Here is a 115,343-nt window from a genome sequence, read left to right on the forward strand (position 1 = left end):
CGGGGGTAAATGTTCCTATCATCGGGGTGATCAATGCTGCAGTAAAGGGTACGTTAGCCCAGTTTGCCAAAGATGAGAATGGTACCATCGGAGTTTTTGCTACGGTCGGTACTATCGCTTCCGAAGGGTACGAGAAAACCATTTTATCAGCAGTGAAAGAACAAGGGTATACAGGCCGTCTCCAGATTGTTAACCAAGGTGGACACGGACTAGCCGAAGCGGTAGATGAAGAGGTGGACTATATCGATAGAACGGTAAATAAGCCTCGTGATGCTTACCGGGGGCCTTCGCTCAGTGATGACAAGCACCGGATAGATAAAAAATATTTAGAGGCTTATAATTTCAATTTTGAAGACAACCAGATGCTGTGTGATACTAAAAACACAGATGACTGTAATATCTTACAGATCAACTCGCCGGAAAACTATGTGCGGTATCATTTGGTGTCGATGCTCAACAACCTACAGAAACTGGACAATCCTCAACCTTTGAAAGCACTGATATTGGGATGCACACACTATCCATATATGATCCGGGAAATTCAAACAGTATTGGACGAACTGCGGAACTTCTATGATGAAGAAAGCAAGAGATATCCGTACAAGGCACTGATCAGCGATCAGATACATATCGTGGACCCGTCGGTCTATGTCGCGAAGGAGTTGTTCGATACGCTGAAGGAACGTCAATTGTTTAATGACCATGGCGATATGCTGGCAAACAGTGAGTTTTTTATTTCGGTCCCCAATACCTCAAATAAGAATATACAATTGGACAGCGCCGGCCGATTTACCTATGATTATAAATATGGACGAACGGCGGGAGAGATACAGGAGTATGTAAAAGCTGTGCCTTTTGCCAATCAGAATATTTCTAGGGAAACACTAGACCGGTTCCGGCAGGTCATACCGAAGACTTTTGAGTTGATACGTAACTTTAGCCAAAAGCATGACAACAGTATAAAATAATAGGAAGATGATACGGAAGGTAGATCGGTTAAGAAGAACGCTCGACTTGCTATGTGTATGCGTACTATACGGTATGCCAATAAATGCACATGCGAATATGGGCTAAGCTCGAATGGGATTTAGAAACTGTCATTGCTAGCTACGAGGCGGTAGACGTGAGAGGAGCGTAGTCTGGGAGGGATGTCAACTTGAAATCGTCATCCTTAAATAGTTGTTAGAACGGGTTGGTGATAAAGGCTGGATTTAACGTGGACTCTCTGGATAGAACTAAATTTGCATCTATCTACGTATGTAATAAAGAAATCTGATAACGGTTGAAATATGATAGATATGAATAGACTTAAAACTTACTTTACCTTAGCATTCTCCTTATTATTACTAGGGAGTACCCAGGTATTGGCTCAGTCCGGTGGAAAAGACCTGGAGAATGAACTGAAAATGATCATGGCAGAGAATAACGGTATAGGAATGGCCGTAGTCGTGATCAAGGATAATAAGGTGGTTTATAATAAATCGCTAGGTTATAGTGATTTAGAGACGAAGTCGGTATTGGAAGACGATCATATATTTCGTATAGCTTCTATTTCCAAATCTTTTACCACCTCATCTCTATTGAAATTAGTCGAAAAGGGACAGGTCAGCCTACAGGATAATGTTAGTGACCTGATTGGGTTTCCGGTAGTAAACCCTAATTTTCCGGAAAAGGTCATTACCTTGGAAATGTTGCTCTCACACACGTCAAGTATGAATGATTCACAAAAATACAGCAGCTTAGATATCATCAATCCCGATAAAAACCCAACTTACGCCAAGAGCTATAGCGACTATCCTCCAGGCGCTAAGCATGTCTATTGCAATATGGGGTATAACCTGGCAGGCGCTATTTTAGAAAAACTGCAGGGGAAAAGATTTGACATTGTGATCCGAGAGCAGATTTTGAACCCTTTGGGTATTAAAAACGCGGGTTTTAATATCGATTCGCTAGATCATTCGAAATTTGCTTCATTGTATGTATTTGACTCGAAAACGGGTGATTTTACTAAATCAGATGTGGCTTATCGTAGATTAGATACCAAAGATTATGTCATCGGTTATACCGGCGCACGTTTTTCGCCTACAGGAGGCATGAAAATATCAGCATTGGATCTCGCTAGGTATATGCAGATGCATATGAATTATGGTATTTATAATGGGCATAGAATTCTGTCGGAACCTTCCTCTGCTTTGATGCAAAAGCCTTTTGCTGAAGTTAGTGAGACACGTCAGTACGGGTTGGCAATACGTATAGCCAAGGATCTAATTGCAGGAGAAACCATGATTGGTCATACGGGGTCGGCATCGGGATTACGCAGTGCCATGTTTTTTGAGCCACATAAGAAGTTTGGGTTTGTCGTGATCATCAATGGGATGGATCATACCTTACAAACGGATGGCTATGTAGCTTTGCAAAAGGAGGTTGTTAATACGTTATATCGCTGCTTTATAGAGGAGTAAAGTTAAGAGAGGGGGGCTTAATGTCTATAGACCCCGTTGTAATCAGGTGTCGTTTAATAAATGATACCTGATTTTTTTGTGTTTTATTATTATCTTTATTTGGTTTCTTTGAAAGTAGATTTAATGATCAGATTTAAAAAAAGCACGAAATGAGCGATCGTAAAGAATTAGATGCTATCGTTGAAAAAAATAATGATAATATACGTAAACTCCATGAGATCGTTAAGCAGACTATGGAGGAGGAAGCACTTATTGTAGATCGTTTGGTTCATCCTCCCAAAGAGGTTTTGAGTAGAGGGCAGCGCATATCGGATAGAGTAGCCCAATTTGGGGGAAGTTGGCGTTTTATAATTATTTTTATTGTTATTCTGCTGGTGTGGATTGCTTTTAATACGCTTGCCCTGAAAAACGAACAATTTGACCCTTATCCTTTTATTCTGATGAATCTTGTGCTTTCCTGTGTAGCAGCATTGCAAGCACCAATTATTATGATGAGCCAGAATAGGCAAGAGGAAAAGGATCGAATGCGGGGTGAAAATGACTACTTGGTGAATCTAAAAGCTGAACTGGAAATACGTAGTCTTCATCAAAAGATGGATATTTTACTTGAAGAGCAAATTAAGGGCCTATACGATACGCAACAGCAACAGTATAAGCTAATCAAACAGTTGTATCATAAGGTTGAAAAATTAGAGCATAAATTGGGTGAAAGAGACGTGTAATGGGTTCGTATATCGCCAAAAAAAATTGACCACTGTATCAAACGTATTGATAAGTGGTCAAATATGAAGGATGAACGGAAATAGGCTTAACGTTCGATATCCTTTAAACTGTTCATTTTTTTATATTCTAAGAACCCTTTTATATCTTCAAAGTGTTCACGAACACGTTTATTTCCAAATTCAAATACTTTGGTTGCTAGTCCATCGAGGAAATCCCTATCGTGGGACACTAAAATAAGAGTACCATCAAAATCCTGAAGTGCGTCTTTGATAATGTCTTTGGTCTTCATATCCAAATGATTGGTAGGCTCATCGAGTATCAATACGTTGACGGGCTCCAAAAGGAGTTTAATCATCGCTAATCTGGTTTTTTCACCGCCTGATAAGACTTTTACTTTTTTAGTGGTGTCGTCGCCACTGAACATAAAGGCGCCCAACATATCTTTGATCTTGACACGTACATCACCTACAGCAATCTGATCAATAGTTTCAAATACGGTTAATTCCTCATCGAGTAGGGCTGCTTGGTTTTGTGCGAAATAACCTATTTTTGCGTTATGACCTACTTTTAGGCTTCCTTCGAAGTCTATTTCACCCATAATAGCTTTGATCATGGTTGATTTACCTTCACCATTCTTACCGACAAAGGCAACTTTCTCTCCACGTTCTATGACCATCGCTGCTTTTTCGAATACCACATGGTCACCGTACTTTTTGGTGAGCTCTTCTACCATTACAGGGTACTGGCCTGAACGGGGCGAAGGCGGAAATTTTAAACGTAGGGCTGACGTATCGACTTCGTCTATCTCTATTATTTCTAGTTTTTCCAACATTTTAACCCGGGACTGTACTTGTAAGGTTTTGGAATAAGTCCCTCTAAAGCGGTCGATAAATTCTTGGTTATCCGCTATGAACCTTTGCTGTTCTTCGTATGCTTTTAATTGATGCAAACGACGATCCTTACGGAGTTCTAGGTAATGACTGTATTTTGCTTTGTAATCGTAGATACGTCCCATTGTTACTTCGATGGTACGGTTGGTGATATTGTCTACGAATGCTCTATCGTGGGAGATTACAATGACGGCTTTGGCCGAATTGATTAAAAAATCCTCTAACCATTGAATACTCTCGATATCCATGTGGTTGGTCGGCTCATCGAGAAGGATTAAGTCTGGCTTTTTTAATAAAATTTTGGCCAGTTCGATGCGCATGCGCCATCCTCCAGAGAACTCTGAGGTCTGACGTGTAAAATCTGTACGCTCGAAGCCCAATCCTTTGAGTACTTTTTCAACTTCAGCATCGTAATTGGTCTCTTCAATAGAGTAGAACTTTTCACTGAGTTCGGACACACGTTCGATTAGCTTCATGTAGTCGTCCGTTTCATAATCGGTACGTACGTTTAGCTGTTCATTCAGTGCTTCTAATTCATCACGCATCTGATAGACTTCTTCAAAAGCTTTTGAGGTTTCTTCAAAGACAGTCATATTGTCCTGCGTTAACAAATGTTGTGGCAAGTAGGCGATGACAGCATCTTTCGGTCCTGATACGTTACCGCTTGTAGGTTTGCCGGCACCGGCAATGATTTTTAATAAAGTGGACTTGCCAGCACCATTCTTGCCCATAAGGGCTATTTTATCATTTTCATTGATAGAAAAAGATACATCGCTAAAAAGAGTTGTCCCTCCAAATGATACGGAGACATTATTTACGTTGATCACGATACGCCTATGTTAAAATAAGTTGCAAAGATAGTATTTAGAAGTTAGATGTCGGATATCAGATTTGAGATAGTCGCTAGCAAAAAAAAGTGTTAACTATCTTTTCATCTAGAGCGATTTTGTCTGATGTTCTGGACAGTCTATACGGAGATCTGTGCTGGCTAAAGTTTGATTTAGCAATCGGCAATAATGAAGTGTCCCATTATCTGAAGATTGATAATAGGAACAGTTGATACACATTCTCTGAACACTTATTATTCCGGATTGATTGAGATGGGTGATGATTTCTAGAAGACTGGATAATAGGATTTCTTTACTCGTATCGTTTAATTTATGGATAGGTGTTCTTATTTCTTCTGTAAATAGGGAGGTCTGTCGAGCAATTTTTCTTCCTTTATCTGTTAGCCGGATGGTGTAGCTTCTTGTATCCTGTTCCTCATATTCCTTGACAATAAGTACTTTTTGTTCCAATGTTTTGACGGTCTCGCTGATCGTCGCTTTGGTCATGTTGAATTCTTCAGCGAGGTAACTTACCTTCCGATTTTCGGCGTCGTGGTGAAGTAGAAAAATCAAGAGTTGTATTTGAGTAGGCGTCAGAGGAAATTCTTTGCTCTGACGCCATAGCAACACACGAAAAGATTGGGTTATTCTTTCCAATGAAGCTACAATTTTGCTTTCTATATTGCTGTTCTGTTGTTCCAGATCAAAATCGGATCTGTTCATGGTGTATCCTGCTTATTTACAGTTTTCCATTTCATAGATAAAAACTCCTTTTTCTTTTATTTCATTCTGCCACTCCACTCTGACCTGCTCTATATGACAGAATTGACACTCATGGGATGTCAATGGCTGCCCTTCTTGATTCTTACTTTTTAGATAGTCCCTTCCATAATCGTAAATTATAGTGGCATCTGTTATTTCTGCGGGGACAATAATGTCAAAGTGCATAATCGTACCATCTTTTTTTGTTACGTAGGTATCCCAAACAGCTACTTGCATTTTTATTGATTTTAATGATTGTATGATTCTATTTTAATACGAAAAAATGCCCCACAAAGATAGCTATCCTATCCAAGTGGGGCAAGCATTTAACCTTTTACATCTGCAATCGATGCACCAAAGTTGATGTGTAACACATTACCTTGTGGTGTTACTAAAGCGGGGACGGATTTTACGCCAGCCTTCTCTGCTTCTTCTATCCGTTCTCTGACTTCACCGATATGTACGACTTCTACATTGTCGGTTCCTACAAGGTTGACGATGTCGTGCTCTGCACTAATGCAGACGGGACATCCAGCATGGTAAAAAATTGATTTTGACATGTTCACTAAAATTTTAATCTGTTTCTGAAGCAATATTGCCTTATTCAAAACTAGTTAGGATTCCTAACTATATCAAGAGGCATTGCTCTATTCGTGACTGGTCTACCGTTATTTTTTAATTCTGTCCTATCTTGGTTGGCTTGGGTTTTAGAAGCCGTATTTTACTTTAAGTATATTTTTCTTTGTGTTTACTTTTAAAACTCTCATTCCCTGAAGCTCTGCCGTATCGGTAACATGAGTGCCTCCACATGCATAATTCAAGTAGTTGCCTATTTTTACAAGTCTAATGCTTGTATCGGCTTTTGGGGTGAAGTGAGAAGTTTTAAAGGAGTCTTTGTATTCAGAAGAACTTGTTGAAACTACCTTGGAATGAACTGGAATCTTTTGGAGAATCAGGGTATCTAAGATATTTTTGATGTCTTCTATAGCAATGTTTTGGATTGTTTGCCCTGTGTCAAACTCTATTGCGCTATTGCTGGGGTAATGTGAACCCTTGATTGGTGTAAGATTGAGTTTAAGCTCTTCATAGATTATCGAGGTGATAAGGTGTCCGGCGGTGTGTAGTCGGGAGTTTACCGCTCTCTTGGTGGGATCAATTCTTAGCGTGATAATTGCATTGTCTTCTATTTCCTGCTTATCGATGTAGATTTTTAGACTATTAGCATTAAAAGATCCTTTTATTATTGGACTGGTAGTATTGCCAATGGTTATTTCTGCAGTGTCGCTTTCTTGTCCCCCTCCACCTGGGAAATAGCAGGATTCCTGAGGTATCACAAAGAATCCATTTTCATCCGTGCCATAATCTAGGATCTGTGTTTGGTTTAGCGCAGTCTCGGGACTGTGGTAGTATATCAAGTGTGTTTCCATATTTGTTTTGGTATTTGACCGGTGTAAAACTGGGGTATTTAAAGGAAATAAAATAGGAGGTTCATAACATCTGGTAATTGGTTAACATTCGTTATCGGTTGTTAGTATATTTTACTTGTGAGTGGCGTTTAGCCAATTTTCGAAATTAGGGGTATTCTCCACATATTTCTGTTATTTATCTTTTCTATTATATCCAAGAATATCCAATACCTGATCTTCGTTTTGTTGCTCTGAAAAGACATCTACCTTGATTTCGCCTCGCTGATCGCGGTCAATCAGTATATGTTTTGGATGTGGGATAAGGCAATGGTGAATTCCACCGAAACCTCCTATGCTTTCCTGATAGGCACCGGTATTGAAGAAGCCAATGTAAAGAGGTTTGTCTTTATTGAATTTTGGAAGATATATGGCATTAAGGTGTTGTTCGGAGTTGTAGTAGTCTTCGCTGTCGCAGGTGACACCCCCTAAAAGTACGCGTTCGTAGTTCTCGTTCCAACGATTTAATGCGAGCAGGATAAAGCGGCTATTGATAGCCCATGAATCGGGAAGGGTGGTGATGAAAGACGAATCGATCATATTCCACCTTTCACGGTCATTCTGTTTTTTCTGGTAAGCGACTTTATAAATAGCACCAGCACTTTCTCCTACTGTAAATGATCCGAATTCCGTGAAAATCTTAGGTTCCGGGATATGAGCTTCGCTACATGCATTCTTGATCTGGCTGAGAATTTCCTCCACCATATATTCATAGTCATATTCGAATGCCAAGGAGTTTTTAATGGGGAAACCACCTCCTATATCCAAACTGTCAAGACTAGGACATTCTTTTTTCAGCTCTACGTATATTTTTATACATTTCAATAATTCATTCCAGTAGTAGGAGGTATCGCGAATGCCTGAGTTGATAAAAAAATGAAGCATTTTTAGCTCGACGCTATCATTGTTTTTTATCTCGTTGCGATAGTAGGTAAGAATGTTCTTGTAGCCTATGCCTAACCGTGAAGTGTAAAATTCAAACTTTGGACTTTCTTCGGAAGCAATCCTTATACCTACATTGATTTTTTTGTCACCTTTGGCCAATAGTAAGTTCAGCTCTTCATAATTATCCAGGATGACAATTACATTGTTTTCTCTAGCCTTGTTCAACCTTATTATATTATCTAGATATTGTGCGTTCTTAAAGCCATTACATAATATGGAGGTGCTGTTACTTATTTTATTTTCACTGATTAGTTTTTCTACTATGTTTATATCAAAAGCAGATGAGGTTTCAATATGAACATTATTCTTGAGTACTTCTTCTAATACAAAACTAAAATGCGAGCTTTTTGTACAGTAGCAATAGTGATATTCGCCCTGATAGCTGATTTTTTTCATTGCTTTTTGGAACCAAGACTTCGAACGTTGGATATTCTGTGATATGCGTGGTAGGTAGGTGAATTTAAGCGGGGTACCATGCGCTGCAACGAGTTGCATGAGGTCGACACCGTGAAAAAGTAGCTGATTACTTGAGTCGAGTGTAAATTCCGGCTGCGGGAATACAAATGTCTGGTCGATTAGATCAATATATTTTGTTTTCATTTTACGATTTAGGGTTGGGTAAAAAGACTCCGGGATCACCTGATATGAAGTTATCTGTTATTCTTGAGCGTAGTATTCAGGCGATCACCGAAGCCGGTACTCCAATTTAATAAGGTGGATATTTATCTTTAGGAAAGATTGACGATTTCTTTCTTTTTAATGCTGTTTTTTTTGTCTTTGTTGAACCACTTGAACTTACCATTGATCACCATATAAGCCAAGAGCCCAGCTACTAGCCCCCAAAAAGCTCCACCGATATCAAATAGACTAATATTTGCAGCAGAAACTAAAAATGTGATCAGCGCTACTTCTCTGGTCTTTACATCTGCCATGGCACTGGATATACTGCCTGCAATGGTACCTAATAATGCCAAGCCCGCCAACATCGCGATGAAGGAAGAGGGAAATGCCATGAACAGCGCAACAAAGGTCACCCCGAAAATGCCTACCAAGGAATACAGGATGCCACATGTTATGCCGGCAATATATCTTTTTTTGGGATTTTCGTGTGTATCCCTTCCTGTAGCTATTGCTGCTGTAATGGCTGCAATGTTAAATGGAGACGAACCAAAGACAGCAAATACCATAGACCCTAAGCCGGTAGCAGTCAGTATCGGATTGGCACTCATGTCCTTGTAACCATCATTTTGGAGGACAAGCATACCGGGCATGTATTGCCCTGTCAAAGTGATTATAAAGAGGGGTAAAGCAACACTCAATAGAGCATTGGCCGAGAATACAGGTGCAGTAAATACAGGTTTGGATAGACTCCATTCGAGTGTGCTAAAAGTGATACTATCAGTAATCAGGAGGTAGGAAAGTCCGATGACCAAAACCCCTAATATGGCATATCTTGATGTAAGGCGTTTTAGAAATAAAAATGCGACAAACAGAAGACAGACCAATACTGGGTCTATGGATATTTCTTTGAATGCATTGATCCCGAAAGGGAAGAGGATACCAGCCAATAATCCTGCAGCAATCCCTTGTGGGATTAATTTGATCACGCGGTCGAACATTCCGGAAAGCCCAAGTATAAGAAAAGCAGCACCTGATACGACATAGGCACCGATGGCTTCGGAATAAGGTACTGTAGCCAGTGCCGTGATGAGGAATGCCGCTCCTGGGGTTGACCATGCGGTAATGATGGGCGTTTTGTAGCGTATGCTCAACCAAAGCCCTGTCAATCCTGTTCCAAGTGAAACCGCCCATACCCATGACGAGGTCAATTCGGGACTTAATCCTGCTACTTTTGCTGCCTGAAAAATTAAAATAAAGGTACCTCCATAATTTACGATCACAGAAACGAAACCTGCGATGATGATACTTGGTAGATCACTGGCTTTTAGTTTGTCTTCTTCTTTAGTTTTCATTGATGACACTGGTTTAATGTTGTTAAAGAAATATTGAAAAAGGATCTAGGATATCAGATAAACTATTCTTTTTATATCTATAAACCCTCTTGAACTTTGCGACAAAAGTAAATCTAAATAGATATGCATGGATGGTACAGATTCTTTATTATTGAGGGACCAGATTAATTATTTGGTCAGTAGTCAAACCGTTTTGAAAATAAAGGAGTTGCGATACTGTGCAGTGTCTTATCGGCGATATTGAGATAGCTCAGTTACGTTGTTTTTAAATAACCTAGTGTCTTTATCGCCTGGTCTAGGTGAATAAAACAAACTGCACTACTTTACTCCTCCAATTTACTCCTAGCTTTATGCCCATGATTCAGTTGGTGCTGATGGTTTATAAATATTTATTATGGGTATGAAATATAATTTTGGAGCGGGTCCTGGTAAGTTGGCAAAGGAGGTTCTGGCAGAAGCAGCGGTAGCAGTTCGTGATTTCAATAATACTGGACTTTCTATCTTGGAGATATCGCATAGGAGTGAGCATTTTATAGAGGTGCTTAATGAAACAGAGCAGTTGGCACGTCAATTATTGGCTGTGCCTGATACACATGATATTATTTTTTTGCAAGGTGGAGCGAGTTCTCATTTTGCGATGGTGCCCATGAACCTGTTGCCCGATGATGGAACCGCTATCTATCTAGACACAGGGGTGTGGTCTAGTAAAGCAATCGCTGAAGCCAAAAAGTTTGGTAGAGTATCTGTTGTAGCTAGCTCTGTCAATGCGGATTATAGCTTTTATCCCAAGGAGTATACTGTTCCAAAAGATGCTGCATATTACCATTTTACTTCCAATAATACCATATATGGGACAGGGACCTTCGAGACTCCCCAAGTAGATATACCTTTAGTATGTGATATGTCTTCTGATATTTTTAGTCGGGATATTGATGTGTCTGCCTATAGTCTCATCTATGCTGGAGCGCAAAAGAATACAGGGCCAGCGGGTATGACGCTAGTCATTATAAAAAAAGGAATTCTGGGAAGAACAGGACGGGATATACCGACGATCTTCGACTATGGAGTGCATGTGGCTCACAGGTCACTATATAATACACCAGCGGTATACTCCATATATGTAACGATGCTTAATTTACGTTGGTTAGCCGCTAAGGGGGGAGTATCCGTTATCGAACAGGAAAATATACGTAAAGCGGCGCTTTTGTATCAGGAGATTGATGATAATCCTCTTTTTTCCGGAACAGCAAGGAAAGAAGACCGCTCGCGTATGAATGTCACTTTTGTCATGAACTCTAAAGATCTGGAATATGAATTTTCGACTTTCGCATCGCAGAGAGGTATCGTAGGAATAGCTGGACACCGGCATGTCGGTGGATTTAGAGCGTCACTGTATAATGCAGTGGATTTAAAAGCTGTCGAGTTTTTGGTAGAGACTATGCGTGAGTTTACACGGATAAAGCAATATTGATATATTAACCCAATTTAAGTTTGCCATGGAAAACAAGAAAATTGAAATGCCCCACCTGAACCAGTTATGTAGAGCGATATTTCAACAGAATAAGGAGAAAGGATTTTGGAATAGAGAGATCAATATAGGAGAATGCTTGATGTTAATTACAGGCGAGCTCGGAGAGGCTTTGGAGGCTGATCGAAAAGGTAGACGTGTTAGGTTTATTGATTTTGAGGAAACGGTCGAAAAAGCAGGGTACCAGTTGTACGAATTCGCAATGGATCGCCATTATAAAGTGTTATCTCAACTGTTTCTGGATATGGTAAAGGACACTTTAGAAGATGAGATTGCCGATGCTGTCATTCGGTTATTCGATCTCGCAGCAGCACTTGATATTGATCTGGAAAGTCATATCTGGGCAAAATTGATGTATAATAAGGGACGGGCTGAATTACATGGTAAATTGTATTAATCGGAAATAAAAAACACAAGTGATCAGTCAATCGACATACCTGCCAAAATCTCATGAGATAAATCATCAGTATAATATTTTAGGTGCAATTACCATCGCTCATTTTATAAATGATATGATGCAGGCCATTATTCCTGCAATATATCCCCAATTAGAAAGAACATATCATCTTTCGCTGAGCCAGATTGGTGTTATTACATTATGTGCACAGCTCTCAGCTTCGGTATTTCAACCCGTGGTAGGCTGGCTTACCGATAAATATCCACAACCGTTTTCGCAGTTGACAGCTATGGCTTTGAGCAGTTGCGGGATAATTGTACTTGCTTACGCAAATACTTATTTTCAGATCATTATAGCAGTAATGTGCATCGGGATTGGAGCTTCAATTTTCCATCCTGAATCTTCTAGAGTAGCAAATCTAGCTTCAGGAGGAAGATTAAATATGGCTCAGGCGATATTTCAATTGGGCGGATATGCTGGCCTGGCCTGTGCACCGTTATTGGTAGTTATGGTTATTCTCCCCAATGGACAGCAGTCTGTACTTTGGTTATTACTACTAACTTTTTTGGGGAAAATTCTGCTTTTGTATGTGGGACTGTGGAGAAGAAGAATTTTACAATCTGGTTTTCAGAAGGCAAATCGTCATATGGAAGATATCCGTCCATTAAATAGAAAACAAGTGAGAAGAAGTATCGTCGTTCTTTTGTTGTTAATATTCTCTAAATATTTTTACAGCGCAGGAATTAGTAATTATTTTCAGTTTTACGCGATAGGTAATTTTGGAGCCACGGAAGAACAAGCTCAAATGTACCTTTTTTATTTTCTTCTCTCAACTGCTATAGCTACGTTAATAGGTGCGTTGGTCGCGGATCGCTGGGGTAAAATATTTGTCATCCGTTTATCTGTATTGGGCAGTATTCCGTTCGCTGTTATGGTTCCTTATGGAGACATTACCACCGCTGTGGTGTTGATTACTGTAGTGGGATTTTTGATTTCTTTGTCATTTTCTCCAATATTGGTATACGCCCAACAACTGATGCCCAACAAAATTGGCATGGTATCCGGATTGTTTTATGGAGTAGCTATGGGAATGAGTGGGATAGGGACTGCAATTCTGGGAAGTTTGGCAGACGTGAAGGGTATAGATTATATACAGAATATAATTAGTCTATTGCCTCTTCTGGGGCTTGTAGTTTTTCTTTTTCCTCAACGAACTAAAGACGGTTTTTATATTGCTTAGCTGTTTGTTTTTTGTAGTCTCCTGGAGTCATTCCATAGTAATTTTTGAATGTTTTAATAAAGTGGCTTTCATCTGCAAACCCACATTGGTAAGCGATACCTGCGTTGGATAGGTCTCCACGATCGAGGAGTTCTCTGCTGAGCTCAATCTTTCGTCTGCGGATGAATCGACTAAGATCTTCGCCAAAATAACGTCGGAAAGTCCGTGAAAGATGGACCGCTGAGATTCCAATCTGCTCCGCCAATTGCTGTAAATCTAACTGGTTAACGTCGTAAGAATCAGCTATGATTTCCTGGAGTCTATTGACCCATTTGGGAGGATGTCCTAATGTAATTTTTTGTGTATCGCGTTGTAATAGTGCAAAAGCCTGTAGCAACATGCCTTCAATCGCTATGGGGGTGACGGCATCTTGTACGTTGAGCTCTTTGTATATATTTTGGAATAGAGATTTAATCTCGGGATGATGTATGTTTATGCTACCCTCTATGATATCGGGGTTTAATTCTTTTTGATAAAACCATTTCTTTTCAATCTCGATATGAAAATAATTGACACCTTCGGAGATACTTTCATTGTAATGGGGTTCTTGCCAATTGTGATAGAGTAATGTATTGCGCGAACATTGTATTTTCTCTTTTTTATTGACCTCCATAAAATTACCCTTGACGCTGTAAAGGAAGTAAGCATTCTCATGATAATGCCAAGGTACGTGGGAATTAGGAGCTATTACCGCTTCGCTTATAATGAGGTTGTTGAATCTAATCTTTCTTTTGCTCTCTCCGAAATGTTGGCCTAATGTTAATGATTTCATGTTTCTAGCTTTAGGTATTTTGCTTTTCTATATACTGTTGTAACATCTTACGTGTTCTGCGTTTGATGCGATCTACTAAGGTTTTGGGTGCTAATACTTTCACCGATTCTCCAAAACCTAATATTTCGCGTTCCAGTTCGAAATTCAATACCACATCGAGGCGAATTAATACGGTACCATCGGCTTCGGTCTTCAGGAGTTGTTGAGATGGGTGTATGGGTTTGGTTGTGACATAGGGCGCATTTTTGGAATCGACCTGTAATATGACACGATGCCCTCTGTCTTTTTCTGATTTTGTGACACCGATAGTGTCTGCATAATAGCGTTCGAAATCTATACCACTGTAGGGGACGTATCCCGATTTTTCCATTTCATTCAGATCTTCTATACGATCTAGCGCTAGTGTAATCAGTGTTTTTCCTTTTTTGGGTTGACAGATGACAAACCACCTGTTTCGGTATTCTTTGAGTAGATAGGGATAATATACGGTTTCTTGTTCGGTTTTTGACTTAAACGATTTATAACTTATGAGTAGTGGGATCTGCTCTCGTATCGCCTTATGTATGGGCGTAATCCAATTCAATCCTTTTAATAGATTGTTGCTCTCCAGTTGTATATGCGAAGCGGATTTGTCGGTCTGCTTGGACAGGCTGTTTTCTAAACGCACAATCATGTCACTCATTTCTTCAAAATAGGAGAAACCATTAAGGTGCTTTAGAATGTCAACAGCATCTTTCATCTTAGATATATCACGGTCAGAGAGAGGCGAATTGCTGATGGAATAGTGGGGGTCGTCGTAGGTGTAGAACTTACGGTTGAGAACGACAATGGGCGCATTATAGCCTAGTTTATTGCTTCGCATTAATTGTATGTCTCCCTGTACGGTTCTTTTGCTTACTCCACTATGGATACCTTCAAACTCATAAAGACCATCGGAAACCCGTTCTATTAAGTCTTCTAGTGTCCATTTGCGGTGGGTCTGCCGAAGACAGCTGTCAATGATTTTGTATCGGATGAGCGCGAGTTTATTCGTTGCCATGTGTGAGGTAAGAAAAATATGTACAGTGTAAATATAGGGTATTTATTTTACTACGCATTCTATTTGCGTAATATCATTTTTTTATTCTTTTGTTGTTTTTATTATAGATGATAAACAGGTTTTTATGCTTTTTTTGTATTCTTTTTTTTAATACGCATAACCGTTGCGTAGTGATGGCCGCACCTTTGTAATGTCGGTAACGACAATTGTTCTTTGATTAAAAATAGCGTCAAGCTTTAAGATAGGTGCATAATGCACAAAGAAGCCTTTAATATCGTGTAGGCTGCCCTGGTCTCCTGTTTCTGCATAGCAGGATAGTGTTGGTTCAATAGAATACAATATGCTGGCAAAGTATACGGTTTAGAGGAAATGAGTTGCGCGGTGCGCAACTACAGCGTTGTATGTCGCAGGTTCGAATCCTGCTTCCGACTCGTCGGGATAGTTCAGTCTGGTAGAACAACAACTCATCAAACGTGGGTTCGAATCCCACTTCTACGGGAGTAGAATAGCATAGTGGCCGAATGCACAGAATTTAGGGATTCTGCTTTGATTAAGTTTAGGCTTTCTTTCAAAAAGTCTCCATTAAAGCTTTTCGTCTTTTGTTCGGTCGTATTTATTTTTTAGAAAAGCTGAGTTCGTATCACTGATTCTTGCTGGAATAAAAGATGGATAGGACAATCGCAACCATACTCTGCAATTCAGAACAGGCATTTTTGCACCGTGGTCATAGGAATACTTTTATAACCTATGGGAATGGATATAAAATGCTCCTTTTGGATTCCGTTTGGGAGCGATGGACAGAACACGAAAAGCTTGTTAAGTAATTTAAAAACAGCATTAAAAAGAAATATCATGAAAAGAGTAACAGTAAATGTAAATCAGGTAGGTATAGTTGTTAAGCATAACTTGGCAGTGCGTGTGCTGACACAAGGAAAGTATTGGTTAGGTTTTGGCGAAAAATTGGAATGCTATGATCTGTCTAAGCCATTTCATACCGTTCATGACATCGATGTGTTGCTACAGATCGACGGTTTCGCGGCTGTGGTCGAAGTAGTCGATATCGCTGACGACGAATTGGCGCTGGTTTTTGTGAATAATAATTTTAATAAAGTACTTGCTGCGGGACGGCATGTGTTCTGGAAGGGATTGCAATCCTACCGTATACAGATTGAAAATATTTCAGATATTGCTATTTCCGATACGGTATCACGTCAACTTTTGGAAAAGCAAGCATTGGCTTACTATGTGCGTCAATATAAGGTCGAAGTGTGCGAAAAAGGTGTATTGTTTGTCGATGGAGTTTTTGTAAAGCTTCTGGAAGCCGGTACTTACTATTGGTGGAAGAATGCGACAAGTATTGCTGTGAGTAAGGTAGATGTACGTGTGACTACCCTAGAGATTACGGGACAAGAAATTCTGACGAAGGATAAAGCACAGCTAAGAATTAATTTCTCGGTACAATACCGGGTTAATTCGATCGAACGGGCTTTGGTAGAAAATAAGGATTTTGAAAAACAATTGTATTCGTCGATGCAGTTGGTATTACGTCGCTATATTGGACAGATGACGTTGGATGAATTAATGGAAAATAAAGTAGAAATTTCCAAATATGTGATTGAAGCTACAGCAGATGAAGCTGATGGTCTGGGGGTACGGTTATTGACGGGGGGGCTTAAGGATATTATCTTGCCAGGTGATGTGCGAGAGATCATGAACCAGGTATTGATTGCAGAGAAGCGGGCACAGGCTAATATTATTATGCGTCGAGAGGAAACAGCTTCTACAAGAAGCTTGTTGAATACAGCCAAGTTAATGGAGGAGAATACGATGTTGTTCAAGTTGAAGGAGATGGAGTATGTGGAGAAGATCGCGGAGAAGATCAACAGTATCTCGGTATCTGGAAATGGGCAGATCGTAGATCAATTAAAACAGTTGTTCGTTAAGTAGGGGCGCTGTAGGAAAAAATAGAAGTAAATTTTAAAGCAACACTTGTATAATTTTAACAGGAAATGGAAAATAAGAGAATCAATGGTAATGATTTACTAGCGATAGGTTATAAAGAGAATCATGCGATGGGGGTCGCACTGAAGATTAATAAGAAGCGATTAGGTTTTACGCGTGAACAGATGTTAGCCAATTTTAAAGAGGTATTAACGGATCCAAACGAATTTTTGACGGACGAAGTATTCAAGCCATTGGCTGAAGTGTTATTACTACAGGATAGCATCATGGACGAATGTATTCCCTTACGTGATGAATCCTTAGCCTATAGGGTGTTTGGAGAAGAACATATTGAGGCAGGAGCAAGAAAACAGATGGATATAGCCATGCGATTGCCTGTTACTGTTACGGGAGCGCTTATGCCGGATGCTCATCAGGGGTATGGCCTACCTATCGGAGGTGTGTTGGCTACTGATAATGCAGTGATACCATATGGAGTAGGGGTAGATATCGGTTGCCGTATGGCTTTATCTGTATTTGATATCCCGGCGACTTATATTGAGGAATATAAAGATAGATTGGAGGCATTGATTATGAAGCACACGCGTTTTGGAGCTGGTAACGGATATCTGAAGCACGAGCGTGTAGATCATAGTGTCTTAGATAGTTCTGTTTTTGAGTCCAATGCTTTTGTTCGGGCCTTGAAAGATAAGGCTTGGACGCAATTGGGGTCTTCGGGCGGGGGGAATCACTTCGTTGAATTTGGGGTAATGGAGTTTGCAGATTCAGATCCAGCTTTAGGGGTAGAAAAAGGGAAATATCTAGCGCTGTTGACACATTCTGGATCGCGTGGATTAGGTGCGACTATCGCAGGGCATTATACAAAGCTGGCAAAGCAATTGTGTAAGCTTCCCTATCAGGCAGAGAATCTGGCTTATCTTGATTTGAATTCGGCAGAGGGACAAGAATACTGGTTGGCGATGAACCTGGCAGGAGATTATGCTTCTGCCTGTCACGAGGTAATCCATGATAAGATTAGACTTGCATTGGGAGCTGCTCTCTTGACGAAGATTGAGAACCACCATAATTTTGCCTGGAAAGAACAGTATAATGGAACAGAGGTAATTGTGCACCGTAAAGGGGCAACACCAGCAGGTAAAGGGGTAATGGGAATTATTCCTGGTTCTATGGCTACTCCAGGTTTTTTAGTCCGCGGTAAGGGGGAGGTGGCCGCTGTCAACTCAGCATCGCATGGTGCCGGACGATTGATGAGTCGTACACAGGCTATTAAGACGTTGTCTGCAATGGAATTGAAGATGATGCTTGCTGATAATGGGGTGCGTTTGTTGGGAGCGGGAATGGATGAAGCACCAATGGCATACAAAGATATCCATACGGTAATGGCCGCTCAAACTGGATTGGTGGATGTGGTAGCTACTTTTTTACCTAAGATTGTTCGTATGGCAGACGATGGTTCTCGAGAAGATTAGGGTATTCTATTGGCTATATAAATTTTCTGGATAAGGGTTGCAACTCGTTGCAACCCTTATCCAGAAAATTTATATAGGTATAAACTTATTTTATTTAAGCTGTATTTTTACAAATCCCGTTAGTGTTCCACCTTCTTTTACTTCGAACGATTTCGTAGCGGTATTGGTAGCGTAGTTATACTCGTAGTACGCATTTGCTCCTGAAGAAACAGCACCTCTTAATAATACTTTATTATCAACCTCTACCACAGCTAGGGCCGCACCAGGATTGATTCCAGTAGGTATACCTTCAATCTCTTTAAAGGATTTTTTAGTGACATCTACGACGTGGAATTTCCAGATGTCTTTGCTGTTTATATTTCCAGTTGGCCCTCCAGTTAACGGATCTGTATTTAAGACGAGAATTAGCTGACCGTTTTTAGCATGCACCCCCACAAACTTGCCATCATCTGCTGCTCTGAAATCGGAGAAGCGCAGTGTCCAGTCCTTGTCAATATCGGTTTCGTTGGCTTTTATACGGACTATTTTGGATTTTCCTCCAAGTCCCTGTGCATGGGTTCCCTGCGTTACGATATAAAGGTCCCCATTGGTGTCAAAATCGTACATCGGATTATCGTTGATATAGGCAATACCTCCTGTATTTTCTATTTTTATGGTTTTTTCGTATTTGCCCGTAGCTATATCTATGACCGCTATGTAGACGTCAGGAAAATAGTCGTCAAAAAATCCAGCTTGAGTCGTATTCAGTTTGCCATAGGTGATGTTCGCAAATAACTTGCCTCCTTTTATGGCAAGAAACTTTTGGCCTATGGATTTAAATTTGATGCCATTGACATCACTTTCTTTGATGTTTGCATTCACCACTTGAGCAAGGTCTATGGAACCTGTATTTCTCATCCCAGCAGGGCTGAATTTTTGGATATTCAGAGGTTCTGCAGCATCCCAATAAAAACCGGATGTTTCATTTTGTATTACAAAATTTCCCGTTCCATTATATTTAGCGGCTTCGGTTTGGTTTTTGGAAGAAATGAATTTCCCTACAGTAACTTTTCCGTTAGGAGCAATTTCAATTTTTTCGATACCTTGAGCGGCATCACTGCTACGCACCATTTTAAAGATCCAGTTGCCATTGGGTCTCCAGCCTGCCATACCTTTGACGCCTTGTAGAGTCTTTTCTCCTGTAACATTGGAGATTGTACCGCTCGGGTATTGATCAAATGCCGATATGTAGCCGCCGCCATTGGGCTGGTTGCGATCGCTGACCGTCATTACGACGTATTTAGATTGCGATTGTTCTTCAGGGTCGGGATCAGAAGTTTTGTCGCTTTTACAGGCTCCAAAAAATAGAGTCGTTGACAATAGTCCTAATACAAAATTAAAACCGATCTTATTCATGATATTAACTTTTAAATGATTTTATGTAATAGTTTATTTTGACATGCACACTTCGTCCAGGTCGCTGTATTTTATAGTAATCGTATAATTTAGCATCCATTAGATTCTTGACTTCGGCACTCAGTGACCATTTTGATGAAGGGAAGACGTAATTGAAGCCGACATTCATTAAACTCTGATCAGGAACTAAGTCTTTTGTGTCGACTTTGGAGCTACCTGTGAGCCCCAAAAAACCATCCGCTTCCTTGTCTTTCGGAATATGGACTAGATAAAACTCACGGATGAAGTTATAATGGATATAAGGTTTGATTGCATCATTTTTTGTAAATACATTTTGGAAATTAGCCTTCAAGCCAATATTGCTAAAAAAATAAGGGGTATTGGTAAGACGAGTACCCTCGATCCATTTATACAATGGTACACCGATGTCAACCATACGGAGATCCTGCCAGGTTGCATTTCCCGTAATTTCAAAATGTTTAAACAATCTATAGGACAGGTCTATATCAAAACCATAGCCTTGTATGCTGTCTAGATTCTTGTACTGTGAGAATGGCGTCTGTATAGGTGTCAAGAGTATCATCCCTTTGGTGCGGCGGTAGAAGGTTCCTACTTCTGCCGCAAAGTTTTCTGTAGCGTAGCGATAACCTAAGTTGGCATTAAAACTCCGCTCTGGTTTGAGGTCAAAATTAGGAGCTCTGGTATCATTATCTCCAAACAATTCCTCTTGGAGGGGGAGGCGATTGGTAAGCTCGACGGAAGCTCTTAGGAAGCTCCTATTATTGATCTGATATTTGACTGCATTTCCAAATCCCCAACTCTGATCAGATACTGACTTATACTTATTTAAGTCAGTGTCGTTGCTTAGAAATGCATTGATTCCCTTTGATGTAAAAGAAAAATGTTTAATAAACAGTTGGTTTGTTAGTCTCTTGTCAAACCAATTAGATGCCCATGATAAACCTAGTATTGATTTTTGATAGGTCGCCTCTTTGCTCAATACATCTATATCAGTTCCCGTGAAGCGGAACCCTAGGGGATCACTTCCCTGACGTGTATTACGATTGAGTATAAAGTTGGTATGAATCTGATGTTGTGGGGCGATATGGAAAGATAGTGCCGTTCTGCTAATTATATTTTTGTAATCTATGCTCGCTAAAGAAGGGTTTGGACTTTCTCCAACGGAGGTTCCTGGCGTAAATTTTCCATACCAGTCAAAAGTGCCTTTTACGGTGTCGGTTCTGTGACGATTGGTGCTACTGTAGGAAACAAATTGGTCTAAGTCGATGCGGTCATCCCAAAAGGATTTTTTATAACGGATAGAAGGGACGATCCCTTTGTTGTTGAGTTTGATTGCGCCATAGGGATTCGTCATTAATGCGGGATGCTGGGATTGTCTGTCTATTTGGTAAAGAGCTATGGACAAGCGTAATTCATCAGCCCATTTTTTGTTTTTAATACCAGCATAAGCTTCTGTAAAATAGTGTTTGTAAGCATTATGGAAGAGTTTTACCCGCGCTGGTTTTAGATTTGCATTCTCGTCTACAGTCTCGATATCAACCTGGTAGTCGTTGTCAGAATAATTAACAAAAGCATCTATGCCAGCAAACCAATTGTTCTGAAACTGTTGCTGTCCTGACAGATTGATTAGGTGGGTGTTAAATGAGCCTACCTCATAAGAAGCCTGAAATGTTTTTTTATGATTTTGGTTGGTCACTAGATTGACAGCTCCACCCAGAGCATCGCCACCTAGATTTACGGGTACCACTCCTTTATAGATTTCAACATGTTCCAATTGATTGATCGGAACATTGTTGATGCCATAGCCACCACCGAGGTATTCTAATGGGATTCCATCACGGAAATATTGCACTGCATTTCCTTGGAAGCCGTTTATAGATACATCCACTTGATTGCCGACTCCGCCACTTTGTCTAATTCGTATGCCCGGTGCCCTGTTCATGATTTCTGCCAGTGAAGTCGGTTGTTCGGCAGCAGCTTTTGTGTCTATTACAATACTCCGTATAGGTTCTTCTCTAAGTTTTTGTATTTGTGTTTTTCCGCGAACCTCAACTTGATCTATTGTATTTTCCTTAGGGTAGAGTGTTATTTCTAGGAAGACTTTCTTAGCGTTATCCATATCTAGGGTATCCATATGAGGGACATATCCGATTGCAGATAATCGGATAATCTGTCTTCCTTTTATAGCTTTTGTGCTGTTGAAGGAACCATCCGAACGAGATAGGATAGTCTGATCAGCTATTTTTATAGTCGCCTCCGCAATAGGACGACCGTCCTGTTGTATAACACGACCTTGTATCCTGTCATTTGATTGGGCGAAGAGTAAATTTGTTAAGCAGTATGAAAACAGCAAAAAAGCAAAGCTATAACTATAGCGCATATCTTTTCTAGTAATAAATTGAAAACAGTGCAAATATAAATCTTTATTTAGATTAAATGTAAATAAAGGTGTTATTATTTAGAATGTTTCTACTCTAAGAGGGGGAGAGAAAATTTGTATGTCTTTGATGGTTTGGGTATTTTAGGAAATAATAGATGTGTAGAAAAGACATTTACGGATGATTGCCAAAAGAATACCTGCTGTATGTCCCGGGACTGGCATGATCTCCCTCCTTAAAATCAAAAGTTACGTAGTTTACTCCTGTTTGTTCCGTCAGGGTGAATGTAGCTAAGGCGATATAGGCCTGAGCTCCTGTGGATCCCATTTGCTGGGTCAGTACTTCGGGGTGTTCTATTTTTACTTTTATGGTATCAGCCCCTTGTCTTACAAGAGTTAAGGTGACTTTTCCTTGGTATGTTTTATTGATTATGTTTATAGCTTCTGTTGCGGTAAGGGTATTACTGCGATTGGAGTCAAGTCGAATTAAAGTATCAGCATTGTAATCATAGCTCCATATGGGGGAATCATCGACAGGGAGGCTGTCCGTATTTGAATAGGACTCAATTTTTTGTTCTGATTTGCGGTCTGAAGTGTTTTGATTAGGACCGTTACAAGCTAAAAATAACATACATGACAGTATAGAAGCTATTTTTGATAGAGCGGGATATTGCATGATTATTTTTTTTGATAGTTACTCGTCATTAATAACGAGGTAAGCATGCTTAAAGGTATATAAAAATATAATGAATTTGCTTTTTATAAGGTTTGCGAAAAAGTTGTTACTGCAAAAATAAAAAATTTCGTGTATATTGTTGTGCAGACATTGTGTCGCATAAGGATAGATGTGTGTATGCTTTTAAACCAATCTTTTTATGGGAATGATATTATCCGATGCCGTACTTCTTGATATTTTGAGCTATTCCTCCTCTGAAGCTGTCGCTGTCTACGACAATGATGATCTACGGGTTCGATTTGTTAATAAAAAGATGTTGTCTTATTGGGGTGTAGAGGATTCAGTTGTAGGAACAACGTTGGGAGGAGAAGAAATAAGTGTTGCCGTTAATTGGCTTGTTCAGAAAGCAAAAGAGGTCTGGAGAACGGGGTTGCCTTTTATTGGTATTATGCCCGTGGAGGTTTATCTAGATGAGAAAGTGGAAACCTGTTATTTTGATATAGAATTAAGGCCGTTCTTGGATACAGCGGGTAATACTTATGCATTGTTGCACTGTGGTACGATAAGCGCTTCGGTGAAAAGGGAAGGAAGGGGCAATGGTGAGATCGAGAAGCGGGTTTTAGAAGATCTTTTCGATACCACGACAGATGTAGCCCGACTGACTCAAGCTAATATTGAGACTATTAAGTCTTTGTTTGCTAATTATCAGGATGAAGTTCAACTGAAAGAAATGGCTAAATCCATTTTGTCGAGAATAATCGTGCGTGAAGAACAGCTGGATATGGCGTTAAAGGCGGCTAATTTTGGTACTTGGACTTTATATTTCGATAGCAATCGGCTGCATTGGGATGATATTACGCAATCGCTCCTTGGTTTTGAAGGTGTAGAGAGTTTGGATGTCTCTGTCGCTATGGAGGCTGTAGTCCCAGATGATCGAAAATCTATTGCCGATATTATTGAAAATGCAAAACGTCCGGGTAATGGAGGAGAATATGAGATTTTATTTCGTGTGAATAAGCTGAAGGCTAATCCTATGCGATGGATCAACAGTAAGGGAAAAGTATTCTTTGATCAGGATGGAATTCCTTTGTGGCTGACAGGTGTATCTCGGGATGTGACGGATAGTATGCTCCAGCAAGAGCAGATAGTATCTTATCATCATATAATCGCTCAGAAGGAAAAGGAGCTCCGTATGGTGATTGACACGGCAGCAATAGGTACATTCCGTATTTCTAAAAATATGGATGAGATTTGGTTGAATGAGCATGCCCAAAAACAATTTGGATTTGAATTGGGATCTTCTCTAGGTTTTAAACAATTTCTGTCCTGCTTTTCGGATAAATACCGTAAACCGTTGCACGAAGCATTTTTTCAACTGGTGTCTAATAATGTACCAGTGGATATGCTGTGTGAGATTGAAAATGTGGAAACTAAAGCTGGAATATGGGTACGACTTGTGGCTATACAGTATTTTGATGCAGAACAGACCTATATACAGGGGATTCTGATTGATTTGACACAAGCGAAAGAAGAGATGCAGCGTAAGCTGGACTTTATTAGTATCGCCAGTCATGAACTTAAAACTCCGTTGACAACTATTTTAACATTTTTGCAGCTCTTGTCGAAACGATACCATCAATTTGAGGAATCAAAGAAAATTGAGATGCTGAGCCAGGCGTTGGATCAAGGAGGGCGTATGAAAAATCTTATAGAGGGCTTTTTGAATGTCTCCAAACTTCAGAACGGGCAATTGGAATTGGATAAATCTGTATTTAATTTTTGTGATCTAATGGAAAAGATTAAGGCTATGTATGAGGTTATTCAACCTAATAATAAGCTTTATTTTAATACCTCCAGCTGTTTTCTGGTGAATGCCGATATGCACAAAGTGGAGGGAGTAATTCTTAATTTTATCAATAATGCGATCAAGTATACTCCCGTGGAGAGTTCGGTGTATGTGACCACATTTATTGAAGGAACACAGTGTGGTGTTACCGTAATGGATCAGGGGTTAGGTATACCTATCAAGGATCAGCCTTATATATTTGATAAGTTTTATCGAGTGAATCAAAAAGGAGGGGAACGGGTTCAGGGATTCGGTATAGGTTTATATATATCTGCAGAAATCGTGAAGCAACACGGTGGAAAAATCGGACTCAATAGTAATTATGGTGAAGGCGCTGAGTTTTGGTTTTCACTGCCTGTGCACGGCGTAATAGACAAAATATCGTATGATGTGGGAGATGTAAACTAAAATAGAAAAAAAGGGAGCTTCGGTGGTTTTGTGAAGCTCCCTTTTTTTTTATTCTAACCGTTTTAAACGATATAACAACTGTTGTATGGCTTCTTGAGCATCATCTATTATGGATTGGGAGAAGGTTTCTGGAAACAGAGATTCTCTCGTGCTCTCAATACGTGCATAATATTGCTCGATATGCTTAATATGATCTGTTGGACGCTTAGTTTCTGGTATGATTATATCCAGTGTTCCCTTTAGAGAAAATGTGGTTTCCACCAATCTATCTGTAATATCTATAAGAGAATCAATAGCTTGGTCTAAGGATAGATGTGTCTCATAGCTCCCTTTGCCGGTAATCGACCAATGGATTAATTTTAACGAATTGCGGAATGCAACTAGTTCTGCTAGAAAATTAGCTACTTCTTTGTTGTTTGATTTTGTACTTGCCATTTTTTACGTGTTTTATACTTAATTGAACTAAAAGATTGTGTACGAAGAACAGGCAAAACTATTTTTTGTTTTTTAAAGGAGAACTATCTTTCTGTTATGTCTGTTGTTTTGATAAAAAACGTGGTTATTTAGAATCATTTTAAATATATCTTGCATTTTATTTAGAACTTATCTAAATTAGCAGCGCTATGTCTAAGAAGATGCATAAAATATATGTTCATATAGTTAATAATTGCTCCAGCTTTATTGGCGAAGGGTTGTACTTGGCAGGAACTTTTAATAATTGGTCCCCTGATCATCTTTATGTCGGTGAGATACCTGAGAAGGGTAAATCTATAACTGTTGTACTCCCTGAAGTACAAGAAGGAGACTTGGAGTTGAAAATGAGTCGGGGCAGTTGGGAAAGTCTATCTACTTCTGAAGGTGGAAGATTAGAAGGAGCTCATATGACAACTGTTAGTGCTGATTCAGAGGTGTTTTTGACGATTGAAAGTTGGCGGGATCTCTTTCCAACGTCTACGGCGAGTAAACAGGTACATGTATTGGCTGAAGATTTTTACTTTCCGAAATTGAACGCTTATAAGAAAGTTTGGATATATCTTCCTCAAAACTATTTAAGGGATGATAGGCACTATCCAGTGATTTATATGCACGACGGACAGCATCTATTTGATGAGGCGACATCAACAGGAAGGGCTGGACCTATAGAGTGGATGGTAGACGAAACATTAGACGGCGCTATTACGCCTTCTATCGTTGTAGCAATAGCTCACGATGAAGATTATGAAGTGAGGAAGGAGGAGTATATGGTGCATGTGGGAGAGGAGCTATCGACTGCTAAGGGATGGTGGTATCTTGATGACCTCGTCCATCGCCTCAAGCCTTATGTGGATCGGCAGTATAGAACACTTATAGACCCTTTAAACACGGCTTTGGTAGGGAGTTCCTTGGGAGGGCTTGTTTCTATCTATGCTGGTCTTAAGTATCCGGAAGTCTTTGGCGTCATAGGTGCTTTTTCTCCATCTATATGGATGGATGAGGAGAATCTTTATGCTTATGCCAGTAAAGAGTTGTTTAATGCAGGCGATAAGCATAAGGATCAGGAGCTGTACTTCTACGTGGGTAGCAGGGAGATAAAACGACGCGTAGGAGCGACTGAGGTCAATATGAGCGAGGATCTAGCGCGTTATCACCTCTGGTTGGAACAACATTATAAGGGGAAATTAAGTCTGGCTATAAATTCTGAGGGAAAACATGGCGCAATATATTGGCAAAGTGCGTTTCGGAGATTCTATACCTATTGGGAAAATAAAATAAATTCTTTCAAGCATAAAAACATACAATATGAATGTAAGTAAATTAAAACAATTGAATGGCTATCCGTCGAAGACTTTGTTGTTGGTCTCTGGTTTATTGCTGGGTAGTATGACTTCTTCGGCTCAGGAGGTCGAGAAATCTTCGCGTGCCGGTACAGGTGTCTATGAAGCTGTAATCAGCAAAAAAGATGGACATATCTACGTTACAGGAGCTGGTTCTAGAACTGCACCAGGCGGAGCTATCTATAAAATAAATCCGAGCAGTCTTGCTATCGTAGATAGTATCAGTCTCAAAGATAATCCTCCATTTGGAATTGGCATTAATAATAAAACCCAGACAGCCTATACTACTAATACGCGAACAAATTCGGTCAGTGCAGTCGATTTGAAGACTGGGAAAGTATTGGCAACGATAGTCAATGGAGCGGATAAATCACATACCCGAGAGGTATTGGTAGATGAGGTTAATAACCTGATCTATGTGTCTGATGTGGGTGACCCAAGCAGTATATGGGTTATAGATGGTAAGACCAATAAATACCTTCACTCTATAGAGAATCTTGGAAAGACAGCTACTGGTATGAGTTTCTTAAATGGTACAGATAAAATTTTCTTAACTGTCATCGGAGAGAATGCTATTTATGTAGTGGATACAAAAAGTAAGCAAGTCGAAGCTAAGTTTGCTTCAGGCGGAGAAGGTCCAGTAAATATTACAACAGATGGGGAAAGGCTATTTGTTGCGAATCAGAAATCTGGTACTGTAACTGTTTTAGACGGACAGGGAACTCTACTACAGAGTGTTCCGACAGGAGCGGGTGCTATTGGTATCGCTTATGATGCGGTTAAACAACGTATCTATTCTGCAAACCGTCAAACGGGAACTACGACAGTCATTGATGCGAAAACATTAGCTGTACTAGGGGATTTTGAAACGGGTTCTCACCCTAATCATGTGAAAGTGGATCCTGTATCGGGAGCAGCTTTCGTGATCAATAAAGCCAAGGGTGGTAAGCCCGTAGAAGGTCAGCCTATAGTGGTTGATACCAAAGGAGATACTATTACGAGGTTAAATTAATAATAGGTCTGCTATAATGCCGCAGGGAGCTTTGATAGATGTCAAAGTTCCCTGCGGCTTGTCTGTTTTATGTAGTGTGAGCTGTAGAATATAATCTACTATAGACATATAATTGAAAGATTTGAGTTTTTTAAAGAATAGTTTTGCTGCCTGGGCCTGTGCGCTAATCATATTGCTTGTATTGATATGGTTTTCTCTTTTTACAGGCGTCAAGGATGTACGTTTTTTGGATTTGTTTGGAGACGGGGATAAATTGGTTTTTTTTGTGGTTAGCCGTATCCCACGGACTCTGGCGCTGATTCTTGTAGGCTCAGGAGTCAGTATTGCGGGATTTGTCCTACAGCAATTATCCCAGAATAGATTTGTTTCTCCCACGACTTCGGGAGCTTTGGAGGCTGCAAAGATGGGTATATTGACTGCTTTGATTTTTATACCTAACTCTTCGTTGTTTGTACGGATGTTATTTGCATTAGGATTCACCTTTTTGACCTCTTTTCTCTTTATATTTTTTGTACATAAAGTTAAATTGAGAAGTACTGTTTTTATTCCATTGATAGGGTTGATGTTTGGTAGTATTTTGAGCGCTGTATCAACCTTTTTTGCATACAAACACGGAATTGTCCAGAATACACAGGAATGGCTTTTAGGTGATTTTTCATCGGTTATGCAGGGGCAATATGAAGCTGTATTTTTAGTCTTACCGGCAGTAGCGATTATCTATTTGTATGCAGATAAGATAACTATTGCGGGGATGGGCGAGAGTTTTGCCAAGAGTCTAGGCCTATCGTATGAGGCGATCGTTTATCTGGGCTTATTTGTTGTATCCATGGTGGTTAGTTCGTCGGTCGTTACAGTTGGGGCAATTCCTTTTCTGGGGCTCATTGTTCCGAATGTGGTGAGTATGATTGTTGGGGATAATTTTAGGAGGACACTTCCTTTAATTGCGTATGTGGGTGCTGTTTTTTTATTGATTTGTGATTTAATGGGCAGGCTTATCGTTTATCCTTATGAGGTCCCCATAGGGATGATTGTTGGTGTTATCGGCAGTGTTGTGTTCTTGGTTTTGATTTTAAAGCGGAAATAGTGGGAGCAAAGTTTAAGTTTTTGATAATAGTGGCGTTGTTGCTCCTGGTCGGAGGATCTTTTATACTTTATGGTGTAGAGCTTACGAATAGTTATTCGATTGAAAAACGCTCTATTCGTTTGTTGAGCATGCTTGTGGTTGGCATTAGTGTGGCTTGTTCGTCGGTTATTTTTCAGACTATTACCGCAAATAGAATTTTAACCCCTTCAATTATGGGGTATGAGGCCGTTTTTATTCTTTTTCAGACATTGATCGTTTTTTTATACGGCGATAAGGCGTTCAAAGTAATCAGTCAGCAGGAGAACTTTTTTTATGCTATTCTTTTTATGTTAGGTTTTTCCCTGTTGCTGTATTTTCTGCTATTTGGTAAGAACCGGAGAAGCATGTATTATCTACTGCTTACGGGAATGGTTCTGGGAACGTTGTTTATGACCTTAAGCCAGTTTTTGCATGTGCTGGTCGACCCAAACGAATTTTCTATTGTACAGAACTTTATGTTTGTGTCATTTGCTAAGATGAATACCAAACTCTTAAGTGTAGCAGGGATAACGATGCTTGTAGCTTTGATCTATACCGGATGGAATGCAAGATACCTTGATGTAATGGCATTGGGACGGGATCAGGCAATAAGTTTGGGGGTAGACTACGATAAGATGGTTAGGCGTTTTCTATTTGTCATTTCTCTTTTGGTATCTGTTTCTACAGCTTTGGTCGGTCCGATTACGTTTTTAGGGATTTTGGTTACCAATTTGACTTATGAATTATTCAGGACACGTAAACATCGTTTCATGTTGGTGATATCCAGTTTGGTAGCTTGTCTTACACTGATTCTTGGTCAATTTTTAGTAGAGCATATTCTACAGTTTTCTACGACGGTCAGTATTATTATAAATTTTATGGGTGGGGTATATTTTATGTATTTATTATGGATAACACGGAAAAGAATAAGTTAGAGTTTGAAACAATAGCTAAATATTATGGCAAAAAAGAGGTGTTGAAAGATGTCTCGGGGAGTATTGCCAATAGGAAAATTACTTCGTTAATTGGACCCAACGGAGCGGGTAAAAGTACATTGTTGTCTATTATCAGTCGATTGATAAAGCAGGATGGTGGGACGGTTAGTTTTCTGGATAAGGAATTGTCCACTTATAAAGGAACAGACCTTGCGAAGAAACTTTCTATACTAAAGCAGTCCAATCACTTGGACTTGAGATTGACCGTGCGAGATCTAGTCTCTTTTGGTCGTTTTCCTTATAGTAAGGGGAAATTAGGTGCTTTTGATGAGCAAAAAATCGATGAAGCCATTGCGTTTTCTGATTTAATGAATTTGCAGGATACGTATATCGATGAATTGAGTGGAGGACAGCGACAACGTGCTTTTATCTCGATGATTATTGCTCAAGATACCGATTTTATATTGTTGGATGAGCCTCTTAATAATCTAGATATGAAACACGCAGTACATGTTATGAAGACATTGCGTCGTTTGGTGGATGAACTGGGGAAGACGGTGGTCATTGTGATTCATGAGATCAACTTTGCGGCTCAGTATTCGGATCGGATTGTAGCGCTGAAAGATGGGAATATCTGTTATGATGATGAAACGGCCAAAGTTATCGATCCAGTAGTCCTCAAAGATATATTTGATATAGAGTTTGATATTATCGAGAGAAATGATAAAAAGATTTGTAATTATTTTAATCTATGAAGATGAGTATACATATGATGTTAGGAAACCTAGGTAAGATAACAATGTGTGGTTTGTTGTTTTTAAGTACGATTGCCTGTCAATCCAATTCAAGCAACGAGAAGTCGGAGGGGGGGGCAGATAGCTTAATCACAGTACATCATAAATATGGCGATATCGCAGTAGCTGTGAAGCCAGAACGTGTCGTGGTATTGGATATCGGTGCATTGGAAACGATGAAGGAGTTGGGCTTGGTTCCAACAGGAGTCCCGAAGAAATTTTTGCCGGATTACCTTTCAGATTATCGTGATAATCCATCTATCACTGATGTGGGTTCCGTTATTGAACCGAATTTTGAGGCCATCTCCGCATTGAAACCAAATTTGATTTTTATATCGACAAGACAGGAACGTTTTTATGATGAACTGAGCGAAATAGCCCCGACGGTCTTTGTCGGAACAGATAATAAAAATTACCTATCCTCTTTTGAGGCGAATGTTCAGATGATTGCTTCTATTTTTTCGGAAGTGGCGTTAGCAACTATTAAGCTTGACTCCTTGAAACATAGGATCGAGACCGCTCAGGCAAAATTTAAAGATGATCCGAATAAAGCGTTGTTCTTGATTTATAACAACGGTAAATTCAGCGCATTCGGTAAAGGTTCTCGATTTGGTTTTATCCACGATGTATTGGGGATAAAGCCTGTCTTGGATCTAGAAGATGAATCGGTACATGGTCAGCGTGTTTCTAATGAGCTTATTGCTGAGGCTAATCCGGACTATCTATTTATTGTAGACCGAAATGCCGCTGTACTGGGGAAGACAGCTAGTCGGGAAGAGGTAGAAAACAAGCTGATTAAAATGACTAATGCCTATAAGAATAAGAAGATGTTCTATCTGGACCCTAATGTTTGGTTTATTTCAGGTGGAGGCTTAACCTCTATCAATTTGATGGTAGATGATATTGTTCAATTAATTCAATAATAGTATGGAAAAGACAGTTATCGCAAGACATATATTTAAGGTAACAGCTAAAGAGTACATTACGCCACATTATATCCGCGTGCGGTTAAAAGCGGATGAGGATACTGATTTTGGGAAATGTACCTTAGGAGCGAATAATAAGATTTTTATTCCACCAACTGGAACAAAGGAAGTTCAATTTCCTACATTCGATAATGAACGGGGAGAATGGGTAATGCCTGATGAAAATCTAACACCACTGGTACGTACATATACACATCGTGCATTTGATCCGGACACTAACGAGATGACCATTGATTTTGTCAATCATGGAGATAATGGGCCAGCTTCGGCTTGGGCGAGAAATGCCGTAAAATCTGATCAGTTGGGAATAGCAATGAAAGTGAGAGAAACCAAGCATTATACGGAAGCGGATTGGTACTTTCTAATTGGAGATGCAACGGCAATCCCCGTTATCTGTTGTATTTTGGAAAGCCTCCCTGCCGATGCTAAAGGGTATTGTATAGTGGAGGTTCCTAGTGAAGCAGATATTCACCCAGAAGTAAAACATAAAGGGTTTGAGGTAGAGTGGCTGATTAATGCTCATCCTGAGCAAGGTAGTGCAATTGCAGAACGGGCGAAAGCGGTAGTTTTGCCTACTGAAGGTTCTAGATTTGCTTATGTCGCTTGCGAATACAGCTCTGTACGTTCATTGCGTTCTTATTTTAAAGAAGACCTGGGATGGAGTAATCGCGATTATTACGCATTCTCCTATTGGAAAGCCGGTGTGGCAGAAGACAAGTCTGCCGCTGACCGACAGGAAGAAAAAACGAAGTAATGTTACATAGCCCTCTAACTTTTTAATAGAATGTAGAGAGCTATGTTAACTTATGTGTATTTAATGGGTTTTTTACACAGTTTTAACAAAAAAGCCTCCTCTTAACATGTACTTAATGTTAGGTTAAACTTCTCTTTATATTAAAGTGTCACTTTTGTGGTAATGAAGAGAATCAGACCTATTGGTTTAACCTATTTGGGACTCGTGGTACTGACTGTTGTTTACAGTTGTACGTCCAAAGATCATTCCATAAAGATGAAAGGCTCAGATACTGAGGTTAACCTAGCTGTTAATCTAGCCGAGAAATTCACCGCGATTGATCCTAGTTTTAGTATTGCCATATCAGGCGGTGGATCCGGTTTAGGAATTACATCGTTATTGAACGGGCAGGCTGATATTGCCAATTCCTCACGGCCTCTTTCTGAAGAGGAAATCGAACAGTTTAAAAAGAAGGAAATTGCACTGAAAACCGTCGTTTTCGCTGAAGATGCTACGGCCTTTATCGTCCACAAGGATTTACCTTTGGAAGAATTGGATCTAGAAACTCTTGCTAAAATTCTAGATGGTACCATTAAGAACTGGAATGAATTGACACCTGTGAATCTTCCTATTAATATCTATGGACGTCAAAGCAGTTCGGGGACTTATTCTTTTGTCAAGAAGAAACTGAAGATTGAGTTTTCAGCGGCTGCAAAGGAAATGACTGGTAATGCACAGATTATTGAAGGGGTAAAGGTAGATAAATCTGGTGTTGGTTACATTGGAGCAGGATATCTAGGGGATGAGCCAGAAACGAAGCAAGGTATTCGATTAATTAAGATAAAGGAAACTCCTACAGCTGTTGCTTATTCTCCCAACGATATCGAAGCAATCAATAACAGTCTGTACTTTTTTCAACGTCCGTTATACCAGTTTGTTGTCGCTAGCTCCTGGGAAAAGGTTCGGCCTTTTATCGAATTTGAGCAAAGTGATAAAGGTAAAGAGATCATAAAGGACCATGGTTATTATATTAAGGATTAGCAGAGATATCTCCATAAAGAAATAATTCAGACACAGATGAAGTTTAAAACGCGATTGTCTTTGGATGTAGCATTCAAATATATTTTTAAAATCACAGGACTCCTTGTGTTGGCGGCATTGGGAGGAATATTAGCCATGTTGGTGTACAATTCATTCTCTTTCTTTTTGGATGTGAAGCCACTGGATTTTATTACAGGGTTGGAATGGAACCCGACAGGAAAGACTCCAAAGTATGGTATGCTACCGCTTATTCTCAGTACTACATTGGTCACCTTTGGGGCGATGGTAATCGCTATACCATTGGGGATCGGTACTGCAGCATTTATAGCAGAATATGCTAGTCCTAAATTGAAGAATATCCTGAAACCAGTGATTGAAATGTTGGCTGCGGTTCCCTCTGTAGTAATTGGTTTCCTAGGAATTGTATTGGTAGGGCCTGGAATAGCTGACCTGGCAAGTTTACCAAATGGATTGAACGCGTTGAATGGTGCAATTCTTTTAGCTGTAATGGCTCTGCCTACTATTATAACTGTTGCAGAAGATGCTATTCATGCTGTTCCTAAAACGTATAAGGAAGCTAGTTATGGTGTCGGAGCTACTAAATGGCAGACCTTATGCCGAGTTGTTATTCCTGCGGCAGCACCGGGTATTATCGCGGCAGTAATGCTAGGAGTAGGGCGTGCTATAGGCGAGACAATGACGGTGTTGATGGCTACGGGAAATGCTTCGTTACTACCTGAGGGAATGTTTGATTCGGTAAAGACGATGACAGCTACGATCGCTATTGAGATGGGGGAAGTACCCTATCAGACCACCCATTATTTTGCACTTTACGCCATTGCTACCGTATTGTTCTTCATGACACTGATAGCGAATTTGGTGGGCGAATTTTTTATTAACCGTTTTAGAAAGTATCATGCAGCGTAAGAAGTTTAATTTTACATCAATCATCGAGTGGGGTACGCTGTTGCTCAGTACGGGATTAGTATGTTTCTTTTTGGTTATTATTCTTTGGGAGATTGTATCTAAAGGTGCGGGGTCCTTATCTTGGGAGTTTATAGCTGAGGTGCCGCGTGAAGGAATGACTAAAGGTGGTATCTTAACCCCTATTATTGGTACGGTATTGTTGACGCTGCTTACCGCTTTGTTTTCTATTCCTTTTGGTGTGTGCTGTGCTATTTACCTGAATGAATATGCTGAGGATAATTGGTTGACGCGTATTATACGTGCTGCCATACGTAATTTGTCGGGAGTTCCTTCTATTATATACGGTTTGTTTGGATTGGCTTTATTTGTACAGGCATTACAGTTTGGTACTTCTATGCTATCGGCAGGCTTGACCTTAGGGCTACTTTCTTTACCTTATATTATTACGACTACGGAGGAGGCTTTGATGCGTATTCCGGCTAGTACGCGCGAAGCAGCTCTTGCTGTAGGAGCTACTAAGTTTGAAACTATAAAAGATGTGGTATTGCCATCGGCTATGTCCGGTATTTTGACCGGTGTTGTTCTTACATTGTCTAGGGCGGCGGGAGAAACAGCACCTATTCTATTTACAGGAGCGGCGTTCTATATCAACGGAGTAGGAGGTGCTATTGATAATGAGTTCATGGCTTTGCCTTATCACCTTTATATGCTTTCTACGCAACATCAGTCTATTGAAGAGGTACGTCCTATCGCTTACGGTACGGCTCTAGTATTAATTATTGTTGTCTTCTTGCTGAATCTGACAGCTTTCTATATACGTTACAAATACAGGAAAAATGAAAACTAAATTATCTGCAGAAAATCTAGAGATAAGTTTCGGAACAAAAGAGGTGTTGAAAAAGATTAACGTTTCTTTTAACGAGCATGAAATCACAGCATTGATAGGTCCATCCGGCTGCGGTAAGAGTACTTTATTGCGTAGTTTTAACCGTATGCACGATCTTTCTCCTGATGCCAAAATTACTGGATTACTTAAATTGGAAAATTTAGACCTCTATGATCGCGCTATTCCTGTTACAGAGATAAGAAAACGGATAGGTATGGTCTTCCAGAAAGCAAACCCGTTTCCCAAGAGTATATATGAAAATATCGCTTATGGATTGAAGATTAATAACTTGCCTCATGGTAAGGAGGTGATTGAAAAAGCACTGAGGGAAGCCTTTTTATGGGATGAGGTGAAGAATGATCTGAAGATGCCTGCTACACGTCTTTCAGGAGGACAGCAACAACGCTTGTGTATTGCTAGGGCTGTAGCTTTGCGCCCGGAGGTTATCTTAATGGACGAACCCTGCTCTGCGCTGGATCCTGTGAGTACATTGAAGATTGAAGAACTGATTTCTCATCTGAAGGAAAAATATACTATCGTGATCGTAACACATAATATGCAACAGGCTCAACGGATTGCTGATAAGACCGTCTTTATGTATCTAGGGGAAGTGAAAGAAGAGGGGGAGACCAGTCAGATATTTAATGCCCCTAAGAACGAGATGACATTGAATTATATCAATGGTAACTTTGGTTAAATTGTTTGTTTTAATTCTGTTGCTTCCGTATGAAAGCAACAGAATTAAAGTATTATAGACTGATGCCTCTCTTCCAAGGTATAAAGTCATCCTGTTGTAGTTGTACGGCTTTGGGCACTATCTCTCCGCTAGCGGTCTTGATACATAGTTCAAGGATGTCTTCCCCCATTTCCTGTATTGATTTTTGACCTGAGATAACACCGCCTGTACTAAAGTCTATGATATCTTTCATACGGGTAGCCACTTGGTCATTGGTTGCAATTTTCAACGTCGGACATATAGGGTTTCCTGTAGGGGTTCCTAGTCCTGTGGTAAACAGTATTAATGTGGCTCCAGAGGCCGTTTTTCCTGTTGTCGCTTCGACATCATTACCAGGAGTACACACGAGGTTCAGTCCAGTATGAGTTATGGGTTCGGTGTAATCTAGCACATCTACAATCGGGGAGTTACCTCCTTTCTTTGCAGCCCCATTACTTTTCATCGCATCCGTAATCAAACCATCTTTTATATTTCCAGGGGAAGGATTCATATGGAATCCAGAACCAATTTTCTCTGCGGCCTGTCCATAGCTTTCCATAAGTTTGACAAACTTATCTGCATGTTCTGGATTACGCATTCTATCTAACAGCTGTTGTTCGACACCACAGAGTTCGGGAAATTCGGCCAGTAGGACGGAGCCTCCTAAGCCAACCAATAAATCAGAGGTGTATCCGATAGAAGGGTTTGCAGATATTCCACTAAAACCATCAGATCCGCCACACTTGACGCCTAAGACAAGTTTGCTGAGCGGTGCCTCCTGACGCTCTATTTTATTAGCCTCAATAAGCGCATTGAACGTACCAGTCATCGCTTTTTCTAAGAGCATCGTCTCTGTTCCTACTGCCTGTTGCTCAAAATGTAATATGGGTTTGTCTAGCGTAGGATTCCTTTGTTTTAGTTCGTCGAACAATAGCTGCAGCTGTAGGTTTTCGCAGCCTAACCCTAATATGGTAGCTCCTGCTACGTTTGGATGATCGATGTATGCTGCTAATAGCTTGCCGAGTACTTGGGCATCTTCGCGGGTTCCTCCACAGCCCCCTTCGTGTCTCAGAAATTTGATTCCATCGATGTTCTTAAAAAGCCGTCTCTCTGTAGGTTTACTAGGGTTATCTAGGGTAAATTCACTTAATGTCTGACCATTATTGTAGGCGTCTACGAGATGCGCTATGTAATCCTTATAAGGATTACTTATACTATAGCCTAGATTTTCGAGCATAGCTTCTTTGAGAATATCTAGGTTTCTGTTTTCACAGAATACTGTGGGAATAAACAACCAATAGTTTGCTGTTCCTACCCGGCCATCGGTGCGGTGATAACCTTTGAAAGTCCTGTTTTTGAAACGGGATAAATCAGGTGCTTCCCATTGATGGCGATATCCTTGATAGCTGTACGGACTACTGGCATGAACAGTATTAGATGTATTGATAAGTTGACCGCAATGCATGTTTTGGGAGAGCGATCCGACGACCTCTCCGTACATATATATAAGTCCCCCTGTTTGTAAGTCTTCTGCTAGGAATTTGTGTTTTGCTGGAATTTTTTCGGTTACGGTATATGTTTTGTCATTTATAGCGATAGATGCTCCTGCTTCTAATTCTTGTAATGCAATAATCACATTGTCTTTTGGATGTAGTTGTAGTGCTTTCATAAACGTTGCATGATTTGATGTATTGATACTGTTTCCAATTGTTGGAGATGCTGTTTTATCGCGGGAGCCCAAGACGGCCAAATCGTAAGGTCTGTCCCCCAGATGGTTTTATTGGATAAGAATTCTTCTGTTTTGTCAAAATTTAGATTTTTAAACTCATCCGCTAGACTTTTGTCTTCTAACAGATGTATGTGTGTTTTCATCAGAAAAAGGTAGGCCGCAAATCCGAAGCTTATATATTGAGGAGCTTGCTCTTGAAATGCGTACCAGTAGGATAATAGGGGCAGTACCCGGCTTTTTATTTTAGCATGGTAGTTTTGTGCAATACTGTTCCATTGATGTTCTATGAAGGGGTTTTTTAACCGATCGATAATACTTTCCGAAAAAAGCGTTATATCGTTATTTTGTATGCCTTTTGCTTCAAGGGAAGGGCTGATTTCTTGATGTATAAGTCGGCTAATGAATCGTTCGTAGTTTGAGTCCATAAGGCTGTCTTTCACAAAACGATGTTGTGCTAGGAGTGCTGCCGCTGCAGTCAAAGTATGTGCGCCATTAAGTATCCGTAGTTTGATCTCTCGCACTGATGCTATGGATGGTAAGATGAAGGTATGTGGGGAGAGACCTATAAAAGAAAGCTCTTGTTGTACATAATCATCTTTACTTTCGATCGCCCAAAGGAAATAAGGTTCTGCTGCGATGGCCAATTTATCGGTGTAGGAGGAATCTTGTAATGTAATTGCTCCAGGTACAATACGGTCAACTAGCGTATTGCAGAAATAAACATGGGTATCTAACCATTGGATAAATGCGCTTGGTAAGCTGTGACCTGTAGCTAGTTTTCTTACGATTTGTGCTAGTTTGACCGCATTGTCATCTATTAGCTCTGTGGGCAGTACGATAGCTTTTGATTCGTCTGTAGCGCCCAAGTGCTGAAAACGTGCATAGAGATAGCTTGTCAATTTGCCAGGAAAGCTTTTCGGTGGAAAAGCGAAGAGGTCATCTTCCACATCCACAATTCCTTTCTCGGTCGTGTTAGATATGATGATATTTATTTGTTTGTTTTGGGCATGCTCAAGAATAGTATTCCATGAAGAGTTGGCATCGAGTATGTCGTTTACGCAGGTAATTATTTGTTGCGTTGTTGTTTCTTTATTGTATTGGATGCCAGCAGTACGTAGAGTGTAGAGTCCATCTTGTTGTAAGAAAGGTTCTATACTTCCTGTTTGAGTCGATTTGATCATTACAATTCCTCCATTGAATGTGCCTGACCGATTGGCCTCTTCGATACAAAATGCAGGTAGGGCACGTAGCAGTACGCCTGTGCCAAATAGTAAGACACGAGTAGCTAGTTTAGGAGAGGGAAGGTACTCCTGATCTACTTGATTGCTGATTTTGGGAAGATTTTCTCTGTTTAACTGCATGGCTTAATGAAATTGATTACCGTTGGATATTAAAGTAATTGTTGCAATTCTATCCTTTTTTTGACAGTTAAAGAAGTAAATTAATCGGTAGCGTTATCGGAACTATATTTAGCCATTTGATTGCAAACATGAGGAGAATCTTATTTCTTTGAACCTATCGTCTGCATGAAGACGGTATTACTATAAACCCTATTTATTATGATGAGAAAAGAACTTTTAACGCGAGTCTTCTCACTTGGATTGCTCGCACTTCTTGGAATACTACAGATTAGTCTGGCAATTGCGCAGGACAATGTGTCCAGGAAATTTACCGTTATGGACAAGTCTAGTCAGACTAGTCTTGTCGGTGTATCATTAACTAACAAACGTACCAAACAATCTACAGCTACTAATGCTACTGGAGAGGCTAGTCTAGAAGCTGCTTCGGGAGATCAGATTCAGATCCAGATGGTCGGTTATAAGACGATGGTACATGTCGTTACAGCAGCTCAGCTTGTCCGTGTTGAACTGGAATCTCAGCAAGAGGCCATATCGGAGGTTGTGGTTACAGCTTTGGGTATAAAAAGGGAGACTCGGGGGCTCACTTATTCTACGCAACAATTGGCTAGCGATGCTGTAAACAACGTCCGGGATAACAGTGGTAATATTATGACCAACCTGACCGGTAAGGTGGCTGGTGCTACAGTAACTACAGCCTCTACAGGCCCGGGAGGTGCTGCACGGGTCGTGTTACGGGGTAATAAGTCTATCGCTGGAAATAATAATGCTTTGGTCGTGGTGGATGGTGTGCCTTATGATAATACGGCTGGCCCTCAGGCCACTGGAACAACACCTAATTATGGTACCAGTGACGGAGCTGCGAATATCAATCCCGACGATATTGAATCCATCAATATTCTAAAAGGTCCATCGGCGGCGGCCCTGTATGGGGTAAGAGGGGCCAATGGGGCAATTGTCATTACCACAAAGCAAGGGCAAGCCGGGCGTTATAGCATTGACTATAATGGTAGTGCATCACTGGATCAAGTCAATATGTTGGCTGATTTTCAAAATTCCTATGGACGTGGAAACGGTGGGAAGAAAGGCGTAAATATTGGCGAAAGTTGGGGCGAACAAGGTGCTACTTATAAAAATAATGTAAGGGATTTCTATAGAAATGCTGCTACGTTTAATAACAGCATCAGCACCTATGGAGGGACTGAAAAAGTGCAGGGCTATATGTCGTACAGCAATAATAAGATCGGTGGGATATTTCAAGGGAATGACTTGAAACGGAATAGTCTGAATCTGCGACTGAATACGGAGTTGATTCCAGGTCTTAAGACGGATGTAAAACTTAATTATGTCAATCAGCAGATTGCTAATCGACCTCGATTGGGCGATACAGGAATGCCGATAGAGGCTTATATCATGCCTAGGGATATGGATGACGTAGAATTGAACGATTATGAGACAATTGATCCATCTGATGGTAAACCACTACGCAAGTATTGGTCGGGTTCTTCTATCTATGATAATCCTTATTGGAGTATAAACCGCACATCCGTCAATGAAGCTCGGGATCGGATTACAGCATTGGGTTCGGTTTCGTATCAATTGACCGATTGGTTGAATATTTTGGGGCGTTATTCTTTTGATAAGTACAGAGATGTCATCGATGGTTCATTTTTTCACAGTACGGTTTCCTTAGGTGATGTACGTGATGGTGGGAAATATTATCAAACGCATACACAATATTCGGAACAGAATTTTGATTTTCTGTTGAATGGGAAACATGAACTTCACGAAGATATTCAGTTGAATTATACGGTAGGGACTAGTTTTTTGAAACGGAACTATAATAGTTTCCAAAATATGGCGAATGGGCTGAGTATCCCAAACCATTTTTCCTTTTTAGTGGCTACAACTCCGGAGTTTAAGGATGTCAAGAATTATGAACGTAGATTAAATTCGATTTATGCGAGTACACAGTTGAGTTTTTATAATAATATTTTCTTAGACCTTACTGCTCGTAATGATTGGTCTTCTACATTGTCAGCACCGTACAGTTTCTTCTATCCGTCTGCAGGCCTTTCCGTTGTTTTTCACGAATGGTTGGATCTCCCAGATTGGGTTACCTTTGGAAAAGCTAGAAGCTCCTATACAAAAGTTGGAAATGATCCTGACCCCTTACAGTTACAGCAGTTATACCAATTTGACTGGGGTGCTGAAAAGGGATTTGTCTTCAGAAGTGCAACCAAATCTATTCCCGACTTAAAACCTGAGGAAACTACGTCCTTTGAGGTCGGGGTAGATATGAAATTTTTTAACGATAGGTTGGGATTTGATGCTACGTATTATAAGAGCAATACGGTCAATCAGCTGATGTTTATCCCTATGCCAATGGCTAGTGGGTTTAGTAGAGAGTATATCAATGCCGGTGATATCCAAAATAGTGGGTTTGAGATACAATTGACTGCTGTGCCTGTGCAAAAGGAGAATTTTAAATGGAATACGGGAATCAACTTTGCTGCCAATGCAGGTAAAGTCCTGAAACTACACTCGAAGACGAAGCGCGTTGACGTCACTGCGAGTACAAAATATGCTACAGTGGTTGTCAATGAGGGTGGAAAATACGGTGACTTGTATGGACATAAGTGGAAACAGGATCCTGGTACTGGAAAATATGTTGTCGATGCTACGGGCTTGCCAGTTGTAGAAAGTAATCAAAAATTGGGAAACTTCAATCCTGATGCGTTGATTGGTTGGACGAATAGCTTCAATTACAAGCGATTTACGTTGAATACCCTTATCGATGCACGCATAGGAGGAGAGATCGTATCGGGTACTGCTGCTTATTTAGCTTCTTATGGTGTAGCAGAATTTACAGAGAAGTATAGAGAAGGTGGTTTGGTTCTGGATGCAGTACAGGCAGACGGTAGCGCTAATACAGTGGCTATTACCGCCCAGCAATTATGGCAGAAAGTGGGGCAGAATGGTCGTGATGCTTGGGGTGATTTTTTTGTGTATGACATGACTAATGTCCGTATGCGTGAATTGGCATTGGCTTACAAATTTGATGTAAGCAAGATTAAAGGATTGCAGGCTGCCCAAGTGTCTCTAACAGCAAGAAATCTATTTTTCTTCTATCGTGGTAAGTCTAAATTGGATATCCCGGGAATCGGTAAGATCAAAAATCCTATCGACCCTGAAGGTGCACTGGGATCTGGTAATTACCAAGGCGTGGAAGTTGGTCTTGCGCCAGGGGTGCGTACCTACGGTCTAAATCTTAAACTGACATTTTAACTAAAGAAACCATGAAAAGATCAATAATATATAGTATGGTAATCAGTATGGGATTGTTATCCTGTACCAAAGACTTCGAAAAAATAAATACAGACCCCGATAAATTAACAGAAGTGGGGTCACGGGAACGGCCATTTATGTTTGCTAAAGCCCAATCATCGGCAGCGATGAATCGCTCATTCTATCAGACGGTACAGAATTTAGGTCCAGATTTGTATGCGCAGTACTTTGCACTGACTACTACCTCATTCCGGACAGACCGTTATGCATTGACACCCGATTGGCAACGTCGGTTCTGGACAGTGGTATATGTAGATACTGCACCACAACTGAAATCTATTTTAGATAATGTGGAACCTAATTCGGGCGAAGCTGCATTGGCTAATATTCAATGGGTATACGCATTTCATAGATTGACGGACCAGTTTGGGCCTATACCTTATTTTGATGCGGCGGAATCTAAGGATGTGATTTCTTATGATCCTATGGATAAAATCTACGATGATTTTTTCAAAAGGTTAACAACTGCGGTAGACAATTTGAAGGCGCTTCCTACTGGCACGAAAGTTTATCAAGGGTATGAGTTGATGTATAGTGGTGATATCAATAATTGGATCGCATTTGCAAATTCGTTACGTCTTCGTCTAGCCTTACGTATTTCGAAAGTGGATGCTAGTCGAGCAAAATCCGAGGCTGAGGCCGCTGTAGCCTCTGGCGTGATGTTGAATAACGGTCAGAATGCTTCACTTTCCAAATCATTGAAAGGGAATGATACGAATGGCTTGTCTCAAGTGGCTGCCTGGAATGAGTTTGCGATGAGTTCTACTATTGCATCTTACTTGAAGGGGTATGTAGATCCGCGTATAGAGAAGTATTTTCAACCAAGTGTAATTGGAGGTACGTTTAATAGCTTGCGTAATGGGATGCCTGCAGCCGATTTGGGTATAGTACGGAATCAAGCTGGTTCTAATTCTAATGTGGGTAAATATTGGGTTGAATATGTAGGAGAAAAAGCTTTGCTTACACCAAATTTGATTGCACGTTTTCATATCATGTCTGCTGCGGAGTCTTATTTTCTACGTGCAGAGGGGGCGTTGAACGGCTGGAATATGAATGGTACAGCTCAAGCCATGTATGAAGAAGGGGTCAAGTTGAGTATGCAGCAATGGGGGATAAACGATGCAGGTCAAATACAGGGGTACTTGAGTTCTTCTGTACAGCCAGCTGCGCCTGGTGATTATCACAATTCTCCTGCGGTAGCTACTACTCCGGTGAAATGGGATGCTGATCCGGCGGTGCAACGTGAACAGATCGGGACGCAAAAGTGGCTCGCTATTTATCCTGATGGCATGGAAGCTTGGGCGGAGTTTCGGAGATCGGGATTTCCAAAGATGTATAATCTCTTGAATTCGGAGAACGCAGATCTTCCTGTAGGCACATTTATCAAAAGAATGCCGTATCCTCTGACGGAGGAAACGAATAATTTGGAAGAACTCACTAAAGGAAGGGCTTTGTTGGGAGGAAAGGACAATGCAGCGACACGTGTATGGTGGGATGTTGATTAATAATGTATGCGATTCCATATCTATTTTCTTTTTATGATGATGATGGCTTCTAATGCTATAGTGATTGGACAGGATACGGTACCCGAGGTATTGGGAATACCCAAGCATTTGGATCGGACGGCTAACTATGTCCAACATAGATTGAAAGAGGTATGTATGCAACATAATGGTTCTAAAGAATCGATCTACGGATATGTGACTTCTCATCTCGGCTTAGATAAGGCGGAGATGGGAAGCTTTGATATACAGGTGGTAAAGGAGCGGGATCTAGGAGATTTTGTACTTCGGTATATTGTATTCCAAACGATGGAAGGGGTCTATGTTCCTGCTCATTTGTATGTGCCAAAAGGAAAAGGTCCTTTTCCTGCGATATTAAATAGTCATGGTCATTGGCCTAATGGTAAGTCAGGGGAGATTGTACAGCGGACGGCGCAGTTATTGGCCCGGAATGGTTATGTCTGTTTGACGATGGACGCCTGGGGCTCAGGAGAAAGGGGAGCGAATCATGTCCATGAGTATCACGGTGCGAGTTTAGGTTCGTCCTTACTTGATTTGGGTGTTCCCTTGATGGGGATGCAGGTTCTAGAAAATAAAAGGGCAATCGATCTGTTACAATCATTAGAATATGTGGCTAGTGAGCGCATTGCTGCCACTGGGGCTAGTGGAGGTGGTAATCAGACGTTTTGGATTTCTACTTTGGATGAACGGATAAAAGCGGCAGTGCCTGTGGTGAGCGTTGGTACATTTGAATCCTATATCCTGAACAGCAACTGTGTTTGTGAGCTTTTACCACATGGATTGATGCATTTGGAAACAAGTGATATGCTTACAGCAGTGGCGCCCAAACCTATTAAGATATTATCCGCATTACGTGATGGCAATGCTGCGTTCAATGTTGGTGAAATGTTGCGCACATTTAATAAAGCCCAACCTTTTTATAGTGATATGCACGCCGCGGAGAATCTCGCTTATGAATTGTTTGATGAGAAGCATGATTATACACTAGCTATGCGGTTGAGTATGTTAGACTGGTTTGATTCCTGTTTTGAAGTGAAGAGAAATAAGGTGGATACAATGTTTTATCAGATAAGGGATGCGGAGTTGCGTGTTTTAGATGATAATACACTGAAAAACAAGGTGCCTACAACCTCATCTTATGTGAGAAAACGTGCAGAACACCTGTCCAAAGAGTTGCTGTCGAGCAGTCATTTAGATGCAACGGATAAAGTAAGGGAGTTGGCTAAAATGATTCAGGTTGAGCGCGATAGTGTTCAGCTTGCAGAATCTATACCTGATCAGGGAAAGTATCATCGCTTGGTTATTAGTACGGCGCAGGGCAAGTTAATACCTCTTGTGATAGAAAGTCCGGCAGAGGTGTCAAATAAGTTGAAAATAGTATTTGGTTCGAAAGGGAATAGGGAGGTCGTACCGGAAAAGATTTCAGGTTGGGTAAAAGCTGGTGAAACGGTGGTATTGGTTGATCTTTTTGGCTTGGGCGAACGTAGCTCGATGAGTGCCGATCAGATCGATGGGCAGCTGCCGCGTTTTCATACATTGTCGCGATCGTTGTTATGGTTGGGAGAGTCCATGATGTCTATCTGGCTATCCGAGATGGATGTGGTTATCGGATACATTAAAAAGGAGTTTCCGAATGCCGAAATCGAAGTAGTGTGCGACCGGGAGACTGCAGTCTGTGCCTTGATGTATGGAGCGATGTATCCTTCAGCTATGCAATATCTCCTTTATGATCTGCCCTACAGTTATGTGCCTGATTATGTTGCCGCAGCGGATCGAACAAAAGAGGGAACTAATATGGCGATCCATTTACCAGGTATTATCTCTTGGGGGGATGTGCAGTTGTTGTTGGCTCTGGGAAAAGGAGCGTTCTATATTGATGGATTGATCGGTACTTCTGGCCGAAAAGTCTTGACAGGTGAACAGCTTGATTTTGAATATAAGGTAAAGCGTCTAAAGGAATTGTTAAATAACGAAAGTGTAATTCACTTTAATTAATAAACTATGGGAACAAATAGAAGATCATTTTTAAAACTCTCTGGATTAGCAGGATTGGGATTGATGGCTCCTGTATTGGAGTCAAGTGCTGCGGTGCAAGATAAGGGCAAGCTCAAGAATATTGTAAAAGAGGCAGAGAAGAAATATAAGCCAATTTTCAATATGTCTGGCTATGCTGCGCCTGCCTTGGATACGGTTAGATTGGCCTTTATAGGTGTTGGAAACAGAGGGTCTGCTGCGGTCGAGCGAATGAGTCGGATAGATGGGGTACGTATACAGGGCATATGTGATGTACGGGCCGAAAAAGCGAATGCAGCTAAAAGACGTATTCAGTCGGGGGGACACGAAGCACAGTTGTATACTGCTGGTGATACAGCATGGAAAGATATGTGTTCAAGGGAAGATATCGATCTAGTCTATATTGCTACACATTGGCACACACATGCAGAGATGGCTATTTATGCCATGGAGCATGGAAAACATGTGGCTTTGGAAATACCCGCTGCAACAACAGTAGAGGATTGCTGGCGATTGGTGATGACTTCTGAGCGTACCAAGAAGCATTGTGTTATTTTGGAAAACTGTTGCTATGATTTCTTTGAATTATTAACATTGAACTTAGCAAGACAGGGATTCTTCGGTGATATTGTACATTGTGAAGGGGCCTATATACATGACATCTTGAATAGCTTTTTTGATGAAGAGAAGCGTTATGATTTTTGGCGATTGAAGGAGAATGCGCACCGCAATGGTAATCTCTATCCGACTCATGGGATAGGGCCCGTATGTCAAGTGCTTAATATCAATAGAGGTAATCGGTTGGAGTATCTATCATCGATGTCCTCTGCTGATTTTAGTTTGCGAAATAAGGCGAAGGAAATGGCTGCAAAAGATAAGCGATTTGAAAGTTATCTGGATAAGCCATTCCGGGGCAACATGAACCTGTCAAATATTATGACGCATAGCGGTGCTACGATCGCACTGCAACATGATGTGAGCACTCCTCGTCCTTACTCTAGGATCCATATGGTGAGTGGTACGAAAGCATTTGCACAAAAGTATCCACTTCCTGGAAAAATAGCTATAGGGCATGATGACTTTCTAACAGAGGATAAACTAAACGAACTCCGAATGGATAGTGAGCCTCAGATTATAAAACATATTGGCGAGCTCGCTAAGGACATCGGTGGACATGGTGGTATGGACTTTATGATGGACTGGAGGCTGATCGATTGCTTAAGAAACGGATTGCCTGTGGATATGGATGTGTATGATGCAGCGTCCTGGAGTGTTATCGGTCCATTGAGTGAATGGTCGGTGGCAAATGGCTCCAAGCCTATAGCAATTCCCGACTTTACCATGGGAAGATGGAAAGAAAACATCGTTCATGATATCAACCTAAAAACCGGAGGCAATACCAAGGTAATTACCCTATAGTATTGTGTTCATATATCGAATGGATTAAAAATAGGCATGATGCCCAATAAGGCTGTGCCTACTATATTGTATACTCATAAATAATTTTATTGCTAATGAAGATTGAAAGATTTGAAACACGTCAGGATTTAGGAAAACATGCGGGTAAATTGGGCGCAGAATGGATTAAACAAGCTATTGCGGAAAGAGGGGAGGCAAATATAATCTTGGCTACCGGGCAGAGTCAGTTTGAAACAATCGAAACACTGATTGCAACTGCGGGAATTGATTGGTCTAAGGTCCGTATGTTCCATTTGGACGAATATATTGGGATGCCTATTACACATAAAGCAAGTTTTCGTAAATATCTTACTGAGCGCTTTGTAGCAAAAGTAGATCCTCTATTGGAGGTAATCCTTATCAATGGCGAAAATAATCCAGAGGAAGAGTGTGAGCGATTGGAGAAGAAAATAAGTGCCCATCCGATCGATGTTGCTTTCGTTGGAATCGGAGAAAATGGGCACTTGGCATTTAATGATCCACCTGCAGACTTTGATGTCGAAGATGCTTATCTTATTGTGAATCTGGATCAGCAATGTAGACAACAACAAATGGGTGAGGGGTGGTTTGGAAGTCTTGAAGAGGTGCCTTTACAGGCTATATCGATGTCTATCAAACAGATAATGAAGTCAAAAAAGATTGTATGTGCTGTGCCTGATGAACGAAAGGCGGAAGCAGTTAAAAACTGCCTGACATTACCAATCTCTAACTTGAATCCATCCAGTATACTACAACAACATGAAGATTGTGTGGTGTTTTTAGATCAGGGTTCATCTTCTAAATTATAAGATCCGTATTTATGACCACACAGACATTAGATAAGAAGAGTACCTATATTTCGATTGGAATTATCGGAATGATGTTTTTTATTTTCGGCTTTGTTTCTTGGGTGAATGCCATCCTAATTCCTTACTTTAAGATAGCCTGTGAATTGACCAATTTTCAGTCTTACTTGGTAGCGTTTGCATTTTACATTTCTTACTTGGTGATGTCTATGCCTTCTTCTTATCTATTGAAACGTGTCGGATATAAAAAGGGAATCGTTGTCGGCTTTTGGATTATGGCTTTAGGGGCATTGCTTTTTGTTCCTGCCGCATTTGGACGTACATATGTTATTTTCCTGTTAGGATTATTTACGCTAGGCGCTGGTTTGGCTGTTTTACAAACTGTTGCTAATCTGTATATCACGTTGATAGGAGATAAAGAACGTGCCGCTCAGCGTATCAGTATTATGGGGATATGTAATAAAGGAGCCGGTATATTGGCTCCTTTAGTATTCTCCTGGGCTATTTTAAGACCGAGTGATAATGAGCTTTTTAAGGCTATTCCATTAATGGACGATGTCTTAAGAGCAGCAGTACTTGATGATTTGATCATGCGCGTGGTGGTGCCCTATTCCGTTATGGCAGCTGTTTTATTTTTAATTGGCTTGTTCGTTCGATTCTCTCCGCTTCCTGAGATCGAAAATCCTGAAGGCGCAGAGGTGTCAGCAGGTCGGGATAGTTTGTTCCAATTTCCGCATCTTGTACTGGGCGCTATTGCTATTTTTCTACATGTGGGGACACAGGTAATCGCGATCGATACCATTATTAGCTATGCAGACTCTATGGGGGTGACTTTGTTGGAAGCAAAGTCCTTTCCTTCTTACACGCTTTCTGCTACCATTGTGGGTTACTTTCTTGGGATTCTTTTGATACCTAAGGTTCTGAGTCAAAAGCGTATGTTGCAGATTTGTAGTTTGCTTGGGCTGTTTTTCGCGGTGATGGTCTGCGTGATGAATCAAAACGTAGGCTGGATGGGGTATGATGTCAATGTTTCCATTTGGTTTTTGGTATTTATAGGTCTTCCTAATGCACTTATTTGGGCAGGTATATGGCCTTTGGCACTCGATGGTTTGGGGAAATATGCTAAACAGGGATCGGCATTATTGATCATGGGGCTGTGTGGCAACGCCATCCTTCCGATGATCTATGGAGCTGTAGCGGATAAGGTGAATGAACAGCTGGCTTATTGGGTATTAATACCTTGTTTTTTGTATATTACATTCTATGCCTTTTATGGACATAAAGTCACTTCATGGAAAAAGATATAAGATATTTGGATTATGCTAACGATTGTTAATGCGCAGGTAATCCGCTCGAATGAGATTATCGATAGAGGCTGGGTCTCTATAAAAGACGGCCGTATTGTAGCTATTGGCGATTATAAAACACTGCCTAAAGAGGGACTGCAAGGTGAAATTATAGATGCGCAAGGCTTGTATCTATCCCCAGGTTTTGTTGACATACATGTACACGGGGGAGGTGGTGCTGATTTTATGGATAATGAGTTGGAGGCTTATCTTACCATTGCTGAAACGCATGCCAAGTTTGGGACAACAGCTATGTTTCCTACTACGTTGACGAGTGAGCCCGAATTATTATGGGAGACTTTTAGCGTGTACGAACAGTCTCTCTCTGTGAATCAGTCCGGAGCTAAGTTTTATGGTTTACATCTAGAGGGACCTTATTTTTCCATGAATCAACGGGGAGCACAAGATCCCCGTTTTATTCGGAATCCAGATGCTTCGGAGTATAGGTCTATTATACAAAAATATAGCCGTTTAATCGCACGATGGAGCGCGGCACCTGAATTACCTGGTGCTTTGGAATTTGGTGATTATGTAAGTGAAGCTGGAATCGTATTGGCATTAGGGCATACCGATGCAGTTTATGAAGATATTGTGCGTGGAATTGAACATGGTTATCGTCTCGCTACACACTTGTATTCGGGGATGTCGGGGATGACCCGTAAAAATGCATTTCGATATGCAGGGGCGATCGAGTCCTGTTTATTATTAGAAGATATTGACGTAGAGATTATTGCCGACGGTGTCCATTTACCAGAACCTTTCCTAAAGCTGATCTGTAAGAATAAGAGGAAAGATCAGATTGTCCTTATTACGGATGCGATGCGAGGTGCAGGTACGTCGGATAGAGAGAGCATACTAGGGAGTAAACAGAACGGAACGCCTGTGATAATAGAAGATGGTGTTGCAAAACTTCCAGATTTGACTTCATTTGCAGGGAGTGTCGCTACTGCGGATCGTTTGATTCGGACGATGATCAATGTTGCTGAAATCCCATTGATAGATGCGGTGCAAATGCTTAGTCTCAATCCGGCTCGAATTATGAGAATAGATGATCAGACAGGAAGCATTGAGAAAGGCAAATTAGCCGACCTGATATTGTTTAACGAGCGTATAGAGGTTAAGACAACGATAGTGAATGGAAATATAGTCTACGAAGCTTAATCTGATCGTACGGATTGTCTCTCGATCAGTCTTCCTGGAATCAGTATTTCTCGAGGTTCAAAATCTTTGTTTTTAATATGTCGGATCAATAATTGACAGCTCTGTCGTCCGATCTCGAATGCAGGTTCCTCGATGGTGGTGAGATTGGGCTCAATAACGGTAGAAATAGGATCATTGGTAAAGCCAATAACGCCAAAGTCCTGTCCGACACGAATGCAGGCTTGGTTGAGGGCTTGTATAGCGCCTACTGCTTTACGGTCATTGACGGCAAAGATTGCGTTTGGTGGTTGAGGGAGGCTTAGAAGAGCGTTTGTATCATCAAAGCCATGGGACTGTCCAAAACCTGAAAAGATAACATACTCTTTATGATGAGGAACCTTGCAGTCAGTATGGGCCTGTAGATATCCGCGGAGCCGCTCTTGAGTGAATGACAGTTCTGAGGGGCCTGCAATGTGGGCTATTCTATCATAGCCTTTTTCGATCAAATAAGTCGTCGCTTGATATGCGCCGTCAAAGTCACTTTGTACTACTTTGGAAGCCTGTATCTGTTGGGGAACCCGATCAAAAAACACAATAGGCAAGCCTGAACGCATCATCGTCTCAAAGTGCTCAACGATATGTGAATTAGAAGATATGGAGATCAATAATCCATCTAAGCTACTCGTAGCTATATTTTCAATGAGTTTTTTTTCTCGTTCTATATCGTCGTTGGTGACGTATAGGATGATGTTGTATCCCTGATTATAGGCTTCTTCCTGTATACCGGATATGACAGTCGAAAAATAATAGTTTGTAATGAATGGGATGACGACTCCTATGTTTTTTGTATTACCTGAGGCTAGAGCCGAAGCATTTTTATTGAGTTTGAAGTTCAGTTTTTCGGTAAGTTCTATGACACGTTTTTTTGTTTCAGGATTGACATCATAGGCATCTCGGAGTGCGCGGGATACCGTTGAAACAGAGATGCCCAACATTTTTGCAATATCTTTTATACCAAAACTCTTTTTCATCACCATGAAAGGACTAACTTATAACCCCTAAAAATACACAGAATGTACAGTAAAGTTAACTATGTATTGAAATTTTTGTGTAAAATCTACGGTATCGTCTATTCAATAATGGTGTTGGGAGATTTAAGCAAGCCAACTATGTGATAAACGATAGATTCTAGAAAAAAAGTAAAAAAATCTAAACGTTTATTCGGTGTAGCTGTTCTATTATCAAACAACATATTAAAAATCATAATAATAGAAAGGAGAAAAACTATGAGCAAATTGACTTGGAAAGGCCGTTGGAATGAATTGAAAGGAAAAGTAAAGCAACAATATGCAGATCTGACAGATGATGATTTGTTGTATGCGGAAGGTAAAGAAGAGGAGCTGTTGGGTAAATTGCAGCAAAAAACTGGAAAAACCAAAGATGAGGTTGAAAACTGGTTGAACGGCTTGTAGTCTTTAAGCTTTTATAGAGACTTCAAAAGAGTTCTGTCTTAGGATAGAGCTCTTTTGTTTTTTGAATGCAGCCTGTTGTGGTGGTGATCTTTTAGTAAATGGCTGGTGCAAGGTCTAGTACTAGTTGCGGAGGGAAAAGTAGAAAAATACTTTCAAGGAGGAGAATGTTAAAATAAAAATAAATATGTTTCGCCCTTAAGAATAAAGTCGCTACTTTGGTAGGGATCTAAAATGAAATAAACATGAAAGGGTGGTTATATAGTTTCCTGTTAGGGTTTTTATTGAGTGGTTCGTGTGTCTGGGCTCAGACGGATAAAGAAGAAAGTGGTAAGGCTACTGATTCTATTCAGAAGGAAATCATCTCGCAAGGTGAAAATACCCTTCAGGAGATGCGTAAACAACAGATTGAAGATTCAGTACGTAGAAGTTATCTGGAAAGTCAGTTGTTATCTTCTAGACGAACAGATGTTTATGAACAGCGGAAATTAGTAGAAGAACTTACTTTTCTTAAAAGCAGAGATTCTTTGCTGATGGCAAAGCGACGGCTGAAGGTTGATTCGTTACGAGCGGTTAATAAGGGGGCTCCTGTAGTACCTTTCAACGATACACTTTTTACAGTATTTAATGCTATTGGGAGTTACTCTGCTAAAGAGCGTGCTAAAGGTACATCAGAAAGAATTCAACAGTTAGAGAGCAATTATGAGTTCAAGACAGACTCATTAATTGTTCAGCAAACTGAAGATAACTGGATTTTGTTATGGAGGGATCAGATTATACTGAGTGTAAATGAACATGATGCATTGTGGGCTAATAAAAGTGCCGGAGCGCTAACGGAATCTTATCGTCAGATTATTGCACAGGCTATTGATCAATACCGGGAAGAACATAGTTTGACCAGATTATTGACCTCTACAGGCATTGCTATTGTGGTTGTGCTTAGTGTAGGATTGATCATTTTTGGTTTGAGTAAATCTGTCAATTTGTTGAATTCCAGATTGCTAAAATCTAAGCGGAAGCGCTTCAAAGGCATAAGTTTTAAAGGCTACCAGTTGATATCCCCTGCGCAAGAACTCAAATATATTTGGTTTGTTACCGGCCTATTGCGTTGGCTGTTAATCCTAACAGTCATTTATCTCGCACTGCCAATTTTGTTTAACTTGTTCCCTTCAACTAAAGGTTATGCTCCGATTCTCATTGGCTATTTTATGTCGCCACTTAAGAAAGTGGGATTAGCAGTAATTGACTATTTTCCCGATCTGGTTACGGTAATTGTTGTTTATTTTATATTTCACTATGCATTAAGAGTGCTTAAATATTTTGCCGAAGAGCTTGCTAAAGGTTCATTGGTGATTAACGGTTTTTATTCGGATTGGGCTCTACCTACCTATCATATTTTACGTGTGCTTCTTATGGCCTTTTTTCTGGTTGTTATTTTTCCATATTTACCTGGGGCACAGTCTGATATTTTTAAGGGCGTCTCCGTATTTATAGGGGTATTGTTTACCTTTAGTTCGGCTGGAGCCTTAGGTAATATTGTAGCGGGATTGATGTTGACCTATATGCGATCGTTTGTTGTTGGGGACCGTGTTAAATTTGGAGACGTAACGGGGGATATCGTAGAAAAATCACTTTTAGTGACCCGTATCCGTACGCCAAATAATGAAGTGGTATCGATTCCTAATTCGCAGATAATGGGTAACCATACGATAAACTACAGTGCTGAAGCCGACCAACAGGGGTTGATTATCAATACAAAGGTGGCGATGGCCTATGAAGTGCCTTGGCAGACGTTTCATGAGCTTGCTAAAGCGGCCGTAGCACGTACCGAACTTTTGGAGACAACACCAGAACCGTTTATATTTCAGAGTAGCCTAGACGATTACTATGTCACTTATCAAATCAATGCTTATACCCGTCATCCCCATCGACAGGCTTTTATTTATTCAGAGTTACATAAGCACGTGATGGATGTTTTTCATGAGGCGGGTATAGAAATGGTATCTCCTAAATATCATGCCGTACGGGATGGAGCTGTAAAGGATATGCCTGAAAAGTATCGAGGAGTACCCTTAAGATCATTCCATGTAGACATTAAGGCAACACAGGAAGGAGAGTAGTCCAATAGGGAAATATTGGGATGTACAGAGAGGGATTTTTGAGGATTTTTTCGTATATTTATAGGTATGTAATTCATATGTTTACAACGCTATAAGAGTGGCGAGATTGTCTTTAAAAGCCCTTATATTTCATGCATTTTAAACTCTTCTATCAATTTACAAAGATTGGTCTATTCACTATTGGAGGTGGCTATGCAGTTATCCCATTAATAGAAAAAGAAATCGTTAGTCAGGGATGGCTTGATCGAACAGAATTTTACGAATTACTCGCTATCACAGAATCTCTTCCCGGTGTTTTTGCAACCAATATTGCTGCTTTGGTCGGTTATAAAATTTGTGGTGTACGGGGTGGCCTTTTAGCCGCATTAGGAACCATATTAGCACCATTTTTTATTATTATTCTGCTAGCTGTGTTTTTTGGTAAAATACAGGATAACCCCTATGTTGTCAAAATTTTTAAGGCTCTACGGCCGGTGGTTGTCGGACTTATTGCAGCTCCCTGTTATACAGCTTTTAAAGCTAGTAAGATGACTTTTAAAACTTTGCTAATTCCAATAATAGCTTTGGTACTTATGTTTTTCTTTCACCTTTCGCCTATTTGGATTATAGTTCTGGGATGCTTCGGTGGAATTGGCTATCACAAGTTTAAAACCGCTCGGAAAAACTTGTCAAAGGATTAGTTAAATGATATTTTATAAGCTCTTTTGGGTATTTACAAAGATAGGCTTTTTTGGATTCGGTGGAGGTTATGCCATGCTATCCCTGATTCAGGAAGAAGTTGTCGATCGAAATAGTTGGATGACTAAGCAGGAATTTACCGACCTCGTCGCGGTTTCGCAGCTTACTCCAGGACCTATTGGTATTAATACAGCAACCTATGCTGGGTACAGTGCTTTGATACATGCGGGATATACCCATCCGATAGCTATGTTGGGAGCTGCGATGACGACCATTGCTTTATGTTTACCTTCTTTTGCCATGATATCAGTGATATCTTATTTCTTCTTGAAATTTAGATCTAATAGGTATTTTTCGTCAGCGATGGATGGTGTCCGACCTATCAGTATTGCTTTAATTGCTTTAGCCGCTCTCTCGCTCACCAATAGAGATAATTTTATTGATTATATGAGTCCTATTCTATTTATTACAGCTATAGTGTGTTCGGTCAGGTTTAAAGTTCATCCCATTCTTATACTGTTAGGGGCAGCACTTGTTGGACTTGTTATATATTGATTGGAGTATATTTGTGTTATTTTGGATTATAAATGGCGCGATTTATGTTTTGACTTTCTATATTTAGCTAATTTAGTTTACTCAAAGAAATAGATATATGAGATTTGATACCCAACCTACTCTTGAGAACGATCAAGTCATTCTATTACCGCTACAGGAAGGAGATTTTGAAGATTTGTATAACGTAGCCTCTGATCCAGAAATATGGAGTCAGCATCCTAGCAAAGATCGTTGGAAAAGAGATGTCTTTCAAGTTTTTTTCGAAGGAGCAATGCAGAGTAAAGGAGCTTTTAAGATTATTGATAAAAAAACGGGCGAGGTGGTAGGAAGTACAAGGGTATATGACTTTGACGAATCTAATAATAGTATCTTTGTTGGTTATACCTTTTACGGGGTGTCCTATTGGGGTACAGGTATTAATAAAGGCGTAAAAAAGCTGATGTTGGATTACTTTTTTCAATTTGTTTCTAAAGTTATTCTGCACGTCGGTTCGGGAAACCTAAGGTCACAAATTGCTGTGGTACGTCTTGGTGCGGAAAAAGTTGATGAAGTAGAAGTCGGATATTATGGTGATGTTCCGAAGATTAACTACGTTTATGAAATCACTAAAAGTAGCTGGAGTAAAAATACGATATAATAGAGCCAATGGAAAAAAAAGAACTTTATTCTTTTCTTAAAGAAATACAGACTAAAGTAGCTCAGAATGATAATCAACTGGATTTAGTAATGGTTTATGATAAGGTTGATGAGGTGATTAAGAACCATGATTTTTATCACCAGACGCCTTACTTTTTATCAGAATGGCTCATTCTAAAAGAGCAGATTTTAAGATCTGACTCCGAGTCCTTGGGATATTTCGAGCGATTTTTAGAGAATATAATGTATGAAAGTGCTACAGGGGTATATGCAGCATACTTGGATAATAATCTCTAGAGAAGCTGTTCCAGATAGCGGATTGGATGATGATGCTAATTTCTTTGGCTATTCGTTTGTAATAAACCTTCGAAAGGAGAATACTCCTGTAAGGCAGGTCGCTAATAGCGCATGTATTACAAACTCAACCTTTCCTACAGGAAGGATATAGCTGGATATGAAAAGCATAACAAGGAAATAAATTGCGAAATAGGTAAATAGCAGTATTACAAAAGGCTTGATTTGTTGCATAATTTTAAATATTAGCTGTGCATTGAAAATTAATTTCGGGTATCTGAACTATTATTGACTTCTTAACGCGATGCACTAAAACACGTTGTTAAGGAGTCCTTTACTTATAAGAACGCTTTTTTCTTAGAATTGTTTATTTTATGAGCCATATGCTTGTTTTTTAGGATGTCAACTTTGTATTCCCAAACAACTCTTGGATGAAGTTAGGGAATAGAAAACCAATTTTGAAGGGCTTTACAAAAGCATAATAATTTGGTAATCCGTATGATGTTTTCGGCTATAGTTATTTTTAAACGGTAAAAACGGTTTTGTGATTGTCTCCTAATTTTTTACTTTTGCCTCATCGATCATTAAAGTTGAAAAGATTAAAAATAAAAGTCATGTAATACTTTGTCAATATTCAGAAAGAGAGTTAGTTGTTTGGAAGAGATTTCGACAGCTGCTATTCTTATGGTTTGATAGATGTATGTTATACTTTGAATTTTATAAAATGGAATCAACAAAATATGGTCGTACCTACCATTTCCCTTTTTCACCGGGGACAAGCAGTGACGATCGTTTTAATCATAATTATTGGGAAGATATACAGTGCTTTTCGGAGTTATTGTATACTGAAAAACTGGATGGAGAAAATAATTGTCTCTCCAAACGAGGAGTGTTTGCAAGATCCCATGCGGCTCCAACAATTTCACCTTGGACAGCACAACTACGCGAGCACTGGGCTAGTCTTAAAAACGACTTAGGGGATTTGGAGTTTTTTGGTGAGAATCTATATGCTGTACACTCGATTGAATATACTAAGCTAGAGCATTATTATTATGTGTTTGCCGCACGTATTAAAGATATGTGGCTCTCCTGGGAGGAGGTATGCTTCTATGCCGCGTTGTTCGACTTGCCTATGGTCCCTGTATTGAAAAAGACGAGCGTAAAGGAGTTAAGTACGTATCAGCTTTGGTCAGATGTGGAGAAATTGGCCGCTCAGGTTTCGACGTTTGGGTCTATCGACCCAAAGACAGGAGAAGTATGTACTTCTGAGGGGTTGGTATGTAGAAATGTGAATGCTTATTCTGTGGCTGAGTTTCCGCATCATGTTTTTAAATATGTGAGAAAGGGGCACGTGCAGACGGATGAACATTGGACGAGATCATGGAGAAGAACGCCGCTGATTTGGGAAAGGGGGGATCTGTAATGACTTGGAAATTGACAGAAAGTAAGGAGTGGGAGATTTTAGAAAAGAAATTCTCTTGGGTTGATGATATGCAGTATGTACCTCAGGATCCTTTGCATCATGCTGAAGGAAATGTGGCTGTGCATACGCAGATGGTCATAGATAGTCTGTTGAAAAACGCTGATTTTCAGTGTTTAAATGAGCAACAAAAAGAAGTGCTTTGGACATCAGCGTTAATGCATGATATTGAGAAGCGGTCTACGACATTAATTGATGCGGCGGGGCGGGTGAGTTCGCCTAGTCATGCGCGCAAAGGCGCTCAGACTACACGTAAAATTTTGTTTAGAGATATTGATACGCCATTTAATATCCGGGAGAAAATTGTGTCACTAGTACGTTATCACGGACTTCCTTTATGGTTGATGGATAAACCAGACCCTATGAAAAGTGCTTTGGAAGCCTCTCTGCAATTGGATTTGAGCCACTTGAAAATCTTAGCCAAAGCTGATGCTAAAGGCCGAACCTGTCAGGATATGGATGCATTAATGTATGCGTTGGAGATGTTTGAACTGTATACTAAAGAAATCGGTTGTTGGCAATCTGCACCTAGTTTTGAGACTCCTAATGCGCGTTTTACCTACTTTAATGCCTTAGATAGTTATGTGGATTATGTCCCCTTTGATCGTTTTAAATCGGAGGTCATCGTATTGTCAGGGCTACCTGGAATGGGGAAGGATTATTACATTTCGAAGTTGGATAAGGATCTGCCTGTTATCAGTCTGGATGATATACGTAGACAATATCGCATTGACCCAACGGATAAGAAACGGAACGGTTGGGTAGTACAGGAAGCAAAGGAAATGGCAAAAAAATATCTTCGAGCAGGTCAGGGATTTGTATGGAATGCAACCAATATCACCGCATTGATGAGAAAGCAACTTATTGATTTGTTTGTCGATTATCAGGCTTATGTGAAGTTGGTTTATATTGAGAAGCCTTATCACATTTGGAGGATGCAGAATAAGAATCGAGCCTATCCTTTGCCCGATATGGTATTGGATAAGATGTTACATAATCTGGATGTACCCCAACTGACGGAAGCCCATGAGGTTCATTATGAAGTCTATTAAATGGTATAGAATTATTTTAATAAGAGATTACTCATCCATATATTTTTCACCAAGATTGAATGGGAATTTGCGATAGGAACCAAAGATAGATCTGGTTCCTATCGTATAATAAGAAGTACTTTTGGATTACATGGATACTTTTGTTGCCGAAGACTCGGAGGGTCGAATGTTAGAGACTTATATTATCAAATCTAACCAAATTGATCTAGGCAATCACATCGCCAATTGCAGCTATATGGTAAATCCGAAATATCATGGATAAGGATTTGACTATGTAATACACCATAAGGTAGGTTCACTGTTGTTAGTAGTAGTAGGGGGGCTACCTCAGTCGTAAATGCTGCTGTTACTTTACCTTTGGCTGCTATTAAGAACTCCATAGCATTGGGGTTCTATGAGCATGACGAAGGAGACCTAGGACGACGAGGTGCTTGGTGTAGTGCCTGTGAGGACCGTTGGCAGACAGCTGAAAGTGAAGAGGAGCAAGAGCAGTGGTTTGTCGACTGTGATTTTAAAATTGTTTGTGCTAATTGTTGGGATAACTCTAAAAAACAAAACATAGGTTAAGTATCCCGTCGAGGTAATGGCAATACTGATCGAAATCCTGATTTTTTTGTTGGAATAGGAACGATTAAGAGGTTATTGACCGTATGTTGTTTTAGTATATAGTTTTTTGAACGCATTGTAAACCGCTTGATGGATTACAGTCGCGTGTGTCTCTTCAGGCATATAATCAAATACGATATTCGTGTCCTTGTTGTTTCTAAGTATGTTATATAAGCTTTCGGCTTCCAAATACATTTTGGTGTCTTCTTCTCTGTTTGGAACGCCTAAATAAATGTTAACTTTCTTTTTTAAGTTCTGTTTTAAAAGCTGTTCTGCATTTTTTAACAGTATCCGCTCTCCCCACCAAAGACTAGGACTAATAATAATATAATCGTCAAATAAGTCTGACCGGTTCAAAAGGATTTCAGTAGTCAGAAGTCCAGCCAAAGATTCTCCAATAATAGTGTTTCGGGATCCAGTCTTATAGGATCGGTTTATATAGGGTTGTAACTCTTCTTGGATAAAGTCTATAAATTTGCCAGAACCACCATAGTGGGGGAAACTTGATTTTTGAAATCCCTCTTTCTCTATAAAGTCGGTGTTCTCCACAGCAAAAGTAAAATCTCTACGCCTTGTATTACCTTCTATGCCAATTACTATTGAACGCGGAAAACGGGCGATCCAAGGTTGGGTGTTGAAATGTACGGTCCCAGCTACATGCAGCCAATCTTCCTCTTTTCCCCCATCCAATACATAAATGACCGGATATTTTACAGTGTTCTGGGCGTTATATTCTTCAGGAAGGTATATGTTCAGCGTCCTTTTTTCATTTAGTATTTTTGAGTGTATGTAGTCCGATTTTCCTATCGTTAGTGGGGTACTCTTGAATTGGGCAAAAGTTAGGCCAATAAAGAAAATGTTTATTAGAAAGGATAGTGTCTTTTTGCTTGTCATGATTTCGGCAGGAATTACCAATTAGCCTTGGACTTAACCGATCAAATATAGCATAAAAAACAGTAGAGTATGTAGAGTTTTTATATTATGTTTTCCATTATGGTTTCCCGTATTGTTAAGAGCTTGGATTCCATTAAATTTGATTTCAAAAGCTTTATATGCGGATCACAGCCCAACAACATCTGATCGAAGATATACTTGATGCTATAGCAACAAGTAGCTATGGGATCGGAATTGCAATGAAATGCAATGTCAGCTCCAAGCTGGATGGCGATAATTCATACGTCGAATTTATTCCTAAGGATGGTTGCACTATAGAAATAAAGGACTGGTTTTGGTTCGGCTATCATATACGATAATCTACAGAGTAATTATTTCCCATTTTCTATGAGATCTTTTATCGTTATCGTCTGCTGTATATTTGCACCTTTTTCATCTTTCAAAGAATACCGCTTCTGCTTTAGAATGTAGTTTAAAAGAGCGTTTGTATTAGGTCAGGACTAATGTTAAGGAGAGTCTCCGCCAGTTCCGCTAGGTTATCTTTCGTCATGTTTCGCAAAAAGAAGAAATAAGTGAGCTCATTGACTAGTCCTGTACCCAGGACAGCAAGAAAGAGGTTTAGATAGTAATTCATTTGTTTTTTTCAATTGACGTTTCTAATAATCTCTCCCCCCATGTATTCAGTTTCCAAAGTACTTTAACCAATTCTTCGCCGAGGGCTGTGAGCGAATATTCCACACGTGGTGGGAGTTCGTTAAAGCTTTTTTTACGGAGAATGCCATCTTTCTCCAATTCCTTTAGTTGTTGGTTCAGCACCCTTCTGTCTACTTTTGCAATCCCCCTCAACATCTCGCTGGGGCGTTTTTCTCCCGCATTGATACGCCAGACAATGGGAACTTTCCATTTACCGCTGATGGCATTGACGGCAGATTCTAACGGGCATATTTTTTCTTCTATTGCTCTTTCCTTTGTTTTCATCAGTTGTGTTATTTTTTTATTGGATGTTGAGAACTCCCCCCGATGTTATCGTGGTCGTTTCCATAAAATTGACTTTTTTATCCCATAGTGGCAATAATGTGCGGTATTGTGGATTCCAATTTACTTTTAAAACTTTGTAAAAATAATAAAGAAAAAATGAAAAAATTAGCCGAACAGATTAATACACTGAACGAAAGTTTAGCAGAGCAACGTCCTGTTGAGATTTCGGAGGCGCTTGATAGATCTATTGCCGATTTGCGGGCTCAAAAATATAAAGCGAATTACATACAAAGGGTTGATATATATAGTTTTATTGAGAAGTTATGAGAGAAAGCAAACGAAAGGGAGCAAGAAGTACCAAAGATATTCCGGTGGAAATACAGAAACAGCTTGATCGTGGTGAGATTGAAACGGCCAACCTGGTGGAATGGTTGGCCGTAGATCAAAGGCTCTTATTAGAGAATTTGTTAATTGAGAATAATCGCACTGCATATCTAGCGTCTATTTTATCGAAAATCAATGATTTAGAGAAGAAGACGGTCAATACAATTAATGAAGTAATAGGAATAACGATTTTCAAACAAGTCGTAGCTCATAATGATTATGAGTTTCTTAAGGTATTAACCAACCATAAGGCCGATTTGATACGTTGTTGGGCAACTTATACGATCGGTCAGGATGAAAGACTTTCTATAGCGGAGTCGTTGAGTAGAATACAACCTTTTGCGGCAGATCTTCATTTTGGCGTACGAGAGATTTGTTGGATGGCATTAAGAAATAAAATAACTCAAAATCTGGCTGAAAGTATTGATATACTTTCAGAATGGGCTACGAGTGATGATAATAATATAAGGCGGTTTGCTACAGAGTCTATTAGACCTCGAGGAGTATGGTGTAGGCATATTAACGAGCTGAAAGAAAAACCGCAGTTGGCACTGCCGATATTAGAACGATTGAAATCCGATAGCGCAAGGTATGTACAAGATAGTGTTGGAAATTGGTTGAACGATGCCAGTAAAAGTCAACCGCTGTTCGTTGAGGAATTATGCAAACGTTGGGCGAACGAAAGTACGACTAAGGAGACAGCATATATAATCAAGAAAGCACTAAGAACGATTAATAAATAATCTAGCCCCCTATATGTATTCTAGCTCACCCGGAGACGATCCAGAATTTTATTTAGAAGCTTTTTTAATCAGTTTGAAAGCCCAGTCATAATGGCTTGACGTAGCCGAAATAAGATAAGAACCCAAAGACGTACTACCCGTCCATTTGTATTTTTTCTTTTCAAAAAGTTCGGAGTTTGTATGGTTGTCAATCAGTTCTTGAATCTTTCCGTAAGAGGTCATTAGGTTTTGTCTTACTTCTTGGAGATTCAAGGACTGACAATCCTCCCAGATCTTTTTGTTGAGTGCAGGTGTATCTTTCCAAGAATAACCAATAGCTGGCATTACAGGTTTTTCTCCTTTGCTGCCAGTTTTGTACCATTCGAGCATCAATAGGTGCCAATGATGTAGGTGCCCCAATACATCGCGTACATTCCTATTCATCGTTCCCAGAGGAAATTCAGCTTTAGGGTCGGGAAGATTATCAATCAGGGACAATAGTTTGTTAAAACTACTTTGACTCAGCGTGATCAGAGATTCTTTATTTGTGGGTCTTGCCATGGTGTAACTTGTATTTTTTCAAATGCCTGAGAAAAATCCTGAATGAGATCATGTAAATGTTCTATTCCAACGGAAACACGTAATAGCCCTCTATTTATACCTGCATCTTTTTTCTGCTGTAAAGAATGGTGTCCTCCCCACATACTGGCCGGATGAACAATTAAAGATTCTACGCCTCCTAAGCTGGCAGCATTGGTAAATATTTTTAGATTTTTTAGTGTTATCTGTGCATTTTCATATTGCTGATCTTCTGTTGCCCCCGCTACTTCTACACATAACATACCGGTAAATCCCTTCATTTGTTTTTTTGCTAACTCATGTTGCGGATGGGTAGATAGTCCCACATAAGAGACAGATTTAATATGTTTACTCTTCTGTAACCAATCAGCCAGTCGTTGGGCATTACTGTTGATCTGTCTTACGCGCATGGATAGGGTCTTCAGGCCGCGAAGCAATAACCATGAATCAAAAGGACTTAGTGTTGCACCCAGTACCAAAGACCTTTTCCAGACTTTTTGAATAAAATCTTTTGATCCACATACAGCACCCGCAGTTAGATCAGAGTGACCGCCTAGGTATTTTGTCGCGCTATGTACAATTACATCTATTCCAAATTCCGCTGGAGTTTGATTTATAGGAGAAGCAAAGGTATTATCGACCATAGTTACTATGTCGTTTTGTTTTCCTACTTCCCCAATAAAAGCTAAATCTGTGATATCTAGGTTGGGGTTGGAGGGAGTTTCTATATAGATAAGCTTCGTATTTGGTCTTAGTGCCTGTAGAAAAGCATCATTATTAGTTTGATCCACATAACTGACCTGTATATTAAAGTCTGTCAAAAACTCTTTAAAAAAAAGGGCTGTTCCGGAATAATGAGACCGTTGAGCGATTATATGGTCGCCTGCCTTAACCAATGCTAGCACAGCTGTACTTATGGCTGCCATGCCCGTAGCTAGTACTAATGCATCCTCCGTTTGTTCTAAAGAAGCTAAGATGGAAGCAACCTGACTACTCGTAGGGTTGCCATGCCGGTGGTAAAACTCAGGATGCTTAGTTTCGCTTGCAGCAATAACGTATTTATCGAGATTGTCGCTAGCTAAGTAGGTCGAACTTTGGAATATAGGAGCTACCACGGCATTTGTCCTATTATATTCCTTTCCAATATGTATACTGTTTGTTTCTAGTTCTGGCATGTCTTTAATTACTTATCTTTATTGACCAGTTGCTGGGGATAAATCCTTTACTTTTTTTGGATATAGTTTTGTGACAATGTATACCGTCAATACAGCTAATGGAAAGGAAATCAAAGCAGGATTTTCCAATTGATGCATCGCATTTCCTGCTCCTAATCCATATTTATCCCACATTGTTGGTGATGTCAATATAATTGCCAATGAAGATATAATCCCTGTCACTATTGATGCCGCTATTCCTGTAGAAGACGTCTTTTTCCAGAATAACAGGAAAAGGATTGCGGGCAGATTGGCAGAAGCAGCGATAGCAAAAGCCCATCCGACTAGGAAAGATACGTTTATTCCTTGGAAAGCCATTCCTAATAATATTGCGAAAACACCGACTACTACTGCTGCAATTTTACCCACCTTAACTTTTTTATCGTCGTCTAGATCTTTCTTGAGGTATACGTCAATAAAATCATGGGCTATTGCTCCTGAAGACGCAACTATAAGTCCTGCTACGGTACCTAAAACGGTGGCAAATGCGACTGCAGATATGATAGAGAATAGCGCTGCGCCAAATGCTCTTGCCAGTAGGGGAGCCGCCATATTGCTGGATTCGACATCCATAACACCGTTTACACCAGCGCCTAGGCCGATAAATAGTGTTAGAATATAGAAACCGCCGATAGCCGCTATAGCCAATATTGTCGACTTTCTAGCGTCACGTGGTGTTTTAACAGTGTAATACCGGATAAGGATGTGCGGTAATGCCGCAGTTCCTAAAAATAATGCAAGCATCAGTGATACAAAATCCATTTTACTCCACAGATTTGCATCGCTTCCTATTTTATATTTTAACCCGGGTAACATAAATTTGGAGCCAGAAGTCACCTCTGGATAGTAAACAGATACCTGGTCATTACCATCAGTAAGTTTTACCTGCAAAAACCGTACTACTTCACTATCCTTTATCGTAGAAAGAAATTCGAAAGGACCCAACGGTCCCGTTTGGGATAATTCCTGTCCATTGACAATAATTTTACTTAAATGTCCCACTTGATAAAACTTTCTGTTTTCTTTCACCTCACCATTATATAGTGAAGTTCCATCATTTTTTAGAGTGATGGTCAGCGTCTCTTTTAATAAGCTTTTGCCATCCTGTTTTTGCCAATCAAACCATCTTTCAATTCCATTTTGTTCCAGTTTAACAAACGTTTTATCCCCGCTCCGCTGTTGGGTAATGACGTTCCATCCTTGTACAGAAACAAGCTTGTCATCTTTGGTTTCAGGAGTTAGTTCTATAAACGTATGGTAATTGTTTTCCTTAAAATCAGGGGGAGTAGATAAGCCATTACGTAGAATATATACGGTCAGCGCCAATGATAGTACAATCAGTAATCCTCCTTTTAGAAATTGTACATAAGTCGTTGAAGCCATTCCTGCACTAGCTACAATTGCTATTACAATGGCACCGACCAGAATCACACCTGCCCAATGTGGAAGTCCTAATAACGGCATTACTAGGTCTCCTGCACCTACCATTTGTGGTATTAGGTAGAAGATTGAAATAATCAGGGTGCTTATTGAGGCAGTCAGTGTGATTGCCCTAGAATTGAATTTAGCATTTAAAGCATCAGTAAAAGTATACTTACCTAAGCGTTTGAAAGGCTCAGCTATAAGGAACAGGGCGACGATCCATCCTGCCAAAAAACCGATAGCATATAAAAAACCATCAAAACCAGCAATTGCAATCATTCCACAAATACCGAGAAACGAAGCCGCGGACAGGTAATCACCAGCGAATGCAATACCATTTACGGCCCAGTGAATCTGACCACCTGCGGCATAATAAGATGATGATGAACTTTTTTTTCTTCCGAAGTAAAAGGAAAGTCCTAACACTAAGCCTACGAAAATGAAAAAGAAAGCTAAAGCAGTGAAAGAAATATCGTATATCATTTGCTGCCTCCTTCCATTTGATTGTCTGCTTCCTCCGCCTGGTCTTCATATCGTGTGCAGTAATAGTTGTAGATTACACCTAAGATGACAGCAAAAATAATCAGTCCGATACCATATGTTAAAGCTAAATTGAGTCCGAAAAATACAGTTGTAGCTAGTAATTCGTATTTAAATACACCTAAGATTACAAAACCTGCATAACAGACTAAGTAAATAAAAAATAGGCTCACACCTAGTTTTGATTTTTGTTGAGTTAAGGCTTCTTTTTCCTCGGCAGTGTTATTGACATGCATAAGTTGAAGGGTTATTAAATTTATACTTGGTTTAAGTTTTCATAAAGTCGAAACCGACTTCTTACAATTTTACAAAAAAAACCTGATAACCAAGGTATACAAAACCATTTTCAAATAATTCTTTTTTAAACATGTTCGTGGTAACGTAAACCCCTTGCTATGGATCTAACTATAGTATGCTACTGTTCTTTAGAGATAATAGGATTATACCCTTTTCTTTCCATGTGGAACGACAGACTATAAAAAAACAAGTAGAAAAGAAATTGCTTTTGTTTTGGCATAGTGCTGATTATTTCTATTTTTGAAAAATCTTTTGAATAACTTAATGAAGAGAACCGTTCTGCTGTTTATCACATTATTTAATGTCGAGTTCCTTATGGCTCAGGCCTTGGTCCCGTCAGACAGCCTTCCAGAAAGCCATCCGATGGTGGAGATTGATAGCATTAAGCCCGTTGGTCAGTCTTTTATGCAAAAAGAGTTGGCAAAACGATCCGTAGCGCCGATCTTGTTATTTTCAGCTGCCGCAACCACATGGGGGACTCGAGAGCATATCCGGGATATCCGTAACCGTTATCTTCCTACTTTCAAAGCTAGATATGATGATTATCTCCAGTACGGTCCTGCAGCGGCAGTATATGCTTTAAAATTCGCTGGAATAAAAGGAAGAAATAATACAGGTAGAGCCACGCTTTCATACGCCACTAGTTTGGTCATCATGGGGGTGTTGGTCAACTCTATTAAGTATACAACTAGAGTGCAAAGACCGGAAGGCACGAAGAAGAACTCTTTTCCCTCCGGACACACTGCTATGGCATTTACCAATGCGGGTTTTCTTGATAAAGAGTACGGTCTGGTAAATCCGGCATATCGTATAGCGGGGTATGGTTCGGCTGCGCTTACAGGCCTTGGTAGAAATCTGAATAATCGACATTGGTTGCCCGATGTACTAGCAGGTGCTGGTGTAGGGATTCTTTCGAATGAATTGGGCTACTTTTTTATTGATAAATTTTACAAAAATAAAGGCGATAATCTAGGGCTCTTGTCAAGGGTCGAAGGGAATGATAACCCGTCTTTTCTTTCGCTTAAAGTAGGGACAGCTTTAGCAACTACCAATTTTTTCGAGCGTTCGGGGCTAGATGACCGTAAGCAAAAAGGATTTGAAGCAGGTTTTGAGGGTGCCTATTTCTTTTCAAAAAAATGGGGAATTGGTGGAGATATCGGTTTTGCGAGTTTTCCTGTCACACCGCTTAGAGATGACTGGTTAAATTTTGATGAGGAGCCCCACGAATATAGTATTGAGACCCAGTCTATGGGATTTCTTTCCATTGGTTTAGGTCCGTATTACTCCTATGAATTGTCTGATAGATTTTTGATTACCTTAAAAGCTACTGGTGGCTATACAGCGACATCGAGTGGTAAGGTTTTTATAAAATATAAAGACGATGGTGATAATGGGCAAATGATAGATGTCCAGGAAGAAGTAGCGCGTTATAAGCCTAAGCCGGCTTTTCGTTGGAATACTGGAGCTGCTTTTACCTACAAACTGAATAGGGAACTTGGGATTACAGCTTACTCCAATTACAATCAGATTAAATCAAAGATTCGCTATAATTTTGCTGATGGTGTCGAAGTTGACGAACATTTTAATGATGGGCTTAATAGCTTTACTGTCCAAGAAAAAATAAATTATTTTACGCTTGGTCTGCGGTTAACAGCATTTTTCTAAGAAAGGCAAAAAAATAGAGACTTTAGCCATGTTCCTATTTGGGAAATCGCATGGTCCAAAGAGCGTGTATGATAATCGTAGGCAGCTCGAGCAGAGGGCATAAGGGCTATAATTTTTGGATGCTCCCGATAGGGGTACATTCAAGCCTAGAATTTCTCCTGTCGATTTTTGTGATAGGCCCCCATGCAAAGTCAAACTTGCGAAGTGCAAATTTCATTACAATGGTAGAGGGATAATTAAAGGAAAGAAAATCTTTTTTTGATATTGTAAATATTTGCAATATTTTAGCGCAAAATTACATCATATAAACAAATAACAATTATGAAAAAAGTTTTACTTTCTTTGGGTGCCGCATTTCTGTTGGCATCAGGCGTACAGGCACAAATAAGTTACGGTGTGAAAGCCGGAGTTAATTTGCCCAAACAAGTTGTTAAAATCACAGGCGAAGGCGCAGATGTATCTTCATCATCTAAAGCTTCAACAAGTTTTTATGTTTCCGGCTATGCAAATATCTTTGCAGCGGAGAATTTCGCAATTCAACCAGGACTTTCTTTCCAGGGTAAAGGTGGGAAAATGGAGTTTGAGGGCGAGAAGGCAACATCTAATGTCCTGTCTTTGGATATTCCTGTTAATGCAGTATATTACATTCCTACCGGTAATACGGGTTCTGTTTTTTTAGGTGCAGGTCCTTATCTTGGTTTCCATTTGACTGGTAAAGAAAAGATGGGAGGCGAATCCAATGATATTTCAATAGGTTCAGGCAAAGACGATGATCTGAAATTATTGGATTACGGTTTGAATTTTCAGTTAGGTTATAAATTGGCTAATGGTTTTTTAATTAATGGAGGTTATGGTTTAGGCTTAGCCAACTTGATCAATGATGTTGATGTACCTAGTTTCAGCGTCAAAGGACACAATAGAATTCTTTCCTTTGGTGTAGGATTCGAGTTTTAGGACGGATTACAGGAATAGAAGCCCGAATCCGGAAAGGTAAGCCCTATTTACTGCGGAGCTATAAGCCTTCCTGGCAACCTGAAAAAATTAAGATAGCCATCCAGAACGACTGGGTGGCTATTACTTTTTATGATATTTCATTATTGAGGTGGGAATACGTCTTGTAAAATAATCGATTTAGATTATTGACGAAAGAAGAGGTAGAGGTGATGCGGATCAAAGAATCGGGCAGCGTATCTTTACACTCACCCAAGCGTATTAGCAGCTTTGTTTGTGTCGCGCTTGCTTGCATTGGAGAAGGTATTCCGTGGTATAGCATTTGGGGACGAGATGGTAGCACTAATTAATCACTGTATTTTTGTTTTGCGCTCCCAAGCCCCTTCTATAGACACACCTTTGCATGCCTTTTTGCCTTTCAAACACATCTATTACAGATCGAAAACAACCGTTAACTCTATGGGCATGATCGGCCCAATTCATATCGGAGGTTGGAAGTAGACTCCAAATCAAATGAGAAGTTAATCGGTTTCAACAAGACTATAAGATGCGGGGAGCTCGACGAAAGTCGGGCTTTTTGCATGTACAATTAGTATTTCCGAATATTGATAACTCCATTTTCATAGGTAAAATGTAGTTTTAGATATTTGTTGAATTGATTACGAATCTATTAATGTGAATGATTCAAAAATGCAGAGTTTTTTTTAACCTGTCAAAATTCAATCTTTTCTTGCAACTCCATATTTAACTTATTAGTTTTAGGGCGGGTATAACCAAGTTAACAATTTATCCGGTAGACCAGAGATCATGAAGACACCCCCTGATATAGACGACAAGGAACTGCTTTCACGAATGTGTGCGGGCGATCATCTCGCTTTTCAGGAGATCTATCAACGTTATCACGAACTCCTCTATATCTTCGCATATCGCAAGCTCAAGGATGAAGTAGAAGCCCGGGATGTAGTCCATGATGTGTTTGCCTGGCTGCTGGAAAAGGGTGCTTCGCTTTCGATAAATAGCACATTGTCCAGTTACCTCTACAAGTCTGTGCTGAACAAGATTTTCGATATCTTTCGTAAAAAAGATACCTTCCAGCGTTATGTCGATCGCGGCGAATATTATATTGATGTGGACAGTAAAGAGACGGATTACTTGATCCGTGAGAAAGACGTCAGGGCGCTTATCGATAACGAGATTGCTGCTATGCCTCCACGTATGCGTGAAGTTTACGAGCTGAAATACAGACAACATCTCACCCACGAAGAGATTGCCCAACAGTTGGGGATATCGCCCGAGACCGTAAAAACACATATCAAGCATGCTACCAAACACCTCAAAGATAAGCTGGGACTCGTGGTTTTTATAGTATATCTTCTCAATTGATGAAAAAATAATATATTGTTAGTCAATTGTTTGTGTTGTTTTGTTGTTTTTTTATAGTAATATTTACCCCAAAAGCTATGTTCTTACGCCTTAGTTATTGTAACCTGTGTGTACAAGAGCATCATGGAAAAAGAGAATATCAAAGATATCCTGCAGAAAGCCGGTAAAAAAGACATAACTCCCCAAGAGGAAGATAAAGTCCGTCTTTGGCTATTACAGCTGCACCAACAAGAGCCCTCGACATTGTCCGAGGAGCAGATAAAGGAGGCAGGTAGGCATATCTGGACGCGTCTGCAGCAGCCTCAACCGACTATCGATCCTGTTGTCCGACGTCTTTGGTCGAGATGGGTAGCAGCCGTAGCGATGGTCTGCTGCATAGCAGCCGGAGCACTCTATTACTTCAATATGTCCGATAACACGCCGCTTGAATCTGTTTACGGCGGAGATGTCACCCCCGGTAAAACGGGAGCCACCCTAACACTTGCAGATGGTACGCAGATCCACATCGATGATGCTCAAAGCGGTGACCTGGCCGAACAGTTCGGTGTAAAGATCAGTAAGGACGCAGACGGGCAAATTATATATGAGATCAACGATAAGGAAGCTCATGCTATTGGATACAATACACTTACCACGACGCGTGGAGAGCAGACCAAGGTGCGCTTACCCGATGGCACACTAGTATTTCTCAATGCATTGTCTTCGCTACGATACCCCACTTCTTTTGCAGATAATACAGAGCGGACTGTATCGCTAAGTGGGGAAGGGTATTTTCAGGTGACCAAGGCTTATCAGGATATAGCCGGAAAAAAGCAGGTACAGACTTTTGTGGTAGAGACCAACCAGCAGAAAGTACGCGTGCTCGGAACAAGATTTAATATCAATGCGTTTAATCCCGACTTGATCGTAACTACGCTCGAGGAAGGCGCAGTACTCGTTTCATCGACTGAAGCCACGCAGCGCTTACGCCCAGGCGAACAGGTGCATAATAACGGGCAGCAGATGATACTTGGACAAGCCAATATGGATGAAGTGCTCGGGTGGAAGGACGGCAATTTTATTTTTATGGGAGTCGGTATCCATACCGTGATGGAGCAGGTATCGCGGTGGTATGACGTAGACGTTGTGTACAATAGTCAGCAGATCGGAGGGCTCTTCTATGTCAATATATCACGCGATAAAAACCTTAGCGAAATATTGAGCGTATTGGAAAAAACAAGTGGTATTCGGTTCAAAATAGAAGGAAGGAGGGTAATCGTGGGCACGTAAACAATAAATCACATTAATACCATTACATAGGAAGGGTAACCTAATAAGCTGTCCCGGCGGTAACCGGAACAGCACAGTACGTTGCCTGACCAAAAACTAATGTTTTTTTATTAACCGCAGTATGCCTCAGACACAAGCAATGGCACGGCATACTGCATCAAGCAAGCTATGAACAAATGTACGGATTTTTACAAACAAATGCGCTGAAAGCGCTAATCCCAATCGGTATACGGTTGTTGCGGGTTCGGGTAACAGACGCCCGGTACCGTAGGGATTATAAGAAATGGATGATGAGAGCCAAATTGACCATACTTATCCTGACACTTTCTATGGTGCATCTGATGGCGTCCTCGTTGGCCCAACAGGTAACGCTATCGTTCAAAGGTGCAGCGCTCACGAGCGTTCTTTCGGAGATCAAAGCACAGTCGGGTTATGATTTTGTCATTTATACCGGGACGAAAATGCAGTCTGTCAAACCGGTATCTATACAGGTAGAGAAGATGGAGCTGACTAAAGTGCTGCATGAGATTTTTGACGGGCAACCATTGACCTACGAACTGGACAATAAAATCATTGTCATCCGGGAAAGGGCTAAAACCACCATGGCATCCTCCATCGCTAATCAAGAAAACATACTACAGCAGCCTATTCGTGGCCGCGTCACCAATGAAAAAGGAGAACCATTGATTGGTGCTTCCATTTATGTCCTCGATGCGCAGGGGAAGCGCACTACGGTACAGACCAAAACGGATGCGGAGGGAAACTTTGAAATAGTTCAATTAGGGGCTAGAGCCGGGCTTGAAGTTACATATTTAGGATATTCAACGCAAAGGATTTTTGGACGATCTGATATGGTAGAAATAAAGCTAAAGCCTTTTTCTGCTGAGGTGGATGAGGTAGAAGTCGTATCTACTGGATACCAAAAAATGCCCAAGGAAAGAGCTACGGGGAGCTTCGTGCAAATCGATAGTACGATATTGGCTTTACGGGTGACACCCAATATCTTATCAAGGTTGGATGGGGCTGCAGCAGGGCTTCAGTTCGATAATAGAACAGGTCGCTCTAAAATAAATGTTCGTGGTATCAATTCTTTAAACGAACTGAGCCAAAATCCATTGATCGTATTGGATAACTTTCCCTATGAGGGACGTATCGAAGATATTGATCCTGAAACGGTGGAATCCGTTACCATATTAAAAGATGCTGCCGCCACATCTATATGGGGAGTCAAGGCAGGCAACGGTGTTATTGTGATCAATAGGAAAAAGATTGGAAGTGATGAATCTGCTAAAATTTCGCTCAGTAGCAGGACAATTTTACAAGATCAAAGTGACTTGTTGGCCATTCCCGATATGTCTTCCGCTGATTTTATAGAGATGGAACGCATGCTGTATGACAAAGGCTTTTATAATAGTAAGCTCAATGCCGCAGATCAGAGGAGTTTGGTCTTGTCACCGGTTGTCCGCTTATTGGACGCTAATAAAAAAGGGAAGATGGATCTGGAAAGTATGGAATCTGCTTTCAGCGATTTTGCGCGGCAGGATTATAGAGAAGATCTGATGAAATACTTCTACAGAAACCCGCTCAATAATCAGTTTAATGTAAATATAGCTAAAGGTGGTAATAAATACGGTTTTGGGCTAACGGCGATGCTACAGCAGGACAGGGGAGAAAATAAATATGCTGCGCAACGTAAACTAAACGTAGGTATACAGAATACATTCATGCCCGTCAGGGGGTTGCAATTACGTTCACATGCAACTGTAGTTTACGCTAAAGTAACAGATAGGCCGCACGGGATGGGATACGGATATTCACCAGGAGGCGGTCTCTCCGGCATATATCCTTACCTGTCTCTTGTTGGAGCCGGTGGGACAGCTACCGAGGTGCCTAATGGATATAACCTCGATTATGTACGTACCGCAGGGAGCGGTTTGCTGATGGACTGGATTTATAGACCATATGAAGAGCATTTGTACAACAAGACCAGCACACTTAATTTTTACTTGAACAGTAATTTGGATCTACGTTACGAAATTGATAAGGGGATAGCATGGACTGTTATGCATGCGTTGGAGATGACGGATAGCAAAGGGCAGGTGCTAAATATGCAGGATTCCTACACTACGCGCGACCTCGTAAACCGGTATACCCAGATCGTCGGAGGCACGCCAAAATATATGTTGCCTAAAGGAGATATATTGACCAATAGCTTTTCGTCTGCATTTGCAAACAGATTTCGTACACAGATAGATATTAACAGAAAATTGTCCAAAATTGACCATCTGTCTGCAATCGTTGGTTTCGAAATCAGTGATCAGCCCATCTCGACACAGACTTATAGATCTTACGGATACAATAGCGAGATCCTGACCTCCGCAAAAGTAGATTATCTGACAAGTTATCCCATATTTGAAGGATTGTCATTCAATACGCCTATACCATTTGTGGATGCCTACAAGAGGAAGAATAGCAGAGTTATGTCGCTGTATGCGAATGCTGGTTATACCGTCTTGGATAAATACCAGCTATTCGGTTCAGTGCGTCGAGATGGTTCGAATAATTTTGGAAAGGAATCCAATGAAAAGTGGAATCCACTGTGGTCTTTTGGTTTTGCTTGGAATTTGAAGAAAGAAAGGTTCTTAGCCTATATTACTTGGCTGGATCAAGCTAAAATTAGAGGCACAATAGGGCACAGTGGCAATATTGGAGCTGGAGCACTCTCTAGACCGATATTGATTTATAGCGCTGCTCATCCTTATACCAATCTTCCGTATGCGACGATAAGTCTTCCGCCCAATCCAAAACTTAAATGGGAGGATGTCAAGATGTATAATTTAGGTCTGGATATGGGATTTTTAGGGCAGAGTCTGTCAGGATCAATCGATTTATTCTGGAAGCACTCCACAGATCTGATCAGTAATGATCCGATAGATCCTACAACAGGTCTAGCTACGGCCCAGCGTAATGTAGGCGAATTAAAAGGTAGGGGTATAGATGTCGCTTTGAGATATAAAACGAATATATCGCAGATACAGGTGTCTAGTATTTTTAATATGAGCTATGTCAAGGATAGGGTGGAGACCTATAATGGGACCTTGATGAGTGCGATGAGTTATATGGGAAGTAAAGGAGAGAGTATCCGCCCCATTACAGGACAGCGACTGTACCCGCTTTATAGCTTTCGATCTGCTGGTCTTGATCCTGATAATGGAGATCCACGCGGATATTACAAAGGTGAGATTTCAAAAGACTACGCCAAGATCACGACCGATTCGCTACAGTACCACACCTTTCATGGTACTTCGTTGCCTCCATACTATGGTAATTTTAATCTTAATATCAGTTATCGTGGCTTTACAGTTTCTTCCAATGTACAGTTTAAGTTTGGTCATTACTTCCGTAAAAATAGTATCAACTATGGATCAGCATATCGATATCAAGATATACATGAAGACTTTCAGTACCGATGGCAGAAGTCTGGAGATGAACAGTATACCAATGTGCCATCTATGCCTTATCCTGCTGTAACGGCTAGAGATAATTTTTATAATTATTCGGATGTACTGGTGCATAAAGGTGATTTGATTAGGCTCAATGATATAGGTGCATCCTATCGATTCAAGGGGAGGATAGGACAGCGGAGTATACATACTGCCATCAGTCTGAACTGCTCTAATGTTGGTCTTTTATGGCGCAGGAATAGTGTGGGGGTAGATCCTGATTATAACAATCTGCCTGCCCCGCGGTCCTATGGATTTAATGTGACATTTAACTATTGATTGCAATGAAAAATATACTTAAAACAATAATAGCTATTGGATTACTTTCTTCCTGTAGTGGCTTTCTTGATGAAAAACCGGATAGTTCGATAACCCATCCGAATACGTATGCGGATCTACAGGCCTTGCTCGATGCACTTAATTCTATAAATACATCCCGTTTTCCATCTCTTCTTGAGATTGGAACAGACAATTATTTTGTGCCGGACGACGCGTTGAATAGTGTGACAGATTTTGAGCGAGATAATTACATATGGCAAAAAGAGCCACTTTATCAAAACATAAATAGAAATGTAGAATGGTTGGGACCCAGTGTTCCTGTGATGTATGCGAATATCGTACTGGATGAAATCGAAAACATAGCTCCTAGAGGCAAGCCAGATGACAAAAGGGTCAAAAGCGAGCTCATCGCATCTGCAAGGTTTATACGAGCATTTAGTTTTTTTAATTTTGCTCAGGTTTATGCGCCTGCGTATGGTTTGGATCTTGATAATCCCGATTTAGGGATTGTTATGCGACTTACTGCTGATTTTAACGTGCCAAGTAAAAGATCTTCCGTCCGTGCTACCTATGATCAGATACACAGTGATCTTGTTCTTGCTGTTCCAGATTTACCGAGCAAGCCGCTAGTGACCACTAGGCCAGGCAAAGCCGCTGGTTTTGCGCTTCTAGCACGGACGGCTTTGGTCATGCAAGATCTAGAATCTGCTTTGCGATATGCTGATACGGCCTTGTTTTATCAATCGGAGCTTATCGATTATAACCATGTATCAACAACGGCAACAGCTCCATTTCCTCAGTTTAATGCCGAGACGGTATACTTTGCATCAAGTTCGGGAGCAGCTATTCTACATCCGCAGACAGCACGTATCGACTCCAATTTATACAATAGCTATGCCGATAATGATCTAAGAAAAAACGTCTTTTTTAAACGCAATAATGATGGTTATTATTCTTTCAAAGGAAGTTATTTAGGAGAGGTCAGTGGTTCTTTTTTTTCAGGTATTTCTACGGCAGAGATATATCTGATTAAAGCCGAATGTGAAGTCCGGCTACAACAAATGGATGAGGCAAACCATACCATCAATCAGTTTCTCAAAAATCGTGTCAACAAAGATAGTTTTCAGCCCTACGACCTGCGAGAGATGACGGATCCTATTGGTTTTGTACTGAAAGAACGTAGAAAGGAGCTGATTATGAGAGGACTTAGGTGGAGTGATCTAAAAAGACTGAACGTGAGCGAAACACATGCTATTAGCTTGATTCGCTCCTTCAACCAACATGTATACACTTTGGCACCCAATGACCTCCGCTATAATTTTCTGATTCCACAACCTATTATAGAGTTTACAGGTATACCTCAAAATAGAAGATAATATGAAGCAAATAATAATATTGATTTTGATGATCGCTTTTCTTCCATCATATGCACAATATGGCAATGAAGGAGATCGATTTTCTGTAACTCAAATACAGAATGTATTACATGTTGAAAATGAGACTATTTACCTAGAGAGGCTTTCTGGCAAAGGTATTCTTTTAGACTTTGGTGGTTTAAGATGTCCCCCCTGTATTGCATCTGTCAAAAAATTAGATAAGCTACTACAGCAGTATCATAATAGGTTAGAGGTGTTTTTTGTTACAAAAACAAAAAAACAGGACTTGACAGATTTTTTTGAAAGCAAAATGCAAGTCGATTATGTAAGGCTTGTGTATGAAGATTCTGTTTTAAACAATCTTTTTCCTCATCGGGGTGAGCCCCACTTGGTGTGGATAGATTCTGAAAGACGAATACGTTATATTACGGAAGGTGACCTGGTGTCAGAGGAGTTTATCGACGATTTTCTGGCAGATAAGATTGATTATAAAATCCCAAGAAAACTAGATATGGTATACGACCCTAGTGAAAGCGCGCTTTTGACTCGGAGTAATTGTGGGTTTGATGTTGACGAATTGGCGATGATGAACTATACGTTAATCGGGAAATATAAAGAAGGGTACCGATGGAAGCAATATCGCCTTGTGGATTCAGTAGCAGGCTCGGTCAGGGTAGGCGGTGTCAATGTACCTATATTGAAGATATACCGTACTATTTTAGGATTGCCCAATTTGAGTAGATCGCGGGTCATCTGTCAGGGATTTCCTTATGATAGATTGGAGCATGTTGATAATGAATCTCCGTTATCACTCTGGGATATGGACAATACATACTTCTATGAAGTGAAAGGGAAGCTTTCAATGGGAGAGAAGGAATTCCAAAAATATGTTATGAATAATCTTGATGGGTTTATGGGGTGGTCCTCGAATTTCAGTAAGATCAACAGAAAGAGTTATATCATAAAGAGGATGCCGTCTCGCAGAGGGAATACAACTTCTAATGTATCGATCTCAGGTGATAGAACGCTTTTGGACTGGATGAACGAGACCGATGATATTTATGCCGGTACTCCGGTTGTATTAGAGCAAGGTCTGGAAAGAAGGGAGCTTTATAGAATAAAAATAGGTAATGATTTTGATCCCCAAAACAGAGATGATTTAAGCCAACTTGAAGCTCATGGTATAACCATAGAGCTTCAAGTCATTCCTGTGGAAACATTAATAATCAGAAAAGAAATTTTTTAATTTTTCATCGTTACTGTTTCGTTCGGACCATTTAATTGTGCATGTTCAATGCGGTCTTGTATACTTTGACCAGGGACAGTTGAAGGCGCACTTAAATCAGGTTGGGCAGGTGACGAACCCGCTAAAACCAGTGCTTTGATCTGACATAAACCTGTGTTTCTCTGGCAGAACATGATTGGTACTATATTAAAGGTCTACCACCATCTTGTGATATATTAGAGTTACTGAGTAGTCTTCTAGAGTCGAACTACCGCCTTCTATTTCCTAATTGTCTTTTATTAACTATCACCATTGTTTTTAAAAAGCTGGTATTCTGAAGAAATTAACAATGGCACCGTTTATATTACGGTGCCATTGCATAATTACGTCATGATCGAATCTCTCTTCGCATGAAAAGAGCATAAGATGTTGCAAATAAGAGCAGTGTGAATGCGATTAGCCCGCTTAGTTGAGGCCATATTAGCATTAAACTATTTCTTAGCGATATACTACTCGGTATAGCTCCGGCCATTTGTTCCATAGATACGGGACCCAAACTTCTGACCATCGGCATTAGAAGCGTCGTAGAAGCATCAACATAGAGTTGACTTGGAGATAGGCGAAGAATATTTAGGATTACCTCATTATAATAAGCTATTTTATCTGCAGAAAGATAATTTGGATCAGGGATAAAAGCTTTTATCGCAATATTGACAACCACTTGAAAAAATACCGTGAAGAACAACCATATACCTATTGCGGTCAATGCCGAGGTGGCAGGTTGCCTGAAGCGAATGGATAACAGAACTGCAACACTAAGCCAAAAACCTACGTATAGCACAGTCATACCGTTAAAAGCTAGTATACGGGTGATTTCCTGCCATTCGATAGGAATACCACTGATCCACATAGCATAACCCACAATTAGAAAAGTCAGAGAGAAGAATAGTATAGCTACAATCAATAAGGGCGCTAGAAATTTGGCCAAGATAAGATTGTCTCTATACAACGGCTGGGCCATTAGACGTATTAATGATCCGTTGTTGTTTTCCGAGTTGATTGCATCAAATCCAAGGCTAATGCCTAAGATAGGAGCAAGGAAGCTGAGGAATATATGAAACGCGGGAATGGACTCATCTGTCAATGTCAATAGCTTGAGGTAGAAAAATGAGGTACTGCTATTATCTGTGGCTACAAATACAGATTTAATATTACTTAATGACGAATACATCGATGCTATAAATGTCAATACGATCAATGTTAACAATATGATGAATCTCCAGCTTCTGATATGCTCGGCTACTTCTTTGCGCAGCAAGACACGCAGGGGAGACCTGACTTCGTTATCCCCGTTGTTTTCTGAAAAACGTCTTTTTAAGGACTCTTTTAGATTTTTCATTACTAACATTTAGATTTTTTTCGTTTTTGAAATATTCGAGGTAGATTTCATCCAATCCATAGGTTTTCTGTTGGACACCTACTAGACCATATCCTTTTTGAACCACATAGCTTACAATTTCAGCAGTTTGGTCATAGGCGGATATCACTTCAAGTTCGCAGTCATTTATAATTATCTCCTGCACGCCAGGCAATGATTCCATATCATTCTTTAATTGAATGGTACCCTGAGCATTTTTTTGAAGCCGCAGCACGGTGACATAGCCGTTTTTATTAAATAATTGTTTTGATAAACTAGGTATATCGCCATTTGCCAACAACTTACCATCAACAAATATGCCTACGCGATCGCAGATCTGCTGTACATGATGGAGGTGGTGTGAGGATAGGAGCACGGTCAACTGTTGTTCTTCGTTCAGTTTTTTGATGATCGCCAAAAAGTCCTTCACACCGCTGGGGTCAATACCGAGCGTAGGTTCGTCTAGGATAATCACTTCAGGCTTTTTTATCAACACATCAGCGAGTCCTAAGCGTTGCTTCATGCCTCTGGAAAAAGTCGCGGTTTTTTGGTGCATACTGTATTTCAGGCCTACGATATCCAGCAATTCGATAGCCTTTGTTTCGGCATCATTTTCAGAAAAGCCATTTAGTCTACCGATAAAAGAAAGATTCTCGAGCGCTGTCATATGGCCATAAAAACCTAAGTTATCAGGTAAGTATCCGACTTTCTGCTTTACGGCAATAGGATTGCGTGTGGCATCATGCCCACATACATGCGCTTGTCCCGATGTAGGTTCGCTAAGCCCCAACAGCATAAGGATTGTTGTCGTCTTCCCAGCTCCGTTTGGACCCAAAAGGCCGTATATTTCGCCCTTACTTATATCGAGGGAAAGGTTGTCTACAGCAATTTTATTTTTATAATGCTTGGATAACCCTCTTAGCTTTATAATAGGATTATTCATATGTATATAATTTGTCTTTCAGTTGTCATATGGAATATCCAAACTATATTCATTCGTGTTTGTGCAGTTGCTACTACATGGATATTTCATATGTGTAAATTATTTCATGATCCGCCAACTGGCGGATCGGTTTGTTCTTTATCTGTCATCCGCCAGCTGGCGGACTATGGGAGTTTGTGTTTGGACGAACATGAGTATTTCATATCTGTTCGATTTTCAATTGTTTTTAACAGGCTTAACGCCTACCGTATTTTCGAATCAATATATAAATAAAACCAATGGCAAGAATGATCAATAACATTCCTAGCCAACCGGTCAGGAGCGAAGTTTTGACCTCCATCCGGTATGCCAAGGAAGATTCGAGGTGACTGTTTTTGGCCGATACATTGACCATATAATCACCGGCTATAGTTTTGTCTGGAACTTTAATATTGACTTTGACATCCTTCGTCTTACCAGGATCCAGTTTATCTATTTTATCTGCTTCAAAGCTCGATTCCCATTTCGAGGGCAATTGTGTAGCCAGTTCAATATTCTCCAAAGGCATGGACCCCGTGTTTTTTACCGTAAGGAATAACTCTTTCTTACTTCCAGTGGTCGTATGACCACTTAGTACCTGATTTTGAGTAGAGATTTCCATTTTATAGGTGCCTTTTATAACAGATTCTAACTTGACTACCGCAGTATCTCCTTGAGTTATAGCTTTGACTGGGATGATATGTTTTTTAATATCCGCAGTATACGATGGTGTTATTTCTATACTAACCTCTTTACTGGTGTGTGGCTCTAGATTGATCGACGTTACCTGCATACCCTCGGTTTTATAGGCAACTGACCATCCTGGGGGCAAGCTAGCTTGTAACTCATATATTCTTTCCTGTCCACTTGGGTTAGTGATAGAACCATTATACCGGAATACCTCTGTGGAAGGGGCCTCCAGATTGATCAATCTCACTTTAAAATTTGGACTTAAAGCATTGTTGGCTTCCTGAGCCGTTACATTTTGGACTGCGTATGATGCAGATATACATGCGAGAATTAAAGCTTTTGATACGATTCTCGACTTCAGATGTTCGGTAAAAATGAATCCTTTAAACATGATGTAATAACTAACAATTATATATTAATAGCTTTTAGAAAATGTCTTGAATAAAATTGTACCTTTTTAGGTCTAGAATCCAAAATTAGCTTTTGTAGATATTTGCGTCAAGTATAATTTTAAAAAAAATTGCTCCTCTTGCTTTTTTTGATAAATTCTCTAGATTATTTATTCTGTTATCTAAGAATATAAACATCAAAAAAAGGTCTAAGAGCGGTACTGTCCCTTTTTTAGTTCAAACCAATCTGTTATATCACCATCATAGTCAAATGTTTCCGTAAGTTCAAAACCTAGTTTTGTCAAAACGTTTTTTGATTTTGTATTATCAGGGTCAGTTATCGCAAAAACGATGTCAATCTTTAACTGTTGAAAAGCATAATCTAAAATTGCTCTTGAAGACTCGCTTGCATATCCTTTACCCCAATGCTTTGTTTTAAATCGGTATCCCAACTCATAAAAATTAATACGATTATTCAATGGTTCCCTATAATATTTCAATCCAGCCCAGCCTATGCATTCGTTCGTCTCTTTATTAATCACAGCCCAGCGCGCTACTCCATTTTCTTTGTATTGCTGTTTTAGCATTTTGATTACCGCCGTAACTTCAGCAATTGATTCTACGGGTTTGTTTTCAATGTATAAATGTACTGCAGGATCAGAATCCATTTCAAAGAGATCTTTTTCATCACTAAAATCTAGTTCTCTTAATATAAGTCGAGGTGTTTCTGCTATCAGCTTCATGATTTTGCTTTCTTAAATATATCAAATAAAGTACAGACTATAAAAATCACCTCGGTTTATCAAGCTATTTGATTTTCTGAGCGTAAATTTTTCAATAATCGAGGAATACTTGCAAAGCATGGGTCTTAATGATCGACAAGTAAAAGCAGCTTTGTATGTGAAGGAAGCTGAAAAGATAACTAATAGGGATGTTAGCGCCTTTTGACAAAAGCTTGAACAATCATTTTTACCAATAAGTACGCACCATAACCTAAGGCTATCAACAAGGCTAGTCCATAAAGTGTAGATAATATTTCAAAACTCGTCAATGCCATCAAACCAATAGAAAATCCTGCTACACCTACAATGTATAAACTATTTTTCCATCCAAACCAGTAGGTTAAATAAAAGTATGCACCCACTGTTCCAATTATTGGCATTATGTACCGTGCCGAAGAGTTCCTTAGCTCTTCGGGATAATTGGGGCTATATAATAATTTATACAATATGATTATGACAGCAATGTTAAAAGCTATTTTAAATAATAACCCATAAAATTTTACGGATGATCTGTGATCTTCCTCTTCTTGGTAGTAGCTCATCTTAATTTGTTGAAATATAAACCCCACAAAAGCTTACGCACGCTATAATGCCACGATATCAGTTTCCATATCAGATGGGGCAAATTTAAGTTCGTAGCTCTCGATTATTTTCTCATGAATTAGAGCTAAAAGTTTGTTTTTCTCTTGGCTCATTTTTTAAAGATACATAAATATTAAAAATGACAATATTATAAAGATTAAAATATAAAAAGTCTCCCGATTGGCAAAGGGTACAGGTTTAGTATCGTCATGTCGAGCGTGTCTAGACATCTACAGAGTACACGTTCGTTTTTCCGTTTTCTATATCCTGTTTTATTTCTTCCCTTAGTGTTATACCCATCTTATTTATAATTATCTTTGTTGTAATCATGCTTAACTACAAAATCCTTTAACCTCAAAACACTACCCACTATGCGCTGTACTGTAGTCTTTTTGTTTCTATTAATTAGTTTGCAATCACTCGTTGCGCAGGAGTTCGCATACGAAACCATACGTGATGTTGTTTATACCGCGAACCAAGACCCTTACAGTAAGGAACGCTGTAAGCTTGATTTCCATTTTCCGAAGGACAGGAAATCCTTTACTACACTAGTATGGTTTCATGGAGGCGGGTTGACTGGAGGAGAAAAGAAGATCCCCGCGTATCTGATGGATAAGGGGATAGCTATTATAGCGGTGAACTATAGGCTTTCGCCACATGTAAAAGTAGATGCTATAATCGAAGATGCTGCCGACGCGGTAAAGTGGGCATATGAACATATCGGCGACAAAGGCGGTGCAACCGATAAAATCGTGGTGGGAGGATACTCAGCGGGTGCTTACTTGTCTTTGATGCTGGGGCTAAACAAGAGTTATTTACAAAATAGAGGGATAGACACCGGAAGCCTGTTGGGTATTGTCTCTATTAGTGGTCAGGCTATTACACATTTTACAGCCCGGAAAGAAAGCGGGATTGACGGGTTACAACCTACAGTAGACAGCTTGGCTCCATTGTTTTGGGTCCGTAAAGAAGCACCAAAACTGTTGTTGATAACAGGCGATAGGGAGTTGGAGATGATGGGCAGGTATGAGGAAAATGCCTATCTATATAGAATGCTAAAACTAACTGGTAATACAGATGTGGAGCTGTTAGAATTACAGGGATATGGTCATAACACCGAGTATCCATCATTTCCATTATTATTGAAGACCGTTGATAAATGGGCTAAGTAGATTTGGAGGATATCGGTTATGTCTCTCGCCGAGGTATTCGACAGATATAACAGATATTATTACAATTAAAGTGTAGCTGACACCTGCATAGTTTTTAAGATATTTAATTTAATAGGTTGTATTATAGATGTATAAGTGTTATCTTTAAATATTAGTAAGATAAGATCCGCGCCAGCGGAGTTAAAATTTTTTTTTAGTATAGCCCTTGCATCCGCGAGGGCTATTTATATATCGCATCCATACACGACTCCCTGCTCGCGAAGTACGTTCTTCTCCCGTTCGATTTCGGCAATGAGCTCTTCTTCCGATGGCAGTTGAAATTCTTCCAGAAAGCCTATTTTATGCTTGAAACATTTAAAGGAAACTTTGTCGGTCAGCCGCATTGACAATATATGTTTTTCCAAACTTTTTATCTTCGATAGCAGCGCTTATCAGAATTCATCCTATCAGTAATCTGGAGCTATTTTGGTTGTTGTAGAACAGCTGCAGAACATATACCAAAAACAGAAAGAAGAAAAAGCCTCCAGCTATACAACCCCAATTATTTTAAAATAAAGGGAGGTAGATATTAGGAATGTCAGAAATATCTATAAAACAACATTGATATACAGTTAGTTATAGGGTCGTCTTGTACGGTTTAGATTTTAACCGTTTGATAGTGATAAACAATCTCTTAACTTTGGGGTAACTAATTGATTTTATGATACCGATTGCCCCAGTTGATGAAAAGGATTTGTTGCTTCGTTTACGAGGCGGGGATCATAGGGCTTTTGAAATCCTTTATCACCAGCACAGTAGGTTACTTTTGGCCAAACTCGACCGAAAATTTGTCTATACTGAAGATGCAGATGATCTACTTCAAGAGCTATTTGTAAAAATCTGGGAGCGCCGCCAGCAGATAGATCCTGACCAACCTTTTGCGGGGTATTTGTACCGCATAGCGCAACGCATGGTCACCGATCACTATCGAAAAGTGGCATTGACCAATATCGTTTGGTCTGAAGTAAAACGTGGTGCTTCCGAGTTTGTGGAGTTTACAGATCAGCAGGTGGAGGGACGAGAAACCCAAAAGCTAATTGAACAAGCTATTAATATTTTACCCCCCCAGCAACAAAAAGCTTTCAACCTATGCAAAATCGAAGGAAGATCCTATAAAGAAGCTGCAGAGATTATGTCCATTAGTCCGGAAACGGTACATGCACATTTAGTAAAAGCAAATCAATCCGTCAAAGCCTACTTCCAAAATGCGCAACAGCATATTCCTGGTACCTTAGCTGTCGCATTACTTTTTCTTAACTGTGGCTAGTCGCTTTTTTTTTTCGTTTCTGACTAACCACTTTTCTCTTCCCAGCCGTAGTGTATTAAAAAGGGAAAGTTTTGGAACACCTCGAACATATCAAATCACTCTATAGCCAATATCTGGCTAAGACTATTTCTGAAGACGACCAGAAGGAACTTATTGCGTTTTTCAAAACAGGTTCTGATGCAGAGCTGGATCATGTCATTGGTGAGCTTGATCAGCATGAACAGATATCAGCTAGCACACTCCGTCCTTATGACCAGCGAGCAGGTCACATTCTTTCGCATATTCGTCAGCGTACCGTTCCAGTCGGTAGCCGAACCCGCTCCATTCGCGTGTATATTACTGTCGCAGCGGTAATTCTTGCTTTTGCATTTATAGGTTATTATTTCTATAAGATCTACAATTCCGTCACAGATCAGGAGCCGCATATGAGCAGTATTTACGGCGACGATGTGGCACCCGGTAGTAATATAGCCACTATTACTTTGTCTGACGGAAGTGTCATTGATTTATCCGAAGATCAAGAGGGCATCATTGCGAGTGGATCAGCCTTGCGCTATGCCGATGGCGAGAAACTATTCGATGCAGGCAAAGATATTTCATATGCCACCTTAAAGACACCCCGAGGGGGGCAATATCGCTTGACACTGCCCGATGGTAGTAAAGTTATACTAAATGCCGCTTCCTCCATTACCTATCCGACTGCATTTACGGACATACAGCGTAAAGTCGAGCTCCAAGGAGAAGCCTTCTTCGATGTCGCCGAAAACAAGAGGCAACCATTTATCGTTGCAACCGACCAGCAGCAGGTTATCGTGACCGGTACAACATTTAATGTCAATGCGTACAGCGACAATAATAGAACCGTTACAACATTAGTCACAGGATCCGTTCTTGTCCAGAGCAACAGTACTTCAGCTACAGCTACCTTGAGGCCAGGACAAGAAGCCGTATGGAGCAATGGAAAACTCGAGACTGAGGAAGTGAATACTAGCATTGCCACAGGATGGACCGAAGGTGTCTTTGCATTCCAGTATACATCATTGGCAGAAATATTACCGCAGTTGGAGCGCTGGTACGATATTCAGATCGATATCCACCCTATTCCAAACGAAGAGTTTTATGCAGAGATCGATCGTAATAAGCCATTGTCTACAGTACTGAAAGCCATTGAAAAAACCAGTACCGTACGATTTGAGATCAAAGAAAGGAGGCTCACCCTAAAGAAGAAATAAGGAACAGTTAAAAAAAACCGGAAGTGCTAGCAACGCTCCCGGTTTATAGTCAGGCTCAGATGTCTGCCTACAACGACGTAACACATTCATTTTCTAACCTAACAACACAAATTTATGAATTATCTCATAGATTACAAGGATGCGTATGCACGATGCATGTACATCCCTTATAATCGCCGCTTCAAAATCATATTGCGCATGAAGTTTACTTTAATCGCATTGCTGCTTTTTCTACTGCAGGCTACGGCTTCGGTCAGATCGCAGACCTTGACCCTACATTTTACCGATGCACCTTTAGAAAAGGTGCTTGCCGAAGTCAAAAGGCAAACCGGTTACAGCTATATTGCCAATGCTAAATTGCTCAAAGAAGCAAAGACTGTAACCGTCAGTTTACGTAATACCCATTTAAATGAGGTACTGAAAGTCATATTCAAGGATCAGTCCCTATCTGTCGAGATCAGTGACGGTGTAATCCATATTGAACCGAAAATGATAAAACCCGAGGAGAATAATCTCATTCAAAATCAGGATCTGATTAGGGGCCGCGTCACCAATGAAAAAGGAGAACCCTTAGCCGGAGCGTCTATCTACCTATTGGATGTCGAGGGGAGACGTACAGCAGTACAGACCAAGACGGATGAGCAGGGGTACTTTGAATTGAAGCAGTTTTTGGCTGGAACGAACCTCGAGGTGGTTTATCTGAGTTATACTACCCAGAAGCTTATTGCAAAGGCTGATATGGGGAATATTTCCCTTAAACCCTTTTTTAGTGATGTCGAAGAGGTCGCAGTGGTATCTACGGGATACCAGAAGATACCTAAAGAAAGAGCTACAGGGAGCTTTGTGCAGATTGACAATGAAGAGCTGAATCGAAGGGTGTCTACGAGTGTTATTCAGCGCTTAGATGGCATGGCGCCAGGCATTTTGACGAATTTGAAACAGAAACAACGTGGTCAGGGGGATATCGAAATCCGTGGACGGTCTACGCTTTACTCCAATAGTGAGCCATTGATCGTCTTAGATAATTTTCCATTTGAGGGTAAACTAGAATCATTAAATCCAAATGATATTGAGAATATTACGATATTGAAAGACGCGGCGGCGGCCTCTATTTGGGGCGTACGTGCTAGTAATGGGGTGATCGTTATTACAACCAAATTTGCTAAGCAGGGACAGCGTCCGACAATTGAATTTAACACTAATTTATCATTTGCTGGAAAGCGCAATGTATTTGATCAGCCGCTACTCAGCTCGGCACAGTTTGTAGAAGTAGAACAATTCCTTTTTGAACGCGGACGTTACAATGCAACGCTGAATACAGGCTGGCAACCCGTGTCGCCCGTTGTAGAAATATTATCTCGTGTCAAATCAAAGGAATTGACGGAGGGTGAAGGAGCAATTTTAATTTCTGACATTACGAAGCAAGATGCAAGGAAGCAGTATAATATGTATTTTAACCAACCGCTTTTTAACCAGCAATACAATGCTTCTGCTAGAGGAGCAACAGCAAATCACGATTACTTCATCTCCATAGGTCTTGATAAAAATCGCCCCCAAATAGTGGGCAATAGCTTTGAACGTTGGACAATGCAAGCTGCAAATACATTCAAATTTTTGGGCGATCGCATTACACTCGCTCATCGTATACTCTATAGCAACAAAAATGACCGGCAGGAAGCATACGCTATACCCACTGCTCCAAGATATCCTTACAGCCAATATGTTAGTGAATCAGGAGAACATTTACCGGAAGTTTCTACATTAAGACTGTCCTATATTGATAATGTAGCTGAAAATCGATTACTGGATTGGCATATGCGACCGATGGATGATTTGAACAACAGTGATTTCTATAACAGTCACCGTGTCACACACATTCGGAATAGCTTACAGCTGGATGCCAAGTTAACGGATGCGCTTAAGGCTTCGGTATCTTATCTTTATGAAGAGCTGTACAGTGATTCACCTACTTATTATGGACTACAATCGTATTATACCCGTAACCAAATCAATAGCTTTTCTTATTTGAACGCTGCAGGAGAGATGCAATATGGTGTTCCATTGGGAGCAATTAAACAGGTAAGTAGGGGAAAAGAAAGAAATCAGATAGGACGTTTTCAAATAGAATACGACAGTCGATTTGGAGAAGAACATCAGTTTAATGCTTTGGTAGGTACGGAGATAAGGGAGAATACAGGATGGAATGCTTCTTATGGGCTGTATGGTTATAATGAGGAAAACCAGACAAACCAAAACCACATGGTTAATTATGTAGAACCTTTCAAGATGTGGCATAGTGGCCAAAGTTCGAAAATCTCAACTTTGACGGATCAATCGTCCAGTACGGATCGTTTCGTATCCTACTATTCTAACATTATGTATGCCTATAAAGGTCGCTACCGATTGAGTGGAAGCCTCAGACGTGATGGATCGAATTTGTTTGGTGTACAAACGAACCAAAAATTTGTGCCATTATGGTCAGTAGGTGCTCTTTGGGATCTTCATAAAGAGATTTTCTTTCCTGAAGATTTATTGTCCAAGTTACAACTTCGTGCTTCCTATGGATATAACGGTAATTTAAACCGAAGCGTATCAGGTTATTTGACTGCACGACAGGGAACATTGATTTCTATGTATGGTCAGCCATATTATGAAATAGTGAATCCTCCTAACCCAGCACTTCGATGGGAAAGAGTTCGAAATATCAACATCGGCCTGGATGCAACATCTCGTTCTGGACGTATCTCTGCTACGGTGGAATATTGGCAAAAACGAGGACTGGATCTAATTGCAAAAAGACCTACACCTACACAGACTGGTATTACTGGCTTTACGGGCAATACGGCATCCCTGCTTTCAAAGGGGGTAGATATAGCCTTGACAACCCAGAACCTAATTGGTCCTTTTAACTGGTCGAGCCAATTATTTTTGAGTAAAGTGACAAACAGAGTGTTGGAGTACCATGTGGTTCCTGCAACAAACTTCGTAATTATGTCGAATATTAATGATTATCCACAGATTGGCTACCCGCAGTTTTCGTTGTATGCTTTTCCGATGAAGGGGCTTGATGACACGGGCAGTCCGATAGGTTATCTTGGCGGACAGGAAAATAACGACTACCGTGCAATAAAGAATAGTCAAGATCTTTCGGAAATGTCTTATATGGGATCATCTACCCCCACATTGCATGGCACACTGTGGAACCGATTTGGTTATGCTGGCTTTGAGCTTTCGTTTTCAATTAGATGGTATGCAGGTCATTATTTTAGGCGAAACTCACTCGATAATGCAGCTGTGTACAATGGAAGTTATTCCATATGGGATTACGAAAAACGATGGCAATCTCCCGGTGACGAGCAGTTGACTAATGTGCCGTCGCTGGTATATCCAAATAATTTAAACAGATCAGACTTCTACAAATATGCTGATCTATTGATTGAGCCAGCTGCACATGTTCGCCTGCAGGATCTGCATTTATCCTACAATGCGTCATCGCTAATAAAAGGAAAATCACTTAACAGAGCACGACTTATTTTCAGTGCGAGTGACGTAGGCATACTTTGGGCTAAAAATAATAAATCAATTGATCCGCAATTCATCAATGGTAACCCCATCAGGACTACATATTCGCTAGGTATTCAATTAACACTTTAAAACATGAAAAGAATCTTTATAATCTTAATTTTAGGAATGATGGTTACATCATGCGAACAAGAGTTTTTATCGGTAAAGCCTAGTTCCAATATTATCCGACCTCAAACCCTAGAGGATTTAGAGCAGATACTTGACAATAACCTTGTAATAAATGTTTCAGGAGTGCTTCAGCGCATAGCATCTGACGAGTATTATATTGCCAGCCCAGAAATATGGCAAGGGTTATTTAGTTCGACGCAACGTAATGCTTATTTATGGAAAGCCGACCCTTATGAAGGCGAAACCAATATTAAGGATTGGGATAATCTTTATACAGTTATCTTTTATGCAAATAGTGTTTTGGACGAGCTTAGTAGAATTGACGGCCAGCAACAGAAAAAAAGTGATATCAGAGGGAGAGCTTTGTTCATTCGAGCATATGCACTTTTTGATTTGGTCAATACTTTTGCTCCATTTTACGATACCAAATCTGCTACTATAGATTCTGGTGTACCTATACGGCTTTCTGCAGATATTAACCAAACTGAAAAAAGAGCAACCGTAAAAACGTGTTATGAAAGGATAATTACCGATTTGGACGAGGCCGCTAAGTTAATATCGGCAAAAACGCCACCAGTTTTACGGACAAGGCCGAGCAAAGCAGCAGTTTATGCTTTGCTCTCTAAGGTGTATTTTTTTATGCAAGATTTTGAAAAAGCACAAACTTACGCAAGTACATGCCTCAGCTTGTATTCTACTATTACAGATTTTAATCAGCTACAGACTAATACTGATCAGCCTTTTCAGGGAAACAATGATGATGTAATTTATTATACAACACAGGTAATGGATTATACAACGACATCAGGCGTAGGGTCACTTACTGGAAATTATATCGGGATAGATACTGAACTTATAAAGCTTTACGAGCCAGCCGATATACGACCTCAGGTCTTTTTTAATAAAAACAGTCAAGGAAGAAATTATAGAAAGATGATGTATGGCAGTGTCTCCAATAATCTTTACCCGTTTACAGGTCTCGCAACAGATGAAATCTATTTAATTAAAGCAGAATGTCTTGCACGTATCGGAGAATTGGCAGAATCGAAAAACACATTATTACAATTATTGCAAAAGAGATTCCCTAAGGGACATAATTTCGGAATTGATAAATTGGATCAGCACGATTTGATAGAAAGAGTCCTTTTAGAGCGTCGTAAAGAGCTTGTGTGGAGATCAACTCGATGGACAGAATTGAAGCGAATAAATGCCTTGGGGCATAAAAGAGTGTTAAAGCGCGAGTTCAAGGGCGAAGTATATGAACTTTCGTTAGACAATGCTAATGCTACATTCCCTATCCCAGAAAATGAATTGATACATCTATTTTAATTTTTAAAAAAATGAGATATATTATCCTTATTTCTCTGTTACTAGCCGTAGCAGTGAATAGTTTATATGCAAAAACAAAGTTAGATCCTACAGCCAAAGTGATTGTTTCCTTTGATGATGCACTGCTAAAAAATAAAAACATAACTGCAGAAATTTCTGTCTTTTCCTATTACCATGTCACGGCCAGTGATCTCTATGATGAAAAATACAAGTGGAATGGCGAAACAAAAGAAATTGAGGTAGTTTTTCCTTTGCTGCAAGACATATCGCTTGTGAAGATAGAGGTTTTTAATGATGGTGAACTTTTGCTGTCTTTATTTCCACACAGATTGTTCTTAATAGAACCGGATGATAGTTTATCATTCTATGTAAGTGATAAGGTGCAAGCAAATGGTGTCGATAATGAAAAGAATAGGTTAAGGGAGCGAATCTCAAATTTGGATCGGAGCGGAGGCGATAGTTGGCTGGGCCATTATATACAAATTGGAGATATAGACAAATACTATGCTGTAACAAATGATTTTTTTGATGCTTTAATAGAGAGAAAGTTAGACGTGTTAGAAAAGAATCGGGATAAAATAAGTAATTCCTCGTATTTCTATATCAAAGAAGAATGTGTTTTTAGTACGGAAAGCATACGTATAAAGAGACTTCAGGGAGCTGTCGAAACTGGTGCTCCCTATCAAGATGTATTAAAGAAACATGTTCTGCAACAGTATTATTCTGCTATAAGTAAAACAAAATACCACATGGGCAAAAGCCCATCGTATACAGATTATGTTATCGACGTTTTAACGGCAGGGTTCTTAATACCAGAATATGTTGAGCATCCGAAGTCTGCGCCAATTATCGATTTGAACCTAATACTTAATCGATTCCAGAAAATGAATTTAGATCAGGAAAATCGAGATAATATTACTGCATTCTTATTTAGTCGTTACGGCACAGCAGCAATAGGTGGTGAGCAAGCGATTAACAAGGCATTAAAATATGTGAGTGACGATCGCATAAAATCATATTTAAAGAAGATCAAAGAAAGTCGTTATGTGAAAAATGATGTTTATCCATTTCGTTTAGAAGATATAGATGGAAACATCTACACACCTGAATCCTTCAAAGATAAAATTGTTGTGTTAGACTTCTGGTTCAACGGTTGTACAGGTTGCGCAATACTACACCAAGAATTAGTAAAAATCGAAAGTAGTTTAAATGATGAATCAGTACTTTTTATCAGTGTAAATGTTGATGTAAAGAGGGATAAGTGGCTTCGGGGTTTAGAAAGTGGTAAGTATACTTCGAAAGAAGGTATAAATTTGAGAGTCATAGATCCGAAGCCTAATATAGCTTCATTCTATGGTTTCTTTTCTTTCCCACAGCTCCTGATTGTAGACCGAAAAGGAAGGCTAGTTTCTTATAACCCGCCCCGTCCAATCAATGTAACCGGTAGAAAAGGTTTTACAGAAATGCTACTCGGTTTAAAAAGCAAATAAAAGGAGGGGAATTTTCCCCCATCCTTTTATTTTGATATACACCATTAGAACTAGATGGCGATATCCATCCATTAGCTTCAAAAGTCGCTAATTCACTCTCAGTATAGCTATCCTGAGTTGGGATGTTTTCAGAAGACAAGATTTGGTACGTACAAGCCGTCGGCTCTGTTGGAGTACAGTCCATAGGATTGACGTTACTGCGTAATTCAAATATTCCACTTCCTTTATTTACCAAGTGTCCACTAGCTTCTTTTTCACCAAACGATTGTATTAAAGAAAATATTCATAGAAGGACCCTGGCTATAAGAAGGCGGGTGTTATCGTACAGAATTTTACACTGGCCGATATTGAACAGACTACACTCTTTGGCCAGCGGGACAAGCGTCATGATGCCTTAATGATGGCCTTTGACAACATCAACAAGCTGTATGGGCTATTTATATATCGCATCCATACAGGACTCCCTGCTCGCGAAGTACGTTCTTCTCCCGTTCGATTTCGGCAATGAGTTCTTCTTCGGATGGCAGTTGAAGTAAATATTTACTGACGAACAATTGTTGATCGCTATCCGCGATAGCGTACTCGACCAAAGCTTTGTTCTGGTTTGTTACGAGCAGTAGTCCGACAGAAGGGTTGTCGTCCTTTTGCATCATCTCCTTTTTGTAATAATTTACGTAGGTCTTTAACTGTCCGATATGCTCATGTTTTGCTTCATCTACTTTGAGCTCCACGAGGATGTGACATTTTAATATGCGATGGTAGAATACCAGATCGATAAAGAAGTATTCACCGCCGATCAGGATGCGTTTTTGTTTGGCTTCGAAACAAAAGCCGTGGCCCATTTCGAGAAGAAAGCTCTCTAAATGTTCAAGTAGCGATCTTTCTAGGTCACTTTCATAAACCACATCTTTGGCTTTTAATCCCAGAAATTCAAAGGTAAAAGGAGACTTGATGATGTCTTTCGCTTCAATGGTTTCGGCCGTTTGTTCGACCACTTTTGACAACATGTCTGGCTTTTTACTGATATCGCTTCTTTCATAATAAAATGTGTTGATCTGCCTTTTTAACTCCCCGACACTCCATGCTTGTTTTATACATTCAAGCTCGTAAAATGTACGTTTTTCTAAATTTTGAATCGGTAACAGTTGTACGAGGTGACTGAACGATAATTTTGAAAGGATGTCGGTGGGTAATATCAAATGTTGATTCTCTTGATCAACTTGGGTTTTCTGTACCAGATTGAATTCGTCAGTCATTGACTGACGAATTTCAAGAACGTTTATATGACTAATTTTGATTACAGATTTTATACCCGAATCCAAGTGAGGATAGCTGTGTAAAATAGTCTACAAAGTTTCAGGCTAGTCTCCGAAAGTCCTTTTATTTTAATAGATTTTGCCAGTTCAGGCATCAATCGGTCACCATACCTCGCCCGGTCTTCACTATTCTGCTCGAATTCAACAATGTATAGGCCGATCAGCCAGTTACGCAGAGTAAGCGATTGGTTTACTGCCTTAACAGCGGAAAGCTGTAACTCTTAGTGTGTGCTTTGTATACTACTTACTAGTTTGTCAAATTCCATAAGATTAGATTTAGGTTACCCTTTTTATTCCTGGTCGTCCCTGAAGCAATTCAAGCTAACGGGTTTTGTTTTTTACAGACCAAGCCTTCAATCTCTATTTTCTTACTACTGATTTCTCCCAAGTTATAATTGGTCTCGTTTTTATTTCTTTTTCGAAGAAGTCTTCTTGGTTACAGGAGATTTCTCAATTTCAAACGAGATATATCCACGTAACACCATATCAACATAGTTTTCCGCATCTTTTAGCTCATTGAATGCAGCGATAGCTGTGCACCTGCCTCTGTCAATGTTGACTACCTGATGACTCACTGCAGCATCATTTGGTCCGTTACATATAAATATCTTTACTCCCTCTATTTCCTTATCCTCAATGTCCGCTAATTTTTTTTCAATAATTACCGGACTAGGGAGTAAGTTGTTACTATGTTTCTTTTTGTGTTGGGTGACGAATATTTGGAGTGCTTGAACGAATACTGGATTGTTCACCATTATTGGATTACCTTTGGAATTCTTCGATAGCACTTTTTTTTCAATTCCTTGTTTAAGTAACTCTTTATATTTATTCTGTAAAGCATCAGCAAGTCCAGTTTGTGTCCTTTCATTATAAATTAGAAGTTTTCCATTATTAACTTCTAATACTTCACCTACATCATCTACAGTTTTTATTGCAGGTTCTTCTGTGTGGGATTTCCACTTGCTGATAGTACTTTCATTTATATCTAAATATAATGCTAAAGCAGCAGCAGTGAGTTTCGTTTTGCCTAGCTCTTCTTCTATATTATTTATTCGTCTTCCCATTTTTAATTTAAAAAACTTGCTTATAACTGAACGTTTTATTATATTTGTCTTGTAGATAGAATATTAGCGACATACGCACTATAGAGTAATTACTCTTAGAATGTTGTCTCTTACGCTCGAAAACCGTCAATTTTTGCTACGTAAGGGAGACCGTGAGTTCGCTTTCCATTGAATTTTGTATATTCGTGTACAATTCAGTGGAGCGGACTTCATGTCAGTCTTCGTAGCGGTTGGCTTCGGCCAACAGGTCCTGACGGTACCACGAGCGAAGCGTTGAGGTTCGCTCCGTTGAAAAATAGAGTAGCCTCAATTGCTGGTAGAGTACATCGTTCACATAAACTTTAAAAATTATGAGAATGAAATTCAGTACCAACAAAAGCCACCAGCCACCGATATCCCATCGGTCGTCATGGTATTCCCAATCTTTACATATAAAGAACGTACCGGCCTCGCCGGAGTAATGTAAAACAGCAGCTAACAGAAAAGGGGGCGACACGTAGTATTTTCCACTGTTTGTAGAACATCTTCCCGATACTCGGGACGCGGCGCAATGACGTTAAGAAAATACGTCAAAGCCCTTTTCTGTAATCCGACCTCATATACGAAAACAGTTAGTTCATATAGGTCAAGAGAATCAGTTTATCTTATTGTTTTGCACCTTAAAGATAGCACAGATTTTATTGCCTGACAACTAAAATGATTAATACAGATATCGTATATCAATATCTTGAGAGGTCGGTACTTTTAATTATTTCTAGAATGGATAGTATAAAAACCGATTATAAGCCAATACTAACCGTAAGATCCATTCAGAAATCGCACTAGACTTTTGAATCTGCAATAGCTATGTCTATTGCATAATATAACCGAAAAATGAAGATTTTTTTAAGGGGTGGGAGAGGTATGGCCATTGGCCAGAGCTGCGTCCGACCACTGGCGGATGAAAAAAGCCTTTCAAGTCGCCCAAAAAAAGAAAAAATAAAATATCCATTGTCAAATTGTAGACCTTTCGATAAATCGGAACAGGTACTCCACTACGGTCCCCGAAAGATCGGGACACAGCGAGGTAACGGTAATATGATAAGATTAATGGCGTTTATCCTACCTATGATAATATTCTGTGTGTTGTTTAGTAATGCTTTTGCGCAGTCCGCTGGGGAGCGGGCTGCCGTAAAGGCGCAGCATATTATTAAGCCCTTACAGGTAGGAGATACTATTCCTGAAGATCTTTGGAATTTGCCTTTGCAGGTAGTCAACCATCGAGACGGTAAAGAGACAATTACACTTAGTGATTATCGATATAAAAAATTAATCATACTGGACTTTTGGGCTACCTGGTGTAGTAGTTGTATTCAAAAATTCTCCAAATTGTATTCTCTACAGCAAGAAAGAGACAGATTGCAGGTGTTATTAGTGAATACTAAATCGACAAGAGACAGTCCGAAAAAGGTATACGATTTTCTGACTAAAAGAAAGGAAGCTTATCAACTTACTTCTATTGTGAATGATACGGTATTGTCGAGTTTTTTTCCTCAATATTCACTCCCTCATTATGTGTTTTTAAATGAAGGAAAGATCGTTGCTGTAATAAATGCAAACCAGGTCAGTTCTTTAAATTGGGACAAAGTCGCGGATGGGGATTATAGTGTCGAAACTAAAATATACAAAGAATATGATGTTAATAAACCGCTATTTAAAGATGGTAATGGAGGTAATTGTCCTGATTATATTTTTAGTTCGTTTTTGAGCGGTTATGTGGATGGAATTCCTAGTCAAATCTATAGAGGGGGCGAACTAACCGACCGCGTATCTTTTATCAACCTTCCATTAATAACGATTTTAAAATACGCTTATCCATCTCTTCGAAATTTTTCTAGCACGAGAATGCGGTACAACGTAGCCGATCCTTTTCTTTATTCAGAAAGGGTTATAGGTGAGACACGTAATCTTTTTACTTATGAAATCAAAATGCCACTAACTTCATTGGAAAAGGTTGATGAATATATACGGCAGGATATTAAACGTTATTTTCTATTGAATTTTAGTATAAAAAAGGAAAGCCAAGATTGCTGGGTATTGAGTTCTAGGGATTCTAAGAAGGTACTTGATTTCCCAGAAACGTTGACTAGGGCTACTAATTTGTATGAAGAAACTGGTGCTTCTATATTCTATGATAACTACCCCCTACAGAATTTGATAAAATACCTGGAGGAAAAATACAAAATTCCTTTTATAGATGAAACGGGCATTTTAGCGAATGTACGATTGGAACTGCCTGGAGATATTGGAAATATAAATGAACTGCAAGAAAGTTTGAAGCGATTTGGCTTGCTGCTAAAAAAGGAACGGCGAGATATTGATGTAATGGTGATATCCAATGACCTAATAACTAATTAATTATATGAAAAAGCTATTAACTATTTTAAGTATCCTAATTAGTTGTGCAGTGAATGCTCAGATTATAACGGGGGGCGTAATAGATGTTGAAAAACAACCAATTCCTGCAGTTACAGTCAGTATAAAGGGTAAGAAAACACAGGCTTCAACAGATCAAGATGGGAAGTTTTCAATTAACTCAGAAGGACAGAATACTGTGTTAGTATTTAGTGGTATAAATATACAGACTAAATCTGTTGAAGTTGGGGATAAGCGAGAGATTACTGTTGTCCTGGTAAAAAGAGAAACTATCCTTGATGAAGTTCAGATAGTTGGATATGGTACAAGTACACAAAGGTTAAATATAGGCTCAGTGACTAAAATTAAAGCTGAGGATATCGAGCGGCAGTTGGTTTCTAATCCATTGGCGGCACTTCAGGGGCGTGTTCCTGGATTAGATATATCGGCTACAAGTGGGGTGCCAGGTTCATCTTTTAAAGTACAACTTAGAGGTCAAAATACCATAAATACATCGCGAGGTTCTGTCCCCCCAATGGATAACCCTTTGTACATTATAGATGGTGTTCCTTTTGCAGCTCAAAATAATAACGTAAATCAATTTGCATCATTAGCTTCTCCTGGTGTAGGTGATACTTTTAATAATGCCTATGGTGGTTTAAGCCCTTTTAATAGTATCAATCCTGCTGATATCGAGAGTATAGAAATATTACGAGACGCGGATGCGACTGCTATTTATGGTTCACGAGGTGGGAATGGTGTTATATTGATTACAACAAAGAAAGGTAAGCAAGGAAAGACAGAGCTGGCCGTAAATGGAAATGTAGGGGTTAGTGTCATTGGTCATACTTTGCCGATGATGAATACAAAGCAATTTCTAGAGATGAGGAATGAGGCTTATGTAAATGATGGTCTTGTTCCTTCAGAAATTGCATCATCTAGCAGTTATGCACCTGATCTGCTAATTTTTGATTCTAATAGGGATGTAAATTGGACTGATGAATTTTTCGGGTCAGCATCTTACAATTCAACTTTCAATATTGGGCTTAAGGGGGGGGCACAATATACCCAATTTAGATTTGGAGGAAATTATAATAAGTCGTCGTTCAGCCTTCCTGGAGGATTCTATGATCAAAAAACGGGCTTGTCACTTGGGATTCATCATGATACGAATAATAAAAAAATATCTTTTGACTTTTCAGGGACTTATAATAATGGGAAGAATAACTCTTCATCTGGAACAAACTTACTGTTAACTTCAAATCTACAACCCAATTACCCTGTTCCTTTTGATGACGATGGAAATCTCGTGTGGTACTACAAAGGAGTATCTCTAAATGGAGGTACGGTACCTAGTAATCCATATGCTTACTTAATGCAAAAATATGAGATGAATTCTGATGCTCTTAATGCGAATTTACTCATTTCATACAGACCGTTAAAGGGCTTAAGTGTAAAAACAAGTTTAGGAATTAGTAGCTTCCTGACAGATGAATACAAGGGCGTGCCAAAAAAATCTCTTACACCACAATACAATTATTCAGCCAATGCAAATTTTGGAAATAGTTCAGCTACTTCATGGATTATAGAACCTCAAGCTACCTACAATAGAGAATTTCAAAAGCTGGAGATTGAAAGCTTAATAGGTGGTACATTACAAGCGAGTAATAATAGTAGTCAGAGTGTGTATGCATCAGGGTATATCAGTGACGAGCTAATCAGATCGATATCCGGAGCGCCAAATAAAAACGCTAGTGATAACTTTAATGAATATCGTTATTCAGCTCTATTTAGCCGTTTAAAAATGAATTTTGATAGGCGATATCTCTTTTCTGCTAATTTTCGCAGAGATGGATCAAGTAGGTTTGGTTCGGGACGTCAATTTGGTAATTTTGGATCTGTAGGCTTTGGTTGGTTATTTAATGAAGAAAAATTTATTAAAGAAAGTTTATCATTTCTCAGTTATGGAAAGTTGCGAACGAGCTATGGGATTACGGGCTCTGATGGAATAGGGGACTATAATTATTTATCAAGATGGGAACCTTCATACTTTAATTATGGAGGTACATTAGGATTTTCCCCTTTAAATCATGCTAATGATGAGTTTGGTTGGGCAAGTACCAAAAAACTAGAACTTGGTGTTGAACTTGGTTTTCTAGATGATCGATTTCTGCTTTCTGTCGCTTGGTATAGGAATAGGACCGGTAATCAGCTCGTTAACTATACATTGCCAATTTCTACTGGGTTTTCTAAAGTGGTTCAAAACTGGGGGGCTAAAGTAGAAAATAAGGGTTCCGAGGCTGTCTTACAAGCATCGATTTCGAAGACTCCTACATTTAGTTGGTCTTCCTCTTTTAATATAAGTCTTCCTAAAAATCAATTAATTTCTTTTCCTGGATTAGAAGAGAGTGCTTATTCGACGATGTATACGATTGGCCGTTCACTGAGTTCTCTTTATTTGTATAAATATGCTGGTGTGGATAAGGAAACTGGAATATTTACTTTCTATAAAGAAGATGGAACTGTCACAAGTACCCCGAAATCTGCACAAAGTGGTCAGTTTAACGATATGTATTACGTCGGTAAGACAGATCCTGAATTTTTTGGCGGTTTGAGTAATACTTTTTCTTTTCGTTCAATTCGACTAGATATATTCATGGATTTCAAGAAGCAGATAGGAAAAAATTACCTTGGACAAGTTTATTATTTTTATCCCGGAGAAAGGGCGAATATGCCTGTAGAATTGCTTAATCGATGGCAAAAAGAGGGTGATCAAGCTGCTTTTCAAAAATACTCTACTTTGGCTACTAGTAAAGCAGGTAGGGCGAATCAAGTATTTGCAAAATCTGATGCAGTTTATGGAGATGCATCATACTTAAGACTTAGAAATGTGACAATTTCTTACGAAATTCCAGCTAATTATATTAAGCGTATCGGCTTGAAGCACTTAAATACGTTTGTTAACGCACAAAACTTATTTACGATTACCAATTATAAGGGGAATAATCCTGAAACCCAAAGTTTCTATGGCGTTCCACCTCTAAGTTCCTTTAATTTTGGGATTCAAATGAAATTTTAATTATACAGATTATGAAAATAAGTAATAAAATAAAACTATCAGTGATGCTGCTTTTTTCTTGCATCTATCTGTCTTGCAAGGATTTTTTAACGATCGATCCTCCAGCAAATCAGTTAGTTTCTGCGACGGTATTTAGTGATAGTACATATGCAAGTCAAGCACTAACTGGAATTTATATTTATATGAATAGTGAATATGGTTTCGGTTTTGGAAGTGGTGGTCTTACACTTTATCCGGGGCTTTCTGCTGACGAGATTTTAAGTTCTGCTAATAATACGACATTGGAGGAATTTGCTTTAAATAAAGTGTCTCCACTCAATTCAGCAAATCTCTCACTTTGGACACGAGCGTATGAGTATATATATCGTGCAAATGCATGTATCGAAGGAGTGAGGGGAAGTGAAAATATCAGCAAGACAGCTAAAGTTCATTTATTAGGGGAGGCAATGTTTTTGAGAGCTTTTATTTATTTTAATTTAGCTAACCTTTTTGAAAATATACCTTTAATACTTAGTACAAACTATGTGTTAAGTAGTACAGTGAAAAATGCAACAGTTGAAGAGGTCTATAAGCAGATTGAAGAAGATCTTGTTTTTGCAAAATGGGGTTTGAAGAGAAGCACGCATGTTACAATGAGACCAAGTGCTTATGCTGCATCAGCATTGCTAGCAAAGGTCTTTCTTTTTCAGGGTAAATATGAGGCTGCCTTGTTGGAATCTAATGAAGTGATTGGTTCAAATGTATTTCATCTTGAGGAAAATCTAGCAGATGTTTTTAAAACCAATAACAGAGAGACAATTTGGAAACTTCTTACGGTTATTCCCGATCGGGAAACAGCAGAGGGATTTGACTTTATTCCAGCAAATAATCAGACAGTACCTAAATTTAAAGTAAAAGAAGGTCTTTATAGTTCTTTTGAGAATTCCGATTTGAGAAAATCGGAATGGATAGGTGAGATATTGGTTAATGGAGCAGTCTATAGGTATCCTTACAAATATAAAAACCGAACTCCAGGAACAGGGGGTAAGGAGGATTATGTTGTCTTAAGACTTGCCGAATTGTATTTGGTAGCAGCTGAGGCGGCTTTGTATCTTAATGATTTATCTAAAGCATTGGATAATTTAAATATAGTGAGGTTGAGAGCTGGTTTAAATAAGCTGAATACTGTTGTTAAATCTGAAATTATGAACAATATTATAGAGGAAAGGAGGAAAGAATTATTTTGTGAATGGGGAAATAGGTGGTTTGATCTAAAAAGATGGGGGGTGACGGAATTGATTATCGGCGAATCTAATCCCGACTGGTCTGAATCAGCTGTGCGATATCCGATCCCAGAAAGTGAGCTAAATGCGAATCCATTTCTTAAACAAAATTTAGGTTATAATTAGGTTCCACTATTGAAAAAGAGCCTATGAAAATTAATTTTCATAGGCTCTTTTTAATTATTGGTATCCTTAATTTAATTCTTTGTTCTAGGTGTTTGTTTTGGAACCTCACTATTAGTTTTAAGTTTCATTGTTATAAGATCTACTTGGTCTTCAGAAAAACCAGATACGCATTGATGAGGTTTATCCACATCACATCCTGCTCCCTGAGGAGGTGTAGTACTTGGTGTTGGGCTAAGAGAGGAAGCGTCAGCAATTGCAACAGGAGATGTTAAGTTGTACGTTCCGTCGACTTGAAACCAGTATAGGGGAGTTTGCAATGTACTTGTATTTTCCTTTTTAATTATGTGTTTTTTTTTATCATCCATTCCATTTACCATAATGAATAGACCGAGTACTAAACCTGTTAATACAAAACTGATGCGAGACCAATTGTTTTTTAAAGTTGCCATGGCAATATTTTTTAAGTTTGTTTTTAGAATTATAATCAACTAAAAGGCATGTCCAGGCCTATTTGTATTAGTGCGCATAGCACTATAGACATTTTAGTATATCCCGCCTTCCGGGAAACAGTGCGAATTTTCTTTTAATCTTTTTCATCTCTTTTCTGTCATTGTCTACGTCAAAGATAGATCAGATTATAGCCGTCGACACGACAGGTTACGTTTTACGGACACGACAGCCTTCTAGTCTATTAAATGTTTAGGGAGCTGAATCTAAAGATTGGAGGTATTCGCTTGGTGTTTGGTTGCTGTGCTTTTTTAAAAACCGACCAAATGCATCGCGTGAATTATAATTGAGTTCATAAGCTGTTTTTGTAGCACCCATCCCTGAATCTAGTAGCCGTTTGGCTCGTGTCAATAGTAAATCCGTACGGAGTTCGCGAAGGCATTTGCCAAAATGTTGCTTATGATAGCGGTTTACGGTGTCTAGATCTAGCTTTAGGTCATCGGCTAGCAGATTGATCTGCGTTTCCTGCCCCTTCTCCTCGATATGCATAGCCAGTAGTTTCCGCGCCTGTATCGCTATCTTGAGATCATAGCTCATTTTGGTTTCCTCTTCGGATATCTTCTCGGCCGACAGATCGATGAGATCGTGGATAATACCGAAGACAAAACTTTCATTTTTCAGTTTTCTTTTTTTTAAGCCACGGCACAGCGCACGTATGTACATCCGCGTACGTTTGCCAACCTTAAAATCTTTGCTCACCACCACTTCCTCCACTTGTGCTCGCCTAGACCGCAATAGGTCGTGCAAGAATACATAGGGCTTTTTGTTTTTCTTGCGAAATGTTTTGCTCTGGAAGTAATAGCCGAAGAGCTGGCTTTTTCCCGCCGGTATCGTTAAGCTATAATGTCCCGGCGGTAGGTAGTAGTACATCCCACGGCCGCAGGATTGCTGGCTGATCAGGTGACCCTGTGCATCGTATAGACGGATGGCTGCGCTGGCCTCTAGTGTGTACAGCACATGGATGTCGTATAGCTTCACCTTGATCGGAATAGTACGCTCTTCGCAGAATAGCGTGTCCAGACAGCTCAGAAATACTTCCAATGTATCAAACTCTTGTAGTATGGCCTCATCTACGCCGCGCTTCCAGTAGCTGGTTTGGCTATCACGGAGTATCGGGTTAGGCATCAGCTGCTCCAGACAATTAATGTTCACAACCTTGTCCAAGATTTGCTGAAGTTTTATTATCACAGATCGCTTCATAATTCTTTAGGTTTAAATTTTTCTCTAGTCGAGCTTCGGGATACATCTCCCTAAAATGAATGATAAAACTGTAATCATAGGTAATAGTTTTTCACCTCCTTTCCTTGTATTGGATGGATGCGGTCCTGACGGTACCTGCGGCATCAGCTTCGGCATGTCCAAGGGGTTGGTTATCATTGTGGATACTAGTCTGTTTCCGATAAGGGTAGTACCATGCGCATAGGTTGTACCAAATCATCAACACCGAAAAATGGTATAGGCCAATCGTCAGAGCTATACCGATATGCATGGCTATGGTCGATGTGTAGATGATGCGTCGGTATCTCATGCCTAGCCATGCTAAAGCATAGCCAAGCTCCAATAGTAGAATCCCTATTCCCATAATGATCCAACAGATAGACCAGTTACCCCAGTGGAGGGGAATGTCGATTAGGCTGCTGGGGAATGGTTGCTGTACCGCCTTCCAGATCGCTTCTCCATTCCACCAGGTTGGCCCCATAGCCTTGCCGAGACCTCCAAAAAAGTAGACCAGAACAAGTTGAGCCTGCCAGGCGTAAACACCTTTTCGCTGCCAGATAAGCTGACTCTCTGATCGAGCGGTATAACTAAAAAAAATACTGAACAGTAACCCGGTTTGTGCCAGATAATCTGCACCATAGGTCCACCGCAGGTCTACCATAAAAAGACCGTGCTGTATCAATAAGAGTAGGAAACTGGAGTAGCGTATCCATTTGCCAAAAACCAAGCAAATACAACATACACTGTAGGCTGTAGCGGTGAGATGTATCCATAGCGGATGTGCGCTGCGGAATATTTCTTCCCAGCTCCAGCCACTGAAGCTATGCCAGAAGGGAAGTAATTCGGCGTCATAAACACTTGCCGATCCGTAGAGCAATGTCAGATCGGGCCAGAGCTGTAACATTTCGATCCATAGTAGCAGACCGATACCGCGTGGCAGCAGCAAGAGGCCGTCACAAAAAGTGTTCGCTATGGCATAGGATGCGTTTCTGTTGGTTTGGCTGTTCATAAATAGGTATAATGAGTTTGTTGGTCTGTTTTTTTGATCGGATATCGCGCAAGCTTGGTATACGTGTACTGTAAATAAGGAGATGGATTTTGTTATTAGGATATTGTCGTTGTACATATTTGTACAGACTATGCGCGGTAGCGCGGGCTAATAATGGCGTTTTGCTCTGATTCCCTTCATGACGCCAGCCTTCCAAAGCCTCAAGCAAAGTACAGTACCGGAGTTTACTGGGCGTAGAGCGTAGTCCAGGATACGAAAGGGTAAGTACAGTATCTGCTCGCGGGTCTCGAACTTCGAATCTGCTCGAATAAATACTACCCACCTGTGGACTATAAAAACCATAGCAGCCGTGTATGCCTGCCAGTTGTGCGTAATGATGAAGGACTGGCTGATTATGCAATCGCTGTACGGAATGCAGAATTGGATCCACAGCCGATTTTACACCGATAGACGGTAGCTGCATATTACCTATATTATGCAGGATTACCAATCCAAAGTGTAGTCCCAGAGCTATAGATCCAATACGTTGTAGCATCTTACTTCCGTTTAGTTCTACTGTGTCAGGTAGTGTTCTAATGCTTGCTGATCACTGAGATTGGTAGGCTTTTTAGGAGCGAAAATCTTAGTGCCCAACAGATCAAAGTCTATTGTATTTGCCGACTCCACTTCGTCGAGAACCTGGGGCGTCACCGTAGTAGGAAGATAGTTGTAAAGGCTGATGGCGATGGCCATGCAGCTGCAGATAATGAGTTTTTGTGTAGTTTTATTGTTCATGATATTTAAAAAATTGTTCTCTTAAAAATCTGAATTGCAGATGATATTTAGGTCGCGAGTGGCCTTTTTGGGGTATTTAATGGTTTTTTTTGTATATTCACCTATCAACCAATAGGAAAATTAAACTAAGTATGAATCTATATGCTGCACTAATTATTGATGATGAGAAGCATGTGAGACTGGATGTGGGAGATGCATTGGATACCTCGCAATTATTCACCGTAGTGGGTGCTTATAGTACTATTGAGGCTGCGCTTGAATTCCTGAGAGAAGAAAGCAAAGTCCTAGATTTTATCTTTTGCGATATACAGTTCGAGAAAGGGATGTCGGGAATAGAGGGGGCAGAAGAGCTACGGAAGTATTGTAGGTTTTTTGTTTTCTTTACGGGGCATTTTGAAGATTACCTACTTGAAAATGCACTTTTGAAGCCTGATGGCTTTTTGTCGAAGCCTGTACAGTTGGAAGATATTCAGGAGCTTATGGCGCATTTGGGCCTGCGCCAATCCTTGAAGCCGATAGAGCAAATAATTTATGTGATGGAGCCGTCTGAGAAAGATGTCGATAGCGGGGAGCAAAAGACGAAACGACGGGTGAGGCCGCGGATACCGATCCAGCTTAAGGATGTGGTCAAGGTAGAGCGTGAGGGGAAATTCCTTCACATATATGGAGCAGGTGCTCAGGGAACACTCGTTTTGCTCGGACAGTTGCGCATGGCACTTAAGGGTTTTTATGCACATTTTCAAAAGCTGGATATCTTTATTCCGCCAAATTCTTCGGTATTAATCAATGTCGCATTCACCACATCCATAAGCATCCATGCCATTGTTTATTATCACGGTAGGCAGGTCTTGGTGACCGATGGCTATCGCCGCAAGATTAGAGATTATCAGGAAAGGAATAGGGGATAGTATGCCTTACCAAGCCGTCGGGAAAAGAGGGTTGCGTATAGCCTTAGGTGTATGTTTATTTCTCGTATATGCTTACGTTATAAAAATAGCGAACTATGCCTTTTCGGGTTGGGTAGATTTCCTGTTTATGTTGCTCACTTTGGGCGCTGTATTCCTCTTGGCTATTTATTGGATCTTGCCTAAGGCAATGGCAGGAAAAAGGTACCCGCTTGTATATATAATAGTGAGTTTTTTGCTGGCCGATCTGCTGGTGTTTGTCCTGTCCATAGGGATCAGTATCTTTTTGGGTGGGTTTGTGTGGGATGGTAACTGGGAGATTAGCAATTACGAACATGTTTTTATGGCCTATATGGCCACAAACCTTTTTAGTTTGCTTTATTATATGGTGCGTCACGGTATTTTGAACTGGGGCGAGCAGCAGCGACAGCATATCGAACTTTTGAAGTTACGTCAGCAGGTGGCCAGGCAGCAGTTCTTTCCGCATTTTATGAAAAATACCTTGAGTGCCCTGCGGGCATTATCCCGAAGGGATCGGACCCGCAGCATCCGCTGCGCTGATCTGTTGACCGCGCTCTTTATCTACTGTCTAAAAAATCGGGACACCCATTTTGTATTATTAGAACAGGAACTGGAACAGGTAGATAAATTATTGGAAATATATAGTCTTCGGCAGGATGATAGCGATATCATGCTGGATGTACGTATGGGGGTGGAGGTATCTAGAAAGTCGAATATACCCTATATGTTATTATTGACCCTAATAGAAAATGCCTGCGAATACGGGATATGTACCGATGAGCATAGACCGATCCTGGTCGATATATTCTGTATTACGCCGGGGAGCCTGACGATACGCGCGATGAACTGGATTCCGGAAGTTAAAACACATAATCCTGCTGCTACAGGGCAGGGGCTAAAACTCTTAAACGATTATGTTGTTGCTCTTGATCATAAGAATAGTATCTGCATTGAGCAGGCCGGACAGTGCTTTGAAGTGGTGATTACCCTGCATATTAGTTCTTTTTAGTATACTTGTTTAATTTATAAACTTACCATCTCTTGACGGCATTCCAGAAGTCTGTATATCTACCTACTAGTCTGTCTGTAAATAGAAAGGGACGTATCTTGATCTTTTGGTCTGGTCTGTACTTGTGCAGTCGATGGTCTTAACACACTAAGATCATGATTCGATTATTATCCACTCTTGTCAGATTGGCCGGGGATATCCTGTCTAGCCTGAACCATATTTTACAGTTATTGCAGAAACTTGCTGAACTGAATGGCGATACTGGTCCCGTACCTCAGCTCAATAAAAGTAACGATATCCCTTCCGAAAAGCCAGATGTAAATGGTTACACCGAAGAGGAGCTGTGCACGGTTGGAGAGGCTTGTCTCGCAATGAACGTGTCGCGTTCGCATATCGATAGAATGCGTAACCGTGAAGAGTTTACTAAACTCGAGAATAAAAATGGACGTGTACGCTTGGTGAAGGCAGAAGTTGAAGCGGCAAAAATTTGGTATTCCAAAAGAAAAGGAAAGCTATAACCATTTTGTGTTGGTTGGGTTCTCAAATGAATAAGCCGTAGTCTACATGTGATGTGCTGTTGAACCGTTCTGGTCAGCAGCACATCTTTTTGTTTTAATCCCTTACGTAAAGTGTTCAATAGTTGTTTGCTTTGCCTTTGCTGCTCATCGGTTTGAGAAATACCTCTACCGCTTCTGTTGCATGACTTCTTCTTATTAATGGCTGATAGATTTGTTTGTCTGCGCCGCTGATCGTTATCAGTCAGTGACTTATTGCTTTGTTTTATTTGATTGCGAAATCTGGTTTGTGTAGCTTTTAAAACGGGGTGCCGTGGATTTGCTTATGTTTGCAGCGCTGCTGTTTTCTTCATTGGTATAATGATACTGGGCAACCACAGATCGGTTCTGTTATGTGGGCAGTTATTTTGGGACGCCGATCTAAGCCTTTGTTTTCATAGTTGTCTGGACTCATCCCGTCGTTTTTCCAAAGTACCTGACGGCTCTTTGTTTATGCTCAGGTATCCATCTCTTTGCTCTATAGGTTTTCTGATAAGGCTTTGTCGCTTTTCCATTCGCTTATGCGGCTAAACGGATTTGGTTTGCGGCGCAATGTTTTTGTTGGTTGTTCCTTTTAGATTACTCCGTTGCCGAAGCGATTAAGACAACGACTAATAGGATCTCTTCGATGGTGCAAGCAATTTAGTTTGCGGCAAACTAGTTTACAAAACGCTCACAAGCAAACCGGTTAAGGGGCTGTTAAAAAAAATAACCTTTCGTCAAGTTGCATCAAAAAAGGCCTCCTCTTCATCTTGTTGCATCACGTTGCGTCAAAAATTTCAATTTCCTGACTTCTGAGCCATCTTCGGATCATGAACAACACTAAAAAGGCTTCAGCACGGGCACCACCTGATAATGAATAATGGTTAATTGTGAATGGTTAATGATGAGTAATCTTCATAGCCCTATAACTATACAACCCTGTAAATACATAATCCCGATACTCGGGACAGGCTCTTATAACTATTTAAATATCATGAGAAAAGAAAAAGTAATTAGCAATTATACTGGACTATCGGATTATGAACTGTCTACTTTAGCGGGGCGAGTGTTGAAAGCCATGCAGGAAGCAACGACTCAGGCCAGCTTCCCAAACCCAAACCCTGATATCGCCGATCTGGAAACTATGGTCAACGATTATATCGCCAAACATGAGATCGCCAGCAGGCGAGGGTCAGCGCTAGAGATCAGCTTAAAAAATGAAAGCCGTAATGTGCTGCTCTTCGCCCTTAAAAACCTGGCACACCATGTCAACGAGGTGGCCGATGGGCAGTTGTCTATGCTGTTAAGTACAGGCCTTGTACTGGCAAACAAACCCAGCAGTTCCGAGCTACCATTAGTTACAGCACGTATTCAGCTACGCGACGGACGGGTGTCTGGACAGATGCGATTAGATTTTACAGCTCTTAAGCGCGTATGGGAGTATGAAGTTGAGGTAGGGCGTGAAGATGCAACCAATACGGTAGAATGGTTTAGCACATTCAATACGACCTCGTCCCGAAGCAATGTCCTCACAGATATGGTGCCAGGTGTAAAATATTATGTGCGTGTGCGTGCACGTAATAGTAAGGGCTACGGCGATTGGTCGGAAGCGGTATCCTTGATTGCGCGTTAAAAAGTGAAGTAGGTTATGGTGGTGAAGAAGGTTGTACCTATTCACCACTATACCTTCATGATTCTGTGAATGTACAGGTCTATAACCCTGAATTATGTTCGGGACAAGCTATCTATATAACTATTCGAAAAAATGAATCTATTTGTAAAACGTATCAAACAGGGGAAGAATAGTACCCTTTCTGAAATTTATATTGATGAGGAATTATTTGGCTATGGGCTGGAAGATCGGGTGAGAGGGGCCAGAGTGGAGCAGTCTAAATCAATTCCTGCGGGGACTTATCCTATCGGACTCTATACGTATGGCGCTATGCATTCCAGGTATAAACGCCGCTTGGGCGACAAACATCGAGGTATACTCCGGATAATGGGGATCCCGGATAATCCATACGCTTATATCCATAGAGGGAAGCACTTCGGCTTGACCAATGGCGGGCTATTGGTCGGATTGGATAGCAAAAAAGATGGTGAGGGAGACTCTTTTCTTTTAAAGCATAAAGTAGCCTACGAAGTGCTTTATGAGCGTGTGGTAGAGGCAATGAGTCGCGGAGAAGTAACCTTTATCACTTTCATAAACCTATAACTTATATCACATGTTAACAACAATCAATCCCTCATGGCTAGCCCAAGGCTGGCAGAAGGAACTTACATTGAAAGAAAAGCTGTTCTTTGGCTTGCTCTTCCTGAGCATCGGCTGGGTTCTGATATCGATCATATTGCAGTTGCTCGACCCTGCGATCGGTGTGCTGGATTTTGGTACACTGACTGTTGCGATCTTCGGACTGCTCGTAGGGTGGCTCGCAGTCTATATCAGTATCTGGCTGCAGGAGCTCTTATGGAGCCCTTTTAAATCTTTTCGTAAAAAATTTGTTCATCATTTTAATCAATTGACATCATGGCAACAATGTATTCTTTATTTCTCGGTCTTCTTTTTACTGTTGTATGCAGTTATAGTGGCGGTAGGAGTAGTGATGTAAGGTCGCTCAAGCCGCAGATGTCATTTTCTATGACGAAGACTTCATTTTTTTCCTTGATGAAAAAAACGAAGCAAAAAAACCGGAACGAAGTGGAGCTCAGCGAAGCTAAATCAAGGCTTGGACAACACGACGCTAAATACATTTTGACAGGTCTAAACATCTCGGAGCCGTTTCGCTTTGCTTCACTTCATCGACCTGTTTTTAACGACCTGCAAAATGTATTCTTAACGCTATATTGTCCTAGGCCAATTGAAAGGGTTGGTACTGGTAGTTCTTTCTTTACGTCATCCCGATTGGAGCGAAGCGTAATAGAGGGATCTACAAGCAAAGTAACGGGAAACGTAAGAAATAAAATAATAAACATTGCTTCTGCAGAACTGGGCGTTCGCGAAGCTACGGGCAACAACGACGGGCCACGTGTCGAACAATACCTTCGATACACCGGTCTGGGGCCTGGGCATGAATGGTGTGCCGCATATATCAGCTGGTGCTATGGGCAGGCCGGATTTGCTGTTCCACGCAATCCATGGAGCCCGTCACTGTTTCCAAAGGCGAGGGTGTATTGGAAAGCAGGCAAATTCGTTGATTCGCCTGTTCGCAAATCTTCAAATTCGCGAATAGGCAAATTCACCTCCAAAGCTGACATATTCGGTATATATGGAGCCAAAGTGAAACGCATCAACCATGTGGGGCTAGTCAAAGAAATGTCTAATGATTACCTGATCAGCATCGAAGGCAACAGCAATGACCGCGTAGAATCCCGTAGGCGGCACCTAAGGACAATCTATGCAATAGCTGATTGGGTGGATTGATTATAACTCCATAACTCTATAACATGAAAAATCACATCATTTCCAGCACCCTTGTCCCGGTATTCGGGATGCTCATATTCCTTACGGCCTTTACTGGTATCTCCTTTTACGGTTGTAGGTCCTCCAAGGAAAAGTTAAAAAAGACAATATTACATACAGACGACCGCTATACCTTTGAGAGGAGAGAATGGCAGCAGGATGTGTTAGAAGACACGACCTACCGTTACTGGAGCTTTTTGACGGATTCCACTTTTTTCTTCCATCCTGATAGTGGCTTATGGGCCAGCAGAGGGACGGTGTATATGGAAGATCAAAGTGCGTTTAGGAGGTATCATAATTATGATGCGAGCCAAGCCAATCGTGCCATCCATGTCCAGGAGCAGCTGAATACGCAAAAAGGTAGCAAGGTCAGCTATTCGATATGGAAAATAATACTGCCAGGGATTGCCGTTATCATGGTAGTGCTTTTCTTCCTGTTGAAAAAAAAGTGATCGCGCTTTAATCGATAACGCGTTTCCGGTATCAAAGAAACGCGTTTATTCGTTGTTATTCATCCTGATACTGTACTTTTCTTTGCGTAAATTAGATCGAGACCAACGCAAACTAGTGAGCGGATGGATCGAGCTGGCGTAGTTTTTTTGCCTTTTACCCGATTTTTTCTTTACTTAGCCGGCACTAACCGGAGCAGATGACCCTATCGAGTGCTATATCTGAAAGAAAACTGTTGCATCGCCTTAAAGAAGGGGATCAAGAGGCTTTTTCTTCGCTGTACACGACACACCACGATGCGCTATACCTATATGCCTACCGATTGGCAGGTGATGAGGATCAGGCAGCTGATTTTGTGCAGGAAGCATTTATGTACATCTGGGAGAAAAAAGCTTTGTTGCATATCGAAACTTCGCTTATCGCTTATTTGTTCCGCGCAGTAAGACACAGATTCCTCAATCTAAAGGCACATGACAAAGTACGGGCAGATTTTGCAGCTAATTTCCAACGTCATCTAGATCAGAGCGCTTACGCAGTGGATCGTATTATCGAAGAGAAAGAACTTTTTGAACAGCTGCAGGCGGAATTAGCCAAGCTTCCCCAAAAGATGGCCCAGATATTTCGATTACGCCAGCAGAATATTCCCGATAGAGAGATCGCCGAGCAGTTGGGGATCTCCGAAAAAACGGTCAAGAACCTGATGAGTCAGACCCTGAAAAAATTAGCACATACCTTCAAGAGGTTCGTTCTTTTCCTTTTTGCCTAACAGCATTTGATTTTTTTTTATTTTTTTCGGGAAAAACATCTTCCTGAACTGCCATTACTATAAACCACGCCTATACGCAATTGGATATGGAAAGAAATGCAAAGGAAATACTCGAAAAATATAAACAGGGGATCTGTACCGAAGAGGAAAGAACGCTAGTAGAAAATTATTTCAATAGTACTGTACAAACTAACGGAGAATGGCCTAAAGTCACTCAAATGCAGCTTTCCTTTGAGAAAGGGAAGACTATCCCGTCTACCTATCAAACGGCTAGTATAATGTCGAGACTATGGAAAAGGTACCGTATAGTTGCTGCAGCATGTTTTCTACTGCTGGCGTGTGGATTGAGTTATACCTATTTGTTTCAGAACGATGAGATGACGGAAGTACAGTCCGTAAACAATGATGCACTTCCTGGCGGAAACAAAGCAATTCTAGTGCTGGCCGACGGAAGACGTGTTAACGTAGATGATATCGGCACAGCGCCGTTAACGCTGGAGGGAGGAGTGACCGTGTACAGATCTGAAGCTGGGGAGATAAGTTATAAAAGCACTACCGTCGCTAGAAGAGAATCGGTAAACTATAATCAGATCATTACGCCTAATGGAGGGATGTATAGTGTCGTGCTGTCAGACGGTACAAAGGTGAAGCTTAATGCAGGTACGAGCCTCAGGTATCCAAATCGTTTTATGGGCGACCAGCGCGTTGTCGAGTTGACAGGTGAAGCCTATTTCGACGTCAAATCAAATCCATCCAAGCCCTTTATCGTCAAGAGTAGCGAGCAGGAAATACAGGTCGTAGGCACCAGATTCAATATACAGGCTTATGCCGGTCAAGCTAAAGCAAGAACAACATTGGTCGAAGGTAAGATCAATTTAAAAAATTTAAGCAGCGGTATGGTTAGACCGCTCGCGCCGGGTGAGCAGGGCGAGGTGTATGGGCAGCGCTTGGTTGTAGAGCCTACGGATCTTACCGTGGCTATGGCTTGGCTGAATAATACGTTTGTTTTCAAAGGGACGCCTATTCGGGAGATCATGCTGGAACTGAGCCGTTGGTATGATGTGGAAGTTGACCTAGAGAATCTTCCTGATGAAACATTCTACGCCACGCTACCGCGTACGGTGCGACTATCCAAAGTGCTATCCGCACTAGAGGAAACGAGCAATCTAAAATTTACTATTCAAGGAAGGAGGGTCAAGGTACAGTAGAGATCAATTTTTTACAAGAATACAATTGACCTAGTGAGCAAAAAACCGAAGGTACAGCTAATACCTCCGGTCGATGTCGGTCCATTGATTCTGAAACTCGTGGAAGTAATAGAATTTTTTAACCTAACATAACAAATGTATGAAAATCAATTTTCATATCAAGCAGGATTTTGTACAGCGCGGTGCTGTGCGAATATCCTCACTTGATAGAACCGTGCTATTCAAAATTTTGATGACCATGAAACTAACCGTCCTGTTAATGACGATTTTTACGCTAAGTGTGCAAGCTACAGTCCATGGCCAGCGTGTAGACCTGAAGGTCAATAAGGTTCGTCTGGACAAAGTGTTTGACGAGATCTACACGCAAAGTGGCTATGCTTTTCTTTTTAATGCGAAGCAATTACGCGCTGCAAAACCGATAACGGTCGAGCTTAAAGGTATGCCCATAGAACAAGCTATAAAAGCGATACTAGCCGACCAACCCTTTGATTATACCATTGATGAAAAGGTGATTACGATCAGGGAGAAGAAAGTCGATCCAAAGAAAAGTAAGATCGAAATGACACAATACGAAGATCCGGAAACGAAGGATCTGATTATTGAGGGAAGGGTGATTGATGCGGAGACGAATGAGCCTTTGGAAGAGGTTGTTATAGAATCTTTAGATGGTAAAGTTATAGGGAGAACAGATAGAAATGGACGTTTTCGAATGATTATAAATGCTAATAGAGGAGGGGTAAAATGAGGGAGATCGTATGCATGTTGT

102 protein-coding genes and 1 pseudogene (1 of these 103 only partly in view) are annotated in these 115,343 nt (G+C 40.3%); 66 read left to right on the forward strand and 37 right to left on the reverse strand.

Translation table 11 applies throughout. The features are described 5' to 3' along the window. The 3 genes from JKG61_RS01570 to JKG61_RS01580 all read left to right on the forward strand — a co-directional run. On the forward strand, nt 1-968 hold the 3' portion of the coding sequence (locus JKG61_RS01570) for a glutamate racemase (RefSeq protein ID WP_202101234.1). Its footprint begins 547 nt before the window's first position; 968 of the gene's 1,515 nt are visible here — the last part of the coding sequence; its start codon lies beyond the left edge, outside the window; the stop codon is at nt 966-968. A 330-nt stretch (nt 969-1,298) separates the two neighbouring features. Continuing rightward, a complete protein-coding gene (locus tag JKG61_RS01575; protein WP_202101235.1) occupies nt 1,299-2,462 on the forward strand; it encodes a serine hydrolase domain-containing protein in 1,164 nt (387 codons plus the stop codon). A gap of 149 nt (nt 2,463-2,611) precedes the next feature. Further along, complete coding sequence (locus JKG61_RS01580) at nt 2,612-3,184, forward strand: DUF1003 domain-containing protein (RefSeq protein ID WP_202101236.1); 573 nt, start codon at nt 2,612-2,614, stop codon at nt 3,182-3,184. Between the two features lie 86 nt (nt 3,185-3,270). On the opposite strand, the gene JKG61_RS01585 is transcribed toward JKG61_RS01580, so the two are convergent. From JKG61_RS01585 to JKG61_RS01615, 7 genes are all read right to left on the reverse strand, one after another. Then, complete coding sequence (locus JKG61_RS01585; protein WP_202101237.1) at nt 3,271-4,902, reverse strand: ABC-F family ATP-binding cassette domain-containing protein; 1,632 nt, start codon at nt 4,900-4,902, stop codon at nt 3,271-3,273. 108 nt (nt 4,903-5,010) lie between these two features. Next, the gene (locus JKG61_RS01590; RefSeq protein WP_202101238.1) at nt 5,011-5,625 is read right to left on the reverse strand and encodes a MarR family winged helix-turn-helix transcriptional regulator; all 615 of its coding nucleotides are present in this window, start codon (nt 5,623-5,625) and stop codon (nt 5,011-5,013) included. A gap of 12 nt (nt 5,626-5,637) precedes the next feature. Continuing rightward, the gene (locus JKG61_RS01595; protein ID WP_202101239.1) at nt 5,638-5,901 is read right to left on the reverse strand and encodes a DUF2024 family protein; all 264 of its coding nucleotides are present in this window, start codon (nt 5,899-5,901) and stop codon (nt 5,638-5,640) included. 89 nt (nt 5,902-5,990) lie between these two features. After that, nucleotides 5,991-6,224: a thioredoxin family protein gene (locus tag JKG61_RS01600; RefSeq protein ID WP_202101240.1), complete on the reverse strand. Its 234-nt coding sequence runs from the start codon at nt 6,222-6,224 to the stop codon at nt 5,991-5,993. 147 nt (nt 6,225-6,371) lie between these two features. After that, on the reverse strand, nt 6,372-7,091 hold the full coding sequence (locus tag JKG61_RS01605; RefSeq protein ID WP_202101241.1) for an alanyl-tRNA editing protein: 720 nt from the start codon (nt 7,089-7,091) through the stop codon (nt 6,372-6,374). A gap of 171 nt (nt 7,092-7,262) precedes the next feature. After that, nucleotides 7,263-8,672, reverse strand: coding sequence for a type III PLP-dependent enzyme domain-containing protein (locus tag JKG61_RS01610; RefSeq protein WP_202101242.1), 1,410 nt, complete (start codon nt 8,670-8,672; stop codon nt 7,263-7,265). Nucleotides 8,673-8,800: 128 nt separating this feature from the next. Continuing rightward, entirely contained in the window at nt 8,801-10,045 is a 1,245-nt protein-coding gene (locus tag JKG61_RS01615; protein WP_202101243.1) for a benzoate/H(+) symporter BenE family transporter, read from the reverse strand. A gap of 400 nt (nt 10,046-10,445) precedes the next feature. Between JKG61_RS01615 and serC the strand changes: the two genes are divergently transcribed. Genes serC through JKG61_RS01630 form a run of 3 tightly spaced genes read left to right on the forward strand, consistent with a single transcriptional unit; the run spans nt 10,446 to nt 13,210 of the window. Beyond that, nucleotides 10,446-11,516, forward strand: coding sequence for a 3-phosphoserine/phosphohydroxythreonine transaminase (gene serC / locus JKG61_RS01620; RefSeq protein WP_202101244.1), 1,071 nt, complete (start codon nt 10,446-10,448; stop codon nt 11,514-11,516). 25 nt (nt 11,517-11,541) lie between these two features. Next, nucleotides 11,542-11,970, forward strand: coding sequence for a nucleoside triphosphate pyrophosphohydrolase family protein (locus JKG61_RS01625; RefSeq protein WP_202101245.1), 429 nt, complete (start codon nt 11,542-11,544; stop codon nt 11,968-11,970). Between the two features lie 19 nt (nt 11,971-11,989). Next, the gene (locus JKG61_RS01630; RefSeq protein ID WP_317192360.1) at nt 11,990-13,210 is read left to right on the forward strand and encodes an MFS transporter; all 1,221 of its coding nucleotides are present in this window, start codon (nt 11,990-11,992) and stop codon (nt 13,208-13,210) included. Here JKG61_RS01630 and JKG61_RS01635 read toward each other — a convergent pair. Both JKG61_RS01635 and JKG61_RS01640 read right to left on the reverse strand, forming a co-directional pair. Next, a complete protein-coding gene (locus JKG61_RS01635; protein WP_202101246.1) occupies nt 13,185-14,021 on the reverse strand; it encodes a helix-turn-helix domain-containing protein in 837 nt (278 codons plus the stop codon). The two genes, JKG61_RS01630 and JKG61_RS01635, sit on opposite strands and share 26 nt — an antisense overlap. Nucleotides 14,022-14,031: 10 nt before the next feature. Then, the gene (locus JKG61_RS01640) at nt 14,032-15,060 is read right to left on the reverse strand and encodes a helix-turn-helix transcriptional regulator (protein WP_202101247.1); all 1,029 of its coding nucleotides are present in this window, start codon (nt 15,058-15,060) and stop codon (nt 14,032-14,034) included. 852 nt (nt 15,061-15,912) lie between these two features. On the opposite strand from JKG61_RS01640, the gene JKG61_RS01645 reads away from it, so the two are divergent. After that, a complete protein-coding gene (locus JKG61_RS01645; protein ID WP_202101248.1) occupies nt 15,913-17,007 on the forward strand; it encodes a slipin family protein in 1,095 nt (364 codons plus the stop codon). A 62-nt stretch (nt 17,008-17,069) separates the two neighbouring features. Next, the gene (locus JKG61_RS01650) at nt 17,070-18,491 is read left to right on the forward strand and encodes an RtcB family protein (RefSeq protein WP_202101249.1); all 1,422 of its coding nucleotides are present in this window, start codon (nt 17,070-17,072) and stop codon (nt 18,489-18,491) included. Nucleotides 18,492-18,581: 90 nt separating this feature from the next. On the opposite strand, the gene JKG61_RS01655 is transcribed toward JKG61_RS01650, so the two are convergent. From JKG61_RS01655 to JKG61_RS01665, 3 genes are all read right to left on the reverse strand, one after another. Then, complete coding sequence (locus JKG61_RS01655; RefSeq protein ID WP_202101250.1) at nt 18,582-19,886, reverse strand: hypothetical protein; 1,305 nt, start codon at nt 19,884-19,886, stop codon at nt 18,582-18,584. 4 nt (nt 19,887-19,890) lie between these two features. Next, complete coding sequence (locus JKG61_RS01660) at nt 19,891-22,287, reverse strand: TonB-dependent receptor (protein WP_202101251.1); 2,397 nt, start codon at nt 22,285-22,287, stop codon at nt 19,891-19,893. A gap of 172 nt (nt 22,288-22,459) precedes the next feature. Beyond that, a complete protein-coding gene (locus tag JKG61_RS01665) occupies nt 22,460-22,960 on the reverse strand; it encodes a hypothetical protein (protein ID WP_202101252.1) in 501 nt (166 codons plus the stop codon). A 199-nt stretch (nt 22,961-23,159) separates the two neighbouring features. Here JKG61_RS01665 and JKG61_RS01670 point away from each other — a divergent pair, with 199 nt between their 5' ends. Next, the gene (locus tag JKG61_RS01670) at nt 23,160-25,214 is read left to right on the forward strand and encodes a sensor histidine kinase (protein ID WP_202101253.1); all 2,055 of its coding nucleotides are present in this window, start codon (nt 23,160-23,162) and stop codon (nt 25,212-25,214) included. Between the two features lie 48 nt (nt 25,215-25,262). Here JKG61_RS01670 and JKG61_RS01675 read toward each other — a convergent pair whose 3' ends face one another. Further along, the gene (locus tag JKG61_RS01675; protein WP_202101254.1) at nt 25,263-25,649 is read right to left on the reverse strand and encodes a DUF5856 family protein; all 387 of its coding nucleotides are present in this window, start codon (nt 25,647-25,649) and stop codon (nt 25,263-25,265) included. A 188-nt stretch (nt 25,650-25,837) separates the two neighbouring features. Here JKG61_RS01675 and JKG61_RS01680 point away from each other — a divergent pair, with 188 nt between their 5' ends. From JKG61_RS01680 to pstB, 11 genes are all read left to right on the forward strand, one after another. Then, nucleotides 25,838-27,007, forward strand: coding sequence for an alpha/beta hydrolase (locus JKG61_RS01680; RefSeq protein WP_202101255.1), 1,170 nt, complete (start codon nt 25,838-25,840; stop codon nt 27,005-27,007). After that, nucleotides 26,994-28,040 carry a YncE family protein gene (locus JKG61_RS01685; RefSeq protein ID WP_202101256.1) on the forward strand — a complete coding sequence of 349 codons (1,047 nt, stop codon included), beginning with the start codon at nt 26,994-26,996 and terminating at the stop codon, nt 28,038-28,040. The genes JKG61_RS01680 and JKG61_RS01685 overlap by 14 nt, the downstream gene beginning before the upstream one ends. 121 nt (nt 28,041-28,161) lie before the next feature. Further along, complete coding sequence (locus JKG61_RS01690; RefSeq protein WP_202101257.1) at nt 28,162-29,124, forward strand: ABC transporter permease; 963 nt, start codon at nt 28,162-28,164, stop codon at nt 29,122-29,124. Beyond that, nucleotides 29,124-30,077, forward strand: coding sequence for an iron chelate uptake ABC transporter family permease subunit (locus JKG61_RS01695; protein ID WP_317192363.1), 954 nt, complete (start codon nt 29,124-29,126; stop codon nt 30,075-30,077). Before JKG61_RS01690 ends, JKG61_RS01695 begins: the two co-directional genes overlap by 1 nt. Further along, a complete protein-coding gene (locus JKG61_RS01700; protein ID WP_202101258.1) occupies nt 30,050-30,832 on the forward strand; it encodes an iron ABC transporter ATP-binding protein in 783 nt (260 codons plus the stop codon). Before JKG61_RS01695 ends, JKG61_RS01700 begins: the two co-directional genes overlap by 28 nt. After that, nucleotides 30,829-31,794: a siderophore ABC transporter substrate-binding protein gene (locus JKG61_RS01705; RefSeq protein ID WP_237249339.1), complete on the forward strand. Its 966-nt coding sequence runs from the start codon at nt 30,829-30,831 to the stop codon at nt 31,792-31,794. Before JKG61_RS01700 ends, JKG61_RS01705 begins: the two co-directional genes overlap by 4 nt. 4 nt (nt 31,795-31,798) lie before the next feature. Then, the gene (locus tag JKG61_RS01710; RefSeq protein WP_202101259.1) at nt 31,799-32,611 is read left to right on the forward strand and encodes a siderophore-interacting protein; all 813 of its coding nucleotides are present in this window, start codon (nt 31,799-31,801) and stop codon (nt 32,609-32,611) included. A gap of 162 nt (nt 32,612-32,773) precedes the next feature. Beyond that, on the forward strand, nt 32,774-33,631 hold the full coding sequence (locus JKG61_RS01715; RefSeq protein WP_202101260.1) for a substrate-binding domain-containing protein: 858 nt from the start codon (nt 32,774-32,776) through the stop codon (nt 33,629-33,631). A gap of 36 nt (nt 33,632-33,667) precedes the next feature. Further along, on the forward strand, nt 33,668-34,558 hold the full coding sequence (gene pstC / locus JKG61_RS01720) for a phosphate ABC transporter permease subunit PstC (protein ID WP_202101261.1): 891 nt from the start codon (nt 33,668-33,670) through the stop codon (nt 34,556-34,558). Further along, complete coding sequence (pstA, locus tag JKG61_RS01725) at nt 34,548-35,405, forward strand: phosphate ABC transporter permease PstA (protein ID WP_202101262.1); 858 nt, start codon at nt 34,548-34,550, stop codon at nt 35,403-35,405. The genes pstC and pstA overlap by 11 nt, the downstream gene beginning before the upstream one ends. Next, a complete protein-coding gene (gene pstB, locus JKG61_RS01730; RefSeq protein WP_202101263.1) occupies nt 35,395-36,141 on the forward strand; it encodes a phosphate ABC transporter ATP-binding protein PstB in 747 nt (248 codons plus the stop codon). Before pstA ends, pstB begins: the two co-directional genes overlap by 11 nt. Before the next feature lie 52 nt (nt 36,142-36,193). Here the strand turns inward: pstB and JKG61_RS01735 are convergent, their stop codons facing one another. After that, nucleotides 36,194-37,828, reverse strand: coding sequence for a UxaA family hydrolase (locus JKG61_RS01735; protein WP_202101264.1), 1,635 nt, complete (start codon nt 37,826-37,828; stop codon nt 36,194-36,196). Then, nucleotides 37,825-39,249 carry a tagaturonate reductase gene (locus JKG61_RS01740; RefSeq protein ID WP_202101265.1) on the reverse strand — a complete coding sequence of 475 codons (1,425 nt, stop codon included), beginning with the start codon at nt 39,247-39,249 and terminating at the stop codon, nt 37,825-37,827. The genes JKG61_RS01735 and JKG61_RS01740 overlap by 4 nt, the downstream gene beginning before the upstream one ends. 198 nt (nt 39,250-39,447) lie before the next feature. Between JKG61_RS01740 and JKG61_RS01745 the strand changes: the two genes are divergently transcribed. The 7 genes from JKG61_RS01745 to nagA all read left to right on the forward strand — a co-directional run bounded on the left by JKG61_RS01745 (nt 39,448) and on the right by nagA (nt 50,880). Then, a complete protein-coding gene (locus JKG61_RS01745) occupies nt 39,448-42,534 on the forward strand; it encodes a SusC/RagA family TonB-linked outer membrane protein (protein ID WP_202101266.1) in 3,087 nt (1,028 codons plus the stop codon). An 11-nt stretch (nt 42,535-42,545) separates the two neighbouring features. Further along, nucleotides 42,546-44,099 (forward strand): SusD/RagB family nutrient-binding outer membrane lipoprotein, encoded by a 1,554-nt coding sequence (locus tag JKG61_RS01750; RefSeq protein ID WP_202101267.1) that lies wholly within the window; start codon nt 42,546-42,548, stop codon nt 44,097-44,099. Between the two features lie 6 nt (nt 44,100-44,105). Continuing rightward, on the forward strand, nt 44,106-46,112 hold the full coding sequence (locus JKG61_RS01755; RefSeq protein ID WP_202101268.1) for an alpha/beta hydrolase family protein: 2,007 nt from the start codon (nt 44,106-44,108) through the stop codon (nt 46,110-46,112). A 6-nt stretch (nt 46,113-46,118) separates the two neighbouring features. Further along, nucleotides 46,119-47,549: a Gfo/Idh/MocA family protein gene (locus tag JKG61_RS01760; protein ID WP_202101269.1), complete on the forward strand. Its 1,431-nt coding sequence runs from the start codon at nt 46,119-46,121 to the stop codon at nt 47,547-47,549. Between the two features lie 95 nt (nt 47,550-47,644). Next, nucleotides 47,645-48,376: a glucosamine-6-phosphate deaminase gene (locus tag JKG61_RS01765; RefSeq protein WP_021070585.1), complete on the forward strand. Its 732-nt coding sequence runs from the start codon at nt 47,645-47,647 to the stop codon at nt 48,374-48,376. A gap of 11 nt (nt 48,377-48,387) precedes the next feature. Next, complete coding sequence (locus JKG61_RS01770) at nt 48,388-49,680, forward strand: sugar MFS transporter (protein ID WP_202101270.1); 1,293 nt, start codon at nt 48,388-48,390, stop codon at nt 49,678-49,680. A gap of 12 nt (nt 49,681-49,692) precedes the next feature. Beyond that, nucleotides 49,693-50,880, forward strand: a complete 1,188-nt coding sequence (gene nagA, locus JKG61_RS01775; RefSeq protein WP_202101271.1) for an N-acetylglucosamine-6-phosphate deacetylase — start codon at nt 49,693-49,695, stop codon at nt 50,878-50,880. Here the strand turns inward: nagA and JKG61_RS01780 are convergent. Then, on the reverse strand, nt 50,877-51,890 hold the full coding sequence (locus JKG61_RS01780; RefSeq protein WP_202101272.1) for a LacI family DNA-binding transcriptional regulator: 1,014 nt from the start codon (nt 51,888-51,890) through the stop codon (nt 50,877-50,879). The two genes, nagA and JKG61_RS01780, sit on opposite strands and share 4 nt — an antisense overlap. Nucleotides 51,891-52,145: 255 nt before the next feature. On the opposite strand from JKG61_RS01780, the gene JKG61_RS01785 reads away from it, so the two are divergent. The 9 genes from JKG61_RS01785 to JKG61_RS01825 all read left to right on the forward strand — a co-directional run bounded on the left by JKG61_RS01785 (nt 52,146) and on the right by JKG61_RS01825 (nt 59,710). Continuing rightward, nucleotides 52,146-52,331 (forward strand): CsbD family protein, encoded by a 186-nt coding sequence (locus JKG61_RS01785; protein WP_133584474.1) that lies wholly within the window; start codon nt 52,146-52,148, stop codon nt 52,329-52,331. Between the two features lie 242 nt (nt 52,332-52,573). Further along, a complete protein-coding gene (locus JKG61_RS01790; RefSeq protein WP_202101273.1) occupies nt 52,574-54,448 on the forward strand; it encodes a mechanosensitive ion channel family protein in 1,875 nt (624 codons plus the stop codon). A 131-nt stretch (nt 54,449-54,579) separates the two neighbouring features. After that, the gene (locus JKG61_RS01795; RefSeq protein WP_021070577.1) at nt 54,580-55,128 is read left to right on the forward strand and encodes a chromate transporter; all 549 of its coding nucleotides are present in this window, start codon (nt 54,580-54,582) and stop codon (nt 55,126-55,128) included. 4 nt (nt 55,129-55,132) lie between these two features. Then, the gene (locus JKG61_RS01800; RefSeq protein ID WP_202101274.1) at nt 55,133-55,681 is read left to right on the forward strand and encodes a chromate transporter; all 549 of its coding nucleotides are present in this window, start codon (nt 55,133-55,135) and stop codon (nt 55,679-55,681) included. Nucleotides 55,682-55,778: 97 nt separating this feature from the next. Further along, on the forward strand, nt 55,779-56,318 hold the full coding sequence (locus JKG61_RS01805) for a GNAT family N-acetyltransferase (RefSeq protein ID WP_202101275.1): 540 nt from the start codon (nt 55,779-55,781) through the stop codon (nt 56,316-56,318). 8 nt (nt 56,319-56,326) lie between these two features. After that, entirely contained in the window at nt 56,327-56,614 is a 288-nt protein-coding gene (locus JKG61_RS01810) for a hypothetical protein (protein WP_202101276.1), read from the forward strand. 721 nt (nt 56,615-57,335) lie between these two features. Then, nucleotides 57,336-58,034 carry an RNA ligase family protein gene (locus tag JKG61_RS01815; RefSeq protein WP_202101277.1) on the forward strand — a complete coding sequence of 233 codons (699 nt, stop codon included), beginning with the start codon at nt 57,336-57,338 and terminating at the stop codon, nt 58,032-58,034. Next, nucleotides 57,992-59,143, forward strand: a complete 1,152-nt coding sequence (locus tag JKG61_RS01820) for an AAA family ATPase (protein WP_237249340.1) — start codon at nt 57,992-57,994, stop codon at nt 59,141-59,143. The genes JKG61_RS01815 and JKG61_RS01820 overlap by 43 nt, the downstream gene beginning before the upstream one ends. Before the next feature lie 357 nt (nt 59,144-59,500). After that, nucleotides 59,501-59,710: a hypothetical protein gene (locus JKG61_RS01825; RefSeq protein ID WP_202101278.1), complete on the forward strand. Its 210-nt coding sequence runs from the start codon at nt 59,501-59,503 to the stop codon at nt 59,708-59,710. A 72-nt stretch (nt 59,711-59,782) separates the two neighbouring features. Here JKG61_RS01825 and JKG61_RS01830 read toward each other — a convergent pair whose 3' ends face one another. After that, entirely contained in the window at nt 59,783-60,643 is an 861-nt protein-coding gene (locus JKG61_RS01830; protein WP_202101279.1) for an alpha/beta hydrolase, read from the reverse strand. A 158-nt stretch (nt 60,644-60,801) separates the two neighbouring features. On the opposite strand from JKG61_RS01830, the gene JKG61_RS01835 reads away from it, so the two are divergent. Then, nucleotides 60,802-61,002 (forward strand): hypothetical protein, encoded by a 201-nt coding sequence (locus JKG61_RS01835; RefSeq protein WP_202101280.1) that lies wholly within the window; start codon nt 60,802-60,804, stop codon nt 61,000-61,002. Between the two features lie 271 nt (nt 61,003-61,273). On the opposite strand, the gene JKG61_RS01840 is transcribed toward JKG61_RS01835, so the two are convergent. Then, nucleotides 61,274-61,621 (reverse strand): winged helix-turn-helix transcriptional regulator, encoded by a 348-nt coding sequence (locus tag JKG61_RS01840; protein WP_202101281.1) that lies wholly within the window; start codon nt 61,619-61,621, stop codon nt 61,274-61,276. Nucleotides 61,622-61,729: 108 nt separating this feature from the next. Here JKG61_RS01840 and JKG61_RS01845 point away from each other — a divergent pair, with 108 nt between their 5' ends. Both JKG61_RS01845 and JKG61_RS01850 read left to right on the forward strand, forming a co-directional pair. Then, entirely contained in the window at nt 61,730-61,948 is a 219-nt protein-coding gene (locus tag JKG61_RS01845; protein ID WP_202101282.1) for a hypothetical protein, read from the forward strand. Next, nucleotides 61,945-62,748, forward strand: a complete 804-nt coding sequence (locus JKG61_RS01850) for a DNA alkylation repair protein (protein ID WP_202101283.1) — start codon at nt 61,945-61,947, stop codon at nt 62,746-62,748. Before JKG61_RS01845 ends, JKG61_RS01850 begins: the two co-directional genes overlap by 4 nt. A gap of 48 nt (nt 62,749-62,796) precedes the next feature. Here JKG61_RS01850 and JKG61_RS01855 read toward each other — a convergent pair whose 3' ends face one another. Genes JKG61_RS01855 through JKG61_RS01870 form a run of 4 tightly spaced genes read right to left on the reverse strand, consistent with a single transcriptional unit; the run spans nt 62,797 to nt 66,718 of the window. After that, the gene (locus tag JKG61_RS01855) at nt 62,797-63,288 is read right to left on the reverse strand and encodes a ClbS/DfsB family four-helix bundle protein (RefSeq protein WP_202101284.1); all 492 of its coding nucleotides are present in this window, start codon (nt 63,286-63,288) and stop codon (nt 62,797-62,799) included. Next, the gene (locus JKG61_RS01860; protein WP_202101285.1) at nt 63,258-64,481 is read right to left on the reverse strand and encodes a trans-sulfuration enzyme family protein; all 1,224 of its coding nucleotides are present in this window, start codon (nt 64,479-64,481) and stop codon (nt 63,258-63,260) included. Before JKG61_RS01860 ends, JKG61_RS01855 begins: the two co-directional genes overlap by 31 nt. Before the next feature lie 18 nt (nt 64,482-64,499). Further along, nucleotides 64,500-66,425: a solute symporter family protein gene (locus JKG61_RS01865; protein ID WP_202101286.1), complete on the reverse strand. Its 1,926-nt coding sequence runs from the start codon at nt 66,423-66,425 to the stop codon at nt 64,500-64,502. Then, the gene (locus JKG61_RS01870; RefSeq protein WP_202101287.1) at nt 66,422-66,718 is read right to left on the reverse strand and encodes a DUF485 domain-containing protein; all 297 of its coding nucleotides are present in this window, start codon (nt 66,716-66,718) and stop codon (nt 66,422-66,424) included. Before JKG61_RS01870 ends, JKG61_RS01865 begins: the two co-directional genes overlap by 4 nt. Before the next feature lie 325 nt (nt 66,719-67,043). Here JKG61_RS01870 and JKG61_RS01875 point away from each other — a divergent pair, with 325 nt between their 5' ends. From JKG61_RS01875 to JKG61_RS01905, 7 genes are all read left to right on the forward strand, one after another. Continuing rightward, entirely contained in the window at nt 67,044-68,444 is a 1,401-nt protein-coding gene (locus tag JKG61_RS01875; protein ID WP_202101288.1) for a phosphatase PAP2 family protein, read from the forward strand. A gap of 321 nt (nt 68,445-68,765) precedes the next feature. Further along, the gene (locus JKG61_RS01880) at nt 68,766-69,398 is read left to right on the forward strand and encodes a porin family protein (RefSeq protein WP_202101289.1); all 633 of its coding nucleotides are present in this window, start codon (nt 68,766-68,768) and stop codon (nt 69,396-69,398) included. Between the two features lie 804 nt (nt 69,399-70,202). Further along, nucleotides 70,203-70,778 (forward strand): RNA polymerase sigma factor, encoded by a 576-nt coding sequence (locus tag JKG61_RS01885; RefSeq protein ID WP_202101290.1) that lies wholly within the window; start codon nt 70,203-70,205, stop codon nt 70,776-70,778. A 123-nt stretch (nt 70,779-70,901) separates the two neighbouring features. Continuing rightward, a complete protein-coding gene (locus JKG61_RS01890; protein ID WP_202101291.1) occupies nt 70,902-72,047 on the forward strand; it encodes a FecR family protein in 1,146 nt (381 codons plus the stop codon). Nucleotides 72,048-72,223: 176 nt separating this feature from the next. Then, entirely contained in the window at nt 72,224-75,829 is a 3,606-nt protein-coding gene (locus tag JKG61_RS01895) for a SusC/RagA family TonB-linked outer membrane protein (RefSeq protein ID WP_202101292.1), read from the forward strand. 5 nt (nt 75,830-75,834) lie between these two features. Then, nucleotides 75,835-77,205, forward strand: coding sequence for a RagB/SusD family nutrient uptake outer membrane protein (locus JKG61_RS01900; RefSeq protein ID WP_202101293.1), 1,371 nt, complete (start codon nt 75,835-75,837; stop codon nt 77,203-77,205). A gap of 1 nt (nt 77,206) precedes the next feature. Next, nucleotides 77,207-78,451, forward strand: coding sequence for a TlpA family protein disulfide reductase (locus tag JKG61_RS01905; protein ID WP_202101294.1), 1,245 nt, complete (start codon nt 77,207-77,209; stop codon nt 78,449-78,451). A gap of 367 nt (nt 78,452-78,818) precedes the next feature. On the opposite strand, the gene JKG61_RS01910 is transcribed toward JKG61_RS01905, so the two are convergent. The 5 genes from JKG61_RS01910 to JKG61_RS01930 form a co-directional block, all read right to left on the reverse strand. Further along, nucleotides 78,819-79,829: an ABC transporter permease gene (locus JKG61_RS01910; protein ID WP_202101295.1), complete on the reverse strand. Its 1,011-nt coding sequence runs from the start codon at nt 79,827-79,829 to the stop codon at nt 78,819-78,821. After that, the gene (locus tag JKG61_RS01915; protein ID WP_202101296.1) at nt 79,774-80,790 is read right to left on the reverse strand and encodes an ABC transporter ATP-binding protein; all 1,017 of its coding nucleotides are present in this window, start codon (nt 80,788-80,790) and stop codon (nt 79,774-79,776) included. The genes JKG61_RS01910 and JKG61_RS01915 overlap by 56 nt, the downstream gene beginning before the upstream one ends. A gap of 235 nt (nt 80,791-81,025) precedes the next feature. After that, entirely contained in the window at nt 81,026-81,889 is an 864-nt protein-coding gene (locus tag JKG61_RS01920) for a COG1470 family protein (protein ID WP_202101297.1), read from the reverse strand. Nucleotides 81,890-82,096: 207 nt separating this feature from the next. Beyond that, entirely contained in the window at nt 82,097-82,630 is a 534-nt protein-coding gene (locus tag JKG61_RS01925) for a GNAT family N-acetyltransferase (RefSeq protein WP_202101298.1), read from the reverse strand. 191 nt (nt 82,631-82,821) lie between these two features. Continuing rightward, nucleotides 82,822-83,211, reverse strand: coding sequence for a hypothetical protein (locus tag JKG61_RS01930; protein ID WP_202101299.1), 390 nt, complete (start codon nt 83,209-83,211; stop codon nt 82,822-82,824). Nucleotides 83,212-83,622: 411 nt separating this feature from the next. Between JKG61_RS01930 and JKG61_RS01935 the strand changes: the two genes are divergently transcribed. Further along, nucleotides 83,623-84,423, forward strand: a complete 801-nt coding sequence (locus tag JKG61_RS01935) for an alpha/beta hydrolase (RefSeq protein ID WP_202101300.1) — start codon at nt 83,623-83,625, stop codon at nt 84,421-84,423. 224 nt (nt 84,424-84,647) lie between these two features. Here the strand turns inward: JKG61_RS01935 and JKG61_RS01940 are convergent, their stop codons facing one another. Beyond that, entirely contained in the window at nt 84,648-84,806 is a 159-nt protein-coding gene (locus JKG61_RS01940; RefSeq protein ID WP_202101301.1) for a hypothetical protein, read from the reverse strand. Nucleotides 84,807-85,123: 317 nt separating this feature from the next. Between JKG61_RS01940 and JKG61_RS01945 the strand changes: the two genes are divergently transcribed. The 5 genes from JKG61_RS01945 to JKG61_RS01965 all read left to right on the forward strand — a co-directional run bounded on the left by JKG61_RS01945 (nt 85,124) and on the right by JKG61_RS01965 (nt 93,473). After that, nucleotides 85,124-85,729, forward strand: coding sequence for an RNA polymerase sigma factor (locus JKG61_RS01945; RefSeq protein WP_202101302.1), 606 nt, complete (start codon nt 85,124-85,126; stop codon nt 85,727-85,729). Between the two features lie 71 nt (nt 85,730-85,800). After that, nucleotides 85,801-86,961, forward strand: a complete 1,161-nt coding sequence (locus JKG61_RS01950; RefSeq protein ID WP_202101303.1) for a FecR family protein — start codon at nt 85,801-85,803, stop codon at nt 86,959-86,961. Between the two features lie 114 nt (nt 86,962-87,075). Next, entirely contained in the window at nt 87,076-90,615 is a 3,540-nt protein-coding gene (locus JKG61_RS01955; RefSeq protein WP_202101304.1) for a SusC/RagA family TonB-linked outer membrane protein, read from the forward strand. 3 nt (nt 90,616-90,618) lie between these two features. Beyond that, nucleotides 90,619-91,983 (forward strand): RagB/SusD family nutrient uptake outer membrane protein, encoded by a 1,365-nt coding sequence (locus tag JKG61_RS01960; RefSeq protein WP_202101305.1) that lies wholly within the window; start codon nt 90,619-90,621, stop codon nt 91,981-91,983. Between the two features lie 11 nt (nt 91,984-91,994). Continuing rightward, nucleotides 91,995-93,473 carry a TlpA family protein disulfide reductase gene (locus JKG61_RS01965; RefSeq protein ID WP_202101306.1) on the forward strand — a complete coding sequence of 493 codons (1,479 nt, stop codon included), beginning with the start codon at nt 91,995-91,997 and terminating at the stop codon, nt 93,471-93,473. Nucleotides 93,474-93,910: 437 nt separating this feature from the next. On the opposite strand, the gene JKG61_RS01970 is transcribed toward JKG61_RS01965, so the two are convergent. The 4 genes and pseudogenes from JKG61_RS01970 to JKG61_RS01985 form a co-directional block, all read right to left on the reverse strand. Then, complete coding sequence (locus JKG61_RS01970; RefSeq protein ID WP_202101307.1) at nt 93,911-94,729, reverse strand: PDDEXK nuclease domain-containing protein; 819 nt, start codon at nt 94,727-94,729, stop codon at nt 93,911-93,913. Nucleotides 94,730-94,779: 50 nt separating this feature from the next. Then, a pseudogene (locus tag JKG61_RS23235) lies at nt 94,780-94,992 on the reverse strand (DUF1016 N-terminal domain-containing protein); the annotation flags it as partial. 204 nt (nt 94,993-95,196) lie between these two features. Further along, entirely contained in the window at nt 95,197-95,853 is a 657-nt protein-coding gene (locus JKG61_RS01980; RefSeq protein ID WP_202101308.1) for a hypothetical protein, read from the reverse strand. Nucleotides 95,854-96,067: 214 nt separating this feature from the next. After that, nucleotides 96,068-96,349: a hypothetical protein gene (locus JKG61_RS01985; RefSeq protein ID WP_202101309.1), complete on the reverse strand. Its 282-nt coding sequence runs from the start codon at nt 96,347-96,349 to the stop codon at nt 96,068-96,070. A 377-nt stretch (nt 96,350-96,726) separates the two neighbouring features. On the opposite strand from JKG61_RS01985, the gene JKG61_RS01990 reads away from it, so the two are divergent. From JKG61_RS01990 to JKG61_RS02000, 3 genes are read left to right on the forward strand one after another with little or no spacing between them, the layout of a single operon-like run. Beyond that, nucleotides 96,727-98,250: a TlpA family protein disulfide reductase gene (locus JKG61_RS01990; protein WP_202101310.1), complete on the forward strand. Its 1,524-nt coding sequence runs from the start codon at nt 96,727-96,729 to the stop codon at nt 98,248-98,250. A gap of 4 nt (nt 98,251-98,254) precedes the next feature. Next, complete coding sequence (locus JKG61_RS01995) at nt 98,255-101,326, forward strand: SusC/RagA family TonB-linked outer membrane protein (protein ID WP_202101311.1); 3,072 nt, start codon at nt 98,255-98,257, stop codon at nt 101,324-101,326. 11 nt (nt 101,327-101,337) lie between these two features. Further along, nucleotides 101,338-102,714: a RagB/SusD family nutrient uptake outer membrane protein gene (locus JKG61_RS02000; protein ID WP_202101312.1), complete on the forward strand. Its 1,377-nt coding sequence runs from the start codon at nt 101,338-101,340 to the stop codon at nt 102,712-102,714. Nucleotides 102,715-102,785: 71 nt separating this feature from the next. Here the strand turns inward: JKG61_RS02000 and JKG61_RS02005 are convergent, their stop codons facing one another. From JKG61_RS02005 to JKG61_RS02025, 5 genes are all read right to left on the reverse strand, one after another. Then, the gene (locus JKG61_RS02005; protein ID WP_202101313.1) at nt 102,786-103,163 is read right to left on the reverse strand and encodes a hypothetical protein; all 378 of its coding nucleotides are present in this window, start codon (nt 103,161-103,163) and stop codon (nt 102,786-102,788) included. A 250-nt stretch (nt 103,164-103,413) separates the two neighbouring features. Next, nucleotides 103,414-104,421: a helix-turn-helix domain-containing protein gene (locus tag JKG61_RS02010; protein WP_202101314.1), complete on the reverse strand. Its 1,008-nt coding sequence runs from the start codon at nt 104,419-104,421 to the stop codon at nt 103,414-103,416. A gap of 91 nt (nt 104,422-104,512) precedes the next feature. Beyond that, nucleotides 104,513-105,448, reverse strand: a complete 936-nt coding sequence (locus JKG61_RS02015) for a hypothetical protein (protein WP_202101315.1) — start codon at nt 105,446-105,448, stop codon at nt 104,513-104,515. Beyond that, a complete protein-coding gene (locus tag JKG61_RS02020; RefSeq protein ID WP_202101316.1) occupies nt 105,393-105,983 on the reverse strand; it encodes a hypothetical protein in 591 nt (196 codons plus the stop codon). The genes JKG61_RS02015 and JKG61_RS02020 overlap by 56 nt, the downstream gene beginning before the upstream one ends. A 17-nt stretch (nt 105,984-106,000) precedes the next feature. Continuing rightward, nucleotides 106,001-106,222 carry a hypothetical protein gene (locus tag JKG61_RS02025; protein ID WP_202101317.1) on the reverse strand — a complete coding sequence of 74 codons (222 nt, stop codon included), beginning with the start codon at nt 106,220-106,222 and terminating at the stop codon, nt 106,001-106,003. 131 nt (nt 106,223-106,353) lie between these two features. Here JKG61_RS02025 and JKG61_RS02030 point away from each other — a divergent pair, with 131 nt between their 5' ends. The 11 genes from JKG61_RS02030 to JKG61_RS02080 all read left to right on the forward strand — a co-directional run bounded on the left by JKG61_RS02030 (nt 106,354) and on the right by JKG61_RS02080 (nt 115,322). Beyond that, nucleotides 106,354-107,130, forward strand: coding sequence for a LytR/AlgR family response regulator transcription factor (locus JKG61_RS02030; RefSeq protein ID WP_202101318.1), 777 nt, complete (start codon nt 106,354-106,356; stop codon nt 107,128-107,130). Further along, nucleotides 107,081-108,157, forward strand: coding sequence for a histidine kinase (locus JKG61_RS02035; protein ID WP_202101319.1), 1,077 nt, complete (start codon nt 107,081-107,083; stop codon nt 108,155-108,157). Before JKG61_RS02030 ends, JKG61_RS02035 begins: the two co-directional genes overlap by 50 nt. Nucleotides 108,158-108,312: 155 nt before the next feature. Continuing rightward, a complete protein-coding gene (locus JKG61_RS02040; protein WP_202101320.1) occupies nt 108,313-108,675 on the forward strand; it encodes a hypothetical protein in 363 nt (120 codons plus the stop codon). A gap of 1,012 nt (nt 108,676-109,687) precedes the next feature. Further along, complete coding sequence (locus tag JKG61_RS02045) at nt 109,688-110,326, forward strand: fibronectin type III domain-containing protein (protein WP_202101321.1); 639 nt, start codon at nt 109,688-109,690, stop codon at nt 110,324-110,326. 132 nt (nt 110,327-110,458) lie between these two features. After that, nucleotides 110,459-110,908, forward strand: coding sequence for a DUF5675 family protein (locus tag JKG61_RS02050; RefSeq protein ID WP_202101322.1), 450 nt, complete (start codon nt 110,459-110,461; stop codon nt 110,906-110,908). A 10-nt stretch (nt 110,909-110,918) separates the two neighbouring features. Further along, nucleotides 110,919-111,302: a hypothetical protein gene (locus tag JKG61_RS02055; protein WP_202101323.1), complete on the forward strand. Its 384-nt coding sequence runs from the start codon at nt 110,919-110,921 to the stop codon at nt 111,300-111,302. A 56-nt stretch (nt 111,303-111,358) separates the two neighbouring features. Further along, nucleotides 111,359-112,114, forward strand: coding sequence for a C40 family peptidase (locus tag JKG61_RS22860; RefSeq protein ID WP_237249342.1), 756 nt, complete (start codon nt 111,359-111,361; stop codon nt 112,112-112,114). 23 nt (nt 112,115-112,137) lie between these two features. Then, on the forward strand, nt 112,138-112,605 hold the full coding sequence (locus JKG61_RS02065) for a hypothetical protein (RefSeq protein ID WP_202101324.1): 468 nt from the start codon (nt 112,138-112,140) through the stop codon (nt 112,603-112,605). A 197-nt stretch (nt 112,606-112,802) separates the two neighbouring features. After that, a complete protein-coding gene (locus JKG61_RS02070; protein WP_202101325.1) occupies nt 112,803-113,369 on the forward strand; it encodes an RNA polymerase sigma factor in 567 nt (188 codons plus the stop codon). An 86-nt stretch (nt 113,370-113,455) separates the two neighbouring features. Beyond that, nucleotides 113,456-114,577, forward strand: a complete 1,122-nt coding sequence (locus tag JKG61_RS02075; RefSeq protein ID WP_202101326.1) for a FecR family protein — start codon at nt 113,456-113,458, stop codon at nt 114,575-114,577. Between the two features lie 139 nt (nt 114,578-114,716). Further along, nucleotides 114,717-115,322, forward strand: a complete 606-nt coding sequence (locus JKG61_RS02080; RefSeq protein ID WP_202101327.1) for an STN domain-containing protein — start codon at nt 114,717-114,719, stop codon at nt 115,320-115,322. Nucleotides 115,323-115,343 lie beyond the last annotated feature (21 nt).

The sequence above is a fragment of the Sphingobacterium faecale genome (assembly GCF_016746095.1).
In the GTDB taxonomy this organism is placed as follows: Bacteria; Bacteroidota; Bacteroidia; order Sphingobacteriales; family Sphingobacteriaceae; genus Sphingobacterium; species Sphingobacterium faecale.

What these genes read in the sequence shown, in the direction of transcription:
- JKG61_RS01575 (WP_202101235.1), top strand. Translation starts at nt 1,299, where the DNA reads ATGAATAGACTTAAAACTTACTTTACCTTAGCATTCTCCTTATTATTA.
- JKG61_RS01580 (WP_202101236.1), top strand. Translation starts at nt 2,612, where the DNA reads ATGAGCGATCGTAAAGAATTAGATGCTATCGTTGAAAAAAATAATGAT.
- JKG61_RS01590 (WP_202101238.1), bottom strand. Translation starts at nt 5,625, where the DNA reads ATGAACAGATCCGATTTTGATCTGGAACAACAGAACAGCAATATAGAA.
- JKG61_RS01595 (WP_202101239.1), bottom strand. Translation starts at nt 5,901, where the DNA reads ATGCAAGTAGCTGTTTGGGATACCTACGTAACAAAAAAAGATGGTACG.
- JKG61_RS01600 (WP_202101240.1), bottom strand. Translation starts at nt 6,224, where the DNA reads ATGTCAAAATCAATTTTTTACCATGCTGGATGTCCCGTCTGCATTAGT.
- JKG61_RS01605 (WP_202101241.1), bottom strand. Translation starts at nt 7,091, where the DNA reads ATGGAAACACACTTGATATACTACCACAGTCCCGAGACTGCGCTAAAC.
- JKG61_RS01610 (WP_202101242.1), bottom strand. Translation starts at nt 8,672, where the DNA reads ATGAAAACAAAATATATTGATCTAATCGACCAGACATTTGTATTCCCG.
- JKG61_RS01615 (WP_202101243.1), bottom strand. Translation starts at nt 10,045, where the DNA reads ATGAAAACTAAAGAAGAAGACAAACTAAAAGCCAGTGATCTACCAAGT.
- serC (WP_202101244.1), top strand. Translation starts at nt 10,446, where the DNA reads ATGAAATATAATTTTGGAGCGGGTCCTGGTAAGTTGGCAAAGGAGGTT.
- JKG61_RS01625 (WP_202101245.1), top strand. Translation starts at nt 11,542, where the DNA reads ATGGAAAACAAGAAAATTGAAATGCCCCACCTGAACCAGTTATGTAGA.
- JKG61_RS01635 (WP_202101246.1), bottom strand. Translation starts at nt 14,021, where the DNA reads ATGAAATCATTAACATTAGGCCAACATTTCGGAGAGAGCAAAAGAAAG.
- JKG61_RS01640 (WP_202101247.1), bottom strand. Translation starts at nt 15,060, where the DNA reads ATGGCAACGAATAAACTCGCGCTCATCCGATACAAAATCATTGACAGC.
- JKG61_RS01645 (WP_202101248.1), top strand. Translation starts at nt 15,913, where the DNA reads ATGAAAAGAGTAACAGTAAATGTAAATCAGGTAGGTATAGTTGTTAAG.
- JKG61_RS01650 (WP_202101249.1), top strand. Translation starts at nt 17,070, where the DNA reads ATGGAAAATAAGAGAATCAATGGTAATGATTTACTAGCGATAGGTTAT.
- JKG61_RS01655 (WP_202101250.1), bottom strand. Translation starts at nt 19,886, where the DNA reads ATGAATAAGATCGGTTTTAATTTTGTATTAGGACTATTGTCAACGACT.
- JKG61_RS01660 (WP_202101251.1), bottom strand. Translation starts at nt 22,287, where the DNA reads ATGCGCTATAGTTATAGCTTTGCTTTTTTGCTGTTTTCATACTGCTTA.
- JKG61_RS01665 (WP_202101252.1), bottom strand. Translation starts at nt 22,960, where the DNA reads ATGCAATATCCCGCTCTATCAAAAATAGCTTCTATACTGTCATGTATG.
- JKG61_RS01670 (WP_202101253.1), top strand. Translation starts at nt 23,160, where the DNA reads ATGGGAATGATATTATCCGATGCCGTACTTCTTGATATTTTGAGCTAT.
- JKG61_RS01675 (WP_202101254.1), bottom strand. Translation starts at nt 25,649, where the DNA reads ATGGCAAGTACAAAATCAAACAACAAAGAAGTAGCTAATTTTCTAGCA.
- JKG61_RS01680 (WP_202101255.1), top strand. Translation starts at nt 25,838, where the DNA reads ATGTCTAAGAAGATGCATAAAATATATGTTCATATAGTTAATAATTGC.
- JKG61_RS01685 (WP_202101256.1), top strand. Translation starts at nt 26,994, where the DNA reads ATGAATGTAAGTAAATTAAAACAATTGAATGGCTATCCGTCGAAGACT.
- JKG61_RS01700 (WP_202101258.1), top strand. Translation starts at nt 30,050, where the DNA reads ATGGATAACACGGAAAAGAATAAGTTAGAGTTTGAAACAATAGCTAAA.
- JKG61_RS01705 (WP_237249339.1), top strand. Translation starts at nt 30,829, where the DNA reads ATGAAGATGAGTATACATATGATGTTAGGAAACCTAGGTAAGATAACA.
- JKG61_RS01710 (WP_202101259.1), top strand. Translation starts at nt 31,799, where the DNA reads ATGGAAAAGACAGTTATCGCAAGACATATATTTAAGGTAACAGCTAAA.
- JKG61_RS01715 (WP_202101260.1), top strand. Translation starts at nt 32,774, where the DNA reads ATGAAGAGAATCAGACCTATTGGTTTAACCTATTTGGGACTCGTGGTA.
- pstC (WP_202101261.1), top strand. Translation starts at nt 33,668, where the DNA reads ATGAAGTTTAAAACGCGATTGTCTTTGGATGTAGCATTCAAATATATT.
- pstA (WP_202101262.1), top strand. Translation starts at nt 34,548, where the DNA reads ATGCAGCGTAAGAAGTTTAATTTTACATCAATCATCGAGTGGGGTACG.
- pstB (WP_202101263.1), top strand. Translation starts at nt 35,395, where the DNA reads ATGAAAACTAAATTATCTGCAGAAAATCTAGAGATAAGTTTCGGAACA.
- JKG61_RS01735 (WP_202101264.1), bottom strand. Translation starts at nt 37,828, where the DNA reads ATGAAAGCACTACAACTACATCCAAAAGACAATGTGATTATTGCATTA.
- JKG61_RS01740 (WP_202101265.1), bottom strand. Translation starts at nt 39,249, where the DNA reads ATGCAGTTAAACAGAGAAAATCTTCCCAAAATCAGCAATCAAGTAGAT.
- JKG61_RS01745 (WP_202101266.1), top strand. Translation starts at nt 39,448, where the DNA reads ATGATGAGAAAAGAACTTTTAACGCGAGTCTTCTCACTTGGATTGCTC.
- JKG61_RS01750 (WP_202101267.1), top strand. Translation starts at nt 42,546, where the DNA reads ATGAAAAGATCAATAATATATAGTATGGTAATCAGTATGGGATTGTTA.
- JKG61_RS01755 (WP_202101268.1), top strand. Translation starts at nt 44,106, where the DNA reads ATGCGATTCCATATCTATTTTCTTTTTATGATGATGATGGCTTCTAAT.
- JKG61_RS01760 (WP_202101269.1), top strand. Translation starts at nt 46,119, where the DNA reads ATGGGAACAAATAGAAGATCATTTTTAAAACTCTCTGGATTAGCAGGA.
- JKG61_RS01765 (WP_021070585.1), top strand. Translation starts at nt 47,645, where the DNA reads ATGAAGATTGAAAGATTTGAAACACGTCAGGATTTAGGAAAACATGCG.
- JKG61_RS01770 (WP_202101270.1), top strand. Translation starts at nt 48,388, where the DNA reads ATGACCACACAGACATTAGATAAGAAGAGTACCTATATTTCGATTGGA.
- nagA (WP_202101271.1), top strand. Translation starts at nt 49,693, where the DNA reads ATGCTAACGATTGTTAATGCGCAGGTAATCCGCTCGAATGAGATTATC.
- JKG61_RS01780 (WP_202101272.1), bottom strand. Translation starts at nt 51,890, where the DNA reads ATGAAAAAGAGTTTTGGTATAAAAGATATTGCAAAAATGTTGGGCATC.
- JKG61_RS01785 (WP_133584474.1), top strand. Translation starts at nt 52,146, where the DNA reads ATGAGCAAATTGACTTGGAAAGGCCGTTGGAATGAATTGAAAGGAAAA.
- JKG61_RS01790 (WP_202101273.1), top strand. Translation starts at nt 52,574, where the DNA reads ATGAAAGGGTGGTTATATAGTTTCCTGTTAGGGTTTTTATTGAGTGGT.
- JKG61_RS01795 (WP_021070577.1), top strand. Translation starts at nt 54,580, where the DNA reads ATGCATTTTAAACTCTTCTATCAATTTACAAAGATTGGTCTATTCACT.
- JKG61_RS01800 (WP_202101274.1), top strand. Translation starts at nt 55,133, where the DNA reads ATGATATTTTATAAGCTCTTTTGGGTATTTACAAAGATAGGCTTTTTT.
- JKG61_RS01805 (WP_202101275.1), top strand. Translation starts at nt 55,779, where the DNA reads ATGAGATTTGATACCCAACCTACTCTTGAGAACGATCAAGTCATTCTA.
- JKG61_RS01810 (WP_202101276.1), top strand. Translation starts at nt 56,327, where the DNA reads ATGGAAAAAAAAGAACTTTATTCTTTTCTTAAAGAAATACAGACTAAA.
- JKG61_RS01815 (WP_202101277.1), top strand. Translation starts at nt 57,336, where the DNA reads ATGGAATCAACAAAATATGGTCGTACCTACCATTTCCCTTTTTCACCG.
- JKG61_RS01820 (WP_237249340.1), top strand. Translation starts at nt 57,992, where the DNA reads ATGGAGAAGAACGCCGCTGATTTGGGAAAGGGGGGATCTGTAATGACT.
- JKG61_RS01830 (WP_202101279.1), bottom strand. Translation starts at nt 60,643, where the DNA reads ATGACAAGCAAAAAGACACTATCCTTTCTAATAAACATTTTCTTTATT.
- JKG61_RS01835 (WP_202101280.1), top strand. Translation starts at nt 60,802, where the DNA reads ATGCGGATCACAGCCCAACAACATCTGATCGAAGATATACTTGATGCT.
- JKG61_RS01840 (WP_202101281.1), bottom strand. Translation starts at nt 61,621, where the DNA reads ATGAAAACAAAGGAAAGAGCAATAGAAGAAAAAATATGCCCGTTAGAA.
- JKG61_RS01850 (WP_202101283.1), top strand. Translation starts at nt 61,945, where the DNA reads ATGAGAGAAAGCAAACGAAAGGGAGCAAGAAGTACCAAAGATATTCCG.
- JKG61_RS01855 (WP_202101284.1), bottom strand. Translation starts at nt 63,288, where the DNA reads ATGGCAAGACCCACAAATAAAGAATCTCTGATCACGCTGAGTCAAAGT.
- JKG61_RS01860 (WP_202101285.1), bottom strand. Translation starts at nt 64,481, where the DNA reads ATGCCAGAACTAGAAACAAACAGTATACATATTGGAAAGGAATATAAT.
- JKG61_RS01865 (WP_202101286.1), bottom strand. Translation starts at nt 66,425, where the DNA reads ATGATATACGATATTTCTTTCACTGCTTTAGCTTTCTTTTTCATTTTC.
- JKG61_RS01870 (WP_202101287.1), bottom strand. Translation starts at nt 66,718, where the DNA reads ATGCATGTCAATAACACTGCCGAGGAAAAAGAAGCCTTAACTCAACAA.
- JKG61_RS01875 (WP_202101288.1), top strand. Translation starts at nt 67,044, where the DNA reads ATGAAGAGAACCGTTCTGCTGTTTATCACATTATTTAATGTCGAGTTC.
- JKG61_RS01880 (WP_202101289.1), top strand. Translation starts at nt 68,766, where the DNA reads ATGAAAAAAGTTTTACTTTCTTTGGGTGCCGCATTTCTGTTGGCATCA.
- JKG61_RS01885 (WP_202101290.1), top strand. Translation starts at nt 70,203, where the DNA reads ATGAAGACACCCCCTGATATAGACGACAAGGAACTGCTTTCACGAATG.
- JKG61_RS01890 (WP_202101291.1), top strand. Translation starts at nt 70,902, where the DNA reads ATGGAAAAAGAGAATATCAAAGATATCCTGCAGAAAGCCGGTAAAAAA.
- JKG61_RS01895 (WP_202101292.1), top strand. Translation starts at nt 72,224, where the DNA reads ATGTACGGATTTTTACAAACAAATGCGCTGAAAGCGCTAATCCCAATC.
- JKG61_RS01900 (WP_202101293.1), top strand. Translation starts at nt 75,835, where the DNA reads ATGAAAAATATACTTAAAACAATAATAGCTATTGGATTACTTTCTTCC.
- JKG61_RS01905 (WP_202101294.1), top strand. Translation starts at nt 77,207, where the DNA reads ATGAAGCAAATAATAATATTGATTTTGATGATCGCTTTTCTTCCATCA.
- JKG61_RS01910 (WP_202101295.1), bottom strand. Translation starts at nt 79,829, where the DNA reads ATGAAAAATCTAAAAGAGTCCTTAAAAAGACGTTTTTCAGAAAACAAC.
- JKG61_RS01915 (WP_202101296.1), bottom strand. Translation starts at nt 80,790, where the DNA reads ATGAATAATCCTATTATAAAGCTAAGAGGGTTATCCAAGCATTATAAA.
- JKG61_RS01920 (WP_202101297.1), bottom strand. Translation starts at nt 81,889, where the DNA reads ATGTTTAAAGGATTCATTTTTACCGAACATCTGAAGTCGAGAATCGTA.
- JKG61_RS01925 (WP_202101298.1), bottom strand. Translation starts at nt 82,630, where the DNA reads ATGAAGCTGATAGCAGAAACACCTCGACTTATATTAAGAGAACTAGAT.
- JKG61_RS01930 (WP_202101299.1), bottom strand. Translation starts at nt 83,211, where the DNA reads ATGAGCTACTACCAAGAAGAGGAAGATCACAGATCATCCGTAAAATTT.
- JKG61_RS01935 (WP_202101300.1), top strand. Translation starts at nt 83,623, where the DNA reads ATGCGCTGTACTGTAGTCTTTTTGTTTCTATTAATTAGTTTGCAATCA.
- JKG61_RS01940 (WP_202101301.1), bottom strand. Translation starts at nt 84,806, where the DNA reads ATGCGGCTGACCGACAAAGTTTCCTTTAAATGTTTCAAGCATAAAATA.
- JKG61_RS01945 (WP_202101302.1), top strand. Translation starts at nt 85,124, where the DNA reads ATGATACCGATTGCCCCAGTTGATGAAAAGGATTTGTTGCTTCGTTTA.
- JKG61_RS01955 (WP_202101304.1), top strand. Translation starts at nt 87,076, where the DNA reads ATGAATTATCTCATAGATTACAAGGATGCGTATGCACGATGCATGTAC.
- JKG61_RS01960 (WP_202101305.1), top strand. Translation starts at nt 90,619, where the DNA reads ATGAAAAGAATCTTTATAATCTTAATTTTAGGAATGATGGTTACATCA.
- JKG61_RS01965 (WP_202101306.1), top strand. Translation starts at nt 91,995, where the DNA reads ATGAGATATATTATCCTTATTTCTCTGTTACTAGCCGTAGCAGTGAAT.
- JKG61_RS01970 (WP_202101307.1), bottom strand. Translation starts at nt 94,729, where the DNA reads ATGACTGACGAATTCAATCTGGTACAGAAAACCCAAGTTGATCAAGAG.
- JKG61_RS01980 (WP_202101308.1), bottom strand. Translation starts at nt 95,853, where the DNA reads ATGGGAAGACGAATAAATAATATAGAAGAAGAGCTAGGCAAAACGAAA.
- JKG61_RS01990 (WP_202101310.1), top strand. Translation starts at nt 96,727, where the DNA reads ATGAAGATTTTTTTAAGGGGTGGGAGAGGTATGGCCATTGGCCAGAGC.
- JKG61_RS01995 (WP_202101311.1), top strand. Translation starts at nt 98,255, where the DNA reads ATGAAAAAGCTATTAACTATTTTAAGTATCCTAATTAGTTGTGCAGTG.
- JKG61_RS02000 (WP_202101312.1), top strand. Translation starts at nt 101,338, where the DNA reads ATGAAAATAAGTAATAAAATAAAACTATCAGTGATGCTGCTTTTTTCT.
- JKG61_RS02005 (WP_202101313.1), bottom strand. Translation starts at nt 103,163, where the DNA reads ATGGCAACTTTAAAAAACAATTGGTCTCGCATCAGTTTTGTATTAACA.
- JKG61_RS02010 (WP_202101314.1), bottom strand. Translation starts at nt 104,421, where the DNA reads ATGAAGCGATCTGTGATAATAAAACTTCAGCAAATCTTGGACAAGGTT.
- JKG61_RS02015 (WP_202101315.1), bottom strand. Translation starts at nt 105,448, where the DNA reads ATGAACAGCCAAACCAACAGAAACGCATCCTATGCCATAGCGAACACT.
- JKG61_RS02020 (WP_202101316.1), bottom strand. Translation starts at nt 105,983, where the DNA reads ATGCTACAACGTATTGGATCTATAGCTCTGGGACTACACTTTGGATTG.
- JKG61_RS02025 (WP_202101317.1), bottom strand. Translation starts at nt 106,222, where the DNA reads ATGAACAATAAAACTACACAAAAACTCATTATCTGCAGCTGCATGGCC.
- JKG61_RS02030 (WP_202101318.1), top strand. Translation starts at nt 106,354, where the DNA reads ATGAATCTATATGCTGCACTAATTATTGATGATGAGAAGCATGTGAGA.
- JKG61_RS02035 (WP_202101319.1), top strand. Translation starts at nt 107,081, where the DNA reads ATGGCTATCGCCGCAAGATTAGAGATTATCAGGAAAGGAATAGGGGAT.
- JKG61_RS02040 (WP_202101320.1), top strand. Translation starts at nt 108,313, where the DNA reads ATGATTCGATTATTATCCACTCTTGTCAGATTGGCCGGGGATATCCTG.
- JKG61_RS02045 (WP_202101321.1), top strand. Translation starts at nt 109,688, where the DNA reads ATGAGAAAAGAAAAAGTAATTAGCAATTATACTGGACTATCGGATTAT.
- JKG61_RS02050 (WP_202101322.1), top strand. Translation starts at nt 110,459, where the DNA reads ATGAATCTATTTGTAAAACGTATCAAACAGGGGAAGAATAGTACCCTT.
- JKG61_RS02055 (WP_202101323.1), top strand. Translation starts at nt 110,919, where the DNA reads ATGTTAACAACAATCAATCCCTCATGGCTAGCCCAAGGCTGGCAGAAG.
- JKG61_RS22860 (WP_237249342.1), top strand. Translation starts at nt 111,359, where the DNA reads ATGAAAAAAACGAAGCAAAAAAACCGGAACGAAGTGGAGCTCAGCGAA.
- JKG61_RS02065 (WP_202101324.1), top strand. Translation starts at nt 112,138, where the DNA reads ATGAAAAATCACATCATTTCCAGCACCCTTGTCCCGGTATTCGGGATG.
- JKG61_RS02070 (WP_202101325.1), top strand. Translation starts at nt 112,803, where the DNA reads ATGACCCTATCGAGTGCTATATCTGAAAGAAAACTGTTGCATCGCCTT.
- JKG61_RS02075 (WP_202101326.1), top strand. Translation starts at nt 113,456, where the DNA reads ATGGAAAGAAATGCAAAGGAAATACTCGAAAAATATAAACAGGGGATC.
- JKG61_RS02080 (WP_202101327.1), top strand. Translation starts at nt 114,717, where the DNA reads ATGAAAATCAATTTTCATATCAAGCAGGATTTTGTACAGCGCGGTGCT.